The 115,343-nt window shown below is 51.4% G+C and carries 96 protein-coding genes, 1 tRNA gene and 1 riboswitch (2 of these 98 cut by a window edge); of the genes, 31 read left to right on the forward strand and 66 right to left on the reverse strand.

The window, feature by feature from the left end; translation table 11 throughout:
- The 17 genes in view from ABDW36_RS05330 to ABDW36_RS05410 are tightly spaced (at most 39 nt apart) and all read right to left on the reverse strand, a layout consistent with a single transcriptional unit that may run on beyond the window.
- Positions 1-780, reverse strand: partial view of a glycosyltransferase gene (locus ABDW36_RS05330; protein WP_343700839.1) — the 5' portion only. Its footprint begins 36 nt before the window's first position; the window shows 780 of its 816 coding nt (coding positions 1-780); its start codon is at positions 778-780; the stop codon falls past the left edge of the window.
- 3 nt (positions 781-783) lie between these two features.
- On the reverse strand, positions 784-1,914 hold the full coding sequence (locus ABDW36_RS05335) for a glycosyltransferase family 1 protein (RefSeq protein WP_343700840.1): 1,131 nt from the start codon (positions 1,912-1,914) through the stop codon (positions 784-786).
- Positions 1,911-3,035: a hypothetical protein gene (locus ABDW36_RS05340; RefSeq protein WP_343700841.1), complete on the reverse strand. Its 1,125-nt coding sequence runs from the start codon at positions 3,033-3,035 to the stop codon at positions 1,911-1,913. The genes ABDW36_RS05335 and ABDW36_RS05340 overlap by 4 nt, the downstream gene beginning before the upstream one ends.
- Positions 3,029-4,306: a glycosyltransferase family 4 protein gene (locus ABDW36_RS05345; protein ID WP_343700842.1), complete on the reverse strand. Its 1,278-nt coding sequence runs from the start codon at positions 4,304-4,306 to the stop codon at positions 3,029-3,031. The genes ABDW36_RS05340 and ABDW36_RS05345 overlap by 7 nt, the downstream gene beginning before the upstream one ends.
- 4 nt (positions 4,307-4,310) lie before the next feature.
- Positions 4,311-5,420, reverse strand: a complete 1,110-nt coding sequence (locus ABDW36_RS05350) for an N-acetyl sugar amidotransferase (protein ID WP_343700843.1) — start codon at positions 5,418-5,420, stop codon at positions 4,311-4,313.
- 8 nt (positions 5,421-5,428) lie between these two features.
- The gene (locus ABDW36_RS05355; protein ID WP_343700844.1) at positions 5,429-6,187 is read right to left on the reverse strand and encodes an AglZ/HisF2 family acetamidino modification protein; all 759 of its coding nucleotides are present in this window, start codon (positions 6,185-6,187) and stop codon (positions 5,429-5,431) included.
- Between the two features lie 6 nt (positions 6,188-6,193).
- On the reverse strand, positions 6,194-6,805 hold the full coding sequence (gene hisH / locus ABDW36_RS05360; protein WP_343700845.1) for an imidazole glycerol phosphate synthase subunit HisH: 612 nt from the start codon (positions 6,803-6,805) through the stop codon (positions 6,194-6,196).
- Positions 6,802-8,220, reverse strand: coding sequence for an oligosaccharide flippase family protein (locus ABDW36_RS05365; RefSeq protein ID WP_343700846.1), 1,419 nt, complete (start codon positions 8,218-8,220; stop codon positions 6,802-6,804). Before ABDW36_RS05365 ends, hisH begins: the two co-directional genes overlap by 4 nt.
- A gap of 27 nt (positions 8,221-8,247) precedes the next feature.
- On the reverse strand, positions 8,248-9,405 hold the full coding sequence (gene wecB, locus ABDW36_RS05370) for a UDP-N-acetylglucosamine 2-epimerase (non-hydrolyzing) (RefSeq protein WP_343700847.1): 1,158 nt from the start codon (positions 9,403-9,405) through the stop codon (positions 8,248-8,250).
- A 25-nt stretch (positions 9,406-9,430) separates the two neighbouring features.
- Positions 9,431-10,579, reverse strand: coding sequence for a glycosyltransferase family 4 protein (locus ABDW36_RS05375; RefSeq protein WP_343700848.1), 1,149 nt, complete (start codon positions 10,577-10,579; stop codon positions 9,431-9,433).
- 34 nt (positions 10,580-10,613) lie between these two features.
- Complete coding sequence (locus tag ABDW36_RS05380; protein WP_343700849.1) at positions 10,614-11,264, reverse strand: methyltransferase domain-containing protein; 651 nt, start codon at positions 11,262-11,264, stop codon at positions 10,614-10,616.
- 37 nt (positions 11,265-11,301) lie between these two features.
- Complete coding sequence (locus ABDW36_RS05385; protein WP_343700850.1) at positions 11,302-12,327, reverse strand: Gfo/Idh/MocA family oxidoreductase; 1,026 nt, start codon at positions 12,325-12,327, stop codon at positions 11,302-11,304.
- Positions 12,327-12,905 carry an acyltransferase gene (locus ABDW36_RS05390; RefSeq protein ID WP_343700851.1) on the reverse strand — a complete coding sequence of 193 codons (579 nt, stop codon included), beginning with the start codon at positions 12,903-12,905 and terminating at the stop codon, positions 12,327-12,329. The genes ABDW36_RS05385 and ABDW36_RS05390 overlap by 1 nt, the downstream gene beginning before the upstream one ends.
- Before the next feature lie 4 nt (positions 12,906-12,909).
- The gene (locus ABDW36_RS05395; RefSeq protein WP_343700852.1) at positions 12,910-14,040 is read right to left on the reverse strand and encodes a DegT/DnrJ/EryC1/StrS family aminotransferase; all 1,131 of its coding nucleotides are present in this window, start codon (positions 14,038-14,040) and stop codon (positions 12,910-12,912) included.
- 20 nt (positions 14,041-14,060) lie between these two features.
- Complete coding sequence (locus tag ABDW36_RS05400; protein WP_343700853.1) at positions 14,061-15,350, reverse strand: nucleotide sugar dehydrogenase; 1,290 nt, start codon at positions 15,348-15,350, stop codon at positions 14,061-14,063.
- 36 nt (positions 15,351-15,386) lie between these two features.
- Positions 15,387-16,463 carry a Wzz/FepE/Etk N-terminal domain-containing protein gene (locus ABDW36_RS05405; RefSeq protein ID WP_343700854.1) on the reverse strand — a complete coding sequence of 359 codons (1,077 nt, stop codon included), beginning with the start codon at positions 16,461-16,463 and terminating at the stop codon, positions 15,387-15,389.
- Between the two features lie 39 nt (positions 16,464-16,502).
- A complete protein-coding gene (locus ABDW36_RS05410) occupies positions 16,503-18,977 on the reverse strand; it encodes an SLBB domain-containing protein (protein ID WP_343700855.1) in 2,475 nt (824 codons plus the stop codon).
- A gap of 460 nt (positions 18,978-19,437) precedes the next feature.
- On the opposite strand from ABDW36_RS05410, the gene ABDW36_RS05415 reads away from it, so the two are divergent.
- On the forward strand, positions 19,438-19,938 hold the full coding sequence (locus tag ABDW36_RS05415; RefSeq protein ID WP_343700856.1) for an RNA polymerase sigma factor: 501 nt from the start codon (positions 19,438-19,440) through the stop codon (positions 19,936-19,938).
- A 266-nt stretch (positions 19,939-20,204) separates the two neighbouring features.
- Positions 20,205-20,738, forward strand: a complete 534-nt coding sequence (idi, locus tag ABDW36_RS05420; RefSeq protein WP_343700857.1) for an isopentenyl-diphosphate Delta-isomerase — start codon at positions 20,205-20,207, stop codon at positions 20,736-20,738.
- Between the two features lie 44 nt (positions 20,739-20,782).
- On the opposite strand, the gene ABDW36_RS05425 is transcribed toward idi, so the two are convergent.
- A complete protein-coding gene (locus ABDW36_RS05425; protein WP_343700858.1) occupies positions 20,783-21,298 on the reverse strand; it encodes a YdeI/OmpD-associated family protein in 516 nt (171 codons plus the stop codon).
- A gap of 98 nt (positions 21,299-21,396) precedes the next feature.
- Between ABDW36_RS05425 and ABDW36_RS05430 the strand changes: the two genes are divergently transcribed.
- Positions 21,397-21,726 (forward strand): metalloregulator ArsR/SmtB family transcription factor, encoded by a 330-nt coding sequence (locus ABDW36_RS05430; protein ID WP_343700859.1) that lies wholly within the window; start codon positions 21,397-21,399, stop codon positions 21,724-21,726.
- A gap of 12 nt (positions 21,727-21,738) precedes the next feature.
- On the opposite strand, the gene ABDW36_RS05435 is transcribed toward ABDW36_RS05430, so the two are convergent.
- Genes ABDW36_RS05435 through ABDW36_RS05455 form a run of 5 tightly spaced genes read right to left on the reverse strand, consistent with a single transcriptional unit; the run spans position 21,739 to position 26,562 of the window.
- A complete protein-coding gene (locus ABDW36_RS05435; RefSeq protein WP_343700860.1) occupies positions 21,739-22,452 on the reverse strand; it encodes a hypothetical protein in 714 nt (237 codons plus the stop codon).
- Between the two features lie 39 nt (positions 22,453-22,491).
- Positions 22,492-23,421 (reverse strand): 2-dehydro-3-deoxygalactonokinase, encoded by a 930-nt coding sequence (locus ABDW36_RS05440; protein ID WP_343700861.1) that lies wholly within the window; start codon positions 23,419-23,421, stop codon positions 22,492-22,494.
- Positions 23,422-23,481: 60 nt separating this feature from the next.
- Positions 23,482-24,762, reverse strand: a complete 1,281-nt coding sequence (locus ABDW36_RS05445) for an MFS transporter (protein WP_343700862.1) — start codon at positions 24,760-24,762, stop codon at positions 23,482-23,484.
- A gap of 18 nt (positions 24,763-24,780) precedes the next feature.
- Positions 24,781-25,929 carry a galactonate dehydratase gene (gene dgoD / locus ABDW36_RS05450; RefSeq protein ID WP_343700863.1) on the reverse strand — a complete coding sequence of 383 codons (1,149 nt, stop codon included), beginning with the start codon at positions 25,927-25,929 and terminating at the stop codon, positions 24,781-24,783.
- Positions 25,930-25,938: 9 nt separating this feature from the next.
- Positions 25,939-26,562, reverse strand: a complete 624-nt coding sequence (locus tag ABDW36_RS05455; RefSeq protein WP_343700864.1) for a bifunctional 4-hydroxy-2-oxoglutarate aldolase/2-dehydro-3-deoxy-phosphogluconate aldolase — start codon at positions 26,560-26,562, stop codon at positions 25,939-25,941.
- Positions 26,563-26,794: 232 nt separating this feature from the next.
- On the opposite strand from ABDW36_RS05455, the gene ABDW36_RS05460 reads away from it, so the two are divergent.
- Positions 26,795-28,039 carry a hypothetical protein gene (locus ABDW36_RS05460; protein ID WP_343700865.1) on the forward strand — a complete coding sequence of 415 codons (1,245 nt, stop codon included), beginning with the start codon at positions 26,795-26,797 and terminating at the stop codon, positions 28,037-28,039.
- 8 nt (positions 28,040-28,047) lie between these two features.
- On the opposite strand, the gene ABDW36_RS05465 is transcribed toward ABDW36_RS05460, so the two are convergent.
- Complete coding sequence (locus ABDW36_RS05465; protein WP_343700866.1) at positions 28,048-28,308, reverse strand: hypothetical protein; 261 nt, start codon at positions 28,306-28,308, stop codon at positions 28,048-28,050.
- Between the two features lie 132 nt (positions 28,309-28,440).
- Between ABDW36_RS05465 and ABDW36_RS05470 the strand changes: the two genes are divergently transcribed.
- Entirely contained in the window at positions 28,441-29,454 is a 1,014-nt protein-coding gene (locus ABDW36_RS05470) for an oxidoreductase (protein ID WP_343700867.1), read from the forward strand.
- Between the two features lie 123 nt (positions 29,455-29,577).
- Here the strand turns inward: ABDW36_RS05470 and ABDW36_RS05475 are convergent.
- Together ABDW36_RS05475 and ABDW36_RS05480 are read right to left on the reverse strand one after the other, a co-directional pair.
- Positions 29,578-29,649: transfer RNA gene (locus ABDW36_RS05475), tRNA-Arg, on the reverse strand.
- 47 nt (positions 29,650-29,696) lie between these two features.
- On the reverse strand, positions 29,697-30,266 hold the full coding sequence (locus ABDW36_RS05480) for a MarC family protein (RefSeq protein ID WP_343700868.1): 570 nt from the start codon (positions 30,264-30,266) through the stop codon (positions 29,697-29,699).
- An 83-nt stretch (positions 30,267-30,349) separates the two neighbouring features.
- On the opposite strand from ABDW36_RS05480, the gene ABDW36_RS05485 reads away from it, so the two are divergent.
- Complete coding sequence (locus ABDW36_RS05485) at positions 30,350-30,934, forward strand: XRE family transcriptional regulator (RefSeq protein WP_343700869.1); 585 nt, start codon at positions 30,350-30,352, stop codon at positions 30,932-30,934.
- 38 nt (positions 30,935-30,972) lie between these two features.
- Here ABDW36_RS05485 and cobC read toward each other — a convergent pair whose 3' ends face one another.
- Genes cobC through ABDW36_RS05505 form a run of 4 tightly spaced genes read right to left on the reverse strand, consistent with a single transcriptional unit; the run spans position 30,973 to position 35,051 of the window.
- A complete protein-coding gene (cobC, locus tag ABDW36_RS05490; RefSeq protein WP_343700870.1) occupies positions 30,973-31,530 on the reverse strand; it encodes an alpha-ribazole phosphatase in 558 nt (185 codons plus the stop codon).
- A 40-nt stretch (positions 31,531-31,570) separates the two neighbouring features.
- Positions 31,571-32,506, reverse strand: a complete 936-nt coding sequence (locus tag ABDW36_RS05495; protein ID WP_343700871.1) for an ABC transporter substrate-binding protein — start codon at positions 32,504-32,506, stop codon at positions 31,571-31,573.
- A 13-nt stretch (positions 32,507-32,519) separates the two neighbouring features.
- Positions 32,520-33,119, reverse strand: a complete 600-nt coding sequence (locus ABDW36_RS05500) for a DUF6580 family putative transport protein (RefSeq protein WP_343700872.1) — start codon at positions 33,117-33,119, stop codon at positions 32,520-32,522.
- A gap of 18 nt (positions 33,120-33,137) precedes the next feature.
- Positions 33,138-35,051 carry a TonB-dependent receptor gene (locus ABDW36_RS05505; protein WP_343700873.1) on the reverse strand — a complete coding sequence of 638 codons (1,914 nt, stop codon included), beginning with the start codon at positions 35,049-35,051 and terminating at the stop codon, positions 33,138-33,140.
- A 100-nt stretch (positions 35,052-35,151) separates the two neighbouring features.
- A riboswitch (cobalamin riboswitch) is annotated at positions 35,152-35,377 on the reverse strand.
- A 41-nt stretch (positions 35,378-35,418) separates the two neighbouring features.
- Between ABDW36_RS05505 and ABDW36_RS05510 the strand changes: the two genes are divergently transcribed.
- Together ABDW36_RS05510 and ABDW36_RS05515 are read left to right on the forward strand one after the other, a co-directional pair.
- Positions 35,419-36,756 (forward strand): amino acid permease, encoded by a 1,338-nt coding sequence (locus ABDW36_RS05510; protein ID WP_343700874.1) that lies wholly within the window; start codon positions 35,419-35,421, stop codon positions 36,754-36,756.
- Positions 36,757-36,818: 62 nt separating this feature from the next.
- Positions 36,819-37,991 carry an aminotransferase class I/II-fold pyridoxal phosphate-dependent enzyme gene (locus ABDW36_RS05515; protein WP_343700875.1) on the forward strand — a complete coding sequence of 391 codons (1,173 nt, stop codon included), beginning with the start codon at positions 36,819-36,821 and terminating at the stop codon, positions 37,989-37,991.
- Positions 37,992-38,426: 435 nt separating this feature from the next.
- Here the strand turns inward: ABDW36_RS05515 and ABDW36_RS05520 are convergent, their stop codons facing one another.
- Both ABDW36_RS05520 and ABDW36_RS05525 read right to left on the reverse strand, forming a co-directional pair.
- The gene (locus ABDW36_RS05520; RefSeq protein WP_343700876.1) at positions 38,427-39,077 is read right to left on the reverse strand and encodes a hypothetical protein; all 651 of its coding nucleotides are present in this window, start codon (positions 39,075-39,077) and stop codon (positions 38,427-38,429) included.
- Between the two features lie 116 nt (positions 39,078-39,193).
- The gene (locus ABDW36_RS05525; protein WP_343700877.1) at positions 39,194-39,700 is read right to left on the reverse strand and encodes a hypothetical protein; all 507 of its coding nucleotides are present in this window, start codon (positions 39,698-39,700) and stop codon (positions 39,194-39,196) included.
- Positions 39,701-40,117: 417 nt separating this feature from the next.
- On the opposite strand from ABDW36_RS05525, the gene ABDW36_RS05530 reads away from it, so the two are divergent.
- The 4 genes from ABDW36_RS05530 (at position 40,118) to ABDW36_RS05545 (ending at position 46,841) form a co-directional block, all read left to right on the forward strand.
- Positions 40,118-40,717: an RNA polymerase sigma factor gene (locus ABDW36_RS05530; RefSeq protein WP_343700878.1), complete on the forward strand. Its 600-nt coding sequence runs from the start codon at positions 40,118-40,120 to the stop codon at positions 40,715-40,717.
- Between the two features lie 68 nt (positions 40,718-40,785).
- Complete coding sequence (locus ABDW36_RS05535) at positions 40,786-41,679, forward strand: FecR domain-containing protein (RefSeq protein ID WP_343700879.1); 894 nt, start codon at positions 40,786-40,788, stop codon at positions 41,677-41,679.
- Positions 41,680-41,792: 113 nt separating this feature from the next.
- Entirely contained in the window at positions 41,793-45,308 is a 3,516-nt protein-coding gene (locus ABDW36_RS05540) for a TonB-dependent receptor (protein ID WP_343700880.1), read from the forward strand.
- A gap of 3 nt (positions 45,309-45,311) precedes the next feature.
- Positions 45,312-46,841 (forward strand): RagB/SusD family nutrient uptake outer membrane protein, encoded by a 1,530-nt coding sequence (locus tag ABDW36_RS05545; protein WP_343700881.1) that lies wholly within the window; start codon positions 45,312-45,314, stop codon positions 46,839-46,841.
- Between the two features lie 236 nt (positions 46,842-47,077).
- Here the strand turns inward: ABDW36_RS05545 and ABDW36_RS05550 are convergent, their stop codons facing one another.
- Complete coding sequence (locus tag ABDW36_RS05550; protein ID WP_343700882.1) at positions 47,078-47,308, reverse strand: hypothetical protein; 231 nt, start codon at positions 47,306-47,308, stop codon at positions 47,078-47,080.
- 1,101 nt (positions 47,309-48,409) lie between these two features.
- On the opposite strand from ABDW36_RS05550, the gene ABDW36_RS05555 reads away from it, so the two are divergent.
- Genes ABDW36_RS05555 through ABDW36_RS05570 form a run of 4 tightly spaced genes read left to right on the forward strand, consistent with a single transcriptional unit; the run spans position 48,410 to position 54,958 of the window.
- Positions 48,410-51,100, forward strand: a complete 2,691-nt coding sequence (locus tag ABDW36_RS05555; RefSeq protein WP_343700883.1) for a DUF1553 domain-containing protein — start codon at positions 48,410-48,412, stop codon at positions 51,098-51,100.
- A gap of 4 nt (positions 51,101-51,104) precedes the next feature.
- Positions 51,105-52,595 (forward strand): DUF1501 domain-containing protein, encoded by a 1,491-nt coding sequence (locus ABDW36_RS05560; RefSeq protein WP_343700884.1) that lies wholly within the window; start codon positions 51,105-51,107, stop codon positions 52,593-52,595.
- 3 nt (positions 52,596-52,598) lie between these two features.
- A complete protein-coding gene (locus tag ABDW36_RS05565; protein WP_343700885.1) occupies positions 52,599-53,537 on the forward strand; it encodes a twin-arginine translocation signal domain-containing protein in 939 nt (312 codons plus the stop codon).
- Positions 53,534-54,958, forward strand: a complete 1,425-nt coding sequence (locus tag ABDW36_RS05570; protein ID WP_343700886.1) for a c-type cytochrome domain-containing protein — start codon at positions 53,534-53,536, stop codon at positions 54,956-54,958. The genes ABDW36_RS05565 and ABDW36_RS05570 overlap by 4 nt, the downstream gene beginning before the upstream one ends.
- A 197-nt stretch (positions 54,959-55,155) precedes the next feature.
- Here ABDW36_RS05570 and ABDW36_RS05575 read toward each other — a convergent pair whose 3' ends face one another.
- The 9 genes from ABDW36_RS05575 to ABDW36_RS05615 all read right to left on the reverse strand — a co-directional run bounded on the left by ABDW36_RS05575 (position 55,156) and on the right by ABDW36_RS05615 (position 67,799).
- On the reverse strand, positions 55,156-56,454 hold the full coding sequence (locus ABDW36_RS05575) for a DEAD/DEAH box helicase (protein WP_343700887.1): 1,299 nt from the start codon (positions 56,452-56,454) through the stop codon (positions 55,156-55,158).
- Positions 56,455-56,880: 426 nt separating this feature from the next.
- Positions 56,881-57,720 (reverse strand): oxidoreductase, encoded by an 840-nt coding sequence (locus ABDW36_RS05580; RefSeq protein WP_343700888.1) that lies wholly within the window; start codon positions 57,718-57,720, stop codon positions 56,881-56,883.
- 82 nt (positions 57,721-57,802) lie between these two features.
- The gene (locus ABDW36_RS05585) at positions 57,803-58,705 is read right to left on the reverse strand and encodes a helix-turn-helix transcriptional regulator (protein WP_343700889.1); all 903 of its coding nucleotides are present in this window, start codon (positions 58,703-58,705) and stop codon (positions 57,803-57,805) included.
- Between the two features lie 163 nt (positions 58,706-58,868).
- The gene (locus tag ABDW36_RS05590) at positions 58,869-59,834 is read right to left on the reverse strand and encodes an alpha/beta fold hydrolase (RefSeq protein WP_343700890.1); all 966 of its coding nucleotides are present in this window, start codon (positions 59,832-59,834) and stop codon (positions 58,869-58,871) included.
- A gap of 148 nt (positions 59,835-59,982) precedes the next feature.
- Positions 59,983-61,833 carry a family 20 glycosylhydrolase gene (locus ABDW36_RS05595; protein ID WP_343700891.1) on the reverse strand — a complete coding sequence of 617 codons (1,851 nt, stop codon included), beginning with the start codon at positions 61,831-61,833 and terminating at the stop codon, positions 59,983-59,985.
- Positions 61,830-62,987, reverse strand: a complete 1,158-nt coding sequence (locus tag ABDW36_RS05600) for a sialidase family protein (RefSeq protein ID WP_343700892.1) — start codon at positions 62,985-62,987, stop codon at positions 61,830-61,832. Before ABDW36_RS05600 ends, ABDW36_RS05595 begins: the two co-directional genes overlap by 4 nt.
- A gap of 16 nt (positions 62,988-63,003) precedes the next feature.
- On the reverse strand, positions 63,004-64,224 hold the full coding sequence (locus ABDW36_RS05605) for an AGE family epimerase/isomerase (protein WP_343700893.1): 1,221 nt from the start codon (positions 64,222-64,224) through the stop codon (positions 63,004-63,006).
- Between the two features lies 1 nt (position 64,225).
- Positions 64,226-66,844 carry a sodium/solute symporter gene (locus ABDW36_RS05610; RefSeq protein WP_343700894.1) on the reverse strand — a complete coding sequence of 873 codons (2,619 nt, stop codon included), beginning with the start codon at positions 66,842-66,844 and terminating at the stop codon, positions 64,226-64,228.
- Between the two features lie 13 nt (positions 66,845-66,857).
- Complete coding sequence (locus ABDW36_RS05615; RefSeq protein ID WP_343700895.1) at positions 66,858-67,799, reverse strand: dihydrodipicolinate synthase family protein; 942 nt, start codon at positions 67,797-67,799, stop codon at positions 66,858-66,860.
- 362 nt (positions 67,800-68,161) lie between these two features.
- Here ABDW36_RS05615 and ABDW36_RS05620 point away from each other — a divergent pair, with 362 nt between their 5' ends.
- Together ABDW36_RS05620 and ABDW36_RS05625 are read left to right on the forward strand one after the other, a co-directional pair.
- Entirely contained in the window at positions 68,162-68,869 is a 708-nt protein-coding gene (locus ABDW36_RS05620; RefSeq protein WP_343700896.1) for a GntR family transcriptional regulator, read from the forward strand.
- A gap of 46 nt (positions 68,870-68,915) precedes the next feature.
- On the forward strand, positions 68,916-69,659 hold the full coding sequence (locus ABDW36_RS05625) for a DUF2490 domain-containing protein (RefSeq protein WP_343700897.1): 744 nt from the start codon (positions 68,916-68,918) through the stop codon (positions 69,657-69,659).
- A gap of 83 nt (positions 69,660-69,742) precedes the next feature.
- Here ABDW36_RS05625 and ABDW36_RS05630 read toward each other — a convergent pair whose 3' ends face one another.
- Positions 69,743-70,972, reverse strand: coding sequence for an MFS transporter (locus tag ABDW36_RS05630; RefSeq protein WP_343700898.1), 1,230 nt, complete (start codon positions 70,970-70,972; stop codon positions 69,743-69,745).
- Between the two features lie 35 nt (positions 70,973-71,007).
- Positions 71,008-71,679 carry a FadR/GntR family transcriptional regulator gene (locus ABDW36_RS05635; RefSeq protein ID WP_343700899.1) on the reverse strand — a complete coding sequence of 224 codons (672 nt, stop codon included), beginning with the start codon at positions 71,677-71,679 and terminating at the stop codon, positions 71,008-71,010.
- Positions 71,680-71,814: 135 nt separating this feature from the next.
- On the opposite strand from ABDW36_RS05635, the gene ABDW36_RS05640 reads away from it, so the two are divergent.
- Both ABDW36_RS05640 and ABDW36_RS05645 read left to right on the forward strand, forming a co-directional pair.
- On the forward strand, positions 71,815-72,090 hold the full coding sequence (locus ABDW36_RS05640; protein ID WP_343700900.1) for a hypothetical protein: 276 nt from the start codon (positions 71,815-71,817) through the stop codon (positions 72,088-72,090).
- Between the two features lie 165 nt (positions 72,091-72,255).
- The gene (locus ABDW36_RS05645; protein ID WP_343700901.1) at positions 72,256-73,089 is read left to right on the forward strand and encodes an ion transporter; all 834 of its coding nucleotides are present in this window, start codon (positions 72,256-72,258) and stop codon (positions 73,087-73,089) included.
- Between the two features lie 173 nt (positions 73,090-73,262).
- Here the strand turns inward: ABDW36_RS05645 and ABDW36_RS05650 are convergent, their stop codons facing one another.
- The 3 genes from ABDW36_RS05650 to ABDW36_RS05660 are packed head-to-tail and all read right to left on the reverse strand — an operon-like array spanning position 73,263 to position 76,887.
- A complete protein-coding gene (locus ABDW36_RS05650) occupies positions 73,263-73,928 on the reverse strand; it encodes a DUF6766 family protein (protein WP_343700902.1) in 666 nt (221 codons plus the stop codon).
- Complete coding sequence (locus ABDW36_RS05655) at positions 73,925-74,671, reverse strand: SDR family oxidoreductase (RefSeq protein ID WP_343700903.1); 747 nt, start codon at positions 74,669-74,671, stop codon at positions 73,925-73,927. The genes ABDW36_RS05650 and ABDW36_RS05655 overlap by 4 nt, the downstream gene beginning before the upstream one ends.
- A gap of 2 nt (positions 74,672-74,673) precedes the next feature.
- Positions 74,674-76,887: a hypothetical protein gene (locus ABDW36_RS05660; protein ID WP_343700904.1), complete on the reverse strand. Its 2,214-nt coding sequence runs from the start codon at positions 76,885-76,887 to the stop codon at positions 74,674-74,676.
- A gap of 132 nt (positions 76,888-77,019) precedes the next feature.
- Between ABDW36_RS05660 and ABDW36_RS05665 the strand changes: the two genes are divergently transcribed.
- Both ABDW36_RS05665 and ABDW36_RS05670 read left to right on the forward strand, forming a co-directional pair.
- A complete protein-coding gene (locus ABDW36_RS05665) occupies positions 77,020-78,567 on the forward strand; it encodes an FAD-dependent oxidoreductase (protein WP_343700905.1) in 1,548 nt (515 codons plus the stop codon).
- A gap of 4 nt (positions 78,568-78,571) precedes the next feature.
- On the forward strand, positions 78,572-79,729 hold the full coding sequence (locus tag ABDW36_RS05670; protein ID WP_343700906.1) for a zinc-dependent alcohol dehydrogenase: 1,158 nt from the start codon (positions 78,572-78,574) through the stop codon (positions 79,727-79,729).
- Here the strand turns inward: ABDW36_RS05670 and ABDW36_RS05675 are convergent.
- From ABDW36_RS05675 to ABDW36_RS05690, 4 genes are all read right to left on the reverse strand, one after another.
- Entirely contained in the window at positions 79,719-79,982 is a 264-nt protein-coding gene (locus ABDW36_RS05675; protein WP_343700907.1) for a hypothetical protein, read from the reverse strand. The genes ABDW36_RS05670 and ABDW36_RS05675 overlap by 11 nt on opposite strands.
- 84 nt (positions 79,983-80,066) lie before the next feature.
- On the reverse strand, positions 80,067-81,314 hold the full coding sequence (locus tag ABDW36_RS05680; RefSeq protein ID WP_343700908.1) for a response regulator: 1,248 nt from the start codon (positions 81,312-81,314) through the stop codon (positions 80,067-80,069).
- A 13-nt stretch (positions 81,315-81,327) separates the two neighbouring features.
- Positions 81,328-87,360 carry a HAMP domain-containing protein gene (locus ABDW36_RS05685; protein WP_343700909.1) on the reverse strand — a complete coding sequence of 2,011 codons (6,033 nt, stop codon included), beginning with the start codon at positions 87,358-87,360 and terminating at the stop codon, positions 81,328-81,330.
- A 184-nt stretch (positions 87,361-87,544) separates the two neighbouring features.
- A complete protein-coding gene (locus ABDW36_RS05690) occupies positions 87,545-88,042 on the reverse strand; it encodes a CinA family protein (RefSeq protein WP_343700910.1) in 498 nt (165 codons plus the stop codon).
- Between the two features lie 62 nt (positions 88,043-88,104).
- Between ABDW36_RS05690 and ABDW36_RS05695 the strand changes: the two genes are divergently transcribed.
- On the forward strand, positions 88,105-88,314 hold the full coding sequence (locus ABDW36_RS05695; RefSeq protein ID WP_343700911.1) for a KTSC domain-containing protein: 210 nt from the start codon (positions 88,105-88,107) through the stop codon (positions 88,312-88,314).
- On the opposite strand, the gene egtD is transcribed toward ABDW36_RS05695, so the two are convergent.
- From egtD to ABDW36_RS05720, 5 genes are all read right to left on the reverse strand, one after another.
- Positions 88,268-89,251: an L-histidine N(alpha)-methyltransferase gene (egtD, locus tag ABDW36_RS05700; protein WP_343700912.1), complete on the reverse strand. Its 984-nt coding sequence runs from the start codon at positions 89,249-89,251 to the stop codon at positions 88,268-88,270. The two genes, ABDW36_RS05695 and egtD, sit on opposite strands and share 47 nt — an antisense overlap.
- 40 nt (positions 89,252-89,291) lie before the next feature.
- Positions 89,292-90,437, reverse strand: coding sequence for an ergothioneine biosynthesis protein EgtB (gene egtB, locus ABDW36_RS05705; RefSeq protein WP_343700913.1), 1,146 nt, complete (start codon positions 90,435-90,437; stop codon positions 89,292-89,294).
- Positions 90,434-91,981 (reverse strand): ABC transporter permease/substrate-binding protein, encoded by a 1,548-nt coding sequence (locus tag ABDW36_RS05710; RefSeq protein WP_343700914.1) that lies wholly within the window; start codon positions 91,979-91,981, stop codon positions 90,434-90,436. Before ABDW36_RS05710 ends, egtB begins: the two co-directional genes overlap by 4 nt.
- Before the next feature lie 139 nt (positions 91,982-92,120).
- Positions 92,121-92,837 (reverse strand): ABC transporter ATP-binding protein, encoded by a 717-nt coding sequence (locus tag ABDW36_RS05715; RefSeq protein WP_343700915.1) that lies wholly within the window; start codon positions 92,835-92,837, stop codon positions 92,121-92,123.
- Positions 92,830-94,209, reverse strand: a complete 1,380-nt coding sequence (locus ABDW36_RS05720; RefSeq protein ID WP_343700916.1) for a mercuric reductase — start codon at positions 94,207-94,209, stop codon at positions 92,830-92,832. The genes ABDW36_RS05715 and ABDW36_RS05720 overlap by 8 nt, the downstream gene beginning before the upstream one ends.
- 55 nt (positions 94,210-94,264) lie before the next feature.
- Between ABDW36_RS05720 and ABDW36_RS05725 the strand changes: the two genes are divergently transcribed.
- A complete protein-coding gene (locus tag ABDW36_RS05725; protein ID WP_343700917.1) occupies positions 94,265-96,259 on the forward strand; it encodes a family 10 glycosylhydrolase in 1,995 nt (664 codons plus the stop codon).
- A gap of 78 nt (positions 96,260-96,337) precedes the next feature.
- Here ABDW36_RS05725 and ABDW36_RS05730 read toward each other — a convergent pair whose 3' ends face one another.
- Together ABDW36_RS05730 and ABDW36_RS05735 are read right to left on the reverse strand one after the other, a co-directional pair.
- Complete coding sequence (locus ABDW36_RS05730; protein WP_343700918.1) at positions 96,338-98,029, reverse strand: glycosyl hydrolase family 28 protein; 1,692 nt, start codon at positions 98,027-98,029, stop codon at positions 96,338-96,340.
- Between the two features lie 58 nt (positions 98,030-98,087).
- Positions 98,088-100,559: a cation-translocating P-type ATPase gene (locus ABDW36_RS05735; protein WP_343700919.1), complete on the reverse strand. Its 2,472-nt coding sequence runs from the start codon at positions 100,557-100,559 to the stop codon at positions 98,088-98,090.
- A 214-nt stretch (positions 100,560-100,773) separates the two neighbouring features.
- Here ABDW36_RS05735 and ABDW36_RS05740 point away from each other — a divergent pair, with 214 nt between their 5' ends.
- Both ABDW36_RS05740 and ABDW36_RS05745 read left to right on the forward strand, forming a co-directional pair.
- Positions 100,774-102,054 (forward strand): MFS transporter, encoded by a 1,281-nt coding sequence (locus ABDW36_RS05740; protein ID WP_343700920.1) that lies wholly within the window; start codon positions 100,774-100,776, stop codon positions 102,052-102,054.
- Positions 102,055-102,159: 105 nt separating this feature from the next.
- Positions 102,160-102,435, forward strand: a complete 276-nt coding sequence (locus tag ABDW36_RS05745; protein ID WP_343700921.1) for a hypothetical protein — start codon at positions 102,160-102,162, stop codon at positions 102,433-102,435.
- Here the strand turns inward: ABDW36_RS05745 and ABDW36_RS05750 are convergent.
- Positions 102,395-102,955 (reverse strand): 2'-5' RNA ligase family protein, encoded by a 561-nt coding sequence (locus tag ABDW36_RS05750; RefSeq protein WP_343700922.1) that lies wholly within the window; start codon positions 102,953-102,955, stop codon positions 102,395-102,397. The genes ABDW36_RS05745 and ABDW36_RS05750 overlap by 41 nt on opposite strands.
- 3 nt (positions 102,956-102,958) lie before the next feature.
- Positions 102,959-103,378 carry a VOC family protein gene (locus ABDW36_RS05755; RefSeq protein WP_343700923.1) on the reverse strand — a complete coding sequence of 140 codons (420 nt, stop codon included), beginning with the start codon at positions 103,376-103,378 and terminating at the stop codon, positions 102,959-102,961.
- Positions 103,379-103,511: 133 nt separating this feature from the next.
- Between ABDW36_RS05755 and ABDW36_RS05760 the strand changes: the two genes are divergently transcribed.
- Positions 103,512-105,389 (forward strand): heparinase II/III family protein, encoded by a 1,878-nt coding sequence (locus tag ABDW36_RS05760; protein WP_343700924.1) that lies wholly within the window; start codon positions 103,512-103,514, stop codon positions 105,387-105,389.
- A 60-nt stretch (positions 105,390-105,449) separates the two neighbouring features.
- Here the strand turns inward: ABDW36_RS05760 and ABDW36_RS05765 are convergent, their stop codons facing one another.
- Positions 105,450-105,956, reverse strand: coding sequence for a VOC family protein (locus ABDW36_RS05765; protein WP_343700925.1), 507 nt, complete (start codon positions 105,954-105,956; stop codon positions 105,450-105,452).
- Positions 105,957-106,136: 180 nt separating this feature from the next.
- On the opposite strand from ABDW36_RS05765, the gene poxB reads away from it, so the two are divergent.
- Both poxB and ABDW36_RS05775 read left to right on the forward strand, forming a co-directional pair.
- Positions 106,137-107,861, forward strand: a complete 1,725-nt coding sequence (gene poxB / locus ABDW36_RS05770; RefSeq protein WP_343700926.1) for a ubiquinone-dependent pyruvate dehydrogenase — start codon at positions 106,137-106,139, stop codon at positions 107,859-107,861.
- Between the two features lie 134 nt (positions 107,862-107,995).
- A complete protein-coding gene (locus ABDW36_RS05775) occupies positions 107,996-108,559 on the forward strand; it encodes a hypothetical protein (RefSeq protein WP_343700927.1) in 564 nt (187 codons plus the stop codon).
- A gap of 48 nt (positions 108,560-108,607) precedes the next feature.
- Here the strand turns inward: ABDW36_RS05775 and ABDW36_RS05780 are convergent, their stop codons facing one another.
- Genes ABDW36_RS05780 through ABDW36_RS05795 form a run of 4 tightly spaced genes read right to left on the reverse strand, consistent with a single transcriptional unit; the run spans position 108,608 to position 111,814 of the window.
- Entirely contained in the window at positions 108,608-109,513 is a 906-nt protein-coding gene (locus ABDW36_RS05780; RefSeq protein ID WP_343700928.1) for a helix-turn-helix transcriptional regulator, read from the reverse strand.
- 4 nt (positions 109,514-109,517) lie between these two features.
- The gene (locus ABDW36_RS05785) at positions 109,518-110,219 is read right to left on the reverse strand and encodes a LytTR family DNA-binding domain-containing protein (protein ID WP_343700929.1); all 702 of its coding nucleotides are present in this window, start codon (positions 110,217-110,219) and stop codon (positions 109,518-109,520) included.
- 10 nt (positions 110,220-110,229) lie between these two features.
- Positions 110,230-111,201 carry a histidine kinase gene (locus tag ABDW36_RS05790; protein WP_343700930.1) on the reverse strand — a complete coding sequence of 324 codons (972 nt, stop codon included), beginning with the start codon at positions 111,199-111,201 and terminating at the stop codon, positions 110,230-110,232.
- 40 nt (positions 111,202-111,241) lie between these two features.
- Positions 111,242-111,814 carry a hypothetical protein gene (locus tag ABDW36_RS05795; protein WP_343700931.1) on the reverse strand — a complete coding sequence of 191 codons (573 nt, stop codon included), beginning with the start codon at positions 111,812-111,814 and terminating at the stop codon, positions 111,242-111,244.
- Between the two features lie 572 nt (positions 111,815-112,386).
- Between ABDW36_RS05795 and ABDW36_RS05800 the strand changes: the two genes are divergently transcribed.
- Entirely contained in the window at positions 112,387-113,439 is a 1,053-nt protein-coding gene (locus ABDW36_RS05800) for a PDDEXK nuclease domain-containing protein (protein ID WP_343700932.1), read from the forward strand.
- A gap of 23 nt (positions 113,440-113,462) precedes the next feature.
- On the opposite strand, the gene ABDW36_RS05805 is transcribed toward ABDW36_RS05800, so the two are convergent.
- Positions 113,463-114,230, reverse strand: a complete 768-nt coding sequence (locus tag ABDW36_RS05805; protein ID WP_343700933.1) for an SDR family oxidoreductase — start codon at positions 114,228-114,230, stop codon at positions 113,463-113,465.
- A 114-nt stretch (positions 114,231-114,344) separates the two neighbouring features.
- On the opposite strand from ABDW36_RS05805, the gene ABDW36_RS05810 reads away from it, so the two are divergent.
- Positions 114,345-115,343: the start of a GH92 family glycosyl hydrolase gene (locus ABDW36_RS05810; RefSeq protein ID WP_343700934.1), read on the forward strand. 1,197 nt of this gene lie beyond the right edge of the window; the window shows 999 of its 2,196 coding nt (coding positions 1-999); its start codon is at positions 114,345-114,347; its stop codon lies off the right edge, out of view.

A 115,343-nucleotide genomic window follows, 5' to 3' on the forward strand; every position in this document is an offset into this window, starting at 1 on the left:
GATCTTCTTCGGAAGCATTCTGACCCCCGTACGAACCATAGAAAATTTATAAAATTCCCATGCTGAAATAAATTTGGTTCGCCTCATAATCCGGAAAAAGTCCAATTCTTGTTTAATGTAATCTAAGCCTTTTCGGCGGCCAACCATGTCATTGCCAACACGCGCGTATACCAATACTTCTGGGAGATTATGAAATGTTGCCCCATGCATCATCATCTGATACCATAGATGATAATCTTCTAGAGATCTTTTATGCCAGTAGCTGCCGGCAGCTAATACACTCTTTTTCCTGAAAAGGACCGTCATATGATTCATGGGACTTCTTAGCTTCATGTATTGCCGGATTTGGTCATGTTTTTCCGGTACATTACGCTGCCTGCTAAGATCTCCAGGCGTTTCCATAAATTCTTCAATTGCTGCGCCCAGTATGTCCACCTCCGGGTGCTTCTGCAAATAGGCAACCTGCTTTTCGAATCGTGAAGTAAGTGCGATGTCATCTGAATCCATTCTTGCAATCCATTCATTTCTACACATTTTGACACCGGTGTCCATCGCGTAGCCCATACCTTTGTTCTCAGGTAAGCGAACAATAGTGAAAATTTCTGGCTGCCTGATGGCATACTCCCTAAGCATGCTGTCTAGTTCAGCCGTCAATGGCCCATCAGCTACAATTACAATCTCTTCAGGCATTACGGTTTGATGTAATATACTATCAAGGGCTGACTTAAAAAAAGTGGGCGTTTCCTTAATATAAACAGGAATTAATACTGAAAACTTCATCTTTTAAGCGTTTTTCACATTTAGTTCCAGCGTTGCAATAAATTCTTTTACCTGCGTTTGGGGGTCAAATTTCTCTAGCTGTTCCGGTATTTCTTTAATATATTTTTCTCTATTAGTGATTAGGTGATATATTGAATCTGCGATGGCTTCAGGAGAATTGGCTTCCTTACAAATAACACCAGCCTTTCCAACAACTTCTGGTAAGGATGAGCTATTAGAAACGACTGAAGGTTTACCGAAGTACATGGCTTCCATCGGAGGAATACCAAAACCCTCATACTTGCTTAAATACAGCATTCCTGTACATTGGCTGACATATTTGTCTTTTTCTTTTTCATTGAGATAACCGGTAAGATGCACCTTGTCGCTAATCTGAAGTGAATTTAGCTCTTGCAATATGCTCATATAATTCCAGCCGTTTTTCCCTATAATGAAATAATGATAATGGCCGCTGTTGTATTTTTCGGTAAATCGTTTAAATCCCTTAATGGTATTTTCAATATTCTTACCCGGTTCAATGGTGGATACGGTTATAAAAGTAGGCGTAACAACCTTTTCTTTTTTGAACTCGGTTTTAGGTAGAAAGTTATAAACAACAAATATTTTATCGCCGGGAATATTGGTAAGCGCTATAATGTCTGACTTCGAATTTTGCGACACTGTAATTACAGAATGTGAGTATTTCGCACTTGCTTTAGAAATAGCACGGATATAGGCGCTTCGTAAGCGGCCATATTTTTCGCGCAAATAGAATGGGATCATGTCATGTATGGTACTTATGAGCCTTAGAGAGTTAAGTTTGAATACCGCACAAAGCAGGGGAATTACTGGTGTTGGTGAATAATAAATGCCCCTTCGGCCGATAAGTGCAAACGGCAAAATCAATTGTTCATACAGGATTCGATTGACGAAGCGATTCATTCCCCCCACAGGTTTGTACTTGAATTTAGCCAGACTGGGAATGGAGAATGTTTTTTGTACGGCAAGATGCTTGTTGTGCAGTATAACAATCTCATCAAATTCCTGGAATACAGAGCTGCTAAAATCAATTTGTTCAAAGAGCCGTTTCATGAAATAGCCTGCGCCAGCTATCTTGTCGGAATTGAAGTTAAGTAAGTTGATATATAATTTCATTTTTGGCTACGAACGGTTAAAAAATAGCTTACCAAATATTGAATGCCAAGGTATATAAAGGTGAGGGGTGTTATCCCGAAATAGTATAAAAGCAATGAGGCATTGCTCTTTTCGGATCTGATGAATATTTGGTATGTATATTTCCTGAAAAAGCCCGCAAGAAAGCCAAGGAGCATGACGCTTATAAAACCGAAATCGGCATATAGTGTTCCCAGGCCAAAAGAAGGCATATAGTTCATCGCAGCTTCATCTGGGAGGTAGTCATAATTCAGTATTGCAAACCCGAATGCCACAGGCTTGTCTGACCAAAGAATGCGAGGTATATATTTGTAAAAGGATGACACATAGATTTCCCCATGATAAAAATCACTTCTAGGGCTGCTTAGTTCGTCAATAAGAAAAGACTGCTTTTCGTAGATATCGAAGTATTTAATAGCCGCAAGGAAAGGATTTTCGAAGTAGTTGCGTGACTGCATAAAATGGTATCCAATCAACAACAAAAAGATTGGTATGGCCCAGGCAATCATTTTCTGAAACTTGACAGCTTTGTATTCTTCAAAGAAGATAGCCAGAAAGATCAACAGGTTAAAAATCGCAAATTTGTTGCCCGAGAAAATTAAAAAGAGCATCAAAACACCAATGAGTAGCGTAAATTTCTTGTTATAAACGAGCAATAGCGAAATACTCAGGAATAGAAATGTTTTACCCAGATCATATAACGAAGCGAATTGGCTGAAAACTACGGTCTCGTAATAGCATCTGAGTCCTGAAAAAGAGAATCCGCAATTGATAAGGATGGGAAGAGTTGGAATAATAAAGATTGCAGCTATTAATAGGTTAACGCCTGATACTTTAGATGCTGCCCTTATGGGTGGAATATGAATAGACTTTAGGTTGGTACAGGTGCCCCAGTAGACGGAAGTCACATAAGCAATAATTACAAAATCAGATATAACGTTATCCGCTGAGTCTGGGAATACATATATCATTATTAGTTGAGGAATAACTAGAAATAATAAAGAAAAGTGTGCCTCAATAAAAAATGGGTTCAAGAGCACGCCGAATTTCCTAATAGAAAGGAAAATTAAAAATAAAACATATATTAAAGTGAAAATTAACATAACAGCTGTTTCACCGCATTAATTTCTTCATTAAAGCGCTCTTCCCAGCTCCATAACATAGCTGACCTTGTTTCCGTCAGACCTGCTTTTAGTTGTGCCAGCAGGTCAGGGTTTTGTATCAATTCCATGATATCAGCGGCAATTTTTCTTACGGCCGCTGGCTGCAGGCCCTTTGAGTCATCTATTTCATAAATCAGCCCGTTTATTTTATGCCTGATCCACTCACCGGTATCGCCATTGTTGAGTGTAACAATGATTTTATTCGCCTGTATAGCTTCGATTAACGGGTTACCAACATTTGAGCCTTCGTACATAGAGAGGAAAAACTCACCTGCGCTAAGATAAGCTTTAACCTGGGATTGAACCACAGCCCCCACGAAAACGACCTTGTCTGCTATATCAAGTTCACTTGCCAATTGTTCAAATTCCTTGCGTTTAGCACCTTCACCTACTATTATATAACGGCAGTTGTCAAGTCCCTGTTCATTTACAAGGGAGGCAAAAACCCTTATACAACGATCTACCCGTTTATGGTCATCAAGCCGGCTAACAGATATGAGTATATGTTCTCCCGCACAAATTTTCAGTTCTCTACGAATACGCTCACAATCGCCTTCATTTGGCGGGGATTGATCTACGCCATTTACAAGGAACTTCAGGTTTTTAAGATGACCGGATGACAGTGTTTTAAGTACCCAGTCGCCTTGGGTTCCATCGTTTGTCATTATACAAAGGTCAGATTTAGTCCTCAGTGCAAAGAATGTTTCCGCATTTAGTACTCTCCTATACCAGGTGGACCTTTTCAACCATTCTCTGACAAAAACAACCCCTTGAAAACGGGCAATTATCGGAGCTTTTCCAGTTTTGTTTAATTTTTTCAACATCCGGGCGGCAAGAAATCCGGGCATTTCGTAGCCGTAAACAACATCGACATCGCTATTGGCTTTCAGGAATTTTTGTCCTTCCCTGAAAAGTATCCATATAGCTAAATAACGCCTTAACCTTACCAGTAGTACAATGAAGAGCTTGTTCTTTGCTTTGTTGAGCGTTTCTGTAAAGGGTATTTCCCAACGTTTCACATCAATCCCTTCGGGGTTAATGATATTCTCGTAATAATAGTTTCCCTTATTAGAGCTGTCTCTTGCAACAAAGTAGGTTACTTTCCATCCGTTTTTTACATAGGCTTCCGGTGTTTTACGGATAACCTGTATGGATTTTTCTTTAAAATCATCACCGGATAGAAACAATACATGACGTTTGATTGTCTGCATACTTTTAAGCATCCTTCTTCTTCCTCCTTAATTTCCTCCATATATTGAAAATCCACTCATCGCTTGCGTAATCGAGGTGGTTTTTAGGAGGTGCGTTCATGATATCTTCAAATTCCTCGTCTGAAAAACCGAGCTTTTTTAACACATATTGTTTATCAATACGTAGTTGGGTAGGCTCATAAGGCGCTTCCAAAAGATCTTTCAGCGCTTCCTCTTTTGTAATCTCCCCGTTCCTTATCTGCGCAGAAAGGTGCACTTTACGTTTATCATAATTAAATTTCTCCGGTAAGAAATAGGCTTGGTAGAACTTGGTGAATACAGACTCATAATGTTTACCGCCGTAATATTCCCATTCGAACTCTTTTTTCAACACTTCCATAGCCATGGCTTTGCTATAATTTATGTTGTTCAGAATTTCTATGTACGTACCACCGAGTCCCAGCATTTTACTTAACTGGAATTTTATGGAATTCATAGTGGGGAAATTCTTAATTTTTTTAGTGCCGAACTTTTTTTGTATATCCTTGATATTGGGAAGATCCTGTTTCCGCCATAGCCACGAGGTAGGCATTCCGTGCTCGGTAACATAATTGCTACCGGACAGGATGTATTTGATTTTATATTTTTTGCGTAGTTGGAACATGGTAGCCATTATGGCATGGTCTGTCAGCATTTCTATATCGACGACACCAGCTTTAAAAAAAGAACGTTGTAGATCCCGGAACTCAGGCCAATCAATAACGTATGTTTCCAGATCAAATCCACATTTATTGACAATCTTTTTTATGTTAGACACTGCAATTTCTGAGTTCCAGCCGTTGTCAAAATGTACGCAAAGTGGATTCAGTTTCATTTCTCTGGCTAAATAGGCCACGTAAGAACTGTCAACACCACCACTTAATCCAACAATAGAATCATATTTTCCTTTACTGTCACTTTTTATTCTTTCAGCTAGCGTCTTAAGGTTCTCTTGTTCTTTACCTGGAGTGAATTTGAATGAGGATAGTAGGCTTTCTGCTTCTTCACAATAGTTGCAGACACCTTGTTCATTAAACCTGATATCGGGGTCAGTTGTATCCATTACACACCTGACACATGTTTTGTATTCTAGCATATGAGTATTTACTTAAGAACTTTTTCCAGGTCCGCTACATTGGGATAAGAAATAAGTACTGCTTTGTGTGGGCCTTGATAAACAAAAATGCTGCCTGCCGCGGCTGCTGATGCACCTGATTTTACTGCAGCCCCAAAATCTTCGATGGTGGCTGCGCCCCCACAGGCAATAACCGGAATGCCTACGTTTTTACTAACCTGCGAAATAAGCGTGGTATCATAACCATTGCATACACCATCGCGATCTACATTATTTACAAAGATCTCTCCTGCGCCCAATGACTCTATTTCCTTGGCATAAGCAATAACTTGTTCATTGGTGGTTTGAGTCTTTACATGATCATATACGAAATATTTGCCAAGAAAATTCTTCTTGACATCTATTCCAACAATGATTGTGGAACTTCCAAACTGCTTCACGGCTTCTGCAACAAAATCGCGATTGTCAAGGGCGATTTTGTTGATAACAATTTTTTCAACGCCAATTTTGAGAATCTGTTCGATCTGTTTAGCAGTAGAGATGCCACCACCGTAGGCAAAAGGCATAAAACACTCACTGGTAAGTTCACGAATTACGTCGTAAGCGGGTACAACCTTATGCTTAGATGCATCAATATCAAGAAAAATGAGCTCATCTACCGCTAAGTCATTAAATATCCTTACCGCATTAATCGGGTCCCCAATATATTTGCCTTTTTTAAATTTCTCAGTTTTAGTCAATCCTCCGTCTCGCAGTAAAAGACACGGAATAATTCTGGATTTTAGCATAAATCATTAATTATCAGCAAAGTTTCGCAGGAGCTGCATTCCAAATTTATGACTTTTTTCAGGATGAAATTGAACTCCGATAATATTGCCGACTTCAAAAGCCGAGCAAAAAGAACCGCCAAAATTCGTTGTACCTAACGTTTCTTTTTTATTTTCCAACTCAACGTAATATGAATGCACGAAGTAGAAGCGTTTTTCATCGTTAGTCTGCTCAAGTATTCTTGATTCTTTTGCCACTTGAACGATATTCCATCCCATGTGAGGTACTTTATATGAAGAGGTGGCTTCAAAGGTGAACTTCTTCGTGATTGCACTAATCCAGCCGAGGCCGGGTAGGGTACCTTCTTCGCTTCTTTTCGTCATTAATTGCATGCCGAGGCAGATACCCAGTATCTTGGCGCCCTCCGCTTGGACTTTCTTGTCCAGTACCTCCCGCCATCCCAGGCGCTCAAGGTTGTTCATCCCAACGTCGAAAGTTCCCACACCAGGTAAGATAATCTTTTGGGCATCCTGCAGCATTGCAGGGTCCTCGGCTATAAGGGATTCTACCCCTAATCTGGAGAGCATATTTTGAATAGAACCTAAGTTCCCCAGGCCGTAGTCAACTATATGGATCATCGGACTAAGTTTTTGAGCTTGGAAAGGTCAGACATAAATATTAAAGTTAACAACATCATAGAAAATAAGCCAATTGAATTTACCAATAAATTCATATATAACATCTTAAATAATATGAAAGTTAATAATATTGCTAATGTTACGATAAATTTGGTAAAATTGTAGGGAACCTTATAATAGTTTAACGAGATGCCTGTTCTTAAAACAAAAAAACAAATATATGCGAGAAAAGTAGCTACTGCAGCCCCGGTAGCCCCATAGATCGGTATTAGTATGTACGCGGCTATTGCGTTCACTATGGCGGCAACTATTACTATAAGAAAGTGGTAGGCAGTTTTTTTGCGATAATTAATGCCTACTACAGTTATTTCAGAAAGCGTATACAGCATAGGAACAAAGAGCAGAAACGGAAAGATGGATTTTATCAGATAATATTCAGGCGGGAATAGAAGGATCAGTATATTATCGAATACCAGAATACTACAGATAAGCATGCTAAAAGCATAGGTGATCAAGTTGAAAAAGCGATTATAGAAGGAAGTTTCCTCGGCATTTGTATTATACCGCTCATACGCATACGGCATCCAAAAGGTAGTAAAACCAATTTGCACAATATTAAGGCTTAGTGATATTTTTACAGCGGCAGCGTACAATCCAAGTGCTTCATAGTTGGCATAGACACGCAGGAAAGTTCTGTCGATACCCTGGAAGAACCAGTCTACAATAAAAGTGGGAATAAAAGGTAAGCCATATAAAATAAGGGGTTTTAAATCATATGATTTATGGTTTAACTTTAAATGGAACACTTCGCGCCAAACTTTGAGATCGAGAATTATACACAATAGTAAAGTAATAATCTGGCCTATCGCGAACCCGATAATTACTGCAGTAAAGTTGGGCTTAGCATAATAAGCATAACCAACAGTACTAACCAAGGTAGAAATTGCATTGATTACCTGTAGCAGCGAGTAGCGTTTTGCCTTGTTTTGCATTCTTATTGATAGTAGTCCTATTCTGAGGATTGCTGCAATTAAGATGCTGATAGCTAAGATATTGGTTTCAACTGTGTAGTCCGGTGAGTCAAATAAAAGCAGGGATACCTGGCTATTGAATAACTGAAGCAGTACGATGCCCGCCAATGAAATAGCTACTACCGGAAACAGAACGTCTCTAAGCAGGAATTTTCTTTTTTCGGGTGATATTTCATTATAAAAACGAGCGAAACTTTGATCAATACCTAATACAACGATGCACTGAAACAAATTGACAGCAAGCGTGAACATACTTGCTTTTCCATATTCTATGGGACTTATGAAGCGGCTGATAATAGGAATGCCAACTAAGGATATAATGGCATTTATCCATGTACCTACAGAAAATGACAAAAACCGTTTAACAACCTTTTTGGAATCCATTTGAATGTTTATGTCCCAGTTCTCTATTTATGCGGATTTCTGTTCAATGTTTTGATTAAACTCTTTTTTTAAAAAAAAGCCAACAATTCTTTTACTGGCCTCACCATCTCCATATGGATTGAGTCTATTCATAAATGAGGCATAATATTCCTTATCGTCAATAAGAGCTTGTACATTTTGAATAATCTTTTCCTTATCAGTACCTACCAAAACTATAGTGCCGGCAGATAAAGCTTCCGGGCGTTCGGTCACCTCACGCATCACTAGTACTGGCTTCCCCAAGGAAGGAGCTTCTTCCTGAATACCCCCACTATCTGTCAGAATTATGTCTGATTTTTCCATCATCCAAAGAAAAACCGGATAAGGTTGTGGGGGAATGAGATGTACATTAGGAATATTCTCAAGAATTGAAAAAACTGTGTCTCGTACGTTGGGATTCATATGCACGGGGTAAACTATATTAACTTCATTAGTCTCAGCAATCTGTTTGACTGCAAAGCAAATGTTCATAAATCCTTCTCCAAGATTCTCCCGGCGATGGCCTGTGATCAGGATTGTTTTTTTCTGTTTGGAAAATAGAGGCCGAAGCGCGTCAATTTCCGGATTGTTGAGTTCCTTGTTGCGTTCAAGGCCATCAAAAAGTGCATCAACTACTGTATTACCGGTCACAATCACCTGCAATGGATCAACACCCTCGCGTAGCAGGTTCGCTTTTGCCAAATCTGTAGGAGAAAAATGGAAGTCTGCCAGCCGGCCGGTTAATTGCCGATTCATTTCTTCCGGGAATGGAGAGTATTTATTATAGGTACGTAGACCAGCTTCAACATGGCATACCTTTATTTTACTATAGAAAGCCGCAAGTGAGATGATCGTTGAGGTAGTGGTATCGCCATGAACAAACACATAGTCAGGACAAAATTCATCAAACACCTGTTTTATCTTCAACAAGATGTCTGCGGAAATGTCAAATAGTGTCTGGTTATGTCGCATAAGGTCGAGATCAAATTCGGGTTCTATTTCAAAGAATTCGAGAACTTGATCAAGCATTTGCCGGTGCTGGCCCGTTACACAGACCTTTGTGTCAAAGAATTCGGAATGCTTCTCAAATTCTTTGATCAACGGAGCCATTTTTATGGCTTCTGGCCTTGTTCCGAATACGATGAGGTTTTTGATTCTTTCTTTCATTCAATTCCAGATCAAATAATTAAGGTTAGTTAGTGCCGCGCAAAGCTTCTGAAAGAAGGCTAATCTCTTTGTTGATCACAACTTGATGGCCTGCCATAGCTCTGATGCTTTTGGCCGCTTTTACGGAAATAGCTGTAAACAGTTCCGGATGACGGTATAGTTTTTCAATGCACGTTGCCATTTCTTGCGCGGAATTACTAAGGAGGCCGTTTTGCCCATCAGTAATAAACTCCGGTATGGCGGTATTATTGGATGTCACAGGTACTAGACCGCTTGACATAGCTTCGCACATGGAAACACCTTGGGCATCTTGTCGCGTAGGGCAGAGAAAAACTCCATATTCTCGATGTACGGAAGGAATATTCTTGTTCTCGACGAATTCGTTTACAATTTTTACATTGTTAAATTGAACAAGTCGGTCAGTTAGTGGCTTAAAATACTTTCCTTTCCCATAGATGGTAAAGTCAAGCTCTTTGAAAAAGTCCTTTTTACTAAGGTGCAGTATTGCTTCTATTGCAATGTCATTTGCATACTTCTTAGAATCAAAGGAACGGATCAGTAGAATTTTTTTTCGCAGTTCTGAAGCTTTAGGATGATACGCAAATTGCTCTGAATCAATAGGATTTGGAATCAAGTAGTACTGTTCAATCTTGGAACGAGTGTCGGTTTCCATAATAGTCTTCATCCAATTGGAGACAAAAATGAAACGAATGTTTTTTTGCTTGTTGGAAATCTGGGAAAGCTTGTTCATCCTTAACATTTGCCTGGTATTGGATAAAATATACTTGCCGAAGGAGACACTTTCGCTCAATTTGAAATTAAATAATCTTCGATACCAGCCGAGAGCTTCATAGCCGTGAATCCAGATAAAAACCGGCACCTTAACATGCGCTAAGATCGAGTCAACCATCCATCCGGCAACAAAGTGAATTCCAATTATATCAGGAGGGTTATTCTGGATGTAATCGATAAAGGCGTGTTTAGAATTGAGGTTTAATACATTCACTCCTTCGTACACATATTCCTCAGGTTGTGCAAGATCTGGCCTGCATCCGAGGATTTGAACATTGAAATGCTGCATGTAATGCCTTACTCTGGAATGCACAAAAACGTCCCCGTACAGATTCGCCGGGCTCGGATAGTTAGAATTAAAAATAACCAAATTCCCTTTCATATTTTCTTGATATAACGCCTAAGCGGTTAAACGGTCAAGTCTTCTTAAAAACATAAAAATCTGCCAGTGATTCCTGATGTCCAGTACCTGGATATGGATTCTCGATCCTGTCTATAAGTGACCATCCAGGTTGGTTTTGGGAAACCCAATCGGTAAATTTACGATGAAGCACATGCGCAGCATCCTGTTGCTCGAAGTTTGTGGAGTATATGACAATCCACCGACCGGATAGCTCAAACAAGGTTCTCAGGTATTCTTCATAGACGCTCTGTTCTACCAGATGATAAATCACGTCTATTGAAAGTGCAATATCAAATTGATTTTCTTTCTTAAGGTTCGCTATGTTTTCCTTTGTATTAGTATAAAACCGCTTCGTTTTGTCAGACTGAAACTGTTCTCGGCACTTTTTTATGACTGATTCGGAAATATCCAGTCCGACATATCTGGGATAGTCAATCAAACTTAGTTGATTGCCGTCACCACATCCTAATTCAATGGCAGATGTACATTGGTTTTCCTTAACAAGTCTATTAATTACTTCCGCTTTAAAGTTGGCTAGACGCCCGTACGAGCCGTCTCCTGAGTTTTTTCCTCTTTTATATCTCTGTTCCCAATAATTTGAAGAAGTGTCAAATTTAAGGGATGGACTCAGAATTTCTTTTAATCTGTTTACAAAGTTTTTCATTGAGGAGTATTTTACTTATCTAATATGATAGGAGTCTTTATTCTTTTTTCCCTGCGGTATAAATTCTTTCTATTATTTCAACTACCTTGAGACCTTCAAGTGCGTTTGTGGTAATTGCATCTCTTCCTTTCAATACATTTATCACATTTTCAATAATATAATGATGATTCTGAGCAGAGCCTTTATAGGCTCCATAGTCGTTTCCTGGATTTGTAGGAGCCAGCTCTGGCAGGCTATAATTTTTCACATGGCAATATTCAACTTTGTCCATATACTGGCCACCAATCTTAATACTACCGTTTTCGGCGATAATGGTCATGCTGCTTTCAAGGTTGCGGTCCCATATTGATGTTGAGAAATTGAGACAACCCATTCCTCCATTGAGAAAGTCAAAATTAATAAAGCCACTGTCCTCAAATTCTGTCAAATGAGAGTGATTCATATCGGCTATCTTTGCATTGATATTCGTGATGTCACCAAAAAGCCAATACATTATATCTATGAAGTGCGAAAACTGCGTAAATAATGTGCCTCCATCCAAGGTCTTCTTACCATGCCAGCTATCGATTTTATAGTAGCGTTCATCACGATTCCAGTAACAGTTGAGCTGTACCAGGTAGATCTTTCCAAGTTTGCCGGACTCTACCAGCTCCTTGATCCAAACGGAAGGAGGAGAATACCTATTTTGCATTACCGCGAATACGTGCTTATTAACCTGAAGTGCCCGGTAAATTACCCTTTCGGCATCAGATTTAGAAAGTGCCATTGGCTTTTCCACAACAACGTGCTTTCGTGCTTCAAGTACTTGTAGCGCTTGGGATGCATGAAATGAGTTGGGCGTGGCAACATTTACAACATCGACGTCAATGTCTGCTGCAAGAAAATCTTCAATTGAATGGAACAGCGGCACATTGTAGGCATCGATTTCGAGTTCTGTCTTCTGCTTCGTATCCACTAATGCTACAAGCTCAGCTTCACTATTTCGAGAGATCATTTCAGCATGTCGTTTTCCGATATGCCCACAGCCTAGAACTGCAAATCTTATTTTTCTTTCAGAAGTCATTATTTAACTTTTATCACCTGTTTATTGTTCAATTCATAAATTTCACCGCTTTCGGGGCAGATAGCTCGGCCGTCTTCGTTAAAAGCAAGTTTATGACCGTATTCGCTCATCCAGCCAACCTGGCGGCCGGGATTTCCTACAATTAGGGCATAATCTGCAACCGCCTTCGTTACTACAGCGCCTGCGCCAATAAATGCATGCTTTCCGATATTATGTCCGCAAACAATAGTGGCATTGGCACCAATAGACGCGCCATCACCTACATGAGTGTGGCTGTATTGCCCTCTACGGTTTATGGCGCTTCTCGGATTTATTACATTCGTGAATACGCAGGAGGGCCCTAAAAAAACGTCATTACCACACGTAACTCCTGTATAAATTGAGACATTATTCTGAACTTTTACATTATCACCCAGGACTACTTCCGGTGAAATGACCACGTTTTGGCCGATGTTACAATTATTTCCGATTGTACAAGGTGCCATGATGTGGGAAAAGTGCCAAATCTTTGTGCCTTTGCCAATTTTTGCGCCGTGATCAATTATTGCCGTGGGATGATGGAAAAAGTTATCAGCCATATGCTCAGTTTTCATTAAAAAAGGATCGGATGCTGTCGGTAATATAGCCAAGTTGGTCTGTTGTCAGTTCTGTATGCATGGGTATTGAGAGAACACAGGTGCATAAGTCCTCTGTTACGGGGATGCTATTAACTATGCCAATACCCTTATACGCTTCTTGCACGCTTAATGGCAGAGGATAGTACACCATAGAGGGAATACCTTGACTCTTGAGAAATGCCGCTAATTTACCGCGTAAATTATCTTTTACTTTTAGTGTGTATTGATGAAACACATGTGTCGAATTGGGAGATCTATACGGAATTTCAAGCCTATCAATACCTCCTAGTGCTTCATCATAGTAATCTGCGGCGGCTTGCCTCGCTGCCGCATATTCATTTAAATGCTGTAGCTTTACGTTAAGAATGGCGGCTTGAATACTGTCAAGGCGAGAGTTTACTCCGATGTATTTATGTATATATTTTTTTTCCTGGCCGTGATTGGCTATCATTGAGAGCCGAGCGCTAAGCGTTTCATTGTTTGTATATATGGCTCCGCCGTCACCATAGCACCCCAGGTTTTTTGAAGGGAAAAATGAAGTACATCCAATATCTCCTATTGTGCCGGCGAAGTGGCGGTCTCCGTTATTCATTGTATATACAGCGCCTAGCGCTTGTGCGGTATCCTCAATTACATGGATGCCTTTTTTTTGAGCAAGTTCGACAATTGGCTGCATGTCCACGCACTGGCCGAATAAATGAACAGGTACTATTGCTTTAGTTCTAGAGGTAATGGCCTCTTCTATCTGCTGGACCGTTATATTGAATGTGGCTGGATCTACGTCCACCATTACTGGTACAAGGCCTAGCAAGCCGATCACCTCGGCAGTTGCTACGTATGTAAAAGAAGGTACTATTACTTCATCTCCGCGTTGAAGGTTAAGAGCCATCATTGCAATTTGCAAAGCGTCGGTACCATTGGCACATGGAATTACGTGTTTTACCCCAAGGTATTGTTGGAGGCTGCCTGTAAATTCGGCTACTTCTGGTCCATTAATGAAATATGTGCTATTTATGCAGGTCAAAATTGCTTCATCTATCCGAGATTTTATTTTATTGTATTGATTCTTTAGATCAACCATTTGAATTGGTTCCATGTGCTAATTGTATTAAGGGATTATAAACGACCATCAACCAGTGTACGATCAAGAAATGCCTTCGTGTCAAATATAACCGTTTCATGCCCGTTGCGCAGTTTTTTGAAATCAACCTCCAGAAACTCATTGTGAGCTACGGCTAGAATAACAGCATCAAATCCAGTACCTATGTCAGATATAAGTTTGATTCCATATTCTTCCTCAACTTCTCTTTCGTTCGCATGTGGATCAAATACCTGCACATTCATGCCAAACTGCAGTAGTTCCCGGTATATATCCACAACTTTCGAATTACGGATGTCTGGGCAGTTTTCCTTAAAGGTAACGCCAAGGATTAAAGCTTTCGCTCCGCCTATACGCTGACCTTTTTGAATCATTAATTTTACTACCTTGTTTGCCACGAACATACCCATATTGTCGTTGACTCTTCTGCCAGAAAGAATGACTTGCGGATGATAGCCTAGCGATTCTGCCTTATGTGCAAGGTAATAGGGATCTACCCCAATGCAATGGCCTCCTACCAGTCCCGGTTTATACTTTAAAAAGTTCCATTTCGACCCTGCGGCCTCGATTACATCCGTTGTATCTATGCCAATGCGGTCAAATATAAGGGCAAGTTCATTTACAAAGCTAATGTTAATATCTCGTTGCGCATTTTCTATCGCTTTAGATGCCTCTGCTACTTTAATAGAAGATGCCCGGAATGTACCCGCATCAATGATGCTTTTATACAGATTGTCTACAATATTTGCAACTTCAGGAGTTGAACCGGACGTCACTTTTTTTATCTTGGTGAGGGTATTAACTTTATCGCCGGGATTAATCCGTTCGGGAGAATAGCCACAGAAAAAATCAACGTTGTATTTAAGGCCAGATGTATCTTCCAATACAGGCACGCAGTCTTCTTCAGTGCATCCGGGGTATACCGTAGATTCATAAATCACGATGTCTCCTTTTTTTAATACCTTGCCCAGCATTGCAGAAGCGTTAATAAGAGGCTTAAGATTAGGCGCTTTGAACTGGTCAATAGGGGTAGGGACGGTAACTATAAAGATGTTGGCTATTCTGATAGCCTCTACGTCGGCTGAAAACTTGAGGCCTTTGTCTGATCCTGCTGTGTAATACGACATAGAAGTCTTCATGCTCTCTATGTCAGCCTCTTTTGTATGATCGTTCCCTTCGTTTAATTCGTCTATCCTCAGCTTATTAATATCATACCCGATCACCTTGTATTTTTTTCCAAATTCTATTGCAAGCGGGAGCCCAACGTAGCCCAGGCCTACTATTGCTATTACATGGTCTTTAGACATATAGTCATGTTCAATTAGACGGTTGTTAAATAATTGTTATTGCATGATTTTTTTGTAAAGGCGGCTTACAATCAATATCAAGACGCATAATAAAGCACCCAAGAAGGTTCCTATCACTATCCCTTTTAGTTTCCCAAATTTCGTCTTTTTTAGGGGCAATATCGGTGTATCAACGATTTGAATTAGCGGCATTTCTTGTGCCATAGTCATTTTCGCAAGTTCAAGATTCTTAGTTACTTCGGCATACAAGATGCGAAGAATCTCTTTATCGCGGGCGTTAAGTTCTGTTCCTACCATTGCAACGCTTTTAGCAGGATTACGGTTCAGGTCCATTGATAAAGCTGCCGAGAACGTTTTTTTATTCAGTAGGTTTTCTATGGAATCAACAGTCTGCTGCAGCTTTTCAATATTTGTTTTGGAACGTTTTGTCTTTGTTTGCATATAGAACTCTGTAGCTTCTTTCACCAGGCGCTCTGTAAATTTTTGCGAAAACGTTTCATTGGGGCTTGTACATACAACTGCAATAAAGCTCGCTTTTCTATCGGGTTTATCGATACGGAGATTTTTCTTTACAATATTTTTATGAAAGGCGCTTAAGATACTGTCTTGCAGAAGAGAGAAGGACTGCCTGGATTGTCCTTGCGGAAAAGAAACGGTACTTAATGGACCTTTTTCCCACTTCGATTTGTAGTCGTACATTTCCATAAAAATGTCAGCGAGTGTCACTTGCCGGTTATTGACCTGAATGGCCGAAAGGAGTGTTTTTTCAACTAATAACCTCGACTTTAGGTATTCCATAATATTGTCTCCGGCAAGTAGTCCGGAGCTACCTGCACCACCAAGATCTATACCGAATTGGCTAGCCATGCCGGCGTAGGCGTTCAAAGGATTACTCTTGCTGTCTTCTAGAACAAATGTAAGTTCCGCAGAATATTGAGGTTTTTGTTGCAGTGCGTAAAGGAGTCCGGCTATGCCAAATATTATAGCTACGAAGGAGATGTATTTCCAGCTCCGGATTAAAAATTTAAGCCAGTCAATAATCTTCAAGATCAATTCCTTAGGAGAAATCTCACGTTCTATATTTTTACCGGTATAATTATTTTCTGAGTTCATGCAACAATCTTAAAGGATCTTTTTAAGCCCACGGCCATTTTATTGATTTATCTTATCCAATAGTGTCACAATCAATAAAGCAATGGATGCTATCCCAGTTCCAATGCCTATAGCCTCCTGGCCTGTTAGACGCTTACCTTCTTTTTTTGCCGGCACATAGATTTCAGCGCCAGGCTTTACTTTGGGATAGCTATTGAAGAACAATACTTTGCGAGTACTTTTTACTTCTCCATTGGCATATATGATATAACTTCTTCTTTTTAACGCACTATTTGTGAAGCCCCCCGCGCCCCTTATGTAGTCTCTAAATGTTATTGATCTATCGAAGCGCAGTTTTTTGGGAAAGTATATTTCCCCAAAGAGCTGTACTGTTTCTAGTTTTTTAGGTATTTTGATTATATCCCCTTCTTCAAGTAACAAATCATACTTGGATCCGGGTGACTTCATAATTGCAACAAGATTAATTCCCAAAAGCTGCTCTTTCTGAATAATGCTCGTTTCTGTCTTTCGAACGGCTGTACTATCCCCCAGCTTGTTATAGAACACATTTAATTTAGAGCCAAGAAGTGCGCTGTCTGAAGCATTAATGAATGTTTTTCGGAGCAACACGGCACCTTCGGGGTAAGCCTCAGGTCTAAGGCCTCCCGCACGATTCATCAAATCCGATATCTTTTCTTTCTTGCTTTGGATGGTATATGATCCAGGATAAACCACCTCGCCATCAATTGATACTGAAGCTTGCTCTGAATAAATAGGAGACTTACGGACCACGACCTCATCATATGGCTGTAGATAGAAACTATTAAATGAAGTTAAGTCATTAGTTAGATCAAACTGCGCTACAATGGCAGTGGCGCTATCAGACGGGTTATACTCTTTATTGCGAATACGCCGGGAAACCTCAACTCTTTTTAAGGAGGCTGCATCTTTAAGGCCCTCGGCCATGAGTATCAGGTCTCCTACCTGTAGACTGTCAGAATAATTGAAATATCCAGGCTTATTTACTTCTCCGGAAATTTTTAGCTTATAATCTTCTCTCAGATTGAGCTTTGAATAAATCACTACGCTGTCCTCTCGTTGCAGCAAGATACGTTGCTGCTTAGACAATATGTCTTGAACGCTAAAGCTCATCGAAGAAGGCATAAAATCTTCCTTTAAACGAAAAATAACAGCCCGGGAAAGCGAAGCATCTTCCTTTATGCCATCCGCCCGCTCAATGAGATCGGCTACTGTCATGTTGTTTTCGAGAGCGTATTCGCCGGGGTGAAATACAGCTCCCGTAATTGTTACACGATTGGTGTATCTATTAAGAACAGAGTCAACAGTAAACTTGTCCCCGGCCCGCAATAAAAAAGACGGCACAGTTTCATAGGGAATATTAACTACTTCTCGCTCTTTATTATTGATACGGTTAGCGCGTATCACATTTTTGTATGCCAGATCTGTAAACCCACCAGCAAAGTTTATTACGTCTTGTAAAGTCTCCGAATCCTCAACCTCAAAAATGGCAGGACGTTTTACTTGTCCAGTAAGTTCGACACGTGTTTTATAGGCGTTTACTTTAATAATATCTTGATCTTGTAATACGATATTATTAGTGAGATCGCCGTTGTTGAGGAAGTCATACAGATCGAAGTGAGCAGCCGACTGGCCATTTCTTATCACTTGGATATCACGAAAAGATCCATTCAGGTTTGGGCCTCCCGAAACATATAGGGCGTTAGCTACTGTTGCAAGCGACGGCAGCGTATAGCTGCCAGGTTGTTCTACTTCCCCAACTAATAGTACGCGAATGCTCCGGATGGTTCCAAGAGAAACCTGCACAAAGGTATTTCCTGATTTAATACCACCGTAAACTGTAGATAGTTGCTGAGTAATCCGCTTTGTCGCCTCGTCGATGGAAAGCCCGTTGACAAATACAGGACCAAGGTAGGGAATTCGAATGTATCCTTCAGGGGAAACCCTTAATTTGTGTTGTACCTCGGAATAACCATAAACGTCAATAACTAACTCATCGCCGGCTGCCAACCGGTAGCTTGGCGGAGTTGCCATGCGAAGATTGGGCTCAAAAGTGAGATTCTTATTGCTGAAAAGCTCTGCGCCAAAAATTTTTTTCCTTCGCTCATCATAAGCACGTTCGGCAGCAGTCATGGGTTTCTTGTCGCGAGCCGATTGATAAGTCGTGGTTTCTTCGTCTATCGTTCGGTCTGCTTCGTTGTTTGGGACTTGTGAAGACTTTTCAGGGCTAAGTTCCTTTTCCAGGTTTAATGCCTTAATACGATCTTTCAACTTCGACGCTTCAGAAGCGGGGATGCCTTTTTGTTGTGCATAAGTATCTATTTGATCGAGACTAACCTTGTTTCTTTTCATTTCTGATACCAGTTGTCTAATTTGTTCATCAGAAAGATTATCCACTTTTATCTGTTGGGCCTGTTTTTGCGAAATGGAAGGCACTTGAGCAAACGCGCAAATAGCAACCAAAACGAAAAATGGGACCAAAATTAACTTCTTCATGCGCTGTTTATAGTAAAGCTTTTCTCGAATTGTTTCTTATATTGATAAAACCCCATATTAGTGGGCTCACAAAAATGACCGGGCAAATTTATTAAAAATAGCATATAAATGTTAGCCGATTGAAAATCAGCGGTGATTCTCACAAAACTTTTTTTTAAAATTACAAAACTGAATAACATTTATTTGCGTATATGAACTGGAAATGGGTACATGTAACCCTTTCGTGTTATATTATTATCAACTAACATTTGTCTAATTATTCATGCATAAATACTCAAAATTTTTGTAACCCGGTTAACCAGTTGAAGAACTACTTTACTTTACTCCTTGCCATTTATTACTAGTTGATTATTAAATCGTTAATAAAAGAACCGCCAGCTCAACAACGAAAAAAAATCACGAAAATTGTTTGGAGTAACGCTTTATTTTGTTTAAATTAGAATAACAAAAATTAAACAATATGTCATCCGCTGAATTTAACACCCTACTGCTCAGCAATGCTGACTTCCTAAAACCCTTCGCCATTACGTTGACCAAGGATGCCGAATCCGCCAAGGACCTTTATCAGGAAACCATGTTCAGAGCCCTTTCAAACCAGGAAAAGTACCTCGCAGGCACCAACATCCGCGCCTGGCTGTACACCATCATGAGAAACATTTTTATTAACAATTACCGGCGAAAATCAAAACAACACCTCTGCTTCGACAACTCCACCAATGATTTCCTGCTCAATACCCAACAGGTGATCATCGGTAACCAGGCAGAAAGCGGGCTGAGAATCAAAGACATACAAGTGAGTGTTCATAACCTCCCAGTTATTTTCAAGAAACCATTCATTTTGTACCTCGACGGATTTAAATATTTCGAGATCGCTGAAATCCTTGAAGAACCATTAGGAACTATCAAAAGCCGCATCCACTTTGCCCGTAAAATGTTGAAAGCCCAGGTAACCCGTTTCTAACTTTCTTTTTCCTGATATCCGCTTTCCCCGGATCACTCCAATTCACAATATCCCTTCGAGCCTTTGTACTGAACCCGGAACTTAACCCGCCGGACAGGGTACGTCTTATTTGTAACCAGGCATAACAAAGCGCCTAAGGAACCTTGACTGACTTCCGCCTGACCTGCAGGAGAACGCCCACCTCTACGCTCATCATTTTTGCCCACTGCTGTAAAATCACAACAACTTAATATATATTTATAGGCTAAACCATTTCCGACGAAGCAATGTTACTACCGCCCGTTATACTTGTTAATGAAAAGGATGAGCCTGTTGGCACCATGGAAAAACTGGAAGCCCATCAGAAAGGCTTGCTGCATCGCGCCTTTTCCGTGTTTGTAGTCAACGCTAAAGGGGACATGCTGCTGCAGCAACGGGCACTTAACAAGTATCATTCCGGTGGATTGTGGACCAATACCTGCTGCAGCCACCCGCTGCCGGGAGAAAATGTGCTGGCTGCGGCTCACCGCCGGCTGCAGGAAGAAATGGGCTTCGACTGTGACCTGCAGGAAGTTTTCAGCTTCACTTACCGTGCTGCGCTTGACAACGGGCTTACAGAGCACGAGTTTGACCACGTGTTTTTAGGCGTCTATGATGGCGCTATAACTCCGGATACGGAGGAAGTACTGGCGCACCGCTTTTTGCCGGTGAGCGCCATTCGCCGTCTGCTGGCGGAAGAGCCGGATACCTTTACCCACTGGTTCCACCTGGCTTTCCCGAAAATTGAAGAGTATCTTCAAAAAGAGGGTACGGCGAGCTAAAACGTTAAATATGTTACGCTGGCAAAGCCAAAACCGGCCCTGGATCAGAATTTGTCTTTCTCCGCCTTCTGGGCGCGGATCATTTCGTTATACTTCATTTTCTTTGCCAGTCCATTGATGGAGAGCGCAATGCGTTTGGCATGTGTTTCTTCAGTTTTGGCACTGTCTATCCACTTTGAAAAATACCGCTGGTGGCTGGGCGGGAGGGTATTGAAAAAGGCCAGCGCCTGGGGCTCTTCCTGCAGGCAGGCCATAAAATCAGCGTTCATCTGGTATTCCACTTCGTCTTCTTCCAGCTGCACCTTCACGGGGGCGCCCTGGCGTTTGCCGATGCCCTTGCGCATGGCGGCGTTTACGGCAAGTATATAGTCGCCTTCACCCATGGGCACCAGGGATGTTTGCTGGATAGGATAGTCATCCAGCAGGCCCTTGACGCGGAACGATTTCTTAGTGCCGGGCTTGAGTTTGGTTGCAAGATTGGCCGGAACTTCCAGGTAAGTCCATCCGGTTTTTTCACCTTGCGATTCGAATTTTTTAAGTATGGCCGTGAACTTGATCATACCTGCAAAATAAAGAAAACTGCGTTTCTGCGGAGATCTGCAAACAAACTGATACGTAACCATTGGGTTTCGTATATTTGAAGCAGAAAGAACTTAACATGAGAAGAGATGTTTTCCAGGCTATTGCAGACCCCACGCGCAGGGAAATCATTCACCTGCTGGCGCGCCGGCCGCTGAACCTCAATACGGTGGCGGAGCATTTTGACATCAGCCGCCCCGCAGTATCCAAGCACATACGCATTTTAACAGAATGCGGCCTGGTGGTGATCAAACAGCAGGGCCGTGAAAGGCATTGCATGGCTGATCTGGGCCGGTTGAAAGATGTGGCAGACTGGGCGGAGCAATACCGCGTATTCTGGACAAAAAAACTGGATGCGCTGGATGCTTTCCTGTCAAAGGAGCAGAAGCCGGCGAAGCACAGAAAATGAAAGAACAGGAGATCATTCTTTGGGTTCAGGCGTAGCCGCAAATTCTTCCATCCCCTCTTCCGGGCGTATAAAACCTAGCTGCGGCCGGCCTACCAGTGCTCCCATACCAACGCCGCATCGTAAAAAGTAAATCTGCCCCGGCCGTATGTCTACTATCACTTCTTCCCGCGCTTCCGTGCGTGCCCATATTTTCGTTTCGCCATTGTTGCGCAGTTTGACCACAAATTTGCTGCCGCTCTTAATGCGGCCCACAGTAGAGTCATTTACATGCAGATTGTATTCTACCGCCCAGCCATAGCCGCCTTTGGGCCGGTAAACGCAGAGCAGCGAGTAAGAAGCAGTATCCGGCAGCATGGCTTTCAGCTCGGCCTCTTGTTTAGCCTGCCTCTCGGCCAGCATGGCAACCAGGTTTTCCTGGTAATAGATATCCGCGCGCAGGCGGTAACAGGTGCTGAGCGCGTCAGGCCTTTTGAGCTGCGTTATTTTCACGATGTTGGCGCCCTGCTCTCTGGCCTTGTTGCGGGCCTCTTCCATGGTTTGCTCGTACCCGCAGCGCATTTTGAAACCGCCGTCTTTGATCCGGATGCTGCCTACTTGTCTGGCGGAAGCGGGAGCAGCCTCGTTTTCCTGTAGAATGAGTATGGGAGTGCCGGCTGGCAGTGCCTGGGAAAAAGCAATAGCCGGCATCAGCATGCAAGCTACCAGGTAAGTGAAGATCTGCTTCATAGGTATTTGTTATACGGATGCTAAAATACGAAACGGCTGTTAGCGCCGCAAATTGGAGATAACGGTCTGCTGCCCGCGTATCAGCGCCTCATCTGCATCTATTACGGCTGCCACGTTAATACCCAGCACCTGGCAGGCCAGCGTATAAAGCGGCGCATGCAGGGGGCCAGCCACGAGGTATACGGGCGTTTGGGGCGGCACTTCTTTTAGTTCTGATCCTATGAGCAGACCGCTGAGATAAAACTGGTTATGTTCGGGTGGTACTTTTTTGAGCACCTGGTTGGTGCGTACCAGGAAGGCGGCATGTAGCAGGTTCTTTGTGCGGCCGGCGTGCAGCCCTTCAGTGAAGAACTGCCGGCAGGCAGGGGCATCCAGCTGCCCGCCGCTGCCTACGGACGCGGCCAGGATGCTGTGGGCAGACAGCAGGTCAAAAAATTCGCCGGTCATGAAACTTTGAAAACGAAGCGCCTGGTGGCGGCGTACCGTGATGTGTTTGGGATGCGTGCCCGGCATGAGCAGCAATTGGTCCTGGTCAGTATCTGGTAACCAGGTGGCGCACCCTGCAGCTTTGGTTTCTTCGCCACGCATCACATCCTGCCCACCGGTAACGCCGGATATAATAATGAACCGGCTAAAGGTTTGCACCGCCAGGTCTGTCCCATTCAGGCTGAAGGGCAGCTCTTTGTAGGGCAGTTCTACCATGCCAATGCTGGAAGATGCCATTCCGGAGAGTACCACGGGGACCTCCTGCAGTGGTATACCCGTTTTCCCTGCCAGCGTATCAATCTGCTGGTTGACAATGGCGGCAAAAAAATCTTCGCGCGGTAGGGAGGTTTGTTGCCATTGCTGGTAGGTACCGGCAATGCCGGTGCCTGATTTTTCTTCTGCTATTATGTTTAGGCTTCCTGCTTCTACCAGCCGCAGCCGGAAGGAGCTGGTGCCCCAGTCGCAGCTCAAAAAATAGCTCATTTGCTGCTGTGTTTATAGATCATTAATTGCCATTAAGGCCCTCATCTTCTTACCTGAAAATCATTCATCATCCCCCGCCTTTATTCTTTCCACATTCCCTACCAGGAAAATATATGAGCAGGCGCCCATTACGCCTAACACCGCCACAAACACCAAAGCCGGCGCAAAACTGCCGCCGCTGGCCAGCACGCCGATCACGATGGGCACTATAATGCCTGCCAGCTGGCCAATAAAGTTAAACACACCGCCCGTAAGATTGATGAGATGTTTGGGCGCCAGGGTAGACACAAATATCCAGGTGATGGAAGCAAAGCCTATCCCGAAGAATGAGAGGGACATAAAAAAGATGATGAGGCCGGGCGTATTTACGTAGTTGGCGCCCACAATGAAGGCTGATATCAGGAGGCCGATGATAATGGGCCATTTGCGCGCTCTTGCAGGAGAGATGCCTTTTTTCACCAGGTAATCAGACAGGAAGCCGGAACACAGGATGCCGGTAAAAGCCGCCAGGTAAGGTACAGAGGCCCAGTAACCGGATTTGATGAAGTCAAGCCCGCGGTAGTCTACCAGGTATTTCGGGAACCAGGTGAGGAAGAACCAGGTAGTGGCATTCACTGCAAACTGGCCGAGGTAAATGCCCCAGAGCTTGCGGTAAGAGAGCACGGCTTTCAGGTCTGACCAGCGGAAGGCGGTTTTCTTTTGGGCGTTTTGTTTGTCCAGCAGGCCGCCGCCGCTTTCAATATGCTGTAACTCCGCAGTATTCACGGATTTGTGCTGGTGCGGATCACGGTAAAAGATGTACCACACAATACCCCATATGATACCAATGAGGCCTGTTACCACAAACAACCCTTTCCAGCCCACCTCCAGCTGGATCTTTGACAGTACTGGCATCAGGAAGGCCAGGCCCAGGAACTGGCCGGAGGTATACACGGCAATGGCGGAGGCCCGTTCATTGTCAGGGAACCAGTTGCTCACCACGCGGTTATTGATAGGGAAGGCCGGCGCTTCAAACACGCCGGTGGCCATGCGCAGGCCAAAGAGGGTGGCAAAGCCTTTTGCAAAGCCCTGCATCACGGTGGTGAGAGACCAGGCTATGAGGCTGAACGCGTAAAGGATGCGGGGACTAAAGCGGTTCACCAGTATGCCGCCGGGTATCTGGAAGGCCAGGTACGTCCAGCTGAAAGCGGAAAAGATCAGCCCCAGCTGCACCGGCGTAAATTGAAATTCCTTGTCTATTTCCGACGCTGCTACGGCCAGGTTGCTTCTGTCCATGTAGTTGATCACCACGTTCACGAATATCAGGAACAGTACCTGGTAGCGTATTTTTGTAGGTTTCATGAAATTACAGGTCTGTGTTTACCATTCCGCCACACTGCCGTCTGTATGCCGCCATACGGGGTTGCGCCAGTTATGGCCTTCAGCGGCCATTTTCCTTACATGCGCTTCGTTGATCTCTATGCCGAGGCCGGGTTTGGAGGGAATGTCCACATAACCGTCTTTGTAATGGAACACGGTTTTGTCTGCCAGGTAGTCCAGCAGGTCGCTGCCCTGGTTGTAGTGGATGCCCAGGCTCTGTTCCTGTATGAAGGCGTTGTGGCAGGTGGCGTCTACCTGCAGGCAGGCGGCCAGGGCAATGGGCCCCAGCGGACAATGCGGCGCGGCGGCTACGTCAAACGCTTCCGCCATGGAGATGATCTTTTTACATTCGGTGATGCCGCCGGCATGAGATACATCCGGCTGAATGATATCTGCATAGCCGTCTTTCAGCAGCGTCTTGAACTGCCATTTGGAAAACATGCGCTCCCCCGTGGCAATGGGAATGGCTACGTGTTGTGCTATTTCGCGCAGATCTTCATTGTTCTCCGGCAGCACCGGCTCTTCAATGAACATGGGCCGGAAGGGCTCCAGCTCTTTGGCCAGTATTTTGGCCATGGGTTTGTGCACGCGGCCGTGAAAGTCGATGCCGATGCCCATACCCGGGCCGCCGGCTTCCCGCACTGCGGCAATACGCTCAATGGCGGCGTCTATCTTTTCATAGCTGTCTATGTACTGCAGCTCCTCCGTGGCGTTCATCTTTACGGCCAGGAAGCCCTGTTCCGCCATTTTTCGGGCGGCTGCGCCTACTTCCGCCGGGCGGTCACCGCCAATCCAGGAATAAACTTTCATTTTATTACGCGCCTTGCCGCCCAGCAATTCATGAACGGGCGCGTTATAGAATTTCCCTTTGATGTCCCACAGGGCCTGGTCAATACCGGCAATGGCACTCATCAGGATGGGGCCGCCGCGGTAGAAGCCCGCGCGGTACATCACGTTCCAGTGGTCTTCGATGTGCATGGGATCTTTGCCGATGAGGTATTCCATCAGTTCGTCTACCGCCGTTTTCACGGTGGCGGCTTTGCCTTCAATTACGGGCTCTCCCCAGCCGGTAATGCCTTCGTCCGTTTCTATTTTCAGGAACAGCCAGCGCGGCGGCACCTGGAACAGTTCGTAGCTTTTTATTTTCATAACGTGATTTTACGATTGAATGGCGCGAATGAACTGCCGCGATTTTTCTGTTAACTGCTGCAGGTACTCCGGGGTAACGGCGGCTTTGGCATTCACGAGCGCGCTGCCAATGCCAAAACCAGCTGCCCCTGCTTTCTGGAAATCTTTGATGTTCTCCGGGGTAATGCCGCCCGTGGGCAGCAGGTGCATCTTAGGTAGCGGCGCAGAAATATCTTTGATGTAGCCGGGAGAAGTAGCGGGGAATACTTTGATCATATCTGCTCCCTGCTTGTAGGCCGCATAAATCTCCGTGGCGGTATAGGCGCCCGGGATGCTGACCATACCCAGGTCCCGCGCGGCTTTGATCACTTCCGGTTCCAATATGGGAGAGAGAATAAAACGCGCCCCGGCGGCAGCGGCCTCCCGGGCGGTAGGGGCGTCCAGCACGGTGCCGGCGCCAATGATCATTTTATCTCCCATTTTGGCGGCTACTTCCTTGATAACGGCCAGCGGCTCAATGGAATTCATAGTAACCTCCAGCAGCCTGATGCCGCCTGCATACATGGCTTCTGCCAGGGGCAGCACGTCAGCAGGCTGTACGCCGCGTATAATGGCAATGATCTTGTGTTCGAGTATTTGTGAGAGCGTAGACATGGAATTTATATTCGTGTTGAATGATGAAAGATAGAAATAAATAAGTGTATTTTCAACATTTCCTCCAGGCAACAGCACCCCGCCCGCCAGCTCAGGATAAAAATATTTCCACCCTTTTGTAGAAATGTCGATTTTTTAACTAACTTTGAAATACAAAGTACTTTGAGTGAATAAAAAGCCGCCTTCCGCCATTCTCATAAAAACAAATAAAAGTCAATTCATTACGGTGTTTATGAAAGACGAAATCTTATCCAATCTCAACAATCCCGTGCAGCTTGAAAAGCTGTACCGTGCAAATAGATCAGCTTTCAGACAGGCATTTAAAGCACTATATCCGCAACTCGGAGATAGCAGCATGACCGGTTTCTGGAACGCCCGGCTGAATTTTGCCAAAGAAGAAATTTCATGGGGCACGGGCAAAGATCTGCTGTTCGTGATCATTGCCTCCCTTGTGGCAGGCCTCATTGCAAAACTGCCGGCCATTTTGCAGATCGATGAAGAGTTTTTCTACACCAGGAACGTAGGGTTCGTCATTTTCCCGGTGCTGACGGCCTACTTTGGCTGGAAGAACAAACTGTCTGCCGGTAAAATTGCCGTTATAGCCGGCGCCATGCTGGCCGGGCTGATCTTTATCAACTCCTTTCCCGCGGTTGCCAAAAGTGATACCCTGATCTTATCCTCCATTCACCTGCTTTTGTTCTTATGGTCGCTGCTGGGTTTTGCATTCGTTAACAGCGCAAGGAATGATGTGGAACAAAGGCTCGGCTATTTAAGATATAATGGGGACCTGATCGTGATGACCACGCTCATCCTGATTGCGGGCGGCATCATGACCGCTGTGACCATCGGGCTTTTCCAGCTGATTGGCCTCAACATCGAAAAGTTCTACGTGGAATATGTTGTGGTTTTCGGACTTCCCGCCGCGCCCATCCTGGGCACCTGGCTTACACAAACCAATCCGCAACTGGTAGGAAAGGTCTCACCGGTCATTGCCAGAATTTTCAGCCCGCTGGTATTGGTGATGCTCGTAATTTATCTTATTGCCATTGTTTATTCGGGCAAAGACCCTTATAACGACCGGGAGTTTTTGCTGATGTTCAACGGGCTGCTGGTTGGTGTGATGGCTATCATCTTTTTCTCTGTTGCAGAGGTATCCAAAGCACCCGAAAACCTGACCTCCATCTGGGTACTTTTTCTACTTTCTGTTATCACCATTATTGTTAACGGTATTGCGTTGTCTGCCATCCTCTTCCGTATTGCAGAATGGGGCATTACGCCTAACAGGGCGGCCGTGCTGGGCGGCAACGTGCTGATACTGGCCAACCTGCTGCTGGTAACGGTGCAACTGTTCAGGGTGTTGACAAAAAAGACCGAGGTTACCGCCGTGGGAAAAGTCATTTCCGCTTACCTGCCGGTGTATTGTGTGTGGACAATTATAGTCACCTTTATATTCCCGCTGATATTCGGCTTTAAATAGCATGTCGGTCACCGTTTATCTTCGCCGGCTCTTTTATCTTCCGGCACTTTTAACTCCCGCGCAATGGCCTGTTCCAGGTTGTCCGGAAAGGTAGCAGCTTCGTCGCCGATGGCAGCAAAGCGGTACAGTTCTTCATCCCAGGCAAATACATATGCAGGGCTGCCGTTGTAAGTGATCCTGAACCGTTCTTCCTCATTAAATACGAATGGTTCGGCCGTAACGATATACGGAACATTATCTACTCTCAGGTTCAAAGTTGTTACTGCCATGATAGTCTGTTTATGGTTGAATTATCGGGCACAAAAACCGGGCCTTGGCATGGGACTTATCGTGGGGACTGATCAATTTTGACGATAATTTTGAACATTTGTAATTTTTCATCCTGTTTAAAATTAATTCGAATGATCCGAACCTTATGCCTTAGCGCCTGCTTTGCCCTGCTTTCAGGGGCTTTGCTGGCACAGTCCGCCAGCATCCGGCCGCTGACCACCGCTCCTATTAACAGCATCCGCGGGCTCTGCGCCGTAACGGACAATGTGGCCTGGGTATCTGGTACGGGCGGAAAAGTGGGGCGCACGCTGGACGGGGGCAAGACCTGGCAATGGATGTCCGTTCCCGGTTGTGACACCTGTGATTTCCGGGACGTGGAAGCCTTCAGCGGAGAGGTAGCCATCGTTATGGCCATTGCCACCCCGGCCCGCATCTACCGCACAGAAGACGGCGGGAAACACTGGGAGCAAACCTTTTACGACAATACTCCCGGCATGTTCCTGGACGCAATAGCGTTCTGGGACGAAAACAACGGCATTGCCGTTGGCGACCCGGTGGAAGATCATTTTGTCCTCCTCCGCACACGCAACGGCGGCCGCAGCTGGGAAGACATGGAAGAAGGGCTCCGGGCGAAGTTCGAGGAAGCGCCCTTTGCCGCCAGCGGCACCAGCATTGCCACGCTGCCGGATAGCAACTGGGTACTGGTAACAGGCGGAAGCCAAAGCCGGCTCTATTACAAGACACCCGGTTCGCTAAGCGGCAGCCCAATTGAACGGTATATTGGCAAGAAGAACGCTGCGGGGCTTTTCTCCGTTGCCCTCCGCAACGCGCAGAGCGGCGTTATGGTTGGGGGAGACTACCTGCATCCCGCCGATACGAAATTTACTTGCTATCGCCTGGCCGGCAAGTACCTGGAGAGCGAAGCAACACAAACTCCCCCGCGCGGCTACCGCTCCTGTGTTGCTTACCTGGATGCTGACCGTTATATCTGTACCGGCCCCACGGGCACTGATATATCTACTGACGGGGGGCGCAACTGGAAACCGGTGAAAGGGGAAGGCTACCACGTTGTACAACGGGCCAGGAACGGCGCCAGGGTGTACCTGGCGGGGAGCAAAGGACGTATTGCCGTGTTGCAGCCGTAGGTGTGACCGTGAAAATCCCCGGTCATCATCACCGCCACCGGAGGCAGGCGCATCAATCGGTGCAATGATTTTACAGCATAAAAAAAGGCGTTCAGATGAACGCCTTTTTTTATGCATTTTTTGTAGCCTCGCCTGGAATCGAACCAGGATCTGGAGCTTCGGAAACTCTTATACTATCCATTGTACTACGAGGCCAAAAAGGTCTGCAAAGCTAATCTAATTTACCAAATTCCGAAACATTTTTATAACGTGCCGATGTTGCTCTTGAAAATGCGCACGGCAATAGCCAGCAGTATCACGCCGAAGAACTTGCGCACCACCATCAGCCCGGCCTTGCCCAAAATGCGCTCTATCCAGCTCAGGGAGCGCAGTACCACGTAAATGATCAGCAGGTTCACCAGTATGCCGGCCAGTATGTTGTAGTCGCCAAAATCTGCTTTGAGAGACATGATGGTGGTCAGCGTGCCGGAGCCGGCAATCAGCGGGAACGCAATGGGCACTAGGCTGCCGGTCTTCGTGTCCTGGTCGCTTTTAAAAAATTCTATGCCCAGTATCATTTCCAGGCCAATGATGAAGATCACAATAGAACCGGCCACCGCAAAGGATTGCAGGTCTACGCTCATCAGTTTCAGAAAGGCTTCTCCCACCAGCAGAAATACCACCATCAGCACGCCGGAGGCCAGCGTGGCCTTTACGGCATTGATCTCGCCGATCTTCTCTTTCAGGGAAAGCAGTATAGGTATGGAACCCAGGATGTCTATCACGGCAAACAGGGTAAAGCCAACGGTAATGATCTGGTCTAAACTGAACATATGATAGAATTTTGGCAAAAGTAGGGCATTCTTCCACCCCAATATGCACTAAAATATTTAATTTGTCAGTTATTTGAGCGGGTATGCAAGAAGATATTATTATCCAGATCAGTAACAAGATCAAGGAGAAACGGAAGGCGAAGGGGATCACCGTGCAGGAGCTTGCTGACAGGGCAGACGTGAGCAAGGGGCTCATTTCCCAAATAGAAAACAACCGTACCGTACCCTCACTGCTGGTGCTTGTCAACATCATACGCGCGCTGGACCTTGACATGAACGAGTTTTTCATTGACATCCACCAGCACAGGCAAGCCGCCAAAGTGGTGATCAAAAGACAAAACGAATACCAGGCCTTTGAAAAAGAAAGCGGCAAAGGTTTCCAGTATAAGCGTATCCTCACCCGCGGCATCAAAGGCGGCCCCACTGATTTTGTGCTGCTGGAGCTCAAGCGGGGCGCCCGTGGTAACCAGGTGCTAAAAACGGACGCATACGAATACAATTATGTGATCAGGGGTACAGTAGAACATCTCATTAACGGTGAATCCCATATTCTTCAGACGGGAGACTCTATTTTCTTCGATGGCCGCCTGGGCCACAAACTCTCCAACGTAGGGGAAGATGATGCCCTGCTGTTTGTTATCTACTTTTTCCAGGAAGCTGAGAAATAAGGTGGGCCGGCAGTATAACGCTGCCCGGGCAAATAAAACTACATGTTCACGCCTTTCACCTCCAGGCCCTGGCCATTGAGGTGCAGATGTACCACCCGCCCGTATTCTACCCTGATGCCATAAGAGGCTTCAATGGGCGTGCCGGTGGCATAGGCAAGTATGGAGCGGATCACGCCGCCATGGGTAACAATGGCCGTGTCTTTGCCACTGGTTATCATGTCACGGAAGGCAGCTACGCTGCGGTTGTAAAGCTGTGTGTAGCTTTCCCCGTTAGGCAAGGGCTGGTGCAGGTAATCCGCCATCCAGTTCTGGGCGGTGGTTTCCCGTATATCGTTCCAGGTTTTCATTTCCCAGTCTCCAAAGTTGACTTCCTTCAGCCGCTCGTCTGTCTGAAAAGTACTGCCAAAAAGGAAATGCGCCAGCTTGCTGCAGCGTTGCAACGGGCTGGCATATACCGTAAAGTTTTTGCCGGGTAAAATTCCCTGTACGCGGGTAGCTTCCTCTGTAAAGGTAGGTGCAAGGTCAAGGTCGGCAAATCCGTAGCAGGTTCCGTAGGTAACGGCAGGCGTGGTGTGCCTGATCAGAAAAATGTCCATCAGGCCGCAAATATACAACTCTTTCGGGGAGCAGGCGGCATCAGCTCACAGCGCTGACTGGCTCCATCAGCCGGAACTTGTGCTCCAGCCCTGCGGGCGCGTTGAATACCTGCGGGTGAAACAGGTGGGCCAGCACCTCCACGCCGTCTACCAGCGTACTGGCACTGGGCTGGGTAAACAGGTCGTAGTCCGCCAGGTATACTTCATGGTTGCGCACGGCCTGGAGCTGTTCCCAGCCGGGCACGCGGGTGAGCAGGTGCAGCTCTTCGGCGGAACGGCCAGTGAGAAAACCGCAAGGGGCCACCACCAGCACTTCGGGGTCATAACGGAGAATTTTTTCCCAGGGGGTTACAATAGAATCTCCCGCCGGGTTGGAAAGCATGTCTACTCCGCCTGCATAGGCCACCTGGTAAGGTATCCAGTGGCCGCAGTTGTACACCGGCGCCATCCATTCCATGATCATCACACGGCGCAAGGGCGCGCGGTTTGCGCGCAGCCGGTCTGTTACCGCATCCAGCCGCTGCTGGAGACCGGCCAGGTAGCGGTAGGCGGCCACCTCCTCCCCGAGGGCCTTGCCAATGGTAATGGCGCAGTTAAAAACATCCTGCAGGTTGTTGGGGCTCAGGCTCACCAGCTCCGGCTGTTTGGGCAGTTTATACACGGCCTGCTGCGTGCAGTGGGTATCTATCTGGCATACTTCGCAAACGTCTTGTGTGAAGATCACGTCAGGTGCAATAGCGGCCAGCAGTGGCTCGTCTACATAATACAGGCTTTTCCCCTGCGCCTTTGACGCGGAAAAAATGCGGTCTATTTCTTCGCTGCTGTATTGTTTGCCTTCCAGCACGCAGCGCACCACCTTCTGTTTTTCGGCCAGCGCGGCGGGCGGGCATTCAAAGGTGACGCCTTCCAGCAGGTGCTGCAGGCCCATGTCATAGATCATTTGCGTGGCGGCGGGGAGAAAGGAGGAGGCGGTCATGGATGAGATTTTTTTACCTGTGAATAGCCAGTGCAGGTATTTTATGCTGCATATATTCAAACAGCCCGAAGAAAATACCGCTGTACACCAGGTTGCTGAGCAATGTATTTTTCAGGAAGGGCAGGCCCATGGCGTAACATTTCATCAGCCCCTGCCAGTCTTTTGTATAAGCTACGCCGGTAGTGACATCAATATTGGAAGGGCGCATCCATGTTCCGAAATCCGCAACCAGCCAGTATACTACGGCGGCTGCCACAGCCCCTGCCACTACGTTCAGCACCCGTACTTTTTTGATCACCAGCTGCCCGATCAGCACCATGGCGGCAAAACCCAGGTAGTTCCAGTACCAGCCCTCAAACAGGAAACCGCTGGCGTATTGTTTATACACCGTTTGCATCACGATCACGTCACTGAGAAAAAGCGCCGCCAGCGGGAACAGGTAGCTTTTCCATTTGTCTGCAAAATAGGCGCCGCCAAACAAGGCCATGGCGCCCAGCGGAGAAAAGTTGGAGAACGGCGTGATATGTCCTGCTGCCGTAACGCGCAGCACCCCGGCCGCTACTATGAACAGCAGCAGTACCAGCAAACGGGGTTGTAAGTTTTTAACTGACATACAAAAATGATTGAGTGTTTACAGTTGAAATGCAATACCGGCCTGCATGGTGAAACCCTGTACGGAGTAGCCGTAAATTTCCCAATACTTCCGGTTGTTGGTAATGTTATTGGCGTTCAGGAACAGACGGCCGTTGCCGGTGAAGCGGTATTCGGCGTACATGTCCCAGATGGTGTAGGCTTTGAGCGGCTGCGCTACGCCGGTGAAGGCGCCGGGGGCATAATAAATATCGTCCCGGTCACCCGTATGGCGGATGTTGGTGCCTACATAGCATTTCGAGAAGCGGTAGCCGATGTTGAGGCCGCCGGTATGGGCCGGGCGGCGGGCCAGGTTGTTGTACGATGTGTCTTTCCCCGGTGTGGCGGCCACGGTGGTAACGGCGCCGTCTACATACGCGTAAAACGCCGTAATGTCCAGCCCTTTTACGGGGTGGGCGGTTACTTCCAGCTCTACGCCTTTATCGTTCTGTTTGTTATAGTTAACGTATTGATAGTTGATGTAGGAGATCACGTCTTTGATATCTCTTTTAAACCCTGTTACGCGCAGTTCCAGCTTGTCTTGCAGCAGGGCGGTCTGCACGCCGCCTTCATAGCTGGTGGCCTTTTCCGGCTTCAGGGCGGGGTTGCCCCATTTGCTGTACAGGGAGGTGAGGGTAGGCGCTTTGAAGCCGGTGGAGAGGTTTACGAAAAGCTTCACTTTATCCCGGATCATGTAAGAAGGATTGATGCTGTACGTGAAGTGGTTGCCGAACTGTGAATGCAGCGTATACCGGCCGCCTGCTTCAAGACTGAACCCGTGCAGGTTTTTGATGAAGAGCGAGAGGTAAGGGCTGGTGTTGTACTGTGTGCCGATGCCGAAGGCACCGGTGTTGATGAGCGTAGTGTCCATCAGTTCAGATTTGCGGTACTCCACGCCTGCCAGCGCCTGCAGCCAGCTGGTGATATTGTAATGCCCGTACAGTTCCGCGAAGTAGGCGCGGCCGTCCAGGTCTGTTACGCCCCAGGCAGATTCATCGTAGCGGGTTACTTTCTGGTAGCCGAAGTTGGCGTGCAGCTGGCCTTTGCCCAGGTCATACACGCCGCGCATGCCGGTGTGCAGCATGTTGGATTTGTTGTTGTTGGTCAGGTTGTCCTGGAAAGAACCGGCATCGTAGCTGCTCTTGTAGTCAGAAAAGATCAGGAAGGGCGTGAGGCGCAGCTGTTCGGTAGCCTGTATGCCGATGTTGGCCATCAGGCTGCTTTGTTTGTAACCATCCCGGTCAAACTGCGGGTTGGTGACGGTGTCGAAAGGCGCGGCTTCAGAAATGCCGTCTGTTTCAAAATGGGTGAAGGCCACGCTGTAGTCTACATTGTCTCGCTGGCCGCGCAAACCCGCCGTTCCCTTGATGCTGCGGTTGCTGCCCCAGGCCAGGTTGCCGAAGCCGTTCAGCGGTTTGCCGCTGCCTTTGCGGGTAATGACGTTGATCACGCCGGCAATGGCGTCTGCCCCGTAGAGGGTGGACTGGGTGCCGCGCAGTATTTCAATGCGCTCAATGGCGTCTATGGGCAGCAGGCGGAGGTCAATGGCGTTGCCGGTGAGGCCGGTGGCGTCCGCTACAGGAATACCGTCCAGCAGAATGGTCGTGTATTGCGAAGTGGCGCCCCGGAAATACAGCTCCTTGTTTTTGCCGGGGTTGGAACCGGCGCCGTTGATAAGGATGCCGGCCTGCTCATTGAGCACGTCCGTAACGGTGCGGCCCACGTTGCGCTCAATTTGCTCACGGGAAATCACCGTCAGCACCTTGCCGGTCTCGCTTTGTTTTTTGGCGAATTTGGTAGCCGTGATCACCACGGTGTTAAGTTGGGACACGCGCGTGGTGTCTTCCTGCGCGAAGCCCGGCCGGCCCAGGGCCAGCAGGCTGAAAGCCATCAGCGAAAAGCTAGTTGTTTTCATGTAAGGTTAATCATTTTTATACGCGCAGAACAGGGGAAATTGAAAAGTATAGCATGCGGCTGCCGCACATACACCCTCCGCTTTTCACCCGAAAGCGCGGACTGAATAAGAGGTATGCGGCAGGTCTTCTGGCTCTCCCGCTTTCCGGTGGTACCTTCCCATTCTGCCAGGCAGAACAGTGGTTGCAGATACCGGAAAACGTTCCCTTTGTATCGGGAGCGGGATTACAGCTACGGGGATAGCTCCGGATTTACACCGGATTCCCTATTAATGCCCTGTGCGCGTGAAATGTATCACGCCGGGCAACCGTTTACCGGCAGCAAACCTACGGATATTTTATGTAAATAATCGGTTATCTTGTATAAGTATGAGTATTAAACCTAAGCTGGGTCCCTTTGACCTTACCATGATAGTTGTGGGGCTGGTGATTGGCATGGGCATTTTCAGAACACCCGTCAGCGTGGCGCGGGAAACAGGCACGCCGCTGCTGTTCTATGCCGTATGGGTGCTGGGAGGCCTGGTAACGCTCTGCGGGGCCCTTACCTATGCTGAAATAGGCTCCCGCTACCCGGTGGCGGGCGGGTTTTACAAGGTGCTGTCTTACGGTTTCCACCCGGCCTATTCTTTTATGATCAACTGGACGCTGGTTATCTCCAACGGCGCCTCTATTGCGGCGGTGGCCCTGGTAGGAGCGGAGTACATCGGTCCCGTGCTGCTGCCGGAAGCCATGCAGCATGAAGGCGGGCGGAAAACCATTGCCATTACGGCGGTTATTGTGCTGTACATCATCAACATGCTGGGTATCAGGATGAGCGCCACCTGGCAAAACGTGCTCACAGTGTTCAAGATCACCCTGGTGCTGCTGCTATGCCTGGCCGCTTTCAGCAACTCCGTGGCGCCGCCTGTGGAGCAGGCGGTAACACCGGTTGCTCATGGATGGGCCTACATTTTCGGTGCGGCGCTGGTGCCGGTATTCTTTACCTACGGCGGTTACCAGCAAACCATCAACTTCGGCAGTGATGTGAAGGAGCCGTCGAAGAACATGCCCAGATCTATTTTCCTGGGCATCGGCATCATCCTGCTGTTGTACATCACCGTGAATTACGCCTATGTAAAAGTGCTGGGCTTTGAGCAGCTCAAACACACGGACGCGCTGGCCGCCCGCATGGTGGCCGTGTTTTTCGGGGAGTACGGGTTCAAGATCACGTCCGTGCTGCTCTTCCTGTCTGTACTGGGTTACGCCAATGTGAACCTGATGAGCAACCCGCGCATGTATTATGCCATGGCGGAAGACGGGGTATTACCGGCCGTGTTCAAACGGGTGAACAGCAAAACGCAGGTGCAGGAAGTGGCCTTGTCCGTATTTGCCGCCATGGTGGTGGGCATGTTGTACTTCATGAACAACTTCGACAATATTATCCGGTATGTGATGCTGTTCGATACCATTGGCCTCGCTTCCGCGGCCGCCACTATTTTCATCCTCCGCAAAAACACCGCTCATCTTGACCATACGGGCATTTACAAAATGAAGCTCTACCCCCTGCTGCCCGCCTTTTTTATTACCGTGTACCTGTTTGTTACCGTCAACATTTTTATCAAAGACATTCACCAGGCCCTGAGCGGCATGGTCTGGTTCGTAGCAGGCCTGCCCATTTACTTTTTCATGCGGCGGGCGGTACGGCCGGCCGGTAAGCCGGAAGCATAGTTTTGCCCTGCAATGTTCCGTTACGCAGATTGTTGCGTACTTTGCGGGTAGTTTTTATGCATATGGATTTATCTTATATAATTAACGAGCTGGGTGAAGAGCGGGAACACTATTTTAATGCCATTGCTCCTCCCATTGTACAGAGCAGCAATTTTGCCTTTAACACGGTGGCGGCCTTGCGTGACCTTTTGCTGGACGAATACAACGGCTTTCTATATTCCAGGGGCAACAATCCAACCATTGATATTTTGCGCCAGAAGCTGGCCGCGCTGGACGGCGCTGAAGATGCGCTGGTGTTCAGCAGCGGGGCGGCGGCCATTTTTGCAGCAGTGCTTTCACAGGTAAAAAAAGGAGATCATGTGGTATGTGTGAGAGATCCCTACAGCTGGGCGCGGCGGTTATTTGAAAACATACTGCCCCGCTTCGGGGTAGACACCACTTTTGTAGACGGCACTGTTACCGCCAATTTTGAGGCCGCCCTGCGCCCCAATACCAGCCTGATCTACCTGGAATCTCCCAACTCGCTCACCTTCGAGCTGCAAGACGTTGCGGCCGTGGCACAACTGGCCCGCAGCCGCAATATAACCACCATCATAGACAACAGTTATTGCACACCGCTGTACCAGCAACCTTACCTGGCGGGCATAGACCTCTGCCTGCAGTCTGCCACCAAGTTCATCAGCGGCCATAGTGATACCATGGCCGGGGTGCTCACCGGCAGCCGTGACAGGATACGCCGCATTTTTGCCTCAGAGTTCCTGAACATCGGCAGTGGCATTGCCCCTTTCAATGCATGGCTGCTGCTGAGGGGCCTGCGCACGCTGGAGATACGCCTGCAAAGGAGTGCAGACAGCACCCGTAAGGTGGTGAGTTGGTTAAAAGCCCATCCACGCATCCAGAAAATATATTTCCCGCTAGACCCTGATTTCCCGCAATACGAGCTGGCTGCCCGCCAGATGAAAGGGGCTGCAGGGTTGGTCACCATTCAGCTGAAAGCCGGCAACCGCGCGCAGGTGGAAGCCTTTTGCAATTCCCTGCAGCATTTCCTGATGGCGGTGTCCTGGGGCGGCCATGAATCCCTGGCTTTCCCCGCCTGTGCCGGTTTGCGTACGGAAGATTTTGATGTGAACGATCCCCGGCACAGCCTGGTGAGGTTGTACATAGGGCTGGAAGACGCAGGTTACCTGGTGGCTGACCTGGAGCAGGCGTTGAAGAAAATGGACGAAGCGGAATAAGCGGGGAAGAAATACGGGAATACGGAAGAACATCGTATCAACTGAAATCCCGGCCCGGGAACAGCAGCACATACAAAGGTGCAGAAGACGCCATTGAATGGAAACCATCGCACCGGCATCCATGAGCACTTGTTCAGCAGGAATGCGTTGTAGAAGACAATCCCGGCCCGGGAACAGCAGCACATACAAAGGTGCAGAAGACGCCATTGAATGGAAACCATCGCACCGGCATCCATGAGCACTTGTTCAGCAGGAATGCGTTGTAAAAGACAATCCCGGCCCGGGAACAGCAGCACATACAAAGGTGCAGAAGATGCCATTGAATGGAAACCATCGCACCGGCATCCATGAGCACTTGTTCAGCAGGAATGCGTTGTAAAAAACAATCCCGGCCGCAGTATGGGCCGGGATTGTCTTTTTAATATCGTTCCTCCATCAACCGGGCATGCGGCTGATATATTTTTCCATTTCCTTGATCTGCCCTACAATTTGTTGCGTGGTGGGCTTCTGCGCCTTGGCGCGGCGAAAGTAGTCTTTTGCGGTCTTGAAATCGCGGCGGCTCATGGCAATGGAGCAGAGCGTGAGCAGGGCAGCGGCCGTGTTCTCTTTATCAGGCAGGCCCAGGCGCACCGCTTTTTTCAGGTTGGCGTCTGCCGTTTTGATATCGTTTTTCTGATAAGCAATGGTACCCAGCTGAAAAAACTGCATGCCTTCGTACTCCTTCATGGGGCTGCCGGATTTGATGCTTTGTTTCACCGCGGCCTCAGCCTTGTCAAGGTCCTGGTTGTACATGGCTAGGTTGCTTTGCATGAAATAATATACGGAGCGGATGGGCTTATACAGCAGCTTCGGGAATTTGATCTGGTTCATGATGCGCATGGCGTTTTCCACGTCACCGGCTTCTACTGCCTCCTGTACCAGCCGCATGGGGCCGAAGAGAAAGTGCGTAACAATACATACAACGGCCAGCACCAGCACAATGGCGGCTTCCCACCAGCCAAAGGCAATACCCAGGGCAATACCCGCCGCCAGCAGCACAATGCCCAGGGGCAGACGGTATTTGATAAATAAGTTAAATGCTTTCATAATATTTGAACGAAGGGCAAAGATACAATAACTAAAAAGGAAAAAACCAGGTAAAATGCCCGGTTTTTTCCTTTTTCAAATAAAAATGCGTTTACCCCTGAAAGCGGGCCGCAGCCTTAATTCCTGTTAAAGGTATACACGATGTAGGCGGTTTTCCCGTCAACATTTACAGGTGCGCGCCATACCATGGTAGTGTTGTCTACAGAAGAAAGCTCAACAGAGTAACCATCAGTAGTGTTTTTGGCCTTTACGCCCTGCAGCAGCTCCTTGAACTTGAACATGATGGCCCCGCCTTCGCTCCGGGTAGACCACATGATGCTCTGCGTGGCGGCGTTACAGCCTTCCCCGGTAGAGGTGATAGCATAGGAGCCGTAACCGTTTTCCGGCAGGTTCCATTGGCTGCCTTCCAGGCATTTGGGGGGAATGTTGGAAAATACGGTGCTGATCCTGGAGGTGGAGGGCATGCCTTCAAAGTTTACACTGTTCAACGTCCATTTGCCCTTGGCGGCCCGGTGGGTGCTGTTGGCAGTAGGGGCGCTGGCTCCCTGCTGGGAGGCGCAGGCGCTCAGCAGCATGGCCGCTGCGCCGAAAACAGTAAACAGGCGGATCAATTGCTTTGTCATTGTTTGGATGTTTTTGCTGGATGGATAACAAATTTCCGGCCAAAAGTGTTGTTGCCCGGCAGACGGTTGGGCGCAATAAATGAACAGCCTGGCCATGTATTTTGTCCATTCACGCTAGGTACCTTGCCTCCAAAACGCCTGCAGCCTACATTTGCCCCGTTGATAACCCCGTTTATGCACCCCGGATATATACATCAACGTTTACATATGAAATTTAACAATGAGAACCCCGCGGAAATACCTGCGGGAAGGCATGGGAACGCCTTATAGGAATATGCTGCTAATATGACGGGCGCAGGCATCTGCCTGTGCCTTTCTTTTTAAGGCTGGCCCGCGGCAGCCTCTTTTACCCGGCCAACCCGCTTCTTTTCATCCTTATTCCTTATTTTACGGCAAACTAAATCGAATTTTCCGCTCATGCCGGATACCTATGATCAGGGTAATGATCTTACGGACTATTGGAATGCAGTGAGAACTGGCAATTCCCGGGCATATGCACAGATCCACGGCCAATTACATCCGGTGTTGTACCGGTACGCCTTTGCCATGCTCGGGGATGAAGAGCTGGCGCAAGACGTGGTACAGGAACTGTTTATTCACATCTGGTTTAAAAAAGAAAAAATAGGCGCGCTGCAAAATGTAAGGGCCTTCTTTTTTACCGCCCTCCGCCGCCGCGCCCTTAACCAGCTGAGAGGGCTGCGCCACCTCCAGGTATTGACCCCGGCAGCGCCTGATATCGAATTTTCGGCAGAAGACATCGTCATCGGCCAGGAACAGCAGGCCGCCCTGCAGCGGCAGATCAGCCATTACCTCAACCAGTTGCCCAAACGGCAGAAAGAAGTGATCTTTTTACGCTTTTATGAAGAGCTGCCCTATGCAGAGGTGGCTGCCATTATGAAGGTCAATTACCAGTCCGTCATCAACCTGGCCCATAAAGCCATCACCCAATTACGTGCGCAGATAGGTAAATTACCGTTCTGGTGGCTGTTCTTATCCGTTCTTCTCAACAACCTCTAAAAAAACCTTAAAAAAAAAGGGTATCCCCGGGGGAGATCCGGTGTCTTATATTAAACAGGGTACGTTTTATGGACGATCAATTTTCACCACAGGAGCCGGAACGCCCGCCCTTTCGCTTTCACCGGCAGGAAGTGCCGGAGGCCAAAACGGCGGCAAGCTGGCAGCATATTGCATCCCGCATTGCAGGGAAAAAAGCCGGTACCGGCCGCCGCCGTGTCTGGACGGCCCTGGCCGCCGTGGTGATAGTGCCCGTTATGGCATACGCCTCCTATTTTATTTACTGCCACATAGTGGCCGGCAGTACCAGGGAGTTCCGCACGGCCTACGGAGAAATAAAACGGGTAGTGCTGCCAGACAGTTCCGTGGTATTTCTCAACGCCAACTCCACCCTGCGCGTGCCGGTGGAATGGGACCCGGAAAAAGACCGCAGCGTGTGGCTGGACGGGGAAGGATATTTTGAGGTCAGTAAAAAAACAGGCGCCCGCAATGCCCGTTTTACTGTACATACACCGGCCATAGATGTGGAGGTGCTTGGCACGAAATTTAATGTGAACATGCTGGGCCGCCGGACCACCGTATCATTAAAAGAAGGTAAGGTGCAGGCAACGGCCAGGGCGCCCATCAGCAAAGGTAAAAGCGTGTTTATGATGAAGCCCGGAGATGAGGTGCTGGTGGAAAAAGATTTCTCGCAACTGAAGGAAGCCATCAATACAGAACTGATCGCAGACTGGCGCAATCACCGTTATCATTTTGACAACACGTCCATGGCGGACATATCAGACCTGATCCTCAACAAGTTCGGGTATGAGGTAGTGATATTAACGCCGGAAATAGCGCAGCGAACCATCAGCGGGGACCTTTATGCTGAAGACATCGGGCAGCTTTCCCGCGCGCTGTCTATCACCATGAATATTAACATTGAAACTAAAGACGAGCAGATGCTGTTCTCTGTTAAAGACTAGGGGCGGCATATACCAAAATCGGATCGAAGAATACTGACAGTTCCCGGAAAAAAAACTGATTAAATGAGGCTTATCAAAAACAGCCTGATTGCTTAACCTGGCCATTCCATATTATGAAATCGACAGCATTGTTGCATAGCGCCTTGTTGCTTGCGGTTGCAGCGGTCACTTCCGGCCGGGCCCTTGCCGGCCCGTTGCTGGATGTGGCTGCAGGCGACCGCGTTCAACGCGCAAAGCAAGATGTGTCGGTTGCCTGGCAGCAACAGAAAACCCTTTTGCAACTGTTGAAAGAAATTCATAAAACCTATAAAATAGACCTGCTGTACGAAGCCAAAAATCTGCCGAAGGTGAAGGTAGACTTTACGCCGTCCGAGTACGATAATGTGGAAGACATGCTGAAGGCGCTGCTCACCCCCTATGGCCTGCAGGCGCAGGCAGTACAGCCCAACACCTGGGCCATAGTGCCCCTGCGCGAAGAGCCCAACGGCAAACCCAGGCCGGCCGCGCCGGGCAAACAGCAGGCGGCTGAAGACGTACAACAAAATCCTTCCCTGCTCAAACTCCAGGGTGCAGCCAACATGGCGGTACACGGTTCCGCGCCTGACACGGTAAAAAGGGTCAGGATATCCGGCCGCATCACAGACAGTGAAAACGCGCTGCCGCTGCCCGGCGTGGCCGTAATGGTGAAAGGCGATATGCGGGGCGCGCAAACGGACGCAGACGGGAAGTACACCGTAGATGCGGTGCCCGGCAAAGTGCTGGCCTTTAACTTGCTGGGCTACGAGTCACGCGAAGTAACGGTATCGGCCCAACGAAATATTGACCTGGCGTTAGACGTGAGCAACCGCGCGCTGAATGAAGTGGTGGTGGTAGGGTATGGCAGTGTCCGTAAAAGCCTGGTTACCGGCGCCATCTCTTCCGTAAAAGGCACAGACCTGGCCACCGTTTCAGCCGGCCGCGTAGAGCAGGCGCTGCAGGGCCGCGCAGCCGGCATCATCATACTGCCCGTATCCGGCTCACCCGGCAGCGGTATGCGGGTACGCATCCGCGGTACCGGCTCCAACGGTTCTTCCGAGCCGCTGTACATCATAGACGGCATGCGCGCCGGTAATATGGAATACCTGGACCCCTCCGAGATAGCATCTGTAGAAGTGCTGAAAGACGCCGCCTCTGCCGCCATTTACGGCGCTGAAGGCGCCAATGGCGTAGTGATCATCACCACACGCTCCGGCCAGCGGGATGCAACGCCCCGCGTGGAATACAGCATGCAATACGCCCGCCAGTCCATTCACAAGCCCATGAAAATGATGAACGCCGCGCAGTACGCCCGCTACCTGACAGACGCGGGTACTTCCGGCAGCCTCCCCGACCCCGCAGCCTGGGCCGGGAAGCAGGGCACCATGTGGATGGACGAGATCACGCAAAACGCCCCCATGCAGCGCCATTCCCTCAACTTCAGCAGCGGTACGGAAAAGTCTACCTACCTGCTGGGCGCTTCCATGTTCCACCAGAACGGGGTGATTGGCGGGGAAAAAGCCCGCTTTGACCGTTATACGCTGCGCCTGAATACGGACCACCAGGTGAAACCCTGGCTCAGCGTAGGCAACCGCCTGTCTTACGCCTATTTTAAAAGGAACGGGGTGTCTGAAGATTCAGAGTTCGGCGCCGTGATCAACAGCGCTATTATGATGGACCCCACCATGCCCATCGTGTATACCGGCGCGCTCTCTCCACGCGCGCAAAAGGCGCTGGATGACGGGTATACGCTCGTGAAAGACGCCGATGGCCGCTATTACGGCATTTCAGACTACGTGTTTGGCGAAGCCGGCAACCCGCTGGCACAGATAGATATTACGCACAATACCACCACGCAGCATAAAATAACGGGCAATGTATATGCGGAAGCGCAGCCGCTGGCCAGCCTTAAAATAACCACCCGCTTCGGCATAGACGCCATGTTCCTCCGCAGCCACGCCTGGATGCCGTCTTTCTATTTTAACGCCAGCCGTCTCAACACGTCTCCCGGCACGTTTGACAATAACGAGAACTGGAACAACTGGCAATGGGAAAACTTTGCCACCTACAGCCGCAAAATAAATTATCACGACCTGAGCATCATGGCAGGCATGAGCGCGCTGCGCCGCAACTACAACCGGCTCAACGGCAGCGCCTACGGCATGTTCAAGGAAGAAAAGAATTTCGGGTACCCTGATTTTTTGCCGGATGGGGAAGACAGGATCGGCGGGGTGCAAACCAGCACGTCCATGATATCTTACTTTGGCCGGCTGCAGTATAACTATAAAGATAAATACCTGCTGAACGCCACCCTGCGGCGAGACGGCTCTTCGCTGCTGCCGCCGCAGAACACCTGGGGCACCTTCCCCTCCGTGTCTGCCGGCTGGATAGCCACCAACGAAGCTTTTTTCCCTGACCTGCCGCTCAACTACCTGAAGCTGCGTGCCAGCTGGGGGCAAAACGGCAGCATTGCCAATATCAACATCGGAGACTGGCAGGCGCTCATCACCAGCCAGAGCATCAGCTACCCGGACGCAAACGGTGATTTCCATACAGGCGCGGAGCCTGCCGGCCTGGAAAACCCTTACCTGAAATGGGAAGCCAGTGAGCAGCTGGACCTTGGGGCGGATATGGGTTTTTTCGACAACCGGCTGAGCGTTACGGTAGATTATTATAACAAAACCACCAAGGGCCTGCTCACGCCCGGTACGGTGCCCAGTTTTGTAGGCAACGTACTGGCTACGGTTAACGGGGGAGACGTGCGTAACAGGGGCTGGGAGTTTGAGCTGGCGTACCGCAGCAACAGCGCCCGCGCCTTCACTTTTGAAGTGAGCATGAACCTTACCACCATTCACAACGAGGTGATCCGGCTGAACGAGTTCGTAGACCGCCTGCCGGGCTCCAATGTGGGCACCGGCTGGCGCGCTACCTGGTTTGAAAAGGGGTATCCTATCTGGTACTTCCGCGGGTATAAAACGGCCGGCATTTTCCAGGACCAGAAAGAGGTAGATGACTACACCGCACGCATCAAAATGACCGTGCCGCCCAAACCCGGAGACCCTATTATTGTGGATACGGATGGAGACGGCACTATTTCCAACAGCGACCATGCCTTTATTGGCAGCCCGCATCCCAACGTGGTATACGGCGCCAACCTGCGTATGGCGTATAAAGGCGTAGACCTGGTGGTGCTGGTGCAGGGCCAGGCCGGCAATGACGTACTGATGGGGTTTAACCGGGTAGACCGGCCTACGGCCAACCGGCCCGAATTTTTTTACAAAGACCGCTGGACGGGTGAGGGCAGCACCAACAAATGGTTTGCGGCCAATACCAATAGCGAGTTTGTATATAACAGCGATATGATGCTGTTTGACGGTTCGTATATGCGTGTACGGCAGCTCCAGCTGGGTTACACCCTGCCGGAGCGGGTCATCAAACGCATCCGTTTCCGCAATGCGCGCATATACGGCTCGCTGGACAATTTTTTTACGCTGACAAAATATAAAGGCATGGACCCGGAGGCCGGCAGCAACGATGTAAACAGCCTGGGAGTAGACAGGGGAGTGTATCCCATTCCCCGCTCTGCCGTAGTGGGCCTAACCTTCAGTTTTTAAACCATGGGCATAAAACAGGTCATACCATCCGCTTTACTGTGCCTGGGCTTGCTGGCAGGCTGCTCCCGGAGCTTCCTTGACCAGGAGGTGCCCGGCAGGTCTCCGCTGGAAGGGTATTACCAGACGGATGCTGACGCGGTAACCGCCACGTTTGCCGTGTATGATTTTCTGCAGGCGGAATACAACTGGGGCTGGGGCAGCCCGCTGATGGTGAAAACGCTGCCTTCCGATGAAAGCAACGCGGGCGGCAACGGCCCGGCAGATCAGCCGCACTACCAGGCAATAGACAAATACACGTTCGAGTCTCAGAACCAGGGCGTGCTGTGGGTGTGGCGGGTCAACTATTTTGGTGTGTACCGCGCCAACCAGGTCATTAACCGTGTAAAGGGCGAAACAGAGGTGCAGAAAAGGATGAGAGCCGAATGCAAGGCCCTGCGGGCATACTTTTATTTTGAGCTGACGGCTTTGTGGGGAGACGTGCCGCTCATATTGCAAGACCTGGCCGTAGAGGCCTACAACAACACGCCGCGCGCCAAACGGGCAGATGTATATGCGCAGCTGGAAAAAGACCTGCTGGAAGTAATTCCGCAGCTGCCCCTGAAAAGCGTGCTGCCGGGTGCGGACCGTTTCCGCATCACAAAAGGCGCTGCGCAGGCCCTGCTGGGCAAAATATACCTGTACCAGGGCAAATGGCAGCAGGCGGCGGAACAGTTCAACGAAGTGATCATTTCCGGGGAGTATGCGCTGGAAGCGGAGTTCAAAAATGTTTTCTCCCAGGCCGGGGAGTTTGGGGTGGAGAGCGTGCTGGAGGTGCCTTTCTCGGAAAAGAAAGGGTATACCTGGGATAACTTTCCCTGGGGCGCATTCCGGCAGATTGAAAGCAATATACATGTGCAGCTGATGGGCCCCCGTGAAGAATATTATACGCCCGCGCCCGGAGACTCGCTGAATGCGGGCTGGGGCTTTAACATGCCCAAACCCAAACTGTATAATGCATTTGTGGCCGCGGGCGATGTGATCAGGAGAAAACAGACGCTCATGTCCGAAGCCGAGCTAACGGCAGCCGGCGGCAAATGGACGGCGCCTACGGCCTGGGACTATGAAGGGTACCTGCAGCGGAAATACGGGTCGTTTTCCACCCGTACCCAAACCGGCGGCGGGGCCGCGGCCGCCCTGAATTACGGCACCAATAACAAACTGATACGTTACGCAGACGTGCTGCTGATGGCGGCAGAAGCTTGGTACAGGGCCGGCAATGAAGACCGGGCAAGGGCCGAGCTGAAAAAAGTGCGCCTCCGCGCGGGCCTGCCGGAAATAACCGCTTCCGGCAGTGCATTGTTCCAGGCTATTGTGAATGAGCGGTTCATGGAGCTGGCTTTTGAGGGTTTCCGCTACCTGGACCTGGTGCGTTGGGGCCTGGCCGTGCAGGAGCTGGGGCCATTGGGCTTCAGGGCGGGCAAACACGAGCTGCTGCCTGTGCCTGATGAAGATGTGCGGGTGGGCAACCTTACCCAGAACCCTGGGTACAATTGATGATGGTGAGAGAAGGTGCAGTGATGGATTGGTTGCAGCCACTGTAAACGCAGAACAGGGAACAGACGGACAGTTTCCCGGCAGCAAACAACGCTTCCCCCGGTGTAACGGGGTGCAAACCAGTTATTGATAAAAGCGATATATTAAAGTAGATGTTAGGTAAAAGGGCCGCCTTTCCAGGCAGCCCTTTTTAATGTTCAAATAGGGGAACACGGGACGGTTATTTGGTTTTTGAATTACGGCACGGGTTGGCCAATAGCCCATTCCACCTCCTGCCGGGGCATCTTCCCGGGGTGCAGCATTTCACCGTCTCCCGTCAGCAGCCACCGGATGTCCAGCTCCTCAAAGTTTTGCGCAATGTCTTTGATAATGTCCACGCTGGGCTTGGCTCCTTCTATCCTGAAGAGGCGCGCCACTTTTTCGCAGCTATTATAGTTCAGGCAGCGGCTGAATTCAGACGCCGTCATGTTTTTGTGCTGTAAAAAACAGCTGAGTCTTTTCGCAATCGGTTCCATAATAAAAACAGATCTTTCTCTTTAGAGTCTCGAAATGAAAAAAAAGGGTGAAAGATTTCAGCGAAAAAATATTTTTTCTTTCCCCATTCACCCTGACCCCTACTAAAATCACTCTATAAATATGGGAGCCCCGCATTCAAAGGAATGCATCACCCGGTCAAATACGCCGGTTGGGAAAGGGAAGCTCCGGATTACGGACATGGATCCGTAAAGGCCAGTCTGGCTCAGCGACTCGCAAGGCATTTTCAGGCGGCGGGCACCTGCAGGGTTCCCGGAGCCGTTTTTGCCGGTCCGGCCTTTCATCGTTCCATACCCCAATACCGGACTATGGCCAACGTAGTGCAGCCTTTCGAGGCAGCATTCCATTTTTTTAAAAATAGTCTCATGTCTAATGTATGCATATACCGGGGGGTGAATTCTTTCACCCTTCCTTTCTTTTTTTGTTAACAGCCCATATTTGCAAAAGCCGGTACCCCCGGCGCCGTACAAACTTGTTAAGGCCTCCTGCGCACGCAGGAGGCTTTTTTTATGCAGTTATAATGCTATTTTAACGAAGGCTGCACCAGGGGCCCTATCCCCGCCTTTCCCCTGTCTTCACCCTGTTTTGACCCTGCTTACACCCTGCTTACAGAAGCAGAACAGGGTCAAAACAGGGTGTGAACAGGGTCGAAGCAGGCGGTATCCGGGGTTAATAAAGTATAATATTAAAAGTATGCCGGAAAGCCGGCCGTGACCAAAAACACAAAGGGCCCCGGTTCAAACGGAGCCCTTTGCTTATACGGTTGTTCAAAGGAGCTGATATGTAATGCCATAAAAATAGCAAACCCCACCCAAAACCGCACCCGGCAACAGATATATTTGTTGCTATAAAGTATCGTATTTTTCAAATTATAAGAAAATGGACTATTTTTTATCGTTTTGCAACTAGAAGGGTTTTTTGTACATTTAAATCAAATTCCGCCGGAAGCAGCAACAGTAAAGAAAAAGACATAGATTTAGCAAAGAGAAAGGGGCGGGGTGCTGAACTCATTTATTAAGTATTACGATAAGCAAATGTATTATTACTCCACGTACCGGGCCGTGCTGTGCGCATGCGTCTTTGTGATGGCTGCTGCCCTGTCTGCTGGTTGCGGCAGCCGGAGGCAGGTAGACTACAGCTCCGAAGTAAAACCCATTCTCAACAAACATTGCATCAGCTGCCACGGCGGCGTAAAACAAAGCGGCGGCTTCAGCGTGCTGTTCCGCGAAGAAGCGCTGGGCAACACCAAAAGCGGGCACCCCGCCATTATACCGGGAGATGCGGGCCGCAGCGAGTTCATCCGCCGCCTGCACAGCAAAGACCCTAAGGAGCGCATGCCTTACAAAAGCGCCCCGCTCAGCAAGGAAGAGATCAGCATCCTCACCCGCTGGGTAGACCAGGGCGCCCAGTGGGGCGAGCACTGGGCCTACGTTGCGCCTGAAGCGCCTGAAGAAAAAGAAGCCAGCATAGATTTTTATATCAATGAAAAACTGGAGGAAGAAAACCTGGAAGCCGCGCCGGAGGCTGATAAAATCACCCTGCTGCGCAGGCTCAGCCTGGATTTGACAGGCCTGCCGCCCACAGAGAAAATGATGACCGCCTTCCTCGCAGATAACAGTGCCAACGCCTATGAAAAAATGGTAGACACACTGCTGGCATCAAAACATTACGGGGAGCGCTGGGCGGCCATGTGGCTGGACCTGGCGCGGTATGCAGACTCCAAAGGATATGAAAAAGATGCGAAGCGGGAAGCCTGGCGCTACCGCGACTGGGTGATCAACGCTTTCAACATCGATATGCCGTATGACCGCTTTACGGTAGAACAGCTGGCGGGAGACCTGCTGCCTGAGCCTACAGATGACCAGATGATAGCTACCGCTTTTCATCGCAATACCATGAATAACGATGAAGGCGGCACGCAAGACGAAGAGTTCCGTACGGCTGCTGTATTAGACCGCGTAAACACTACCATGGAAGTGTTCCAGGGTACCACCATTGCCTGCGTGCAATGCCACAGCCACCCTTACGATCCCTTCCGGTTTGAGGACTATTACAAGCTGATGGCCTTCCTCAATAATACACGCGATGAAGATACGCCCGGAGAATACCCCACCCTGCGCCTGTACGACAGCATCGGCCGCAGGCAGGTAGACACGGTGGCGGCCTGGGTAGCCGGCCATGCCGGGAAAAATGAAGAAAAAGAGATACGGGATTTCCTCCGCACCCTGGAACCCAAGATACATGCGCATGACCATGACTCGTTCACCAACGGGGAGCTGGCAGATACCAAATATCTCAGCATCCGCAGCGGCGGCAGCTGCCGCCTGAAAGATGCGCCGGTAAACGGCCGGGGCAACCTGCTGATGTTTTACTGGACAAAGTACGAAGGCGGTTCCATGGAAATACGGGCCGGCAGTTTAACCGGCCCCGTTATTGGCCGTACCAGGCTGGAAAAAGGCCGGGGCGTCAAGAGCGTACCTATACAGCCTTTGGAAGGCCGCCATAACCTGTACTTTGTATTCCGCAACAGCAGCCTGGAACCGTTGCAATCCGTTTGCGCGGTAGAGTGGATGGCCTTCCGTGAAGACCTGCCGGGTAAAGGAGAGCCGGGATACAAGGCGGTAGAAACGGCTTTTATGAGGCTGGTGAACGCTTCTCCTGAAAGCGTGCCCGTGATGGTGGAAAACCCGCAGGAGATGTTTCGCCCCACGCATGTGTTTGAAAGGGGCAACTGGCTGGTAAAAGGAGACCAGATGCAGCCGGACGTGCCTGCTCCGCTCAACCCCTTCCCCGCCAATGCGCCGCGTAACCGCCTGGGGCTGGCGCAATGGATGACCAGCAAGGAGAACCCGCTCACGGCACGCGTAATGGTAAACCGTTTCTGGGAGCAGCTGTTCGGCACCGGCATTGTGGAAACGCAGGAAGATTTTGGCACACAAGGCTTTTTACCATCCCACCCCGCGCTGCTGGACTACCTGGCCTACCGGTTTATGAACACCCACGGCTGGAGCATGAAAGCCCTGCTGAAAGAAATGGTGATGTCTGCCGCCTACCGGAGAGATTCCCGCAGCTCGCCGGAGCTGCAGGAAAAAGACCCCGCCAACCGGCTGCTGGCCCGCGGCCCGCGCTTCCGCCTCACCGCGGAGCAGGTGCGTGACCAGGCGCTGGCCGTAAGCGGCCTGCTGAGCGAAAGGATGTTTGGCGCCAGTGTAATGCCCTACCAGCCGGAAGGGATCTGGATGGCAGTGTACAGCGGCCAGTCCTGGAAAACCAGCGAGAACGGAGATCAATACCGCCGCGGCGTATACACCTATATCCGCAGAACAAGCCCGTACCCTTCACTGGTTACTTTTGACGGCGCCAGCCGGGAGGTTTGCCTGCAGCGGAGAATACGCACCAATACGCCCCTGCAGGCGCTGGTAACGCTCAACGACCCCGTGTTTGTGGAAGCGGCGCGCCACCTGGCCCTCAAAATGAAAACAAGCGGCGGCACAGATAAAGCAGCGTGTATCCGTTCCGGTTATAAAGCAGCCATGTTCAAAGATATTGATGCGGCCCGGCTGGGCATACTGGAAAAGCTGTACACACAGGCACAGGCAAAATACCGGAAAGACCCCAAGGCCGCCGCGGCCCTGGCACAGGCAGGTGAAGACGCCCACCTGGCCGCTTTAACGGTGGTGGCCAATGCTATTCTCAACCTGGATGAGTTTTTGTCCAAATCTTAAGATCATGTCAGCAAAAATCATAAAAGAAGCAAATGAGCAGGCCGCCAGATATTTTTCCCGGCGGCATTTCCTGCAAAACTGTGTAACCGGGCTGGGCGCCACGGCGCTTACCTCCCTGCTGGGAAGCTGCAACCTCTTCTCCTCTTCAGAGAAGGGCGGCATGCCGCAAAGCCTTAACCCGCTTGACCCGCGGGCCCCGCATTTCCCCGCCCGCGCCCGCAGCGTTATCTACCTGCACATGGCCGGCGCTCCCTCGCAGCTGGAGATGTTCGACTATAAGCCGGAACTGCAGAAGCTGCATAACCAGCTATGCCCGCAGTCGCTCCTGCAGGGAAAAAAATTTGCCTTCATCCGCGGCGTGCCCAAAATGCTGGGGCCGCAGGCCAACTTCAAGCAGCATGGCCAGTCAGGCGCCTGGGTGTCTGATTACATGCCGCATTTTGCCGGCATGGTAGATGAGGTGAGCTTTTTGAAAGCCGTGCAAACAGACCAGTTCAACCATGGCCCCGCGCAATTGTTCATGCACACCGGCAGCGCCCGCCTGGGCAGGCCCAGCATCGGCTCCTGGGTTACCTATGGACTGGGTTCTGAGAACAGCAACCTGCCCGGCTTTGTAGTGCTCACTTCCGGCGGCAAAACGCCAGACGCGGGTAAAAGCGTGTGGGGCAGCGGTTTTCTGCCTTCTGTATACCAGGGCGTGCAATGCCGTTCCAAGGGAGACCCGGTGCTCTACATCACAGACCCGGAGGGCATGGACCGCGATCTGCGTTACCAGTCCATACAGGCCATTAACGAAGTGAACAAGCTGGAATATGAAGCTTTTTCAGATCCGGAAACCCTTTCCCGGATCTCACAATACGAGCTGGCGTACAAAATGCAGATTTCCGTACCGGGTGTAATGGACATCAGTGACGAGCCCGCCTACATCCACGAGCTGTACGGCACGCAGCCCGGCAAGGAAGCCTTTGCCAATAACTGCCTGCTGGCCCGCAAGCTGGTAGAAAAAGGCGTGCGCTTCGTGCAGCTCTTTGACTGGGGCTGGGATGCCCATGGTACGGATGAAAATACCGCGGTAGACCTGGGCATGCGCAACAAATGCCGTGAAATAGATAAACCCATTACCGCGCTGCTGCTTGACCTGAAGCAACGCGGCCTGCTGGATGAAACGCTGGTGGTATGGGGCGGTGAATTTGGCCGCACGCCCATGCAGGAAAACCGCGAAGGCAAGGAAATGCCTTTCCTGGGCAGGGACCACCATGCCGAGGCGTTTACCATGTGGATGGCCGGAGGCGGCATCCGCAAGGGCGCAACCTGGGGAGAAACGGACGAGATCGGTTTCAGCGCCGTAAAAGGCCAGGTAGCCGTTCATGATATTCACGCCACCATTTTGCAGCAACTCGGTTTTGATCACGAAAAACTGACCTATCACTTCCAGGGCCGGCCTTTCAGGCTGACAGATGTGGGCGGCCACGTTATAAAAGAAATTATAAGCTAACCTATGCAACTGAACAGAAGGAATTTTATCAAACAATCCGCCGCCGCGGGCGCCACTTCTTTATTGCCTTCCCTCCCTGCTTTCAGCGCCCGTCCTGAAGGTGCGCCCACTCCTGCAGCTGCCGGTTTCAAGCTGGTGGTGCTGGCTACCAACTGGGGCTTCCAGGGCAGCGTTGACGAGTTTTGCCGCCGCGCCAAAGAAGCCGGTTACGACGGTATTGAAATGTGGTGGCCGGGAGATGCGGCAGCGCAGGACGCGCTGTTTACCGCCCTCGCCAAACACAAGCTGGAAATAGGTTTTCTCTGCGGCAGCGGCAGCAGTGATTATGCCAAACACGCAGAACAGTTTGAAGCGGCGCTCAAAGCCGCCACCGGCCAGCAACGGCAGCGCCCTCTCTATATTAACTGCCACTCCGGGAAAGATTATTTTTCCTTTGAGCAGAACACGAAGCTGATAGCAATAACCACCCGCATATCGCAGCAAAGCGGCATACCGGTGTGCCATGAAACGCACCGTTCCCGCATGATGTTTGCCGCGCACGTTACCCGCCGCTTTATTGAAACACAGCCTGCCCTCCGCCTTACGCTGGATATTTCTCACTGGTGCAACGTGCATGAGTCTCTCCTGCAAGACCAGCAGGAAACCGTAGCCATGGCGCTGGCCCGCGCGGAGCACATTCACGCCCGCATAGGTCATCCTGAAGGCCCGCAGGTAAATGATCCCCGCGCGCCGGAATGGGAAGGCGCCGTAAAGGCCCACTTTGCCTGGTGGGATGAAATTGCCCGCCGCAAGAGGGAAAAAGGGGAAGTGATGACAATGCTCACGGAATTTGGCCCGGTAGATTACATGCCCGCCCTGCCCTATACCCGGCAGGCCGTGGCCAACCAGTGGGACATTAACGTGCATATGATGAAACTATTAAAAGCGCGGTACGGCAAATGACGAGTTTACTGGAAGTTTCGCAAACCGGATGGGGCCTGTTTTTCGGGCGCTTTCACCCCGTGCTGGTACACCTGCCCATCGGCATGCTGCTGGTGGCGTTTGTGCTGGAAGCATTGAGCAAAAACAGGCGGCTGGCCGTTTTGGGCGCGGCCGTATTGCCTGTGCTGATATTCGGCGCAATGTCTGCCGTGGCGGCCTGCATAGCAGGTTATTTGCTGTCATTGTCCGGCGGGTATGAAGAAGACGCGCTGGACCTCCACATGTGGCTTGGGATAGGCGTGGCCGTTATATCCGTACTGTTGTGCGTATTAAGAAGGTATACCATCTTTAAAAAAGGCTGGTTGTACCTTTCCGGCGCCATGGTGGTATTGCTGTCTGCAGCCGGCCACTACGGCGGTACGCTTACGCATGGAGATGATTACCTCACCGCCGCCCTGCCGGTAGGTAAAAAGAAAGCCGCTGCCGCTGCGCTCACAGGCCCCACGGAAGAAATAAAAGTATATGACCAGCTGGTGCGCCCCGTGCTGGAGCAGAAATGTTACGGTTGCCACAATGCGCAAAAGCTGAAAGGCGGCCTGCGGCTGGACGGGATGAAGCACATTCTTGAAGGAGGGGAGAATGGCCCTGTATTGAAAGACAGCCTGCCGGAAATGAGCGAGCTGTACAAACGCCTGATACTGTCTGAAGACGATGACAAGCGCATGCCGCCCAAAGGCAAGCCCCAGCTGACCCCGCAGCAGGTGGAGATCATTTACTGGTGGATAGCCCAGGGCGCGTCTCCTGCCGCTACTGTAAAAGACCTGCACAAATCACCGCGCATACAGCTGGTGCTGGAGTCCCTGCAGCCTTCACGGGGCGGGGAGGCCAATCCTTTTATTCCCGAAGCGGAAGCCAGCGCCCCGACTGAAAAGGCAGTGGCGGAGCTGGAGGCCATTGGTGTAAAAGTAATGCCCGTTGCAGCGCAAAGCGGGTATGTGATGATCAATGCCATCAATGCTACGGCATTCGGCAACCGGGAAGCGGAGCTTTTGTTGTCCCTGAAATCAAACATTGCCTGGCTGAAATTATCCAATACGCAGGTTGGTGATTCTGCGCTGGCCACTATTGCCAAACTGCCTCACCTGACCCGGCTGCACCTGGAGAACACCGCGGTGACAGACGCGGGCCTGCAGGCCCTGGCTGCCAGCAAAACACTCATGTACCTTAACCTGGTAGGCACCAAAGTGACGGGCAAGGGGCTGCAGGCATTGCAACAGAACAAGGCCCTGCAGGAAGTGTATGTTTATAAAAGCGCTGTAACGCCTGCCGAGGTGGCGGCGCTGAAAAAGAGCATGCCCCGCGTGAAAGTAGATACCGGCGGGTATCACATGCCTGTGCTGGCAACAGATACCATGGTGTACAGGAGAGAAAAGAAATCTTAATGCCGTTGCGGTATAAAAACTGTTGCGGGGAAACAATAAAGAGGACGTTATAAAAGTAATTGTTGCCCGGTTTACCGGAAAGCAGCATGGCCTCGGGCATCTGCACGCCCTTCGCCTGAATTACTTTTACAACGTCCTCTTTTTATTTGCTGTGCGGGCCTGGTAAAGCCCGTCACTTGCAGGCTCTTTTTCTTTCGCTACGCACTTGCACCCGGTTGTGGCCTGTTGCCACGGCCGCCGCCGCCGCGCCATCTGTTAGGCCGGTTGTTCCGTTTTTTGGCCGCTACCTGCTGGGAGGATGACTGCCGCATCTGCACAGCCGGTACAGGTTTTACCGCCGCTGTTACTGAAGTCTGGCTGGCCGGGAACGGGTGGTCTTTGATCACCGGAATTTCCTGGGCAATCAGTTTGGTAATGTCTTTCACGTACGGCACCTCCTCAGCTTCACAAAAAGACAAAGCTATACCGCTGGCGCCTGCACGGCCCGTTCTGCCAATGCGGTGAACATATGTTTCCGGTACGTTGGGTATTTCGTAGTTGATCACGTGTGAAAGGTTGTCTACGTCAATACCGCGGGCGGCAATATCTGTAGCCACCAGCACGCGGATGCGGCCTGCCTTGAAATCTGTCAAAGCACGCTGGCGCGCGTTCTGCGATTTGTCTCCGTGTATGGCGCTGGCCGCTATCTGGGCTTTGTTCAGCTCTTTGGCCACCCTGTCCGCACCATGTTTGGTCCTCGTAAACACCAGCGCGCTGGAAATGGAGGCGTCTTTCAATACATGCACCAGCAGGGCGCGTTTGGAGCTCTTGTCTACATGATAAAGGCGCTGCTCAACTTTTTCCGCGGTAGATGAAACCGGCGTTACCGCTACCTTCAGGGGATTGGTGAGGATGGAATTGGCCAGCCCCGCAATTTCTGCCGGCATGGTAGCGGAGAAAAAGAGCGTCTGGCGTTTTTCAGGGAGTTTGGTGATCACCCTTTTTACGTCATGAATAAAACCCATGTCCAGCATACGGTCTGCTTCGTCCAGCACAAACTGGCGGATGTACCGCAGGTTGATGTGGCCTTGCTGCCAGAGGTCCAGCAAACGGCCCGGCGTGGCCACCAGTATGTCTGTGCCATGTTTCAGGGCCTGTATCTGTGTTTGCGGGGACACGCCGCCGAAGATCACCAGGTGTTTGATACCGGTGTGCGCGCCGTAATCCCTGATGTTGTCTGCTATCTGGATAGCCAGCTCGCGGGTGGGCGTAAGTATCAGCGTTTTGATATGCCTGTCCGGCACCTGTGCCGTTTGTTTCTCCTGATATAATAATTGCAGGATGGGAATGGAAAAAGCGGCCGTTTTGCCGGTACCGGTTTGCGCGCAGGCCAGCAGGTCTCTCTTTTGCAATACTACTGGTATGGCCTGGCTCTGGATAGGTGTGGGCGTATGATAACCCTGTGTTTCAAGCGCACGCAAGATGGGCGCAATGAGACTTAATTTCTCGAATGACAATATGTTATGATTTTGCTAAAATGATGCTAACAATCCTGCTTTATAAAGAAGGGAAGGATGGCTAGATTGTATATCCACACATCATTTTAATGAACCTTGCTGCGGCATTAGCCGGAGAGGGGATATAAAAATATCCGCAAAGATACGGAATTTCCGGGAGATGGGGATGAGGGGAGGTTTTTGAAAAAATCGGGCTGACAAAAGTACTGGTCAGCCCGATTTCATCCTGATGCCGTATGCAGATCTGTATGCGTTTATGCAATTGCCAGGGCTCTTTGGCCAGCTTCCGGAATGTATGCGCCGTTTTTGTCAACTGAGGAGGGCGGCGGCCCGTTGTTTCCTGGTGGGTATCACCATCTAGCTTGGCCTGGCAGCTGCGCAGTAAGCCTGTCTCCTGCTGGCATTTGGCTCATGTAGGCTCCCGGCTTAGTTAAAGTTGGTAGCCGTGGCCAGGTGCTGCCAGCTATGCATGTCCCCTTCCACGGCCGTCATTTTCTGACGCGCCAGCTGGTAGGCATCAGGCCCCAGGAAAAGGTGCAGCGGCGGCTGTTCCGCCTGGGCGGCCGCCAGTATTACATCAATGCCCTTCTCCGGGTCTCCGGGCTGCGCGCCGTTGATCTGCTGCTGGTGGGCAATCTGCGACTCGCGGGTAGAGGTATAATCCGCAATAGGATTGGCAGGTACGGCCAGTGAGCCGGCAGAGAGGAAGTTGGTGCGGAAGTAGCCGGGGCTTACGATCACCACCTTGACGCCGAAAGGCGCCGCTTCAGCGGCCAGCGATTCAGAGAGCCCTTCCAGCGCGAATTTGGTGCCGCAATAGCTGCCAAAGCCGGGGAAGGCGCCGTTAAACCCGCCAATGGAGGAAATATTGAAGATGATGCCGCTGCGTTGCGCGCGCAACACCGGCATGACGTGGCGTATCACGTTCAGCGGGCCAAATACGTTAACGTTGAAATTGTTGCGTACTTCCGCGTCTGACAGCTCCTCCAGCGTACCAATGAGGCCATAGCCGGCATTGTTCACCACCGCGTCAATAGTGCCGAAGGCGGCCACCGTGTCCCGCACGGATTGTTGTACGCTCTGCTCGTCCGCCACATCTGTTTGCAGGGGCAGAAAATGTTCATGCTGCCCTACCGCGTCAACAAGCGTTTGTTTTTTACGGGAAGTAGCCGCTACCTTGTAACCCTGTTCCAGCAGTTTCTTTACGAGTATCAGGCCAAAGCCCTGGGAGGCGCCTGTAACATACCATACTTTTTGTTGTGCCATGTGTGTGTTGTTTTTGATAACACAAAGCTAGTACGGCCCGTGGCCACGGCTGTTAATCATTTCAAACCAAAAATTGCAAAAATCAAACGGTGCGGAAAGAGCGGGGCGTTACCTGTGTTTTTTTCTTGAAAAAATTATTGAAATGCGCCGGTTCCTGGAAGCCAAGGCAGTAGCCAATTTCCGACACATTCCAGTCTGTATGGCGCAGCAGCATTTTGGCTTCCTGTACAATGCGCTCTGCAATCAGCTCGGAGGTAGATTTACCGGTGGTGTCTTTCAGCGCCTTGTTGAGATGGTTCACGTGTACAGACAACTGGGTGGCAAAGTCTATGGCCGTACGGAAGTTGACCTGCTGTACGGGAGACTGGATGGGGAACTGCCTTTCCAGCAGCTCGCTGAACATAGTGGAGATGCGCCCGGCCGCGTTGCCATGGGCATGTACTTCCTGCGCAGGCTGCATCTTGAGGCCGGTGTGAATCAGTTCAAGGGCGTAGTTGCGCAGCAGGTCGTATTTGTACGTGTAGTCGGAGTGCAGCTCGGCCAGCATTTTCTCAAACAGCTCCCGCACCGGCCGTACCTGCTCTGCCGGCAGGTGTACAACGGGCTGGCCGCCGGGCCTGAACACGGGGAAGTCAAGCAGCCTGATGGAAGTGAACTGGCGGAAAAACGCTTCTGTGAATATGCAAAAATAGCCGCCCTGCTCTTCGGAGAGATGCTCGCACTGGTAGGGCACCTGCGGGTTGGCAAACATCAGGGCGTGCTCTTCCACCGCTATTACCTTGTCAGCAAAATAATAGCGGTTCCTGCCGCTTACCAGGGCCACTTTATAGAAATCGCGGCGACTGTAAGGCAGGGGCCTGGCGTCTGCCCCCACAAATTCCGCGGCATTAAAAACGTTGAAATGACCGATCTCTTTCTCCAGGCCGCCGGGTACCTGGAGGTGTTTGGCACGGTAAAATTCTTCCAGGGTTTGGGTCTTTTCCATATACCAAATCTACGAATAAATGTTTTTTGGGAATTTTTTTCAAAGCGGGAAGCTTGATTGACACGGAGCGAAATGAGCAACCGGTAGCGCCGGCTCCGGAAGACTGATGGAACAAGAGCGCAAACCTGCCGAAAAGCCGGGGTATTGACGTATCAGTCCGTTTTCAGGGGTGCTCGTGTATAAACTGGAAAGCCCTTCTTTCAGACCAGTAATGTTTCCCTGAAAAAGTTACAAATCCTACATGCCCGCCGGTTTGGGGTGTTTCCAGGTGGAAGAAGGGGTTTTGCTCCGCTTCCTCATAAGGAAAGCTGCCCTTGCCAAGAAAAGGATCATCCAGCGCATTGATCAGCAGCGTGGGAATGCGGATGCCGGGCAGGAATTGCCGGGAGCTGTTGCAGGCCCAGTATTCTTCCGCGTCCTTGTAGCCATGCATGGGCGCCGTGTAGCGGTCATCAAACTGTTTGAAGTTCCTGATCTCGTCAAACCTCTCCAGGGAAATTTTACCGGGGTAACGCAGGGCTTTCACTTCCAGCTTGGCGCCCAGCGAGCGGATGAAACGCTTCATGTAGATGGCGTTGTGCCGCTTCTCCAGTTCCAGGGAGCTGTCCTTCAGATCGCATGGCACGGAAATGGCCACCGCAGAGCGCAGCAGGGGAAGAATACCGGCGCCTCTTTCGCCCAGGTATTTGAGCGTTACATTGCCGCCCAGGGAGAAGCCTACCAGGTGCAATTGGGTATAGCGGCCGGTGGCGGCCATATGCTCCACCACGGTTTGCAGGTCTCCGGTTTCGCCGCTGTGGTAAAAACGAAGGGCCTCATTGCTTTCGCCGCTGCATCCGCGGAAGTTCATAGACACTGTATCGTACCCGCCTTCGTTGAAAATATTCACCATGCCGGTAACGTACTGCCTGCGGGAGTTGCCTTCCAGGCCATGGAGGATGATCACCAGCTTGCGGCTGTTCACGCTGCTGAGGTCAAGATCGATAAAGTCATTATCTGCCGTACGGATGCGCGTACGGGTGTACTCCGCCGCTTTTACTTTCCTGAACAGGGAGGGAAAGATGGTGAGCAGGTGGCGGTTCCGCAGCAGGAAGGGAGCCTTGTAATCCGTAGCGGGTACAACGGGCATCTTTTTTTCCTGTAAAGATAGAATATTTGGAACGGCCTGAGCAGCAAGCGACGGCGTATGCTCCTGTAAGTGAGGTGAAGCAGGAGGGCTGGCCATTTTCTCCAACCAACCCTGCCCCAGATCACCAGATCAACAAAGAGCAGCACTTTTATGGTGCAGGTACAAAGGTGAACATCCACTTCACCGGGTTATGCCAGTCCGGCCCTTTGAAGCTGCCCACCGGCACCTTTATTTTAACGGTATTCCAGCCCTTGCGCAGCGGAATGGTGATGGGCGCACGGTATTCATACCCCTCATCTGTCAGCGGAATTTCGCTGTCTCCTTTTTGTCCCGCCCGTTTCCAGCGTGGCGGCGGCACCAGGCTGCCGTTTACCCACACGGCGCTGTGGCGGTTGTCCCACGCGTTGGCAGGCGGGCTGTCTGTGTTGGGAGAGCGGGAGAAATTGTTGAACCCGATCCAGCATTTTACCGGCCCCGCCTGGTTGCGCCATATTTTGGTAAAAGCGTACCAGGTGCTGTTCTCTTCCGGTGAAGGTAAAACGCCGGTTACTTTCGGCGCCCACCAGTGGCGGAGAATAATGGTGCCGCCTGTGGCCTGTAAGGCCGGTACGCCGGTGGTATCAAAATCGCGGGTCAGATCGCCATTGTTCGGGAATGGGCCGTAGAGGTCCCATACCAGGGAAGATTGTGCGGCGTACGGGAAAGGCATGGCGGTAAAATAGCGCTGCCGGTGCAGGAGCAGGCGTTTTTCAAAAGCCGCAAAAGCGGCCGCCTTTTCTGTGCCGGGCGCACCAATGGCGGCCAGCCAGCCGGGATATCCGCCGCCTTTCCATACGCGTTCGGCAAAGGCCGGTATGCCGGGGTATACCGCGTTCATACGCAGCAGGTCATTTTCATGCTGCACCTTCCGGTCATGCCAGAGGCAGAGCGTGGCGCCTTTCATGGCGGTGTCTATTCTCCGGAAGAACAGGGTGGTTACCGTTTCCAGCGGGTCCATATGGTTCAGGTAGAGATGGCGGGAGTCTATGTACTTCAGTAAAGTATCTGTTGCGCCCTCATTCATCCACAGCTGGCGGATGGTGCTGCTGTGCAGGTTTCCGCCGGGGCTCCAGCCAATGGTTTGTTTACCCAGAGCGTGCAGCAGCGCCGTTACCTCCGGCAGAAATTGTTTGTTGGAAATATGCACTTCATCTCCACCAATATGCACATAAGGCACATCATACGTGGCGCAAAATTCCCGCAGGATGTTTTTCACGATGGCCAGCCCGGTATCCGACTGCATGTCTGTTTTCATAGCACGTTTGAAAGCCGCGCTGTGGCCGGGCATGTCAATTTCCGGTACAAATGTGATGTAGCGGTCACGGCAGTACGCAATCAGCGCTTGTATATCTGCTTCAGAATAGAATTTTCCCTTGTTGCGTGTCATGTGCTCCGGCGCCGTGAGTTGCGGGTATTGCCTGCTGGCCAGCCGCCAGGCCACATCTTCCGTAGGGTGGAAGTGAAAAACGTTCAGCTTGTACCGGGCCATTACGTCAATCTGCTGTTTCAGCAGCGGCATAGACTGGTAGTTCCTTCCCACATCTACCATATAACCCCGCCAGGCAAAGGCCGGCCAGTCTGTAATGCGGCATGCGGGTATGCGGCTGTTGCCTTCCGCCAGCTGCTGCAGCGTTTGTATGGCATAAAATGCGCCGGCAGCGTCACCGGCCATTATCACAATGCTATCTGCATACACCTGCAGGGTGTACCCTTCCGGCCGGCAGCTGCCGCGGCGGAGGGCAATGTAATGATGGCCGCCTTGCGCTACTTTGGCCTGCGGGAAGAGGGTTTGCAGCAGCTTTACTTCCCGGCTGAAAATTCCGTCTGCCGGCAGCAGGTATTGGCAAGCCGTTTTTTCAAAATGCCCACTGCCCCAGCTTATTGTTTGCGGCTCCGGGATCAATGCCGGCTGGGCCCGGGCGGCAAAGGGGAGCAGGCACAACAGCAGGCGCCGCATCATAATTTGATTTTTACGGGAACGAAAGTAATAGTGCTGTAATTGTCCTTTTCATACAGCACGCCCACCACCCTGCGGGATAGCCGCACAATGTCGGAATAGGCGGCCTTGCTGCTTTTCAACGGGCCGGGGGAGCGGTCTATCACGTAGTTTCTTTTCCATGTTTTTCCATCATCGGTGCTGATGCGCAGGGTGAGATTGTCTCGCTGCGCAGTGTCTGCCGCGTTGCAGAATGCAAGTACATGACCTTTCCTGCGGCGCTCCAGGGTGAGCAACGTTCCCTGGCAAACCGGGTCTGGCAGGTTGCGGTCAAAATAAGCCGTATCCCACCTGGCCCCGCCGTCTTTGCTGATGGCTACTATGCGCGCACGCACATCTCCCTGCTGGTTGCGGATGTTCATCATAAGGCGGCTGCCGGAAATATCTGCGGCAATGGCTTCATTACCGCCGGGGAAGGAAACATTTTCGCTGAGGTGGAATGTTTTGCCGTGATCGTCTGTATAGAAGCCATGTGCGCGGTAATCCCTGAAGTGCGGCTGGGGCTGCCCCGCGGAGTGGTTGGCGGCAACAAATATCCTTCCTTCGTACTTTCCCTGCTCAAACTGCATGGCATGGCCGGGTGTGTTGGCGTAGCTGCGCCAGTCTTCTGTAAACGAATAAGCCGGCGGGAATTGGGGGCGATGGGTTTGCGCCGTAATGTTCACCGGGTCAGACCAGGTGGCGCCGTTGTCCGTAGAGGTTTTGTACCATACCTCGCGCAGCCCTTTCCCTTTCCTGACCTCTCCTTCATGATTGTTGCCGGTGTTGTAAAAAAGGAAGATGCGGCCGCCGGGGAAGGCGGGATCTTTGGTATCTACCACGGGGGCGGGGTTGCCGGCCTGCAGGGAGTCATAGTCTACCACCTCCTGCAGGGCGCCCCATGTTTTGCCGCCGTCTGTACTGCGTTTCATTACAATGTTGATGTCTCCGAAGTCTCCGGCATTGTGTACGCGGCCTTCGCAAAAGGCCAGCAGATGGCCATTGGGAAGGTTAATGATGGCGGGAATGCGGTAACTGCGGTGCCCTTCCTGCCCGGCGGTGAATACCGGCACGGGCTGGCTGTAAGCGGCCATGCACTTTACCATTAACACGCACAGTAAAAAAATTCTGATCTTCATTGTTCTGTTAGTTTAATCAATTCGTTACAACTTTACCGGCAGCAGCTTGCTCTTGTTTGTCCAGGTGCTCCTGTAATATCCGCCAGCAATACCATTCCTGCCGCGGCAAATGGAAGGGGCCTTTGAAAAGATTGCCCTTGGCCGTCTGCGCTACCGTGCCGTTGCGGTGCAGGTAACCGAACCACTCGCCGTTTTCCTTGTCCGGGAAATGCCCGTAGGCATATTGATGTACCTGCTGGTGCCAGCGGGCATACTTTTCGTTCCCCGTCATGAGGTAGGCCAGCAATGTGGCTATGATGGCTTCGTTATGCGGCCACCAGAACTTCATGTCTTGCCAGTATTCCTGCACGGGTTTATGATATACGTCGCGGAAGTAGAAAATGCCACCGTGCTCATTGTCCCATCCGCGCTCCCACATGTAATCCAGCATTTTACAGCCCAATGCGGTAAGGCGGGCATCGTTGCCGCGGTGGCGGGCTTCGTGCAGAATGAACCAGGCGCCTTCAATGGCATGGCCGGGGTTGAGGGTGCGGCCGTCTATATGGTCAATAACGCTGCCATCGGGCGCTACGGTTTCCATCACGCAGCGGATATCGTCTTTCACGAAAAAGGTTTCTATTTCGTTGATCCACTGGTCAATGTATGCACCGCAGCGTGAATCACCAATGGTGGCGCGCAGTTGCTGGGCCGTGTTCAGCATGATCATGGGTACGCCTATACCCCTCGCGGGGCGGGTAGCAGTATACTTTGGCGGCAGTAAACCGGGCGTGGAGGCATATTCCACGCACTGCCCAAAGAGGGAGCGGGAGAATGCGGCCATACTGTCACTGCCCGTGGCCTGCGCATAGGCTGCGGAGGCAATCACGGTAAAGGTTTCCGAGAAGAAGTACCGGCGCTTGCGGATGGGCTGGCCGTTGCGTGCCATGTGAAAAAACATGCGGCCGTCCGTATCAAAACAATGCTGCTGTAAAAAATCAATACCGTACCGGGCGCCGCGCAGCCATTCCGGGTTAGGGAATACGGTGTTGTAGAGGGTAGACAGCAGCCAGGCGGCGCGGCCCTGTATCCACACGGCCTTGTCATCATCCAGCAATGTGCCATCGGCATCGCGCATGAGCAGGTAGCCGCCGTACTCCTCATCGTAGCTGCGGGGAAACCAGAACGGCACGGTGTTTTCCAGCAATTGTTGCCGGTAGAAATCCCGGAGCTGCACCAGATCTGTGGTGGAATAAAGCATATCAGTTGTTATAAATGGTTAAGCCGGCAATATTTTTCTGCCGCCCCGCGGCCAGGCTGAACAGGTAACCGCAGATAGCGCAGCTGGCCAGGCCGGTAAGCGCATACAACAGCAGGTTGACGTTAGTATAACGGTATACCAGGTATTGTATCACACCGCTGACAAGCAGCCCCGCCGTTGCGCCAAATGCATTGGCCCTGCGGGTAAAAATGCCCAGCACAAACAGGCCGGCAATACCACCGGTGAACAGGCCCAGTATGGTATTGAACTGGTCCCAAAGAGATACGATGCCTGTACCGGCCATTACCAGCGCTATTACGGTACCAAAGATGCCTACGGCCAGGGTAGCTATCCGTGCCACCAGCAGGTAGTTCTTTTCAGACCTGGCAGGAAATATTTTCCGGTAAAAATCATTGACAAATACAGTAGATACGGCGTTTACGCTGCCGTTAAGGCTGCCCATGGCCGCGGCAAAAATGGCGGTGATCACCAGGCCGGAAATACCGTTGGGCAGCTCGTTCACGATGAACCATGGGAAAATGGTGTCTTGCGAATCCAGCGCAATGTTTACCTTTTCCGGATGCTGCTGGTAAAAAAGGTAGAGCAGCGTACCGAGTGAAAAAAAGATGATGGTGGAAGGCAGGGTCATCCACGCGCTGAGCTTCAGGCTGGCGGCCGCTGTCTTTTCATCTTTGGTGGTGAGGTAACGTTGTACCACCGTCTGGTCTGTTCCGTACACGGTGAGGTTCAGCGCCAGCCCGCCGATCAGCACCACCCACAACGTGGGAGAACTGAGATCGAAATGGAAATCGAGCAGCTTCAGCTTGGCATTGGCGGTAAGACTGGCCCAGGCCTCCCCGGCCGTGCTTTTCATGCGCATAGGCAGCAGCACCAGCGAAAGCAGGGCGCCGCCGAGCAATATGATCACCTGCACTACCTCCGTCCAGATAACGGCTTCCACGCCGCCCAGCACGGTGTAAAACAGGCTTACAATACCCATGATGAGAATACAGGTGGTAACCGGTATGCCCGTTACTACTGAGAGCGCAATGCTGGGCAGCAGCAATACAATGCCCATACGGCCCAGCTGCAGCAAGATGAACAGCAGGGAAGCCAGGCTGCGGGAGAGGTAGTTGAAACGTTTCTCGAGGTATTCATAGGCAGAGGTCACGTTCAGCTTCCGGTAGAAGGGAATGAAGAAACGCACTACCAGCGGCATTACCATAATGATGGTCATGAGCAGCACAAAGTACGTCCAGTTGGTGGCGTAGGTTTTGGCGGGAATGCCGATAAAGGTGATAGCGCTGAGCTTGGCGCCGAAAATACTGAGGCCCGTGGCCCAGCCGGGAATTTTTTGCCCGCCCCGGAAGTAGTCGTCTGTAGAAGCCTGGTGGCGGGATGTCCAGATGCCGATGGCAATCATCAGCAGCAGGTAGAGGGCCAGCACAGTATAGTCTGACCAGGAAAAGAACTGTTTTCTTTCAATAGTGCCTTTCAGGATGGCGGGAGTGCGCACGCCGGGCCGCACTTCTCCGCTTGGGATAAAAATATCTTCGCCCCATTTTACCGCGGTGGTGGTAACCGGTGTTGTAAACGGCAGTTCACCGGTTTTTGTCCAGGTATTGGTAACGGTGTTGAAGAGGTGTATATCGCGGCTGAACCCCTGGTGCGCCGTGAGCAGCGGCAGCTTTTGCGCCTGCAGCGCCGCTTTATCAGCTGCCGGTGCGGCATTGATGGCGGCATTCAGGGTTTCTATGCGGTGAAATACATCACCTTTATCTCCGCCGAATAAAAGAATGTAGGTAGCACCGGTAGCAATGCCGGTGCCGGCGGAGAGGGCCGGAACAGGCAGAGCGGCCATCTTTTTCCACTGGCCATTTTGCAGGTTGTATTGGTACACGCTGTTGTGCAGCTGGCTGATGCCGCCGGCCGTGCGGGCCCTGCCGCCGATGAGGTACAGGCAGGGATGCTCGCCGTTTGACTGTACAACAGCCACCGCATGAGAAACGGCCAGCGGCAGGCCGGGCAACTGCTCCCAGCGGCTGGCGCCCGGCGGGAGGCGGTAAAACGTGCGGAGGGTACCGGTACCTGTTTCTCCGCCGGTGAGGTACACGGTGTTGCCGTGCAGGGCGGCGGAGGCGTTGGTGACAGGCTGCGGCAGGGATGGCATGTTAGTGACCAGCAGCTTTTGCTGTACAGCGTCCCACTGCAGCAGGAATACTTCCTTGCGGGGGCCGTGCTCATTCTCACCGCCTATGCAGAGCAGGCCTTGCGGAGTGGTAACGCTGGCGGCGTAGGCAAATGAAAAGGGCAAGGTAACCGGCGGCAGCCAGGTTGAATCAGGCCGCAGCAGGTACACATCGTTATGATATTTTTTGCCGCCACCCTGCCAGGGCATGCCGTCAGGAAAGTTGGCGCCGCCGGCAATCAGCAGCATGTTTTGGTGAACGCCCGCGCTCGCCCCGGCCAGGCCCGGTTGCAAAGCAGCTCCCTGCGGCGGGGGCAGTGTTGCGGGAACCGACCAGCGGATATGGTTATTGGCCGGCTCCTGTGCCCCCAGCCGGGAAATAGAGAGCATGGTAATGAGAAATGTCAGTTTGATGAACAGTGAAAAATGCATTACACGGTTTTTGTCAGCCCTTTACAGCGGCCGGCAGTTGAGAACTGAAAGATGTAAAGTCAAGCGCCGCTACGTCTTTTGCAAAAGCTTCCAGCCTTTCCGCGCTCATGTTGGATACGGGCCGGCGGAAGCCGCCGCAATCCAGCCCGATCATTTTCATGTAGGCTTTACCGGTAGCAATTCCGCCATATTTGCCCAGCAGGCGGATCATGTCTATAGAGCGCTGCTGCAGCTCGCGCGCTTTTTCCAGCTCGCCGTTCTCCCAGGCCTGGATGAGGCGGAGGTACAGCGGGGCGGCATAGTTGAAAGTGCTGCCTACCGCGCCCTTGGCCCCAATACTGAGCGCAGGCAGCATATTCTCGTCACGGCCCCACAGCATATCATAATGCCCGTTGCGGAACCGCAGGCAGCTCAGGAAGTCCATAAAATCTTCATGGGTGTATTTGATACCGGCAAAATTGGGGCAATGCCCGTCTATGGCCTGCAGCAGGTCTATCATGTTAAAATGCACGCCGGTAAGCACAGGAATATGGTAGTAATAGAAGGGCATATCCGGCACAGCAGCGGCAATGTCAATACACATGTCTGCCAGTACTTTCACGTTGGCCGGCTTGAAGTAGAATGGCGCTGTGAAGGCCACTGCATATAAACCTGCTTCCCTGGCGTGTTTGGCAAGTTCTATGCATTCCGCTACACTGGTGCCGCCCAGCAAGGTGATCACTTTGAAGGGCTGCCGGTTGCCGGTAGCTGCAGCCCAGGCTTCCGCTACCAGCTTGCGCTCGCGGAGGGTGAGAGACACGCCTTCCCCGGTAGACCCGCAGATGAAAGCGCCGTTCACGCCGTTGTTCTTCAGTAACGCGTAGTAAGCCGGTATAAGCTCCAGGTGAAGGTTTCCATTGTCATGCATGGGTGTGAAGGGGGCCGCAATAAGGCCTGTCAGATGTTCGATATTCATATTTCGGGTTTGAAGTATTTGGAAATTGTTCCGGAAGACAAGACTATCCCCGGCCGGTCATATACGCCAACGCATACTTAACATGGTAAGCATGCTGAGAAAGATGGGTTACAACAGTAGTTGATACACCAATAAATTTCTTTTTCCTGCTTTCATACCATAAGATTTTAGTTGTATATTCATAGTCAATACTGTATTATGTATGACATAATAAAGTTAAAAAGAATTTGCCGGTAATTCCAAATAAAATATTTGAAACGGAGTTAATCGGTTGTTTATCAGCTATATAAGTGAAACGGGAGAGAAGAGATTACCTATCTTTTCCATCTTTTCCACTATTTTTGAATTAAGTATAACATAATATGACGCTGACAGCCATCAAAGACAGTTTTAAATCAATAGACACCAGCACGCTGGTAGATAAAGTGGAAGCCAACCTTGTAGAACTGCTGCAGGAGCGGAAATTAAAGGTAGGAGACCCCATCCCCAAGGAAATGGAGCTGGCGGAGGCCCTGGGCGTTAGCCGTACGGTGGTGCGCGAAGCCTTGCTGCGCCTGCGCATGATGGGATTGATAGAATCCAAGAAGAAAAAAGGCGCGGTAATTACCAGTCCCGACATTTTTGGCATCCTGAGCAAAAGCATGAACCCGCATGTGCTGGACCAGGATACCTTGAAGGAAATGTTCGAGATACGGCTGGTACTGGAAATAGGCATGGCGGACTTCTTATTTCATCGTATTACAAAGCAGGATATCAAGGAGCTGAAAAAGATCGTAAGCAACGAGCCGCCGGCCACGGAGCACCATCTTTTTAATATAGACCACGAAATAGCCTTCCATGGCAAGCTGTATGAAATTGCCGGCAACGATACCCTCAAAAAGTTCCAGAAAATGTTGCTGCCTGTATTTGACTATGTGCACAAGAGCGGGCTCCTGAAAAAACAGCCGCGCCTGCGCAATTTCCTTTCCCACAAGGGTTTGGTAGACATACTGGAAAAAGGTACCCCGGAAGAGTTTCGCAACGGCATGCGCAAGCACCTGGGAAATCACTTTGCACGCCTGTTTGAATAATGCCGCTCACGCTTTATTTTTGAACCGGTCCAAAAGCATGGTTCATATGAAGCAATACATCCTGACTACCGGCATTTTCTTTTTTGCCATGTTGCGCGTGTATGCGCAGCAGCAACAGACGGCCGGCTGGCTGGCGGCGTTCAACACCGTTCGCATCCCGTCATCCAAATTCAGCGTACACCTGGATGCCCAGGTACGCTCTTCAGACAAGTTTGAAGCATTCCAGACATTTATAGTGCGCCCCGGCATTAATTATCATGTGCGTAAAAATATGGTGGCCACTGTGGGGTATGCATGGATACGTCTTCGCTCTCCCTACTCCAACATGGCCAACCTGATAGATTACGATTATTTGTCCGAACACCGCATCTGGGAGCAGTTCATTGTAAATCACCAGCTGGCCTTTATTCCGCTGCAGCACCGTTTCCGCGTGGAGCAACGGTTTATGCCCAAAAGCATTGTGGAAGAGAACGGCCTGAAAAATGACGGGTTTGACCTGGCGCACCGCTTCCGCTATTTCCTGCGCGGCATTATTCCGGTAGACGGGTCGGAGCAATTCGAAAAAGGCATATTTGCGGCGGTGCAGAACGAGTTGTTCCTGAACTATGGAGACCCTTCCCGCACCAACGGTAAAACCTTTGACCAGAACCGCGCGTACCTGGCGGTGGGCTACCGTGTAAATCCCCGCTTTGATGTGGAGGGCGGTTATCTCAACCAGTTCATTTCAGGCGCAGGTAGCGCGCGCACAACGTTCCATGTAGCGCAGATAGCCACTTATTTGCGGCTATGACATAAGCCCATGAGGTTGATACAAAAGAAGCGGGTGTGTCTCAAATCTGAACACACCCGCTTCTTTTATATCCCTGATAAACGTTAAGCTGCTTTCCGCTTCCCTTCAATATTGGGTAAAAACCCGGTCAGCAGGCCAATGAGCGGCAGGTATGCGCAAACCTGGTATACATAGTTGATGCTGGTACGGTCTGCCAGCTCGCCCAGCAATGCGGAGCCAACGCCGGCCATACCGAAGGCGAACCCGAAAAAGAGACCGGCAATCATGCCTACCTTGCCGGGCACAAGTTCCTGCGCGTACACCAGTATGGCGGAAAACGCGGAAGAGAGTATCACGCCAATGAACACGCTCAGCACCACCGTCCACAGCAGGTTTACATGCGGCATCAGCAGCGCAAAGGGCGCCACGCCCAGTATAGAGATCCAGATCACGTACTTTCTGCCAATACGGTCTCCCACCGGGCCGCCAATAAAGGTACCGGCGGCAATGGCAAAGAGGAACACGAACAGGTATACCTGGGAGTCCTGCACAGATACATGGAATTTGTCCATCAGGTAAAAAGTGTAGTAACTGGTGAGGCTGGCCATGTAAAAGTATTTGGAGAAAATGAGGATGAGCAGGATGAACAAGGCAAAGGCTACCCGGCCTTTGGACAATTGAATGCCGCCGGAGGCCACTGCTTTCTTTTTAGGTTTGATACGCTGCGGGTTGTTCAGATACCAGCGGCTGATACGCAGCATTACCACAATGGCCAGCAGGGCTACCAGGGAGAACCAGGCAATATGCAACTGCCCGAAGGGCACAATGATGGCTGCTGCCAGCAAGGGGCCCAGGGAGCTGCCCGTGTTGCCGCCCACCTGGAAGAGAGATTGGGCCATGCCATGTTTGCCGCCGGAGGCCATGTAAGCCAGGCGGGAAGCTTCCGGGTGAAAAATGGCGGAGCCCACGCCTACCAGCGCCACAGACAGCAGCACCATGGCAAAGCTGTGGGAAAGGGCCAGGCATACCAGCCCCAGCAGCGTAAAGCCCATGCCAATGGCCAGGGAGTAGGGCTGCGGCCGTTTGTCTGTGTACAGGCCCACCAGCGGCTGCAGAATGGACGCAGAAAGCTGGAAGGTGAGGGTAATCAGGCCCACCTGCGAAAAGCTGAGGTGCAGGGAGTCTTTTACCAATGGGTAAATGGCGGGGATGAGCGACTGGATGGTGTCGTTCAACAGGTGGGTAAAACTTAGTGCCAGCAGTACGGAGAACACCGTTTTTTCTGCTGTGATCCGGGCCGCTGCGGTTTCTTCGGCTTCCAATACAGTTTCCATTTTTGTCAGATCAACTGATATTTAGGTGAAAAAATTTATTTCACGCTGCTGCTGATGCGGGAGGCCCAGATCAGCGCCTGCGCGGAGTCTTTGTCTATAATACTTTCCAGCAGCGCCTTGTGCAGGTGTTGCGTTTCCAGAAATGTGACTGTATCTGTATATCTGTCTTTAAATGATTGTATCAGATGGGTGGCAATTGTCTTGTACAGGTCCACCATAATTTCATTGCCGGAGGCGGTGGCAATGGCAGTATGAAAATCCACGTCTGCCCGCCTGCAGGCTTCCACATCATTGGCCTTTGCGGCATCGTACCGTTTTTTGAGAAATGCCTTCATGCGGGCAATATCTTCCTTGGTACGGTGTATGGCCGCTTTTTCCGCAATTTTCACCTCCAGCAGCAAACGCACTTCATTCAGGTCCTGGAAGTGGGCGCGGTTGAACCGCTGCGCCAGGGGCTCCGCCAGCGCCTGTTGTGATATCACAAAAGTGCCCAGGCCCTGCTGCACCCTTACCAGCCCTGCATTCACCATCAACCGTACCGCCTCCCGTATGGTAGAGCGGCCCACGCCAAACTGCTGCATCAGCTCCGGCTCCGTGGGCAGGCGCTGCCCTACGCCGTAAGTACCGGTGCTGATCAATTGACGCAACTGCGCGGCCACTTCGTCCGCCAGGTTCCTGCGCTGGAGAGGTTGAAAATTAGTCATCATATCATCTGATGTTTGCAAAGGTAGTGCAAAGTTCACAATGCGCTACACATTTTTTTAACACATGAAAGCTGGCCCAAAAACCATCATAAACCATTAAATTTGTAGTCCTTTGTTGTCTATAAAAAATGTTGTCCAATGGCATTACCTAAATTCATGATTGCAGATGACCCGGTAACGGATCCGGATAATGAATACATCTTCCATACGGAGAAGCCCAGGTTCTTTGCCAAACGGGTAGAGGAAGATGAGGAAGTAGCCTACATTGATATTGTAGAGGAAATTGATAACGTGGAAGAGTATTTCCATGGCGAACCCGAAAAGAAACAGGAGCTGCTGGATGAGCTGGAAGACTGGTATTATTCCTATATGGAGTGGCTGGAGGAAGATGAGGAAGACGATGACGAGGAATAACAACGCTTCTTCCCCCTGTGAACCATTATGCGGCAATTGTTGCCCGGAATTGCTATAACGCTGCAGTCCGGGGAGGCGCTGTGGGCAGCATGATTGCTGCGGCCCGTGCGTGTACGCGCAAGTAAAGGCCATACACATTCCGGCGCCGTCACCTAACCTCTTCATATGAACCCGGAAACAGACAATAACAGGGGATTGCATCCCTGGCAGGTGCAGTTGCACGAATTGATCTACGAATCTGAAAAACCCGCCGGCAAGGCCTTTGATGTGGCGCTGCTGGCCTGCATATTAACCAGCATTGTAGTTGTGATGCTGGACAGCGTGACCGCCCTGCATGCACGTTACGGCGGCCTCTTCTACGCGCTGGAATGGACTTTCACCGGCATTTTCACTATTGAATATATTCTGCGCCTCATCTGCATCCGCAGGCCCTGGCGGTATGTATTCAGTTTCCTGGGCATTATAGACCTGCTGGCCATCATACCCGCCTATCTGAGCATTTTATTTGTAGGCGCGCAATCTCTCATGGTGCTGCGGGCATTACGGCTGCTGCGTATTTTCAGGATATTCCGCCTCGTGCATTTTATTTCGGAAATGCGTTTCCTTACCGTAGCCATTCTCAACAGCCTGCGGAAGATCAGTATTTTTATCCTGTTTGTGCTGACGGTAGTGGTGATACTGGGATCTGTGATCTACCTGGTGGAAGACGAGAACAGCGGTTTTACCAGCATTCCGCAATCTGTATACTGGGCTATTGTAACCATTACTACCGTAGGGTATGGAGATGTAGCCCCCGTCACCACGGCGGGCAAGCTGATAGCCAGCTTTATTATGCTGCTTGGGTACGGCATTATTGCGGTGCCAACCGGTATTGTGACCACGGAAATGGCCATTGCGGCCCGTAACAAGGTGCAGTCACAGCAGGCCTGCCCCTCCTGCGGTAAAGAAGGGCATGATCAGGACGCGGTGTTCTGCAAATACTGCGGGCACAAATTATAAAGCGCCGCTAGTTGCACTGCCCCAGCGCAAAATAGATGATCACAAACACCAGCACTGTGCCCAAACATCCGCCTCCAAGTTTTTTAGCGCCATAGCCGGCAATAATAGCCCTCCAGAATCTGTTCATATGCCCTGTTTTTTGTTTCTTTAATGTAACACTTTTTCCCCGTTTTTCACTTGCCCGTTTCACTATGCGGCGCGTCTACCGGCTTGGATTCCGGAGAGCCCCACTGCCGCAGGAAAATAGACAGTATGATAATAGCCGCTACGGCCAGGAACTCGCTTTGCCAGTTCTGGAAAGACTCGAACCAGAACTTGGAGTTGCCGATATATTCCAGTGCGGTGGCCGGTGGCTGGTTCTGCGCTACCTGGTCAAGGTTGTAAGTGCCCCGGCTGCCTATGAAATGCAGCGTAAAGGATATGATGAACAGGAAAAAGAATGCCAGAGACAGGGAATGTTTGTAGATCTTCAGCCACCAGCCTCCTTTGTTTACGGGCCATGGCGCGTCTTTTCCGGGTTTCGGCTCCCTGTCTACCGGCTCCTTTTTGTCAAGCGGTTTTGATTCAGCAGACCCCCACTGCCGTAACATTACCGTCAGTATCACATACATGCCCATTTGCAGGAACTCGCTTTCCCAGTTTTCGAAGGTGGCTTCCAAAAAATGAGGGCTGCTCAGGTACGGCCCGAAGGCGATCTCCTGCATGCCCTTTTCTTCCAGTTCCTTGTTGAACTGCAGCCAGCCGGTGTAGGCCTGCGCAATGAGAAAGATGAGCAGGATGCTCAGGAACACGATGGAGAGCCCGTTGCGGTAAACAAAAGAATGGTGTTGTTTTTTCATATGCTTTGTAAATGCGGCCTGATATGTATTTCTACAAGATCACACCGTTTGGGTTGGGTTAATACATAATATACACAGTCTGCAATGTCTTCCGCTTTCAGCATTTTCATTTTTTCCTCCAGTGAACGCTGCTCTTCCGGGGTTTGGGGCTGCATGTCGGTGCCCACCGCGCCGGGTTCTATCAGGGTTACCTTGATGCCCCATGGGTTCACTTCTTTGCGCAACGATTCAGACAGCCCTTTAATGGCGCTTTTGGTAGCTACATACAAGGAACTGTCTTTTTCCTTTGTTTCCGCGCTCATGGAGCCGATGTTGATGATATGCCCGCTGCTGTTGGGCCGCATGCGTTTGATGGCTTCTGCGGCACAGGCCACGTAGCCCAGCAGGTTGGTGTGAATAATGTACTGCCATTCGCTGTAATGGCCGTCCATAATGCCGGAATAGCCCAGCGCCGCGTTGTTGATGAGCACATCCAGCTCACCCAGCGCCTCATCTGCTTTTTCAAAAACGAAGGCCACGTCGCTTTCACGTGACACGTCTGCCGTAATGCCGGTGATGTTCGCTTCCACGCCGGCCTTGCGCGCGTCTTGCAGGGTATCGTTCAATTCATTTTCGTGCCGCCCGAAGATGAGCACTTTGGCGCCGTGCGAGGCCAGCAGTAGCGCAGTAGCGCGCCCTATGCCGGTGGTGCCGCCGGTAATGAGCACCTTTTTGTTCTGCAGGCTTTGTTGTGTGTTTTCCATGATCAAATATTTTTAGTGGTTTTTTTTCTTGTCCAGGTGATGGTGATCTTCTGGTTGCCGTGTATTTCGTATTCCATGTGCTGCTGCGGTGTGAGGTGGCCGGCGTATTCCTGTTTCTTCCGGCCCCTTGTTCCTGTTACCGTAAAGGCGGGTAGCGGCTTGCCGTTCAGTGGTATCAGCAGCAGGCGGCAGGTGAGGCGTTCGTCTCCCTGCACGGCAAAACGCAAGGTGCGCTGTTTGATGCTGGCGGTATAGTCTCCTGACGGATAGTCCAGGAAAAGCTTGAAAGATGCTGCCTTGACAATATAATAGTGACGGGGTACCAGCGCAAACGGAAGCCCGGCGCCATATACTTCCTGGCCAACGGAGCCAGACTGCTTCCAGCCGTCTTGCAGGTCTTCCAGCGGGATCCATAGCTTGGGGTTCAGCTCCCCGGAAACCGGTTTTTTGGTCAGTATATCCTCTGGTAACAACGGTGGATAATAATACGCCGCGCGGTGCAGCAGATACCTGATAAATTCTGCCATTAATATGGAAACGGCGGGCAGCACATCTTCTCCTTTGGCATGGGCCAGGTAATCATGAAAGGCGGAGAAACCTTCCTGCTCTTCGTAAACGGCGGTGTAGGGCGCGTCACTCAAAGGGAACAGCGCAAAAAAGGTGGGGTATGCTTTGGCATAACCATATTGACAGTTCCACATCCAGATATTGGTAAACACATTGGCCAGGCAGAGATAACTGAGGCGGAGGTACTGTTTGTCTCCGGTATATTTGAACAGGCGGAGCAGCGCCCCGGCGGAAAAAGCGGTGTTGTTGGCCTGGTAAAACAGCTCAAACCCTTTTCCTTTCAGGCTGCGGGCGGCTCTTTTGGCTTCCTGCAAATACCGGCCCTCACCCGTCAGCTCATATGCCTGCAGCAACACATGCGCATAAATGCCGGCCACGTCTTTCTCACCGCCCTTGCCCGGCTGTGTTTCCGCCTTGATCACTTCCAGCGTGTCTATATTGTAGAATACAGGCCAATTGTATTTAAAGTGCCGGGCTACTTTAATGGCGTAGGGGATGGAGCGCAGGAAGAGGTCTGCCGCGTCTTTATCTCCTTTTAATGCCATGCGTGAGAGATTCAGTAACGGGTGATGCAGGTACCAGGAGTCCATAATACGTGGCTTTTTATGCTCTTCGGACGCATCCAGCTTCTCCTCATGGGAAGGCAGCCAGCGGCCGATGGACTTTATTTTTTCATCATAGAAGGCAGACAGGCCGGCTTTTAATTTCGTTACTACTGTCATCTTTTCGCCGCTCCATTTTTCATAGTCAAGCAGTGGCATCAGCACGGCCATCTGCACCATTATTTCAGGAGGGGTTTTGTAGTCACAGTTGTAGGCATTCAGGTAAGGATGGCCTGCGGCCTGCGTCCAGCACCCTGACTGTAATACAAGATCTTCCAGGCTTTTATGCAGCACGTTTGGCCAGTGAATATACCTGGTGGGCGGTTTGGGCAAATGCACGTACACACCGGCCAGCATATTAAGGTATGTTTCTGCCAGGTCAGATTCCTGCGCCGGTATTTTTTTATCAAACAGCAGGAAAGCGTCTGAGAGAATATATGACCGGTTGGGCTCCAGGGCTTTTTCTGCTGACACCGGTAATGCAAAACCTACTTCCGGCCACGTACCCCCAACAGTGTCCGCAGCGGATGTGCGGGTGGCCTTATTGTAGGCCGCCAGCGCTGTCAGATTCTGAAAATACAGGAAGGTAGTGCCGGCGGGCCGGGTTATACTGCCGTAAAGCAATCCTGCCCGCAAACCGCGCTGCTGCACATGAACTTTACCGGCGGCAACGTCTTTCCTGCCCAGTGGCACCAGGTCGCGCGGCCAGAACGGAACACGCAGGGCCACAGCCGGCTTCAGCGTGGTGATACAGCGAAACAGCGGGGCGCCTGGCTGGGGAAAAGCCAGATCAACCGTATAAATACCTATACCGCATTCGAATGTAAACCGCCCGCCTTGTTTGTCTACGCTTGTTTTTTTTATGTTCAGCACATCGTTCGGCGCATAGGCCGCCCTGAACGCCAGCCGCCCGCCACCGGGAATATCTGTAATTACCCAGCAGGCATCGTTCACATTACAGGTGGTGAAAGTAAAACCGCCGCACCGGTGCTGATGTAAATGCGGAAGGGATTGGCCGGGAAATAACTGCTTTGCTGTAGCTAACATCCATGGAGATATGCCTGCCATAATTTAACACGATGATCCACAGTTGATTCATTAAAAATGATGCCATAAGCTCATGGCTGTTTGCATGGCATATGATTTGGACTTTTCACAATAGAACGAAACTCACGCACCATGAACACAAGAGACGGACGTTGCACAAGCCTCTGGCAGGGAAGCTGCAACATTTACCAGGCAAGGCCTGCCGTAAATGAAGATAATTTTTACGATGTGATCATTGTAGGCGGCGGCATCACCGGTGTAAGCACCGCCCTGCAACTGCAGGAAGCGGGGAAACGCTGCCTGCTGCTGGAGGCCAACCACCTTGGCTTTGGTACTACAGGCGGCACCACGGCCCACATCAATACACTGCTGGATACGCCATACATTACCATAGAAAAGAACTTTGGCCACGAAAATATGCTGCGCACCGCCCAGGCCGTGAAAGACGGACTGTTGCACATCAAACGCAACATAGACCACTATGCCGTCAGTTGTAGCTTTTCAGAGGCAGATGCGTATTTATTTGCACAAGATGAGGATCAGGATAAAGAACTGGAAAAAATAGCCGCTGCTACGGCTGATGCGGGCGTACACGTACATAAGGCGGAAAAGATACCGGTGCCCATTCCTTTTACAACCGCCATCCGCGCGGAAGGGCAGGCAAAGTTTCACCCGCTGGAATACGTGTTTGGCCTGGCCCGCGCCTTTGAGCATATTGGCGGCACCATCATACAACGATGCCGTGTAACAGGTGTAGAAAATAACGACCGGGTGGAGGTGGAAACCAGTGGTGGTAATTTCATGGCAAAAGACCTGGTGTACGCCACGCATATTCCACCCGGCGTTAATCTCCTGCACCTCCGCTGCGCACCCTACCGCAGCTACGCCATGGCAGTGCTGCTGGAAGATGACCAGTACCCTTCAGACCTGGCTTATGACATGGCAGACCCTTACAATTATTACCGCACCCAGGAAGTAGAGGGCCAGCCTTACCTCATTGCCGGCGGTAAAGACCATAAAACGGGCGAAGCTTCCAATACGGAGGCCTGTTTTGCACAGCTTGAAAGCCACCTGCGCAAGTATTTCCGCATCAGGGAAGTAGTGTATAAATGGTCTTCCCAGTATTTTGAACCGGCAGACGGCCTGCCCTACATCGGCCACCTGCCCGGGCAGCCGGAACATATTTATGTAGCCTGCGGGTATGGCGGCAATGGTATGATATACAGCAGCGTGGCGGCTACGCTCATTACCAAACAGATACTGGAAGAAGCCAGCCTTTACGCCGAGCTCTTTGACCCCAACCGCATCAAGCCGGTGGCAGGTTTCAGGAATTTTATCAAACACAATGCAGACGTAGTGCGGCAGTTTGCCGGCAAATTGCTTTCCGGTGAGAAACTGGAGCAGCTGGCAGACCTGGCGCCGGATGAGGGGCGCCTTATAACGTACGAAGGCAGGAAGCTGGCGGTATACAAGGATGAGGCCGGACAACTGCATGCCGTGAGCCCCCACTGCACACACCTGCAGTGTGACGTTAAATGGAACAGCGCAGAACAGTCATGGGACTGCCCCTGCCACGGCAGCCGCTTTGATGCGGACGGATATGTGCTCACCGGCCCGGCAGACCGTGACCTTGAAAGGGTGAGCCTGGGTACTATGACAGCAAAATCACTTCAACAATAACAATATGAAAGCAGCAGTTTTTCACCGGCCCGGCAACATCCAGGTAGATACGGTAGACGACCCGCGTATTGAAGACCAGCGCGATATTATCCTGAAAGTGACTTCCACGGCCATATGCGGCTCAGACCTGCACATCCTGAGCGGCGCTGTACCGCAGGCGGCCAACCTGGTAATGGGCCATGAGTTCATGGGCATCGTGGAAGAAACAGGCATGGGCGTTTCAAAGCTGAAAAAGGGAGACCGTGTGGTAGTGCCTTTTCCTATTGCCTGCGGCGAGTGTTTTTTTTGCCGCCATGCTTCGCCGGTGAACTGCGAAAATTCCAACCCCGAAAAATACGGCCCGGGAGGCAACATGATGGATGAGAAAGGAGGCGGGCTTTTCGGTTATACAGACCTCTACGGCGGCTACGCCGGCGGGCAGGCGGAATATGTACGGGTACCGTATGCAGACGTAGGCCCGCGCGTGGTGCCTGATAACATGACGGATGAACAGGTACTGTTCCTCACAGACATATTTCCTACCGGCTGGGCCGCTATTGACTGGGCGCAGATGAAAGGCGGTGAAGTGGTGGCCATATTCGGTTCAGGCCCCGTGGGGCTGATGGCGCAGAAAGCGGCCTGGCTTAACGGAGCGAGCCGTGTATTTGCGATAGACCCCCTGCAATACCGCCTCAACAAGGCCAAACTGGTGAATAATGTGGAAACCATTAACCCGCATGACACGGACCCTGTAGAGGCCATCCGCGCTGCCACCGGCGGGCGTGGAGCGGATATTTGCGTGGATGCGGTGGGCTTTGAGCCGGAAAGGTCTTTCATGGACAAGGTGAAGGCCACGGTCAATTTTGAAAAAGGCTCTATGGAAGTGATAGAGAACTGTTTCAAAGCGGTGCGGCGCAATGGCAAGGTCTCTATTGTAGGCGTGTACGGCAGCCCATATGACAATTTCCCTGTACACCGTATGTTTGACAAGGGTATCAGCATCTTCCAGGGGCAAGCGCCCGTGCATAATTATATAGATCAGCTCATCAGCCTTGTAACGGAAGGCAAAGTGATACTGGATGACATTATTTCCCATACGCTGCCGCTAACGGAGGCGCCGCAGGCGTATCATATTTTTGACAAAAAGGAAGACGACTGTGTGAAAGTAGTGCTTAAACCATAGCCTGCTCAAGATTTGCACTGTCCAGGAAGATGCTCAGGCAAGGTACATGAAAGGTAGGAAGGTAGAACCACTCTTTCTTCACGAGCCGGTTCTTTACTTTCTCGAACAAACTGAATTGGTAGGAACGATTGTTGCCCTGATACATGGCTGTTTGCCGCAATTGCTCAAAGATGCATTTGCCTTGCTGAACAGTATCATAATCAACGTAACACATCGGGCCGTCTGGAGTATTAAAAATGAGCCTCGATTCCATGATGTTAGGTTTTCATTAAAAAATTCTGAAGGACAAGGAAGGTAGCACATTTGTACCATATGGCCTAAACATTAACAAATGTGTTTAAAACGCTTGCAGATCTTTCAACTGCTGTTTCTCCGGTATGCCTATAATAAAGGTAGTGCCTCTGTCTACTTCACTGGTGGCGCTGATGGAACCATTGTGGTGCTCCATGATCTTTTTGCAGATGGAAAGGCCTATACCGGTGCCTTCAATTTCCTGGTAGCTGTGCAGGCGCTTGAACACGGCAAAAATATCTTCCAAGTAGCGGTTGTCTATGCCAATGCCATTGTCTGTTATGAAAATCTGGTAAGTGGCAGTGCCGGTGTCTTCCAGGGCCTCTCTGCGGGCGTAGATGTGCACTATCGGGGGCACCTGCTTTTTCCTGAATTTGATGGCGTTGCTCAGCAGGTTGTTGAATACCTGCCGCATCATGGTAGGTATTACCGGTATGCAGGGTAAGGGGTCTACCTGTATGCTGGCCTGTGTTTGCTGTATGTTGATCTCCAGTTCAGACACGGCCTCTTTCACGATCTCGTTCAGGTCTGCTTCCACAAAATCCCAACCCTGCGCCGAGTGGCGGGAGAAGCGCAGCAGGTCGTCTACCAGTTGCTGCATGCGGCGAGCGGCTTCAGCTATTTTGTCGGTGTATTTTTCAAGGTCTGCATCATTATTTGTTTTTGAACGGAGCATATCTGTAAACACCCTTATTTTACGGAGCGGCTCCTGCAGGTCGTGAGAAGCTACGTAGGCAAAACGGTCCAGCTCCTCATTCACTTTTTTGAGGTGTACGTTGCTGCGGTGAAGCTGGCGGTTCAGCTCCCTGATCTTCAGCGCAGCAGCCTCTTTTTCCTCTATTTCCCGCTGCAATTGCGCGTTGGCTTCCAGCAGGTTTTTCTCCTGCTCCTGCAGGGAATGGGTTTTCCGGTACAGCTCTACAAAGAGGCCTACCTTGATGCGCAGCAACTGCGGGTTGATGGGCTTGTGAATAAAATCTACCGCGCCTACATGATACCCTTTGTAAACTGCTTCCTCTTCATGTGTGTGGGCGGTAATGAAAATGATGGGGATGTTTTTCAGCTTCTCCCGCTGGTAAATGAAGGAGGCCGTCTCAAAACCGTTCATATCAGGCATCTGTACGTCCATCAATATCAGGGAAAAATCTGTGTCTTGCAAAAGCACTTTCAGCGCGGCGCGGCCTGAATTTGCCTGTACAATGGCATACTGCTCGTTTTCCAGGATGGTTTCAATGGAAAGGAGGTTGTCTTGCCGGTCATCTACGACCAATATTTTCACAGGGTGTTTATTCACAGCTTTACATTTATTATCTGTATAGCCAGATCCGCATCAGAGATAACAACTGGTCTATTTTCAGAGGTTTGGTAATATAGTCAGAAGCGCCGGCCTCCAGGCATTTTTCCCGGTCTCCCTTCATGGCCTTGGCCGTTACGGCAATAATAGGCAGTGCGTTGTTCTTGTGCTCGCGTCTTATTTTCTGCATGGTTTCATAGCCGTCCATTTCTGGCATCATAATGTCCATCAGCACTATATCTATATGATTGTTCTCTCCCAGTTTGTTCATGGCCTCTTTGCCGCTTTCCGCCGTGATGGTGTTGATGTGGAACCTTTCAAAAGCAGTGGTGAGGGCAAAAAGGTTACGCACATCATCATCTACCACCAATACGGTTTTATGGCTGAGCACATCTTTTTGCGAGCGCAGGTCTTCTATCAGCTTTCTTTTTTCTTCGGGCAGGGCATGGTGGTTGATGTGCAGCTGCATTACTGTTTCTTCCAGCAACAGGTCAAGCGAGTTAACGTCTTTGAGTAATATTTTATTGGCATACTGCTTCAGTTTTGCTTTTTCGGTTTTGCTGAAATCTTTGGCGGAGTAGACTATCAGCGGGGTAGTTTGCTGGCGGTGTGCGGACTGGATGCCGGCCAGCAGGTCTGTTCCTTCCATGTCCGGCAGCATATAGTCTGCAATAATGCAGTCATAAACCGTGCTTTCCAGCTGTTCTAGGGCCACTTGGCCGCTCTGTGCAAAATCAAGCGTTATCAGGCCGTCGCTGTCCAGCAGGCGGGCAATCTGGGAAGCATCGGGCTGGTTGTCTTCTACTACCAGTACCCGTTTCTGCTTTTGTGAGGCCTGTTGCGCAATGGTCTGGAACAGTATGGTCAGTGCCTCCGCTTTCAGCGGCTTCAGGCTAAAGCTGCGCGCGCCGCGCTGCATGGCCAGCAGCCTGTTCTCTTCGCCTGATATGAGGTGAATGGGGATGTGGCGCAGGTTCACATCATTCTTGAAGAGGTCCAGAATGCGCCAGCCGCTGGCATCGGGCAGCTTCACATCCAGCGTTACGGCTATGGGATTGTATTTGTTGGTGAGGTCAAATACTTCCCCGAAACTGATGGCCACCACTACCTTCAGGCCCAGTTCATGCGCCTTGTCCTGCATAATGCGGGCAAAGCGAACATCATCCTCAATGATCAGCACTACCTGGTCTGTTTCGGTGATGTTGTTACGGTCATCTCCTATTTCGTTAATGATCTCGTTGAGGTTGTCAAGGTCTTTTGTTTCCGGCGCCTTGACGGGTTCAAAGGCGTGCGGCATAGTGCGGGGCCTTGCGGGCTGCTCCATGTTGGGACTGAACTGCAGCGGCAGGTACAGTGTGAAAATACTGCCCATGCCGGCTTCGCTCTCCAGTTCAATGGAGCCGCCCAGCAGGTCTGCGAGGCCGCGGCTGATGGAGAGGCCCAGCCCGGTGCCCCCGTATTTTCGGCTGGTGGAGCCTTCCGCCTGCTGGAAGGCTTCAAAGATGATGTTCTGTTTGTCTTTCGAAATGCCGATGCCGGTATCCCGTATCTCAAAGGCTACCACCTGGTCTGCATGATCGAGGTTGGCGTTGGGCATTTTCCATTGATGGTCTGCCTGGTACACCCGCAATCTCACTTCGCCCTTTTCCGTGAACTTGAAGGCGTTGCTCAGCAGGTTTTTCAGTATCTGGTTAAGGCGCTGCACGTCTGTTTCCAGCGTTTGAGGCAGCTTTTCGTCTATCTCCACGCTGAAGCGCAGGTTCTTGTTTTCGGAAATATGTTTGAAAGTGGTTTCCACAAAGGAGATCACTTCCTGAATACGCACTTTGATGAAATCTGTTGAAATGTAGCCGGACTCTATCTTTGAAAGGTCAAGTATGTCATTGATCAGCTGGATGAGGTCATCTCCGCAGCTGTGAATGGTTTTGGCGTAGCGTACCTGCTTTTCGTTGAGGTTGCCGTCGTGGTTTTCATACAGTTGCTGCGCCAGTATCAGCAGGGAATTGAGTGGTGTGCGCAGCTCGTGAGACATATTGGCCAGGAACTCTGATTTGTATTTGGACGTGAGCTGCAGCTGCTCCGCTTTTTCTTCCAGCGAGCGGCGGGCTTCCTCCACTTCCCGGTTCTTTTCTTCCACTTCGTTCTTTTGTTTTACAAGCAGATGGGCCTTGTCTTGCAGCTCTTCATTGGCCTTGCGCAGCTCGTCTGCCAGGGACTGGGATTGGGCCAGCAGGTCTTCCGTTCTGGTATTGGCCTCAATGGTATTGAGCACTATGCCAATGCTTTCCGTAAGCTGGCTGAGAAAATCAAGGTGGGTTTGGCTGAACGCATCAAAGGTGGCCAGTTCTATTACCGCTTTTATTTCCGTTTCGAACAGCACGGGCAGCACAACGAGGTTGAGCGGAGGGGCCTCGCCCAGGCCGGAAGATATCTTGATATAATCCGCCGGTACATTGGCAAGCAGAATACGTTCCTTGTCTACCGCGCACTGGCCTACCAGGCCCTGGCCCAGCGCAAACTCGCGGGTAATGTGAGAATCTTCGCCATAAGCATAGGAGGCCAGCAGCTTCAATTTCGGGTTGGCGGCATTTTCATCCTGCTTCAGCACGTAAAACATCCCTTTTTGCGCGTTCACCACGCGCGCGAGTTCTGACAGGATGCGGTTGGTAACCGTGTGGAGGTCTTTCTGGCCCTGCAGCATCTGGGTGAAGGTGGCCAGGTTGGATTTGAGCCAGTCTTGCTCCTGGTTGCGAAGGGTAGTTTGCTTGAGGTTGGTGATCATCTGGTTGATGGTATCTTTCAGCTGTTCCACTTCCCCTTTCGCTTCCACGCGTATCATTTGCGTGAGGTCTCCTTTGGTAACGGCAGATGCCACGGCGGAAATGGCACGCACCTGCGTGGTGAGGTTTTCCGCCAGCTGGTTCACGTTTTCCGTAAGGTTTTTCCAGATGCCGGAGGCGCCCGGCACGCTGGATTGTCCGCCCAGCCGTCCTTCTACACCTACTTCCCTGGCCACGGTAGTAACCTGGTCTGCAAACACGGCCAGGGTGTCTATCATTTCATTGATGGTTTCTGTGAGCTGGGCCACCTCCCCGCGGGAGACCACGGAGAGCTTCTGCTTCAGGTTGCCGGTGGCCACGGCGGTCACTACTTTGGCAATGCCGCGTACCTGGTTGGTGAGGTTGGATGCCATCATGTTCACAGAATCCGTCAGGTCTTTCCAGGTACCGCCTACGCCCTGCACTTCCGCCTGTCCGCCCAGCTTCCCTTCTGTGCCTACTTCGCGCGCTACGCGGGTCACTTCGAACGCAAAGGAGTTGAGCTGGTCAACCATGGTATTGATGGTGTTTTTCAGGTCCTGTATTTCTCCTTTTACGTCTATGGTCACTTTTTTGGAAAGGTCTCCGGAGGCCACGGCCTTGGTTACTTCCGCAATATTGCGCACCTGTGAGGTGAGGTTGCCGGTCATGTTGTTCACAGAGTCCGTCAGGTCTTTCCAGGTGCCTGCCACGCCGGGTACAAAGGCCTGCCCGCCCAGCTTGCCGTCCGTACCCACTTCACGGGCCACACGGGTTACTTCGGAGGCAAATGCGCGGAGCTGGTCTACCATGGTATTGAGGGTTTCCTTGAGCTGGAGTATTTCTCCCCGCACGTCTACCGTAATTTTCCGGCTCATGTCACCGTTGGCCACTGCAATGGCCACATCGGCAATGTTGCGCACCTGCGCGGTGAGGTTGCCGGCCATCATGTTCACGGAATCCGTGAGGTCTTTCCAGGTGCCGCCTACGCCGGGCACGTGTGCCTGTCCGCCCAGCTTGCCCTCCGTGCCTACTTCCCGCGCTACGCGGGTTACTTCGGAGGCAAAGGAGCGGAGCTGCTCCACCATGGTGTTGATGGTATTTTTCAGTTCGGCAATTTCACCTTTAACGTCTACCTCAATTTTGCGTGACAGGTCTCCGTTGGCTACGGCGGTGGTTACTTCCGCAATGTTGCGCACCTGCGAAGTGAGGTTGGAGGCCATGATGTTCACAGAATCCGTCAGGTCTTTCCAGAGGCCTTCTACTCCCGGTACGCGGGCCTGCCCGCCCAGCTTGCCTTCAGAACCTACTTCCAGCGCCACGCGGGTCACTTCCGAGCCGAAGGCATTCAGCTGGTCTACCATGGTGTTGATGGTGTTTTTCAGCTCGGCAATTTCCCCGGCCACGTCTACGGTAATTTTTTTGGAGAGGTCTCCTTTGGCCACGGCGGTGGTTACTTCCGCAATGTTGCGCACCTGGCCGGTGAGGTTGGAGGCCATCTGGTTCACGGATTCCGTGAGGTCTTTCCAGGTGCCGCCCACGCCCTGCACTTTGGCCTGCCCGCCCAGCTTGCCTTCCGTGCCTACTTCCAGCGCCACGCGGGTTACTTCAGAGGCAAAGGAGTTGAGCTGGTCAACCATGGTGTTGATGGTTTTTTTCAGCTCGGCAATTTCGCCGGCTACGTCTACGGTAATTTTTTTGGAGAGGTCTCCCTTGGCCACGGCGGTGGTTACTTCCGCAATGTTGCGCACCTGGCCGGTGAGGTTGGAGGCCATCTGGTTTACGGATTCCGTGAGGTCTTTCCAGGTACCGCCTACGCCCTGCACTTTGGCCTGCCCGCCCAGCTTGCCTTCCGTACCTACTTCCAGCGCCACGCGGGTTACTTCGGAAGCAAAGGAGTTGAGCTGGTCTACCATGGTGTTGATGGTATTCTTCAGCTCCAGTATTTCTCCTTTCACGTCTACGGTAATTTTTTTGGAGAGGTCTCCCTTGGCCACGGCGGTGGTTACCTCTGCAATGTTGCGTACCTGGCCGGTAAGATTGCCGGCCATCTGGTTCACAGATTCCGTGAGGTCTTTCCATACCCCGCCTACGCCTTTTACGGTGGCTTGTCCGCCCAGCTTGCCTTCCGAGCCTACCTCGCGTGCTACGCGGGTTACTTCGGCAGAGAAAGAGTTGAGCTGGTCTACCATGGTATTGATGGTGTTTTTCAGTTCCTGTATTTCGCCCTTTACGTCTACGGTTATTTTCCGGGAAAGGTCTCCACGGGCCACGGCGGTGGTTACTTCCGCAATGTTGCGCACCTGGCCGGTGAGGTTGGAAGCCATCTGGTTCACCGAGTCTGTCAGGTCTTTCCAGGTACCGGCAACGCCCATTACTTCCGCCTGTCCGCCCAGCTTGCCATCAGTACCCACTTCGCGGGCTACGCGGGTTACTTCGGAGGAGAAGGAGTTGAGCTGGTCTACCATGGTATTGATGGTATCTTTCAGCTCCAGTATTTCACCTTTTACATCTACGGTAATTTTTTTGGAGAGGTCTCCCTTGGCCACGGCGGTGGTTACCTCTGCAATGTTGCGCACCTGCGCGGTCAGGTTGCCGGCCATGAGGTTCACGGAGTCTGTGAGGTCTTTCCATACGCCGGCCACGTCTTTAACAGTGGCCTGCCCGCCCAGCTTTCCTTCGGAGCCAACTTCACGGGCTACGCGGGTTACCTCCATAGAAAAGGAGTTGAGCTGTTTTACCATGCCGTTCACTTCTGTGGCAATGCGGCCAAATTCCCCCTGCAGCTCATGGCCTTCCAGTTGCAGCGGCATTTCGGTAGAAAGGTTGCCTTTGGCCACGGAGCTGATCACATGCGCAATTTCTATAGTGGGGTGTACGAGGTCGGAAATGAGGCTGTTGATGGAGCCCACTGCGGTATTCCAGGAGCCGCGTGCGGTGCGCGGCAGGGCCACGCGGTGGTTCAGCTTGCCCTGGCGGCCAATGGTATTGCGGGCAAGGGCCAGTTCTTCCACCAGCGTTTCATTCAACGAAATGATATCGTTCAGCGTATCACAGATCTTGCCTGTGAGCCCGGTTTTATCTACCGGCATGCGTACGCCAAAATTCCCGCTCTTTACTTCGGTGATTACGTTCAGCAACTGTCGAACGTCCAGCTCTTCCTGCCCGTTTGTAGAAGGTTGGGGATTTTTCTCTACACTTCGGGCGGTGGCAAGGGTAGATTCCACGGTTTTTTTCCGGGTATTCATGTTAACGGATTTCAGTACAGGAAAGTATTAATAAAAAACGATATGCATATTCTTATTTACACTGACGCCGGAAGCAAACACTGATTTTGTATCGCTTGTCATATTAACGTGGATCATATGCAATTTTTAGGCCATGGCATCAGGTCCGGGAAGGTTGTTCTGCCTGGCTGCGGCGCGGCATATATCAGCTTTCATTGGGGAAACCATGTTCCAGCATATTATTAAACGCGGCCAGCAAATAGTCCGTATAATATTTCTGCACATTAATGGCCGGCGCTTCATTGGCTTCAAGTTTTCCTTCCAGCAATATTTCCTTCCGGAAAGCAATGGCGTAGTAGGCAAACAGCTGCTGACCGCTTTCGGGCACGGGCGTGGCGTAGCCTGTGATGGCAATGCCCCAGTCGCTACGGAAGAGGTCTGTAACGGCCCGCGCCATTTCCGCAGCCACGCGTCTGTCTACACAGTTGGTCTGTTCTGCATGGATGGGTTCTACACCCAGGTGTTTGTATTTCTGGCCAAGGTTGTAGGCAGTAATGCCGCCCTGGAAGAAACGCACCGCTTCATCTGCGCTGGCTAGCGCCAACTGCAGAAAACCTGCAGTAACGCTTTCTGCAACGGCTATTGTCTGGTTTTTCCGGATCAGTTGTTCCTTGATATGGCTGAGCAATGCTTCATCGAACATAACGTATAAAAAATAAAATCTGTGCCAGAAAGCATTGGCATTATTTTTTTGTGGACGTATGTATGCCTTCTTCTGTAGTACAAAGCATGCGGTACAACCCGGATACCCATACGTTGCGCATCAGGTATGTGTCCGGCATTGTGTACGATTACAAGAACGTACCGGAAGAGGTATTTGAGGCCATGAAAGCAGCGGGGTCAAAAGGCCGTTTCCTGAACCAGCATATTAAAGGGCATTATGACTTTGTGAAAGTTCCCACAGCACATCGGTAAACCAGCGCCTGCCGTCAAAAAAATACTGCACGGGCCTGAAGCCTGCTGCGTTGGCCAGTTGCCTGGTTTCTTCCACGCTATACTTCTGGGATATTTCCATGAATACCGGTTCGTCTTTTTTAAACCTGATAAGGTGTTCTCCGAGTTGCACCTGCTGGTCTGTATTACTGACCAGGTAACTTTTGCAGGCGCCCGTCAGCGGATCGTAGGTGGGGAAGTGATGGAACTGGTTGATGTCGAAATCCGCCCCCAGCTCCCGGTTAATGCGGGTAAGCAGGTTGAGGTTAAAATCCCGTGTGATGCCCTGCCTGTCGTTATAGGCATCCAGTATCAGCTGCGGCTGCTTGCGGAGATCGAAACCGATGAGCAGCAGATCCCCCGGCTTCATTTGTTCCCGCAGGCGGCGGCAAAACTTCACGGCTTCTTCCGGCGTAAAGTTGCCGATGCTGCCGCCCATGAACATCACCACCTTGCGGCGTGCGGAGAGATAGTCTACCGTTTCAAGCATATCTATATACTCCCCGCGAAGCCCCTGCACTTGCAGGCCAGGCAACTTGACGGGCAGGGTATTTTGCAGCTGCGCAATGATGTTCTCCGAAATATCTATGGGGAAATAAGCCTGCTCCGGGTTGCGGCGGTGCAGCTCTTCCAGCAGGTAAAAAGATTTGGAAGCATCTCCTGCGCCCAGCTCTACCAGGCTGAACGGCGTGGCGCCCAGGGCATCAGCCATGGCCACAGTTTGTGTAGACAATATTTCCAGTTCGCAACGGGTGAGGTAATATTCCGGCGTGCGCATGATCTGCTGGAACAGGGCGTCTCCAGCGGCATCGTAGAAGTACTTGGATTGGAGGTATTTAGGCGTGCCCGTCAATCCCTTCACCACATCCTGATAAAATTGCTGCGTGGCTGTTTGCTGTTGTGTTATGGCTGTTTTCATCGTCTCTCCCTTTTTATGTTTTACACTGCCGGTAATATGTTTATACTGCAAGCCTTATACCTGTCAGCTGCCAGCGAAGGTGCGGGTGGAAAAAGTTTCTGTATGTGGGGCGGCTGTGGCCGGGTGAAGTAAAGGAGGAGGCGCCCCGTAGTACCTTCTGGTTCACCATGAATTTGCCGTTGTATTCGCCTACCGGGCCGGCTACACGCTGAAAGCCGGGGTATGGCAGATAGGCGCTTTCCGTCCACTCCCAGCGGCGGCCCCATTGCAGCTTTGGCGCTGCTGCTTCCCATTCAAACTCCGTAGGCAGCCTGCCGCCTTTCCAGGCCGCGTAGGCCGCGGCTTCATAAAAACTGATGTGGGTAACGGGCTCTTGCAGCGCCAACGGTTGCAGGCCCTGCAAAGTGTAAGTATACCAGTTGTCTTCAATAAGGTACCAGTAGAGCGGCGCGGTAATGGCGTTGTTCTTTACCCAGTCCCAACCCTCCGCATACCAGTGCTCAAATTGCCGGTAACCGCCCTGCTGCATAAAGGCCAGGTACTCTTCATTGCTGACCAGGGAAGCTGCTATTTTGAATGGCTGCAGGTATACCTGGTGGCGGCCCAGTTCATTATCATAACAAAAGCCGCTGCCTGTATAGCCTATTTCGTAGAGGCCGCCTTCCACGCTGATCCAGCCGGGGCGCCCGGCGGCTTCTTCAGCGGGCAGCGCGGGGTCATATGCGGGAAAGAGCGGGTTGTGGCCAAGGATGTACTTTATATCCGTCCACAAAAGCTCCTGATGCTGCTCCTCATGGTTACAGCCCAATACTACCAGGGTACGCACTTCTTCGCTCAAGGGGCCGGCCAACAGTTGCTCCATGGCCTGATCTACGTATACCCGGTACCGGTAGATGTCGTTTACCGTAGGGCGACTGAGATTGCCGCGCTGCGTGCGTATCACTCTTGCGCCGAGACTTTCATAGTAGCTGTTGAACACGTAATTGAAGTTACTGTCAAACTCCGTATATCCGGGCAGGTGGGCCTTTAGCACCAGTGTTTCAAAAAACCAGGTGGTGTGGCCCAGATGCCACTTGGGTGGACTTACATCTGCAACAGGTTGTACTACGTAGTCTTCCGTGTGCAGCGGGCTGCAAATGCGTTCCGTCAGTTTCCTTACGCTCCTGTATTGTTCGGTCAGGCTCATGGTGTGGTGATTTTTGCCAGGTCAGAAATTGTGTGCACCCGCAGTTCGTCTGCTTTTTTTCGCTGCATCATCAGCGCGTACGCATTATTGAACCCGATGGGCTGCAGCCACCGGAGGTTATATTGCTGCATAAATTGTGCCTGTACGTAGCGGTACACGCTGTCTTTGTGCTGCACCAGGCGCGTAACCGTGTCTGCCGGCGGTTGTAGCAGCACCAGCAGGCCCGTGCCCGTGTATTCCGGGTAAAAGTCTATCTGGTTATTGGTTAGCGCATCAAAGCAGATCTTGGTACCGCCCAGCCCGGTTTTGGAAGACACGGCCAGGTCTGTATGCCCTTCAATGAGCATGCGGTACATTTCGAGCAGAATGTATTGTTCTGTAAAGATCTTGGAGCCTATGCGCACCACGCCTTTGTTGCCATGGCGCGGCGGCCGGTAGAGGCCTTGCTGCTCCAGGAAGCTTTTGGCCACGCTTTCCGGGCTTTTTTTAAGGAAATCAGCCTGATAGTTCAGCAGTGTCATCACGGAGTCAGAGATGCGGCCGGCCAGCAGGTTGAGCGTGCCTTCCAGTTCAGGATGCTGTTCCAGTATGCCGCTGCGGATGAGCGGGGCGGCGTAGTAGGGAGGGAAAATGGTTTTGTCGTCTTCGAGCGTTATCAGGTCAAACGCCTTGATGCGCCCGTCTGTGCTGTAGCCGCTGATCAAGTCCAGCTTGTTTTCATGCATGGCCTGGTACATCACCGCATCGTTGATCACCACGTTGCGCATGTTGAGGCGGTATACTTTTTTGAGGCCCAGGTAGCCATCCATGCGGCCCATAAATTCCGGGGTAAAGCCTGCCAGCAGCTTGCCGGCAGATGAAGTGGCCGGCAGCATGGCCAGGAAGAGCACAGCTATGCCGAGTGCAGCGGCCAGCCCCAGCCGCCATTTTAGTTTCTTCTGCAGCCTGCCCAGCAGAAAATCGAACAGGAGCGCCAGCAATGCCGCAGGAATGGCGCCGGCCAGTATCATATGAGTGTTGTTGAGGGCAATGCCGCCGAAGATAAATTCTCCCAGCCCGCCCGCTGCAATGTACGCCGCCAGCGTAGCCACGCCTACATTGATGACCGTGGCCGTTCTGATGCCGGCAATCAGCACCGGCATGGAAAGCGGGAGCTCCACCCTGAACAGTACCTGGCTGCCCGTCATGCCCATGCCGCGGGCCGCTTCTTTCACAGTGGCGTCTACACCAGTGATGCCCGTATAAGTGTTACGCACTATAGGCAGCAGGGCATACAGGAAAAGCGCTACGATGGCCGGTTTAGGCCCGATGCCGAGCAGCGGTATCATAAAGCCCAGCAGGGCTATGCTGGGAATAGTTTGCATAACGCCCGCAAAACCCAGCACAAAGCCGGCCAGGCGCGGCCTGCGGGCAATGAGGATGCCCAGCGGCACACCCAGCGCAATAGCGATGGCTACGGATACCAGGGTGAGGTTGATATGCGTGAGCGTTTGCTGCGCCAGTTTGCCGGATTGCGATTGCAGGAATTCAAAAAATTCATTCATAGTTCAAGGCTCTCGTAACACAGCCAGGCTGTGAGGTGTGTGGTTTTATCAAAAGTGCATTCGCCGGAATGCATGCACAGATCCGTTGGCCGGGCGCTGCCGCCCGAAGGCAGGATGTGTTATTGTCTACATGCGTTTTTCACAATTTCAGGAACGTTCTCACAAATTCATTCGCCGGCCACTGCTGCAGCTCTTCCGGCGTTCCCATCTGAACAATGCGGCCTTTGTCCATCAGGCACACCCGTGAAGCCAGGGCAAATGCTTCCTGTACGTCATGGGTGACCATGATGATGGTCTTTCTTCTGAATTCTTCCAGTTCACTGAACTCCTTGCTTATCCTGCTGCGGGTAATAGGGTCCAGCGCACCAAAAGGCTCGTCCATCAGCAGCACCGGCGGGTCTGCCGCCAGCGCCCTTGCCAGGCCTACGCGTTGCTGCTGGCCGCCGCTCAACTGGTGGGGGTACATATGGGCATGCTCGCTCCAGCTGAGGCCCAGCTTTTGCATGAGGGCCGCGGAGCGGGCGCGCACGTCTTCTTTTTTCCAGTGCTGCAGGCGGGGTACCACGGCTATGTTCTCCGCCACGGTGTAGTGGGGGAACAGGCCGGTATGCTGCAGCACGTAACCCATGCCGCGCCGGAGCCGGGCAGGTGGTATAGTGGCCGTATCCGTTCCATGGAGCAGTACAGTGCCTTCATCCGGTTCCAGCAGGCGGTTGATCATTTTCAGCGTGGTGGTTTTACCGCAGCCGCTGGTGCCCAGCAAAATGAAGTTTTCACCTTCCGCTACCGTAAAAGATACCTGCTGCACGGCTTGCACGTTGCCGAATGTTTTGCCAAGATTACGTACTTCAATCATCGTCCAGTGTCATAAACAGATTATTCAGCGATTCTGAAAACAAGGGATGCGCAAATATGGTATTGCGCAGTTGTTTGTAACCGATATTCCCCATCATGGCCATTTGCAGCACAGTCATTATTTCCCCGCCGCTTACGGAGAGCACGGCCGCGCCCAGTATCTGGCCGGTTTTGGCGTCTGTTACGGCTTTGATGAGGCCGCGGGTTTCGCCTGTTTCTATGGCGCGGGCTACTTTAGACATGGGCAGCTTTGCGATCTTTACGGCCATGCCCTTTTCACGCGCTTCCTGTTCTGTAATGCCAATGCGGCCCAGCTCAGGGTCTGTGAACATACAATAGGGCACGGGCCGATGTTTGATGGAAATATTCTTTTTGTTCAGGATACTTTCTGCTACTACAATATAGTCATTATAAGAAATATGCGTGAAAGCCGGGCCTTTTTTAACATCACCCAGCGCGTAGATGCCTGGAACGCTGGTTTCGAGATACTCGTTCACCGGTATGAATCCTTGCTCATCCGGGGTAATGCCGGTTTTTTCCAGCTGCAGGGCTCTGGTGGCAGGCGCTCTGCCGGTAGCTATGAGCCAGTGGGAAGCCTCCAGCACCTGCCCGTTTTCCAGGGTGAGCGATACGCGGCCATTACCGGCGGGGGCTGCCTGTTGTACGCTGGTATGGGTGATGATGCGGATACCGTCTTCCTCCAGTATCTGGCGGACGGCTCCGGCTACATCTTCATCTTCCCGGCGAAGAATGCGGCTTCCACGCTCTACAATTGTTACCTGGCTGCCGAAGCGGCGGTACATCTGCCCCAGCTCCATGGCAATATAACCGCTGCCAAGCACCACCAGGTGTTCCGGTACTTCCTGCAGGTCAAGCATGCCGGCAGATGTGAAATAAGGTACGTCATGGATGCCGGCAATAGGTGGAATAACCGGCTGGGCACCGGTGTTGATGAAAATATGCTCCGCGGTGTATTGTCCGTTGACGGTTTTATGTCCGGTGAAAACACCTTGCTCCTTTATCACATCCAGGTTGGCCGTTTTTTCAAGGCTTTTGGCAAGGCTGCCGCGGAAGGAGGAAACGATCTCATTCTTTCGTTTAATCACTGCTGTTAGGTCTACAGGCCCGGCTTGCAGCGGTATGCCGAACGCGGGCGCACGGGAGGCAATGTACTGCATACGGGCCACGGCAATCATGGTTTTGGTAGGGGTGCAGCCGGTGTTGATGCAGGTGCCGCCCAGTTGCGCTTCTTCCAGCAGCAGCGTACGGCGGCCGGCGGCGGCCAGTTTTTTGGCCAGCGGGTTGGCGGCCTGGCCTGAACCGATAATGATAGCGTCATATTGCTTCATGGGCGGCAGGTTTAAAGTTTTCATAACAAGCCATCTGCTGCAATGTTTAATTCATGAAAACAGATGCTTAATTTTAACTATGCAAAAGTTATACTATGTTGCTATGATATTGCTGGTATGCGCCTGCACCCCGGCAAAAAAGACAACCAAAATCGCCCCGCACCCCAAAGCCACTGCAGAGTTCAGGGCAGCATGGGTGGCCACCGTGGCCAACATCAACTGGCCCTCCAAACCGGGCCTCACTACCGCGCAGCAGCAGGAGGAAGCCATCGGGCTGCTGAATTTCCTCGCTGACCACAATTACAATGCCGTTATTTTCCAGGTGCGGCCGCAGGCGGACGCCCTGTACCAGAGCAGCCTGGAACCCTGGTCCTATTACCTTACCGGCCGGCAGGGGCAGGCGCCCGCGCCCTTTTACGACCCGCTGGCCTTCTGGGTGGAAGAGGCGCACAAACGCGGCCTTGAGCTGCATGTCTGGCTCAACCCTTACCGCGCACATCACGTGGCGGGCGGTGAAGTAACGGATAGTTCCGTGGTGAAAAAAATGCCTTCGCTGGTGGTGCATCTCAAAGAAGGTTACTGGTGGTTTGACCCGGCCAAAAAAAGCACGCAAGACCATGCGGCCGCCGTAGTGCATGATATTGTAAGCCGTTACGATATAGATGGCGTACACTTCGACGATTATTTCTATCCCTATCCGTCTTATAACGGCGGTGACGATTTTCCTGATAAAGACAGCTGGGAGGCATATCAAAGATCCGGTGGAAAACTTTCCCGCGCGGACTGGCGACGCCACGCGGTGAACGTTTTTATTGAAAGGCTGTACAAAGAGATCAAGGCTACCAAAAAACACGTAAAGTTTGGCCTGAGCCCCTTCGGCGTATGGCGGCCCGGCCACCCGCCATCCACGGCCGGCGGTTTTGACCAGTATGCTGATCTATATGCGGATGCGCGCCTGTGGCTGAATAAAGGGTGGATAGATTATTTCTCGCCACAGCTTTACTGGCCCATCAACCGCATCCCTGTAAGTTTCCCGGTATTGCTGGGCTGGTGGCAACGGGAGAATACGCAGCAGCGGCATCTCTGGCCGGGCATCAGCATAGGGCGCGATACAGGCCGCCTCAGCCAGCAGGAAACCATGAGCCAGATCATGATCACCAGGGGTATTATGCCTGATGACATGGGCGTTATTCACTGGCATGTTTCTTCTGTGGCCAATAATCCCAACATGGCGCAGGCATTGTTGAACGGCCCTTACAAACAGGGAGCGCTGGTGCCGCCCAGCCCCTGGCTGAGTAACACAGCGCCTGCAGCGCCCGCCGTGCATATGGAAGAGCGGACGGACTCCGTCTACCTCAGCTGGGAGCACCCGGATGCCGGCAACGTATTCAGGTGGGTGGTATATTACAAATACGGCCCGCAATGGGCGTACACCATCTATCCGAAAGATGCGCGCACTGTTGCCATACCCGCAAAGGCAGGGCCCTACAAGCTGGCTGCCGCGGCGGTGACGGCGGTGGGGCGCACCGGCAACGAAAGCCCTTTTGCCGAAAAACCTACAACAATAGAGATTATACCGCGCTCCGGCTGGGGCGCCAATGCCCCCAAACCATACCGCTCGCAGCAACCGGTGCGCATCACCATTCATCACGAAGGCACCCGCTTTGACACTACCCAAGACGCAGCGAAGCACATTAAAAACGTGCAGGTATGGGGCATGGGAAAAGACCGGAACTGGGCAGACATTCCCTATCATTTCCTGATTGCGCCGGATGGTACTATCTACGAAGGCCGCAACGTATTCACAGCTGGAGAAACTGCTACAGAATATGATCCGAAAGGCCATCTCCTCATTACCTGCATGGGCAATTTTGAGGAGCAGACCGTCAACCCGCAGCAGCTGGATGCGCTGGTGAGGCTGACGGCATATGCCTGCCGGAAGTACAATATTCCTTACAGCACTATAGCCTCCCACAAAGATCATTCAACGCAAACGGCCTGCCCCGGAAAGAATTTGTACCAGTACATCCAGAGCGGGTATATCAGCGAGCAGGTGAGGGATTTGGTAGAGTAAAGGTATCCTTCATAAAGAAGGAACCGTATCATCTGGCACAGCTCCTTCTCTGTACATCTCAAATACGCGGTCACATTTTCAAGACCGCATTATCACCGCCTTTTTCTCGGCCCCTTTCAGCAACACCAACGGTTGCGCTGCCTTCCTTATATCCCCGCCATCCACCTGTATACCTTCACAGGCCGTGCCTTCTACCTGCAACAATGCCGCTGCTGGTGTGAGCAGACGGGTAGCGGTCAGCAAAATATCTTTCGATTGAATAAAACGCAGCAGCGGTGTGCCGGCGCTGCCTTTGGCACTGAGGCCGCTGATGGCCGCATCCTGCACATTGTCAAATACAATGGCCGGGCGGGCGTCAGCTTCTTCATATTCCAACCGCACGTTCTGCAGCGTGAGTCCCTTCACATTGCGGGCATAGAGGCCGTAGGCGGGAGGGCCGCCGGGCTGTTTGTCCCACACACCAAAGTACTCCGCCGCTATGGCCGGCACCTCTTTGGCTGCCTGCTCTTTGGTGCCGCCGCCTGCGTATTGTACGTGAACGTCCGTGAAGCTGATGTTTTCGAGGTAATGCTCTCCCATGGCGTTCAAGGTGATGCAGGAATTTTTTTCGCCTTCCCAGGTGTGGAGGTCAAAGTGAATATCAGGGTGAGGCACCGGCAGCTTTAGTACTGTGGCCCTGATGCCGCTGAACACCAGGTTGCGGATATATGGCTTGGCGGTGGAAGGCGCCGGGTTGCTGTTATTGCTGGTACCGCTGAAACCAATGCCGATGGGCCCGGTTACATTGCGCATCACAATATTGGAGAAGGTGAAGTTCTCTATGGCGGCCCGGCCTGCGCTGATCTTGATGGGACAACCGTATGTGTCGTAAATAAGGCAGTTTGACACGGCTATGTTTTGCGATTCACCGCCGCCAAAGCGGAAAATAGACCAGCGCGTACTGAAGCTGCAATTGGTAACGGTTACAAACTGGTTGCTGCCAAAAAGCGCGCAGGCATCATCCTGGCACTGCACGTCGCAGTTAACAATATGCACATAGCGGCAGCTGTTGAAATGGAAGCCGTCATTGTTTTTGTTCACCCGGTTGTAAATGCGGATGCCGTCAATGTGTATGTGATGGCATTGCAGCAGGCGCACGCAGTGATAGGCGCTGGCGGTGAGAAAGGTGTTGGCCAGCCGGAGGTTGTTGCACTCGTGAAAAATAAAAAGATGCGGCCTGTCAAAGTTACCGCCTACGCCATGCTGCCCAGGGCCGGTGTTATCTCCCTTGCCGTTGTAAAATGCCAGGCCGTTGCCGTCTATGGTGCCGTTGCCTTCGATGGTCAGGTTGTCTGCCTTCACGGCGTAAAGGAATACGATGTTGCCATTGCCGGGCGGCACGCCTTTGCCGGCTGTATAATCTTCCCGCCGCGGGCTGCCCAGCAACCTGCCGCCGGCAGTGAGGCGGAGGGTTACGTAAGATTTCAGTTCCAGCGTGCCAGAAAGAAAATCTCCTGCCGGTACCAGCACGGTACCGCCCTTTGCTTGGTTGCAGGCGTCAATAGCTGCCTGTATGGCTTTGGTGTTGAGGGTTTTGCCGTCTCCTTTGGCGCCGAAGTCGGTGATGTTGTAAATACGGGCGCCATCGTCTGCGGCCGGCGTGCCGGATGTTTGGGCTTCGGGAGAAGGGGCCATGCCGAAGGCCCTCCCGGTGGCTGTAAGGCCGGCGCCTACACCAGCCGTGGCGATAGCGCCCAGCCAGTTACGGCGGGAAATGTGCTCGTTAGTCATAAGTGGAATTTTTTGTGCAATCGTTTGCACTACAAGTAACTAAAAAGAACTGAGAAATTCAACTCCTGCTGCGTTTCACCCACTTCCACCCTTCCATCCATATCACGGAAAGAATACCGATACCAACAGCCAGCATCAGCTGCCCGAACAAAGGCGACTGGAATTTGAAAAATGCGGCAAACGGCGGAACGTACACAATGGCCACGGTCAGCAAAACAGACAGCAGCAGTACAAACCGGAGCAGGCGGTTATTGTAGCGAACGGTGTACAGCATGGAATAATAAAAGGAGCGGTTTACCAGCGTTAATACCACGTTGGCGCTCATGAGGGTAATAAATACCAGTGTGCGCACAAGATCTTCCTGGTAGCCGTTGTACACCGCATATTGGTAAACGCTGAGGGTGCCAACGGTGATCATCAGGCCTTGCAGTATGCTGGTATTCAGCTCCCGCCAGTTCAGGAATGTAAGTGTGGCGGGCCGGGGCGGTTGCAGCATGGTATTTTTTTCCATGGGTTCGTTCTCATACACAATAGAACAGGTGGGGCCCATGATCAGTTCCAGGAAGATGACGTGAACAGGCGTAAAGATGTTCGGGTATATCCAGCCCAGCAGCAAGGGCAGGGTAACGGTGAGAATAATGGGAATGTGGATGGACAGGATGTATTGAATGGCTTTTTTCAGGTTGCTGTATATTTTGCGGCCCATGGCCACGGCGTCTACCATTTTTGAAAGGTCATCGTCTGTGAGCACGAGGGAGGCAGCCCTTTTGGCTATTTCCGTTCCCTTATGGCCCATGGCAATGCCAATATGTGCCGCCTTCAGCGCAGGCCCGTCGTTCACGCCGTCTCCCGTCATGGCCACTATCTGCTGGTCTGCTTTCAGGGCGTTGATGATGCGCAGCTTGGCCGTGGGGAACATGCGGGTGAAAATATTCACTTCCCTGACCGCGTTGGCCAGCGCCGCCTCTTCCATTCCGGCAATTTCATCTCCGGTAAGGGCCTGGCTGCCTCCCCTGAAACCTGCTTGTTGCGCAATAGATACCGTGGTGGGCGTATTGTCTCCCGTAATGATCTTTACCCGTATACCGGCTTCGTAGAAACTGTTGAACACCGCGTGAATGTTGTGTTTGGGGGGATCGTAAAATGCCACGAGGCCCGTGAAAACAAATGGGAGCGCCTGTTGCGCCGCGGGGTAATCTGTGCCTTCAAACGTGCTGCGTGCCACGCCCAGCACGCGGTAACCCTTGCCGGCCAGGGCATTCACCTGCGCGCGTACTTCCTCCGCCTCCTGCTCCGGCAGCTGGCAGCAGGCCAGTATGGCCTCAGGGGCGCCTTTGGCGGCTATCATGCGGTTGCCGGCGGCATCGGCAAATACATGTGTCATCATAGGCGGTTTGCCGCCCAGCGGGTATTCATGCACCATGCGGAAGGCGGGCCGCTCGTCTGCCGGTGCGGTAGCCGTATAAGCCGCATGCAGCGCAATTTCCATCGGGTCAAAAGGTTGGGTTTCACTGGCCCACATCGCTACGGAAAGCACTTCCTGTGCGGAGGGCACCGCCCAATCGTGATACACCTGGCGGCTGCTGTGCGCATACAACGCAGCCAGTTCCATCCTGTTTTCTGTAATGGTGCCGGTTTTATCTGTACAGATCACGCTGGCGCTGCCCAGCGTTTCTACGGTTTGCGTCTGCTTCACGATGATGCCCATCTGCATCAGCCGCCAGGCGCCCAGCGCTATGAAGGTGGTGAAAGCCACGGGTATTTCTTCAGGAAGAATAGACATGGCCAGCGTAAGGCCTTTCAGCAGGCTGTCCAGCACATTGCCGGAGTGATAGAAATTGATGCCCCATACCAGCAGGAACACGCCTGCGCCTGCAATGGCCATTTTAGTAACAAAGCTGCTGATCTGTTTTTGCAGGGGAGATTTTTCCACCCTGATCTCTTCCAGGGAACGGCCAATTTTGCCCAGCTCCGTTTGGCTGCCCACGGCCGTCACCTCACACCAAGCCATGCCGCTGATCACCGCCGTGCCCTGGAAAAGAATATCGTCTTCATTTTTCCTTACGGCAAATGCTTCACCGGTGAGGATGGACTCGTTAACAGACAGATCATTGGCCCGTAGTATGCGCCCGTCTGCCGGTATCTGCTCTCCTTCTTCCACCACCATCACGTCTCCCTTCACAATGTCCGCACTGGCCACTTCCTTTTCAATGCCGTTACGCACCACCCGCGCCGTAGGTTTGTTCAGCGCTTTCAACGCTTCCAGCGCATTGCGGCTGCGGGAATCCTGGTAGATGGAAATGGCTGATACCAGTACTATGGCGGCAATCATAAAAACGCCTTCGCTGGTCTCTCCCAATATAAAATAGATAATGCCCGCGGCTACCAGCAGTATGAACATGGGCTCCGTGACGGTTTCCCGGATGGCAGACAGCAGGCTGCTCTCTTCTTTCGATTGCAGCTCATTGGTGCCGTTCTTCAGGCGGGACTCAATTACCTGTTCGTCTGTCAGGCCCTGGGGATTTTGCATGCTATATGATTTGGTTCAGTAACTGTGCTGTTAAAGGTAATCAATCAGTTCCTTTTGCCGGATTGGCGGGGGCATAAATTTATCCTGCTACGGTTTCCTCCTTTATTGTCGCAAAAAGCCCGCACATTGTCAGGTATGCCCATGCCTCAAATAGCGGTTTAGCCGTAAGTTGCGAAGGAAAATCTGCGTAAATTCGTATACAATGCCTGGCTATATGCGTGCTTTTTATTTCGTACTTGTTAATTCGCTCGTTGCGTCTGTTACCAACACTTTTGTATGGTTTGCCGTTACCTTCTGGGTATACCTGCAAACAAAGTCCGTTATGGCCACGTCTTTCATGGCAGGCATCTACATTGGCACGGTGGCCCTCTCCGGCTTTATGCTGGGCTCTGTGGTAGACCGCTACCGGAAAAAGAAAGCCATGATGATTTCGAGCATTTGCTCCCTGGTGCTTTACATACTGGCCGCACTGGTGTACATGCTGTCTCCCGTGGAAGAATTTACGGATGCGGGCAGCCCCGTTCTATGGGCCTTCATCATATTCACGCTGTTTGGCGCGCTGGCGGGTAACATCCGCAATATTGCGCTGCCCACCATGGTTACCATCCTGTTGCCGGAACCGGAGCGGGACAAGGCCAACGGCCTCATTGGCAGCGCCAACGGCACGGCCTTTCTGGTGGCATCCATCCTGAGCGGCATGGCCGTAGGCTTCCTGGGCATGTACTGGACGCTGGCGGCCTCCATCGGGCTTACCCTGCTTACCATCGGCCACCTGTGGGCCTTGTCTATCCCTGAAAAAGAAATTGTACATACGGAAGAGGGCGGCGGCAAGGTAGACATAAAAGGTACCATCAAAGCCATCCGGCTTATACCGGGTTTGTTTGCGCTGATCTTCTTCAACACCTTCAACAACTTCCTGGGAGGGGTGTTCATGTCACTGATGGATGCCTACGGCCTGTCACTGGTGTCTGTGCAGGTATGGGGCATTTTGTGGGGCATACTGAGCCTGGGTTTTATAGTAGGCGGACTGGTGGTGGCCCGCAAGGGCTTGGGCAAGCACCCCATCCGCACCCTGTTTATTGCGAATATTGTGATGTGGACCATCTGCATCTTTTTCACCATACAATCTTCTATCATACTGCTGGCCATGGGGCTGTTCATTTACCTGTGCCTCATTCCGGTGGTGGAGGCGGCAGAGCAGTCTATCATACAGCGTGTGATACCCCCCGAGCGGCAGGGCCGTGTGTTCGGTTTTGCCCAAAGCATTGAGCAGGCCGCATCACCGTTAACGGCATTTATGATAGGGCCCATAGCGCAGTTCATATTCATCCCTTTTATGACCACCGGCGCGGGCGTAGACCTGCTGGGCAACTGGTTCGGCACGGGGAGCGACAGGGGCATTGCGCTGCTGTTTACCGTAACGGGCATGGTAGGGCTGGTAGTGACCATGGTGGCCATGCGCTCCCATTCTTACAAGCTGCTGGTGAAAATATAGGAAACGGGCGCAAGAATGTCGCATAAGCCCCATCTATTGTCGTGTTCTGCCATGTAAAAAGCAAGCGGGCCGTAGTAAGTTTACAGTGCTTAACGCCTGATGTTTATGGTAGAAATATTCAAAACAAATGTGAACAGTGCCTGTTTTGCCCACATGCTCATTTACCGGATACAGCAAACGTTTACGGAGTACATTGTGAATTTTGACCTGGAAGACTGCGACCGTATTCTGCGGGTTAAAAGCACCACCGGGGAAATACAGCCCCTGCCGCTGATAGCTTTCCTGCAAGAGCACGGCTGCGCCGCGGAAGTGTTGCCGGATGATTATCCCGCTTCACCCCTTATGCAGGCGGATGGTTTTTCAAGGGCACTTCATGAATGAGGGTATACTTTTCGCCCGCCCATTTCAGGATGGTGATACGGTCACATACAAACGCATAACGGTAGTCAAAAACGGAAGGGTCTATTTGCCGGAACTTGTGGACGGGAAGGGCCCTGGCAATAGTGAGGTGCGGGGTGATGCTGGCATTCCGGGAGCCCCTGAACACACGGCTGAGGAGCGCAAAGAGGATCTGCACCGGCTCCGGCCGTTCTATTCTCAGATAGAGGGTGCCTGTTTTGCCATGCGTGAAGCTGTCTGCCCCGTTGATCTCAATATCAAAGCAACACATATTGGCCACCGCCTCGGTGACCGTTTTAATAATAAAAGCATCATCATCTGCCGCATTCACGCGGCATAAAGAAATATGGGCCAGAGACCGCAGGTTCATATCATCCAGCCCTACCGCTTCGTGTACCTGCTGTTTGAACCCGGCCACGACTTTTTTGACCGCCGCGGGCGGCGAGATCAGGATGGCATATCTCACCACCGCGCGGTCTTCTTCAAACATATTGAGCTGCATAGGTTATGCGCCTCCCTTCAGATCGTGATTCAGCATCCAGGGTACGCCGTACTTGTCTATCACCATGCCCCAGAGCGCGCCCCAGGCCTGTTTGCGTACCGGCTCCACTACCTGGCCCCCTTTGGACAGATTGGCAAAGTAAGCGTTGATCTCTTCTTCGGTATCACACTGCAAGGCCAGCGCCATGGTGGTACCCTGTATAAAACCGGCCGGGCCCTGCATATCAGTGCCCATCAGCACCAGATCCCCTTTAATGAGCTGGGCATGCATGATCTCTTGTTCCTCCCCGGCGGGGCAGCGCGCTTCAACGGGCATGCCGCCTACAGACTGCAGGGTTAGCTCCCCGCCCAGGGCATCCTGGTAGAATTTCATGGCTTCATGGCAATTGCCGTTGAACGTTAGGTAAGCATTGATAGTAGACATACATTCTTTTTTAACAAAACTAAGGCATACGGTACAGGTATGCAGTTGGTAGATACGACAATTAACGGGGCAATTTGCGACAAAAAAATAAATGGAATCTTGTATATTGTTAACCTGAAAAAAATTCCTCGTCATGATCAAGAAACTATGCGGCAGCGTACTAATGTGCCTGCTCACCTGTCTCCTGGCCCACGCACAGCAAGACTCCGTGGGTCCTTCCGTAAAAATGCCCGGCCATCCCCGTATCCTTTGGCTGCAGGGCGAAGAAAAGAACATTAAACAAACCCTGCGGGGAGATGCCGCCTGGCAAAAAGTGCATAACGCCATACTGGCGGAGTGTGATGCCCTGCAAAGCGTGCCGGTACTGGAAAGGAAAGTAATAGGCCGGCGGCTGCTGAGCGTATCCCGCGAGTGCCTGCGGAGAGTGTTTTTCCTGTCTTATGCCTGGCGCATGACCGGAGAAAAGAAATACCTGCAGCGCGCCGAGAAGGAATTGCTGTCCGTAAGCCGGTTCAGTGACTGGAACCCTTCCCACTTTCTTGACGTAGCAGAAATGACCATGGCCGTGTCTATCGGGTATGACTGGCTGTACAGCGCCCTGCCTGCCGCGTCAAAAAACACCATCCGGGAGGCCATTCTCAAAAAAGGCATTGCCCCTTCCCTGGAATCCCGCAACAATGGCTGGCTGCGCGTTACCAACAACTGGAACCAGGTGTGTAACGCCGGCATGCTGTACGGTGCGCTGGCCATTTATGAGAACGAGCCGGAGCTGGCCCTGCAGATCATTAACAGGGGCATCCGCAGCATTGGACTGCCTATGCATGATTATGACCCTGACGGCGCCTACCCTGAAGGCTACGGCTACTGGGGCTATGGCACCAGCTTCAACGTACTTTTTATCAGTGCCGTGGAAAAGCTGTTCGGCAACGACTTCGGGCTGGTCAGCAAACCGGGTTTCCTGGAAACTGCAGATTATATGGAGCATGTTACCGGCGCCTGGGGCGAATCCTTTAACTATTCAGACGCCGGCAAGGGCGGCGGCATACAGCCCGCCATGTTCTGGTTTGCGGCCCGGCGCAAAGAGCCGTCACTGCTGTGGGTAGAGCGCACCCGTCTTGAAGGGGAAAAATCTTCCCGCCATGTCAGAGACAGGCTGCTGCCGGCCCTGCTGCTCTGGAGCAACGGCGTTCCCATGCGTGAAGTGAAGCCTCCCGCCGCTACTTTCTGGACGGGCAATGGCAAATCTCCCGTGGCGCTGATGCGTACTTCGTGGACAGACAGCGCGGCCATTTATGTAGGGCTGAAAGCGGGCTCCGCTTCCGTGAACCATGCGCATATGGACGTGGGCTCTTTCATTATGGAGGCAGACGGCGTGCGCTGGGGAATGGACTTTGGTATGCAGGACTATAACTCGCTTGAACAGAAAGGCGTCAAGATATGGGACAAAGGCCAGTACGCCCAACGCTGGCAGGTGTTCCGCTACAATAACTACGCACACAGCACGCTTACCATTAACGATTCCCTGCAGCGTGTGAAAGGCAATGCGCCCATCACCCGCCACTCTTCCAAACCGGAGTTCATGCATGCCATCTGTGATTTGAGCGAGGTGTACGATGGCCAGCTGGAAAAGGCCACCCGCGGTATTGCCGTGGTGAACAAGCAGTACGTGGTAGTGAGGGACGAGGTGCAAGCGCCGGCAAAACCCACCAAACTGCGCTGGACGCTGCTCACGCCCGCAGACGTAAAAATAACCGGCAGCAAAACGGCGGAGCTGACCAAAGACGGGAAAAAGCTGCTGCTGAAAGTAGACGCCCCGCTGAATGTGCAGATGAAAACGTGGAGTACCACTTCACCTAATGATTATGACGCGCCCAACCCCGGTACAGTGCTCACCGGTTTTGAAGTAGACCTTCCGCCGGGTTACAAGGGAAGCTTTACCGTGTTACTGGCGCCAGGCGGGGAAAAAGATAAAACATACCATCTGCCCGGTGCGCTGGCCAGCTGGCCCTGATATCAGCGCCGTATTTGAAAGGCGGAACAGGCCGTTTGCAGTGGCCTGTTCCGTCTTTTTTTATTTTCCGAATGCTTTCTCCAGTTCCGCAATATCCAGCTTTTTCATCTGGAATATGGCAGCGCTGACTCTTTGTACTTTGGCGGCATCAGGGTCATCCATCATATCAGCCAATACAGTAGGCACTATCTGCCAGCTGACGCCAAACTTGTCTTTCAGCCAGCCGCACATCTGCGCTTTCTCATCGCCTCCTTCCCGCAGCTTGTCCCAATAATAATCTACTTCCTCCTGGTTGCTGCAGTTGACCACAAATGAAATGGCTTCATTGAACTGGAAATGAGGCCCGCCGTTGAGCGCAATAAATTCCTGCCCGTCCAGTATAAATTCAATGGTAAGCACAGAACCTTCCGGCATGCCGTGAAACTCGAAGCCTTCTTTGCCGTAGTAAGTCACCCTGCCCTTTTTAGCGTTCTTGAAAATGCCCAGGTAGAAGTTTACCGCTTCTTCCGCATTCTTGTTAAACCAAAGATTGGCGCTGATCCTCTGGTTGGATAATCTCTTTGACATGATATACTTTTTTGGGTTTTGAAACGATGTTTTTGTTTTGTTGATACAAAAGTAGAGCAGGGTTTTTACTCCCATGTGGTGCAAATCTGACTTTTTAAGGGGCTGATTGCGACAACGGGCTGTTTTTATCCGGGAGCAAACAATATGCGCTCCGTGCTGTTTGTAAAATAAAAACTTCCTATGGCACGTACAGTAGCTTCCATGCTGGTAGATATGTTGGCCGAAGCCGGGGTAAAACGTATACACGGCGTAGTAGGCGATTCCCTTAACGGTATTGTAGACGAGATACGCCGCGGCAATAAAATAGAATGGGTGCATTACCGGCATGAAGAAGCCGCCGCCTTTGCCGCGGGCGCGGAAGCGCAGCTAACCGGCCGGCTGGCCGTTTGCGCCGGCAGTTGCGGCCCCGGTAACCTGCACCTCATTAACGGCCTGTACGACTGTCACCGCAGCATGGCGCCCGTGCTGGCCATTGCCGCCCACATTCCCAGCAACGAAATAGGTACCGGGTATTTCCAGGAAACACATCCTGAGCTGCTTTTCAGGGAATGCAGCCACTATTGCGAGATCATATCTTCCGCCCGCCAGATGCCGCGCCTGGTGCAGATAGCGGTGCAGAATGCCGTAGGCCTCAAGGGAGTGGCGGTATTGGGCATTTCCGGAGATGTGGCTATGCAGGACGTGGAAGCGGAAAGCTGGCCACTGCTGTTGCCCCATGAGCCGGTGATACGCCCGTCAGATGCGGCGCTGGCCACACTGGCGCAATGGATCAACGGCTGCAGCAAAATAACCCTGCTCTGCGGCAGCGGCTGCGCCGGGGCGCATGAGGAGCTGATGGCCCTGGCAGGCGCCGTGCAATCTCCCATTGTACACAGCCTCCGTGGTAAAGAGCACGTAGAGTATGATAATCCTTTTGATGTAGGCATGACCGGCCTGATAGGCTTCGCCTCCGGTTACCACGCCATGGAAGAAAGCGAGCTGCTGCTGATGCTGGGCACAGACTTTCCTTATAACGACTGGTACCCTGCCAATGCCCGCATAGTACAGGTAGATGTGCGGGCAGACCGCCTGGGCCGCCGGTGCCGGGTAGACCTGGGGCTGGTGGGGCAAGTAAAGCATACCCTCGCCGCCCTGCTGCCGCTGCTGCAGCCAAAAACCGATACCGCCCACCTGGAGCAATGCCTCAACAGGTACCGTAAAAGCCGCAAGAGCCTTGACGCGCACGCGCTGGGCACTGCCGGAGAAAAGCCCGTCCATCCTGAATACCTCACCCGCATTGTTAGTGAAACCGCCGCCCCTGATGCCATCTTTACCGTAGACGTGGGCGCCCCAACCGTATGGGCCGCCCGCTACCTGACCATGACGGCGGAAAGGCGGCTGCTGGGCTCCTTCAACCACGGCTCCATGGCTTGCGCCATGCCCCTGGCCATCGGTGCGCAACTGGAGTATCCCGGAAGGCAGGTTATTTCACTCTCCGGAGATGGCGGTTTTGCCATGCTCATGGGAGACCTGCTGACTATTCTGCAGTACAACCTGCCCGTTAAAATAGTAGTGTACAACAACGGCTCCCTGGGTTTTGTGGCCATGGAAATGAAAGTAGCCGGCCTGCCTCCTTTCGGCACTGATCTCAAGAACCCCAATTTTGCACGCATGGCGGAAGCCATGGGCATGCCGGGCATCCGCGTGGAGCTGCCGGAAGAAATACAGCCTGCTATGGAGAGAGCGCTGGCGCATGATGGGCCTGCGCTGGTAGATGTGCTGGTAAACCCCTCAGAGTTGTCCATGCCGCCAAAAATTGAATTGTCTCAGGCCAAGGGTTTTGGCGTGTATATGCTCAAACAAATTCTGAACGGAGACGGGGCGGAGGTGTGGCAGACCATCAGTAGTAATTTCCTGAAAAAATAGAATCTTCACTTAAGCTAAATAATTCTGCACTAGTGTAAAATCCGCGCCGGAGAAATTGCCAAGTTTTGTAGTGTTAACATCAAGTACTTTTTGTTGCACTAAACAATTTTATTCATCATTAAAATCTTAAAACTATGGCTATTTCAAAAAACAATGCCATCACTTTCGGGGCAAGCGGCACGTTTGCCCAACAAATGGTTATCAGACAGCAGGGCGGTAAAACCGTACTGTGCAAACGCCCGGTAAAGGGTAAAAGCAAGTACCCTGAAAAAGAGCAGCAAATGCGCGACCGGTTCCTGGAAGCGTCTCTCTATGCAAGAGCGGCCATTTCTCATGAACCTACGCGACTGGCTTACCAGGCCGCGGCTGACAAAGGGCAGTCTGCCTACAACATGGCAGTGGCAGACTTTTACATTGCACCGGTCATCAGATCGGTAGACAGCACGGCCTATACCGGGGCGGCTGGCAGCACCATCCGGGTGCGGGCCATTGACAACTTCGGAGTGCAGGCAGTCTCTGTCGAGATCCAGCTGGCGTCAGGCGAAACCCTTGAAAAGGGGAATGCCGCTGCGGACGTTAACGGGCTTGACTGGCTGTATACCGCCACGCAGCCCAATGAAGCATTGGCTGGCAGCAAGCTGATCATCCGCGCAAGCGATCTGCCGGGGAATGTAACCGTACACGAAGTGACGCTGTAAGGCCGGAAGGCCACTGAACAGCCGGACGTGATGAACGTCCGGCTTTTTTTATTTCCGGAACTCGAAGGCGGAGCAGCCGAAGTGGCGGCGAAAGGCGCGGGAGAAAGATGAGAAGTGATTAAAGCCGGTTTCAGCGGCTATTTCCCTGATCGTTTTAGAAGGGTCTTTCAACATGAGGGCGGCTTTTTCCATCCTGGCCGTCAACATGCACTCCCTGATCTTTGTACCGAAAAGTAGCCGGAAGCCGGCCGCCAGCTTCCGGGGGTGGAGGTTGACAGTTTTAGCCAGGTCATGGCCTGATACCGGTTCATGCAGCAGTTGCTCCTGCATTTCCCTGGCCTGGTACACGCTCTCCACGTCAAGGGGAGAAAAATGGTAACGGGTAGAAAAGTCCATGGAATAAGTACTGATGTAATTAACATATTGCAGCAACATATCAATTACCCTGGCCCCAAGAAACAGCTCACGTTCCGTGCCGGCCAGGTCACTCCTGAGAACATCATGGAGCAAGCTCTTGACCCGGTAGTCTATTCGTGAAGCATATTGCCTTGTTTCAAGCGGATGGCCGGCCTGCAGCAATTGAAGCGTTTCCCTGATGCAGGTGTGCTGCAGCGCCAGTTGTTCCAGCGTGTGCAGAGGCGGCGTTACGCATAATACTTCGTATTCCCCTGGTTGTACAACAAGTTCTGTGATACCCGCAGGTTGGTAAGCCAGTTCATAAAACCCTTCCTTCCCGGATAACCCGCCCTTCAGCCAATAGCGCAACTGTACCGCGGCTTCAGGCTGACGCCAGCCCAGGCTCACGGCCGTTTTAATATGCACACGAACGGTGCTCAGGGCAGTTTTCCCGGCCTGTTCCTGAACCAGGCATATGCGTCCGAAACGCCCGGCGAGGTAAACCTCATTGCCGGACGCCCGCGTATCATATGCTTCGTTCAAGGGGTACAGTTCCATGGCATTATATTTTTCTGATTCGTTTATAAAACTCCTCCCGGTACGTTTCACTGACCGGTATGATGTTAGTCCCGATGTGGATCTCATGGTCCACCAGCATTTCTATTTTGTCTATTGCAACAATATACGATTTGTGCACCCTGTGAAAATCCTGTGCCGGCAGGGTTTCTTCCAGCTCTCGGAGGGTCTGGTAAGTAAGCATGTTCCCCTGGCGGCTGTGTACCTTTACATAGTTTCCCATCCCTTCAATGAAAAGAATATCCTGTATATACACCCTGATAAATTTGTTCCTGCTGTCTCCTTTCAGGAAAATAAACCCCTGCGGCTTTTCTTCCATGGCCCTGAACACCTGCAGCGCTTTTTGAGACGCCTTTACGAACCGTTCGAAAGACACGGGTTTTAACAGGTAGTCTATCACGTTATGCTCATACCCGTTGAGCGCGTACTCCGGGAAACCGGAAACAATAATGGCGTGGCATTTACCGTTGGTCAGCTGCATGAACTGCAGTCCATTAATGCCCGGCATCTGCACGTCCAGGAAAACAAGCCGGGCGCGGCCCGCTTCTATCCATTCAATAGCTTCTATCGGGTTGGTGGTGGTGCCCGCCAGCTCCAGGAAAGGAATGTTCCGGATGTGGTCACTGATGATCTCTGCGGCAAACGCCTCGTCATCAACAATAATACAGGGTATGGCCGGTTTTTTCATAGCATGATATTTACAGGTTTATTTCCAATGCTGCTTTAAACAGCGTTTCATTTTCCTGAATACTGAGCAAATGGTTACCGGGGTAGAGGAGCTCCAGCCGTCTGCGTACATTGGCCAGGCCAACGCCGCTGGAAGGCGGCTTATTGTCGTGGTTAACGAGATTACATATCTGGAAAGATAACTTTTTTTCCGTTATCCTGAACAGGATGCTGACCGGGTTTTCAGGGTCCGTGACCACTCCGTGTTTGATGGCATTTTCCACGAAGGGGATAAAAAGGAGCGCGGCCGTATGCGCGTCACCGGGGTCTCCTTCCACGTTGAGGGTTACATGGAAGCGGGGGGAGAACCGCATTTCAATAAGCTGGATGTAGTTCCGGATATGCTCAATTTCATGTTTTAAGGCAATTTGTCCGTCGGGGGTTTCTATCAACGTATACCGCATAAGGTTTGAAAGGCGCAGCACAATGTCTGCCAGCCTGGGAGAATCCGGCCTGGCCACATAGTACATGTAATTGAGCGTATTGTAAAGAAAGTGCGGATTTACCTGCGCACGCAGGAAGGTGATCTCCGCCTGTGCTTTCTCCTGTTTTAACGAGATGTTCTCATTTTCCTTGCGGAGGCTCTGTTCAATGCTATAGATGAGAATGCCTAACATGGTAATGGGAATGGCGGCATACATTCTTTTTGAAGGCAGCTCCGGGCTCAGCAGGCTGTCCAGCAAGAGCGCCACAGCGGTGTATACTATCGATGAGCAAACAAAGATCACCACGAAGTGTACCAGTCTTCCCCTTTTCAGGAAAAGCGGGCAGATCAGGGAATAGGAAGCATAAAAAGCGGAGACCAGCCCAACATAGTACATGATCGTTCGCGGCGTAATAAACGGCTCCCTGCCATCTTTTTCCGAATAGATGGCCAGCTGTATGTTGGCGATCAGGAACACCCACACAAGAACGTGTATCAATATTTTCTTTTCTGCTTTCATATCCCGAATGTAGGACGCATGCAAACGCGGCTGCGGGATATTATTTGAAATGCCCTTTTGGGCTGGTGAAAGATGCAGGAGGAAGGGGCAGTACTTTGGTGGCAGTGTTTCCCGGCAGGTCTGTGGCAATGATATGCAGCTGCATTTCTTCAGGAGGGGTCTTTCTGACCATATACATCCAGTCAAACTTGTTTGTTTTTTGTGTTGCCGGGCCTTCTTCCCAGACGTCTCCTTCCGCGGTGAGAATGACCACCTGCACGGCCTGTACCCGGAAATTGTCCCGCACCCGCATCACGATCTGCGGGCCGGCGGCTACCTCCAGTATTTGCGGCGCATGGCAGGCATCCTGCAGGGCCATGTGATACACCTTCCTGGCGCCTTTGGCCCGCGCAGCGTATATGGCGCGCAGGTGAGGCGTTTCAATAACTTTGGCTGCATACTGCTGCGCAGCCTTGAAACGCTCCCGCCCCTGCAGCTGCTTTTCTGACGGCGGTACTGAACTGGGCGCCGGCGCTTTGCATATCACCAGTTTGCCGTGCAGCTTGCGGAACACTACATTGCCCAGCTTGCCGCTGGCCCCGTGGAGAATAATATTGTTAACGGATATTGCCATGTTTTTTTCTGCGAAGGTATCGGTTGTGTTTGCCGGGTATTTGACCTTTCCGGAGAATTATTTAGCATAAGTGCAGAATGTACGGAGTTGAACGAAGGAATAACGAAGCTACCCAGGGAGATGAACGAACAAGTAACTTTTATTTACTTGTTCGTTACTCCTTCGTTACTTGTTCGTTACTTCTTCGTTGCATTCCTTGCCTGTAGCGGGTTTGGCTTCTCTGAAAAGCAGGTAAGCCGTATCCAGCAAGGAATTGAGCTGTTCGTAGAGGTATAGCAGATCAGCGACAAAGTGGCAATTCCTGATAATAATTCGAAATTCCCGATAATATCTCCCAGGAATCAGTAAGTATTTCAGGTGGCAGATTTGCATCACTTATTTCCTATAAATTTGACCGGCCAATTAGCATAAGCAGTTTTTTACCAACCGTTAAAAGGAGCCGTTTTACGGCATGTTCCCAATAATGCACGCACTGCGTGCACAATTCAAACGGCCTCTCTGGAATGCGCCGGTTATGCAATTGCGTCCGCACCGCGGACGCAATGTAAGGTTAACCTGAAAAATTTACCGAAATGAACAACCTGAACAAAAAACAAAAGACGGATTTTGAAGGAATAATTTCCCTGATCAGCGAAGCCAGAAACCGGGCCTTCCAAAGTGTGAATGCAGAATTGGTATCGCTCTACTTTAGGATTGGCGGTATTGTTTCAAGGAAAGTAGAAGCAGGCAATTGGGGGGATGGTACGGTGGATGAACTGGCAGAGTATATACAAGCAAAATATCCTGGCTTGAAAGGTTTTAACCGGAGGGGTATTTATAGAATGAAACAGTTTTATGAAGCTTATGCCGGCCCCGAATTTGTGTCACCACTGATGGCACAAATTCAAAGGGTTGAAAATGAGTTACTTGTACTTGTGCCACCGGTGGTGACACAAGTTGGATGGACACATCACCTGCTGATTCTTTCCAAAACGAAAACACCGCAAGAAAAACTTTTTTACATACAACAATGTATAAATGACAGGCTCTCAAAACGGGAACTGGAACGGCAACTAAATTCCGCCGTATACGAGAGAACTTCCATTGGAAACAAAACGGCGTCCTCGCAGTCTGTCTCATTTCCGGCAGAGCTATTTAAAGACCCTTATATTTTTGAATTTCTCGACCTGCCGGAAGGGCATTCCGAACACGACCTGGAAGCCGCACTGGTACATAACCTGCGTCAGTTCATACTGGAAATAGGCAAGGGGTTTGCCTACATGGGCAATCAACACCGTATCCAGGTAGGTAACAAAGACTATTATACGGATCTTCTTTTTTACAACAGGGATTTGCAGTGCCTTGTTCTTTTTGAATTAAAGGTAGAGGAGTTTGCGCCCGAATTTCTTGGGAAGCTCAATTTCTACCTGGAAGCGCTTGACAGGGACGTAAAACGTCCCCACGAAAATGCAAGCGTGGGAGTGCTTCTCTGTAAAGGAAAAGACAACGAGGTAGTTGAATATGCTATGGCAAGAAATACTTCACCTGCCATGATAGCGGATTATGAAACCAAATTGATCCCCAAGGACCTGCTGGCCAGCAAACTGCACCAGCTGGCAGAGCAATTGACAGCTGGTGCGGAATAGGCTGGCGGTAATGCCAGCTTATTCTACAGGAATATCCCCCCGGAGGCTTCAATCCGCTGCGCATTCACCCATTTGGCCGCGTCGCTGCAAAGGAAGGCTACCACGCTGCCAATGTCATCCGCCATGCCTACTCGGCCCAGTGCGGTTTGGGAGGCAAGGAAGCCATTCATCTCCTTGTTGTCACGCACCGCGCCGCCGCCAAAGTCAGTTTCAATAGGCCCGGGCGCCACTACGTTCACACGGATGCCCCTGCCGCCCAGCTCTTTGGCCTGGTAGCGGGAAAGGGTTTCTATAGCCCCTTTCATGGCAGCATACGCTGCAAAACCTGGAATGCTGAACCGGGCCAGGCCGGTGGAAAGGTTCACGATGCCGCCGCCATCCGCCAGCAGTGGCAGCATTTTTTGTGTGAGAAAGAACGCGCCTTTGAGGTGGATGTTCATGAGGGTGTCAAACTGCTCCTCCGTGGTTTCGGCAAAAGGTACATGGATGCCGATGCCGGCGTTGTTCACCAGGTAGTTTATCTTTTCCGTCTGCAATTGCTCTGGTAGCACGCTCTTCACCTGTTCAACAAAGGCATCGAATGTGCCGGTTTCTGCCACGTTCAGTTGCAGCGCCGCCGCTTTGCCGCCGGCTTTTTCAATGGCTGCCAGCACTGCCTGGGCTTCTTCTGCATTGGTGTTATAAGTGAATATCACATTTGTTCCCTGTTGCGCCAGGGCAAGGGCCATGTCTTTGCCCAGGCCGCGGCTGCCGCCGGTCACCAGGGCTACTTTACTGGTGTTGTTGTTCATGAAAATATCTGTTTAAATATATGGTGCAAAGTTGGGGCAAGACGGGTTTTTAAAATGGCCCGTATCACACTATTATTGGTATAATTCGAAGAATGGCGGTTATATTTACGGACAATGAAAAAGACATCCACGTTATTGTTATTGCTGGCGGGTTACCTTGCTCACTCCCAGCAGCCGGTTACATATGTAAACCCGCTGATGGGCACTTCGCCCGCCACCACCATCAGCGCCGCCAAACATGGCGCCGGTACGGAAATGCTGGCCAATGTGATACCGGCGGTGGGGATACCGTTCGGTATGGTGCAGCTTACGCCGCAAACACGCACCACTGAGCGTAAATGCCTGGCGCCCTATTATTACCAGGATGGAACTTCTTCCGGTTACCGACTCAGCCATTGGCTAAGCGGCTCCTGCACGCAAGACTACGGCAGTGTTACCATTATGCCGCTTACGGGTACGCTGCGGCCGGGCGCCACGCTGCCGCTTGATCATCACAATGAAGCAAGCGGCCCGCATTATTACAAAAACCGGCTGGGCAAAGTGCAAACGGAACTGACGGCCACGGCCCGCTGCGGCATGCTGCAATTCACCATGCTGGAGGCAGACAGCCTGTTTTTACTGGTAACGCCCAACAGTGACAAAAACAAGGGCTTCATCAGGATAGACACAGCCCGCAAAGAGATATCCGGTTATAACCCCGCCTACCGCATTTACCAGGGAAGCGGTCAGCCCGCGGGTTTCAGCGGCTGGTTCCTCATCCAGTACCAGGTAGCCGCCACGGCCGGTACCTTTTCCGCCAATGAAGTGCAAAACGCCCTGCAAATCAGCAACCAGCCTGGCGCGGGAGGATACATCGGGTTGAAGGCGCCAAGGGGAGTGGTAGTGAAACTGCGCATCGGTACGTCTTTCACCGGACTGGAGGGCGCGCGTAAAAACCTGCTGGCGGAAATGAACACCTGGGACTTTGAGCAGGTGAAGAAACAGGCGGAAAATACCTGGAACAAAGCGCTGGGCCAGATAGAAGTGCAAGGGAAAAACGAAGCGGCCAAAACGATATTCTATAGCTCGCTCTACCGTACCATGCAACACCCCAGGCTGATGAGCGATGCAGAC

Source organism: Chitinophaga sp. (assembly GCF_039596455.1).
In the GTDB taxonomy this organism is placed as follows: Bacteria; Bacteroidota; Bacteroidia; order Chitinophagales; family Chitinophagaceae; genus Chitinophaga.

Bases quoted from the DNA above. Each gene is read 5' to 3' on its own strand.
- ABDW36_RS05390 (WP_343700851.1), bottom strand. From the start codon at position 12,905: ATGGCTGATAACTTTTTCCATCATCCCACGGCAATAATTGATCACGGC.
- ABDW36_RS05585 (WP_343700889.1), bottom strand. From the start codon at position 58,705: ATGGAAAAGACCCAAACCCTGGAAGAATTTTACCGTGCCAAACACCTC.
- ABDW36_RS05600 (WP_343700892.1), bottom strand. From the start codon at position 62,987: ATGAAGATCAGAATTTTTTTACTGTGCGTGTTAATGGTAAAGTGCATG.
- ABDW36_RS05610 (WP_343700894.1), bottom strand. From the start codon at position 66,844: ATGCATTTTTCACTGTTCATCAAACTGACATTTCTCATTACCATGCTC.
- ABDW36_RS05405 (WP_343700854.1), bottom strand. From the start codon at position 16,463: ATGAACTCAGAAAATAATTATACCGGTAAAAATATAGAACGTGAGATT.
- dgoD (WP_343700863.1), bottom strand. From the start codon at position 25,929: ATGAAAATAAAAAGCTACGAACTGTTCCAGGTGCCGCCGCGCTGGCTG.
- ABDW36_RS05790 (WP_343700930.1), bottom strand. From the start codon at position 111,201: ATGAAAGCAGAAAAGAAAATATTGATACACGTTCTTGTGTGGGTGTTC.
- ABDW36_RS05775 (WP_343700927.1), top strand. From the start codon at position 107,996: ATGGCTATTTCAAAAAACAATGCCATCACTTTCGGGGCAAGCGGCACG.
- ABDW36_RS05430 (WP_343700859.1), top strand. From the start codon at position 21,397: ATGAGAAGAGATGTTTTCCAGGCTATTGCAGACCCCACGCGCAGGGAA.
- ABDW36_RS05560 (WP_343700884.1), top strand. From the start codon at position 51,105: ATGTCAGCAAAAATCATAAAAGAAGCAAATGAGCAGGCCGCCAGATAT.
- ABDW36_RS05550 (WP_343700882.1), bottom strand. From the start codon at position 47,308: ATGACGGCGTCTGAATTCAGCCGCTGCCTGAACTATAATAGCTGCGAA.
- ABDW36_RS05745 (WP_343700921.1), top strand. From the start codon at position 102,160: ATGGTAGAAATATTCAAAACAAATGTGAACAGTGCCTGTTTTGCCCAC.
- ABDW36_RS05710 (WP_343700914.1), bottom strand. From the start codon at position 91,981: ATGAATGAATTTTTTGAATTCCTGCAATCGCAATCCGGCAAACTGGCG.
- idi (WP_343700857.1), top strand. From the start codon at position 20,205: ATGTTACTACCGCCCGTTATACTTGTTAATGAAAAGGATGAGCCTGTT.
- ABDW36_RS05495 (WP_343700871.1), bottom strand. From the start codon at position 32,506: ATGACCGCCTCCTCCTTTCTCCCCGCCGCCACGCAAATGATCTATGAC.
- ABDW36_RS05730 (WP_343700918.1), bottom strand. From the start codon at position 98,029: ATGACTAACGAGCACATTTCCCGCCGTAACTGGCTGGGCGCTATCGCC.
- ABDW36_RS05445 (WP_343700862.1), bottom strand. From the start codon at position 24,762: ATGAAACCTACAAAAATACGCTACCAGGTACTGTTCCTGATATTCGTG.
- ABDW36_RS05350 (WP_343700843.1), bottom strand. From the start codon at position 5,420: ATGCTAGAATACAAAACATGTGTCAGGTGTGTAATGGATACAACTGAC.
- ABDW36_RS05805 (WP_343700933.1), bottom strand. From the start codon at position 114,230: ATGAACAACAACACCAGTAAAGTAGCCCTGGTGACCGGCGGCAGCCGC.
- ABDW36_RS05660 (WP_343700904.1), bottom strand. From the start codon at position 76,887: ATGTTAGCTACAGCAAAGCAGTTATTTCCCGGCCAATCCCTTCCGCAT.
- cobC (WP_343700870.1), bottom strand. From the start codon at position 31,530: ATGGACATTTTTCTGATCAGGCACACCACGCCTGCCGTTACCTACGGA.
- ABDW36_RS05380 (WP_343700849.1), bottom strand. From the start codon at position 11,264: ATGAAAAACTTTGTAAACAGATTAAAAGAAATTCTGAGTCCATCCCTT.
- ABDW36_RS05375 (WP_343700848.1), bottom strand. From the start codon at position 10,579: ATGAAAGGGAATTTGGTTATTTTTAATTCTAACTATCCGAGCCCGGCG.
- ABDW36_RS05515 (WP_343700875.1), top strand. From the start codon at position 36,819: ATGGATTTATCTTATATAATTAACGAGCTGGGTGAAGAGCGGGAACAC.
- ABDW36_RS05635 (WP_343700899.1), bottom strand. From the start codon at position 71,679: ATGATGACTAATTTTCAACCTCTCCAGCGCAGGAACCTGGCGGACGAA.
- ABDW36_RS05455 (WP_343700864.1), bottom strand. From the start codon at position 26,562: ATGTCTACGCTCTCACAAATACTCGAACACAAGATCATTGCCATTATA.
- ABDW36_RS05760 (WP_343700924.1), top strand. From the start codon at position 103,512: ATGATCAAGAAACTATGCGGCAGCGTACTAATGTGCCTGCTCACCTGT.
- ABDW36_RS05615 (WP_343700895.1), bottom strand. From the start codon at position 67,799: ATGAATATCGAACATCTGACAGGCCTTATTGCGGCCCCCTTCACACCC.
- ABDW36_RS05725 (WP_343700917.1), top strand. From the start codon at position 94,265: ATGCAAAAGTTATACTATGTTGCTATGATATTGCTGGTATGCGCCTGC.
- ABDW36_RS05540 (WP_343700880.1), top strand. From the start codon at position 41,793: ATGAAATCGACAGCATTGTTGCATAGCGCCTTGTTGCTTGCGGTTGCA.
- ABDW36_RS05645 (WP_343700901.1), top strand. From the start codon at position 72,256: ATGAACCCGGAAACAGACAATAACAGGGGATTGCATCCCTGGCAGGTG.
- ABDW36_RS05630 (WP_343700898.1), bottom strand. From the start codon at position 70,972: ATGGAAACTGTATTGGAAGCCGAAGAAACCGCAGCGGCCCGGATCACA.
- ABDW36_RS05535 (WP_343700879.1), top strand. From the start codon at position 40,786: ATGGACGATCAATTTTCACCACAGGAGCCGGAACGCCCGCCCTTTCGC.
- ABDW36_RS05485 (WP_343700869.1), top strand. From the start codon at position 30,350: ATGCAAGAAGATATTATTATCCAGATCAGTAACAAGATCAAGGAGAAA.
- ABDW36_RS05355 (WP_343700844.1), bottom strand. From the start codon at position 6,187: ATGCTAAAATCCAGAATTATTCCGTGTCTTTTACTGCGAGACGGAGGA.
- egtD (WP_343700912.1), bottom strand. From the start codon at position 89,251: ATGAAAACAGCCATAACACAACAGCAAACAGCCACGCAGCAATTTTAT.
- ABDW36_RS05395 (WP_343700852.1), bottom strand. From the start codon at position 14,040: ATGGAACCAATTCAAATGGTTGATCTAAAGAATCAATACAATAAAATA.
- ABDW36_RS05480 (WP_343700868.1), bottom strand. From the start codon at position 30,266: ATGTTCAGTTTAGACCAGATCATTACCGTTGGCTTTACCCTGTTTGCC.
- ABDW36_RS05720 (WP_343700916.1), bottom strand. From the start codon at position 94,209: ATGAAAACTTTAAACCTGCCGCCCATGAAGCAATATGACGCTATCATT.
- ABDW36_RS05500 (WP_343700872.1), bottom strand. From the start codon at position 33,119: ATGTCAGTTAAAAACTTACAACCCCGTTTGCTGGTACTGCTGCTGTTC.
- poxB (WP_343700926.1), top strand. From the start codon at position 106,137: ATGGCACGTACAGTAGCTTCCATGCTGGTAGATATGTTGGCCGAAGCC.
- ABDW36_RS05605 (WP_343700893.1), bottom strand. From the start codon at position 64,224: ATGCTTTATTCCACCACAGATCTGGTGCAGCTCCGGGATTTCTACCGG.
- ABDW36_RS05520 (WP_343700876.1), bottom strand. From the start codon at position 39,077: ATGAAAGCATTTAACTTATTTATCAAATACCGTCTGCCCCTGGGCATT.
- ABDW36_RS05685 (WP_343700909.1), bottom strand. From the start codon at position 87,360: ATGAATACCCGGAAAAAAACCGTGGAATCTACCCTTGCCACCGCCCGA.
- ABDW36_RS05665 (WP_343700905.1), top strand. From the start codon at position 77,020: ATGAACACAAGAGACGGACGTTGCACAAGCCTCTGGCAGGGAAGCTGC.
- ABDW36_RS05690 (WP_343700910.1), bottom strand. From the start codon at position 88,042: ATGTTCGATGAAGCATTGCTCAGCCATATCAAGGAACAACTGATCCGG.
- ABDW36_RS05530 (WP_343700878.1), top strand. From the start codon at position 40,118: ATGCCGGATACCTATGATCAGGGTAATGATCTTACGGACTATTGGAAT.
- ABDW36_RS05795 (WP_343700931.1), bottom strand. From the start codon at position 111,814: ATGGCAATATCCGTTAACAATATTATTCTCCACGGGGCCAGCGGCAAG.
- ABDW36_RS05580 (WP_343700888.1), bottom strand. From the start codon at position 57,720: ATGGCACAACAAAAAGTATGGTATGTTACAGGCGCCTCCCAGGGCTTT.
- ABDW36_RS05340 (WP_343700841.1), bottom strand. From the start codon at position 3,035: ATGTTAATTTTCACTTTAATATATGTTTTATTTTTAATTTTCCTTTCT.
- ABDW36_RS05410 (WP_343700855.1), bottom strand. From the start codon at position 18,977: ATGAAGAAGTTAATTTTGGTCCCATTTTTCGTTTTGGTTGCTATTTGC.
- ABDW36_RS05595 (WP_343700891.1), bottom strand. From the start codon at position 61,833: ATGATGCGGCGCCTGCTGTTGTGCCTGCTCCCCTTTGCCGCCCGGGCC.
- ABDW36_RS05625 (WP_343700897.1), top strand. From the start codon at position 68,916: ATGAAGCAATACATCCTGACTACCGGCATTTTCTTTTTTGCCATGTTG.
- ABDW36_RS05750 (WP_343700922.1), bottom strand. From the start codon at position 102,955: ATGCAGCTCAATATGTTTGAAGAAGACCGCGCGGTGGTGAGATATGCC.
- ABDW36_RS05385 (WP_343700850.1), bottom strand. From the start codon at position 12,327: ATGACTTCTGAAAGAAAAATAAGATTTGCAGTTCTAGGCTGTGGGCAT.
- ABDW36_RS05640 (WP_343700900.1), top strand. From the start codon at position 71,815: ATGGCATTACCTAAATTCATGATTGCAGATGACCCGGTAACGGATCCG.
- hisH (WP_343700845.1), bottom strand. From the start codon at position 6,805: ATGATCCATATAGTTGACTACGGCCTGGGGAACTTAGGTTCTATTCAA.
- ABDW36_RS05735 (WP_343700919.1), bottom strand. From the start codon at position 100,559: ATGCAAAATCCCCAGGGCCTGACAGACGAACAGGTAATTGAGTCCCGC.
- ABDW36_RS05675 (WP_343700907.1), bottom strand. From the start codon at position 79,982: ATGGAATCGAGGCTCATTTTTAATACTCCAGACGGCCCGATGTGTTAC.
- ABDW36_RS05755 (WP_343700923.1), bottom strand. From the start codon at position 103,378: ATGTCTACTATCAATGCTTACCTAACGTTCAACGGCAATTGCCATGAA.
- ABDW36_RS05440 (WP_343700861.1), bottom strand. From the start codon at position 23,421: ATGAGCTATTTTTTGAGCTGCGACTGGGGCACCAGCTCCTTCCGGCTG.
- ABDW36_RS05620 (WP_343700896.1), top strand. From the start codon at position 68,162: ATGACGCTGACAGCCATCAAAGACAGTTTTAAATCAATAGACACCAGC.
- ABDW36_RS05525 (WP_343700877.1), bottom strand. From the start codon at position 39,700: ATGACAAAGCAATTGATCCGCCTGTTTACTGTTTTCGGCGCAGCGGCC.
- ABDW36_RS05695 (WP_343700911.1), top strand. From the start codon at position 88,105: ATGCCTTCTTCTGTAGTACAAAGCATGCGGTACAACCCGGATACCCAT.
- ABDW36_RS05555 (WP_343700883.1), top strand. From the start codon at position 48,410: ATGTATTATTACTCCACGTACCGGGCCGTGCTGTGCGCATGCGTCTTT.
- ABDW36_RS05785 (WP_343700929.1), bottom strand. From the start codon at position 110,219: ATGAAAAAACCGGCCATACCCTGTATTATTGTTGATGACGAGGCGTTT.
- ABDW36_RS05365 (WP_343700846.1), bottom strand. From the start codon at position 8,220: ATGGATTCCAAAAAGGTTGTTAAACGGTTTTTGTCATTTTCTGTAGGT.
- ABDW36_RS05435 (WP_343700860.1), bottom strand. From the start codon at position 22,452: ATGAAGCAGATCTTCACTTACCTGGTAGCTTGCATGCTGATGCCGGCT.
- ABDW36_RS05740 (WP_343700920.1), top strand. From the start codon at position 100,774: ATGCGTGCTTTTTATTTCGTACTTGTTAATTCGCTCGTTGCGTCTGTT.
- ABDW36_RS05765 (WP_343700925.1), bottom strand. From the start codon at position 105,956: ATGTCAAAGAGATTATCCAACCAGAGGATCAGCGCCAATCTTTGGTTT.
- ABDW36_RS05335 (WP_343700840.1), bottom strand. From the start codon at position 1,914: ATGAAATTATATATCAACTTACTTAACTTCAATTCCGACAAGATAGCT.
- ABDW36_RS05345 (WP_343700842.1), bottom strand. From the start codon at position 4,306: ATGCAGACAATCAAACGTCATGTATTGTTTCTATCCGGTGATGATTTT.
- ABDW36_RS05650 (WP_343700902.1), bottom strand. From the start codon at position 73,928: ATGAAAAAACAACACCATTCTTTTGTTTACCGCAACGGGCTCTCCATC.
- ABDW36_RS05415 (WP_343700856.1), top strand. From the start codon at position 19,438: ATGTCATCCGCTGAATTTAACACCCTACTGCTCAGCAATGCTGACTTC.
- ABDW36_RS05590 (WP_343700890.1), bottom strand. From the start codon at position 59,834: ATGCCCGTTGTACCCGCTACGGATTACAAGGCTCCCTTCCTGCTGCGG.
- ABDW36_RS05655 (WP_343700903.1), bottom strand. From the start codon at position 74,671: ATGGAAAACACACAACAAAGCCTGCAGAACAAAAAGGTGCTCATTACC.
- ABDW36_RS05545 (WP_343700881.1), top strand. From the start codon at position 45,312: ATGGGCATAAAACAGGTCATACCATCCGCTTTACTGTGCCTGGGCTTG.
- ABDW36_RS05780 (WP_343700928.1), bottom strand. From the start codon at position 109,513: ATGGAACTGTACCCCTTGAACGAAGCATATGATACGCGGGCGTCCGGC.
- egtB (WP_343700913.1), bottom strand. From the start codon at position 90,437: ATGAGCCTGACCGAACAATACAGGAGCGTAAGGAAACTGACGGAACGC.
- ABDW36_RS05425 (WP_343700858.1), bottom strand. From the start codon at position 21,298: ATGATCAAGTTCACGGCCATACTTAAAAAATTCGAATCGCAAGGTGAA.
- ABDW36_RS05715 (WP_343700915.1), bottom strand. From the start codon at position 92,837: ATGATTGAAGTACGTAATCTTGGCAAAACATTCGGCAACGTGCAAGCC.
- ABDW36_RS05670 (WP_343700906.1), top strand. From the start codon at position 78,572: ATGAAAGCAGCAGTTTTTCACCGGCCCGGCAACATCCAGGTAGATACG.
- ABDW36_RS05470 (WP_343700867.1), top strand. From the start codon at position 28,441: ATGATCCGAACCTTATGCCTTAGCGCCTGCTTTGCCCTGCTTTCAGGG.
- ABDW36_RS05565 (WP_343700885.1), top strand. From the start codon at position 52,599: ATGCAACTGAACAGAAGGAATTTTATCAAACAATCCGCCGCCGCGGGC.
- wecB (WP_343700847.1), bottom strand. From the start codon at position 9,405: ATGAAAGAAAGAATCAAAAACCTCATCGTATTCGGAACAAGGCCAGAA.
- ABDW36_RS05460 (WP_343700865.1), top strand. From the start codon at position 26,795: ATGAAAGACGAAATCTTATCCAATCTCAACAATCCCGTGCAGCTTGAA.
- ABDW36_RS05505 (WP_343700873.1), bottom strand. From the start codon at position 35,051: ATGAAAACAACTAGCTTTTCGCTGATGGCTTTCAGCCTGCTGGCCCTG.
- ABDW36_RS05465 (WP_343700866.1), bottom strand. From the start codon at position 28,308: ATGGCAGTAACAACTTTGAACCTGAGAGTAGATAATGTTCCGTATATC.
- ABDW36_RS05800 (WP_343700932.1), top strand. From the start codon at position 112,387: ATGAACAACCTGAACAAAAAACAAAAGACGGATTTTGAAGGAATAATT.
- ABDW36_RS05510 (WP_343700874.1), top strand. From the start codon at position 35,419: ATGAGTATTAAACCTAAGCTGGGTCCCTTTGACCTTACCATGATAGTT.
- ABDW36_RS05570 (WP_343700886.1), top strand. From the start codon at position 53,534: ATGACGAGTTTACTGGAAGTTTCGCAAACCGGATGGGGCCTGTTTTTC.
- ABDW36_RS05400 (WP_343700853.1), bottom strand. From the start codon at position 15,350: ATGTCTAAAGACCATGTAATAGCAATAGTAGGCCTGGGCTACGTTGGG.